Origin of the sequence: Vagococcus xieshaowenii, from assembly GCF_004792515.1 — a bacterium.
Lineage (GTDB): Bacteria > Bacillota > Bacilli > Lactobacillales > Vagococcaceae > Vagococcus_A > Vagococcus_A xieshaowenii.
This window is the reverse complement of the sequence record NZ_CP038865.1, coordinates 1,372,501-1,487,843: the sequence shown is the minus strand read 5'-3', so window position 1 is coordinate 1,487,843 and position 115,343 is coordinate 1,372,501. Positions and strand designations below refer to the sequence as shown.

Sequence of the window (115,343 nt, the reverse complement as noted above, 5' to 3'; positions counted from 1 at the left end):
TGTTTTAACTCGTACTTTTTCATCCGCATTTTCTTTTTTAGTAGAAAGAAACATTTCAATATCTGGATGGAAAACGTCTAAATAAACCACACCGGCTCCTTGACGTTGTCCTAATTGGTTAGAATAGCTGAAGCTATCTTCAAACAATTTCATAACGGGAACCACACCACTTGCCGCGCCTTCATAGCCTTTAATTGGAGCACCAGCTTCACGTAGGTTAGAAAGTGAAATTCCAACACCACCACCAATACGTGATAATTGCAGCGCACTGTTAATGCCACGCCCAATGCTATTCATGTCATCAGTTAATTGTAGTAGGAAACATGAAACTAATTCACCACGACGTTTACGACCAGCATTTAAAAACGAAGGAGTAGCCGGTTGATAGCGTTGATAAATCATTTCTTCAGCAATATTCATTGCTAGCGATTCGTTACCATCGGCAAAGTACAAGGCATTAAAGGCAACACGATCTTCGTAGCGCTCTAAGTACATTGAGCCATCATTACTTTTTAATGCATATTGTGAATAAAATTTATATGCGGCCATGAATGATTTGAATTCAAAGTTTTGAGCAAATAAATAATCATATAATGACGTAATAAATGTCATGGAATACTTCTCAATAAATTCAGATTCGATAAATTCATGTGCGATTAAATAATTAATTTTTTCTTCGACTGTGTTGAATGTCATAGTATTAGGTTCAACATTTTCTTTAAAGAAAGCATCTAAAGCCTCTTTATCCTTGTTCAATGGAATTTGACCATTAACAGGACGATTGATTTCGTTATTTAGTTCAAAATAAGTAACATTACTTAGTTCTTTTAGACTCAATTTCCTTCACTACTTTCTTAAAGTTTTTTACATCTTCTTCCGTGCCACTAAATTCAAATTCGAATAATAGAGGGATGTTATAATCACGAGATATATCTTTGGCAGTAAAAATAAAAAGGTCCGCAAAGTTTCGGTTTCCACCACCTGCGACACCAAGAATATTTTCACGATTTGTTTTGTACTCAATAAAATCGTTCACTACTTCTGTAACGTCTTCGTCATAAGTAGGAACGACTAGAATATAAGGCTCTTTCAATTCATTGAAAGGATTTGTTGGATCAATTTCATATGATGGGGCGTCTAATTTCTTAATGAAGCGACGAGTTTGCCCAGTTAAGGTAAAATAGACAAGTTTCATTATATTAAACCGCCAATGCACGCAATTGATCAGGTCGGAAACCTACAATTGTTACAGCACTATTGGTTAATACTGGAACTGAACGATGTCCTTGTTCTTTTAACCAATCAACATATTGTGGTTGCTCATCGATATTGATTTCATTATATGATAAATGTTTTTCGCTTAAAAAGCGTTTTGTCATTTTACATTGAGGACAATTATTTTTGGTATATAGCGTTAATTCATTCATTGTGGTTACCTCCGTGCGATTTGTTTTATAATACTAAGTATACCGTCATTTAATTAAAAGTCAAAGGAAAAACACAATATATTGTGTCCCGAACGTTCGGTAAATACTACCGTTTGTGTTTTGTGGATAGTGTGGAAAACTATTAAGAAGTGTAGTGTGACGTGTTTTCTTATTTGTTTACATGGGGATAAGTATGAAATAAAGAATGTATCAGCCTAAATTATTTGAGAAAAAAAAGACAAAAAATTACAAATCGTGTTCTTGAAATAAAAAATGATAGTTTCTTGAAAATAAATAGTTGTATTATGGATAAAAAAAGTCTATAATCATTGTAGATAAAAAAAGTCTATAATGAAGGTGAAAAAATGAAATTAACATTTGCAACAGAACAAGCCATTGCCGTTGTCGCACTGATGGCAACTCAAGAGCCTGAAATTGCTCTATCATCAGAAAGTATTTATCAGAAATTAAATTTATCAAAAAGTTATGTTCAAAAATTATTAAGAAAATTAGTGGTTGCTAATATTATTTCTGGAGCAACTGGGAATAATGGTGGCTTTAAATTAGATAAATCATTGGAGTCAATCACACTATATGATGTGGTTTCAGCGATTGAAGGCGAATTTATTTCGCTATCTAATTCTGGCATATTAGAAGAGGCATTTGCTAATTTTGGGGTACAAGCTAAAGAAGGTCATCAAGTTATTGCAAAATATTTTAATGAAGCCGATGTTGTATGGATAAACCATTTAAAATCTGTTAATGTGAAATTAATAATGGAAGAAGTTTTTGGTGTGAAAAAAAATGTGGTATTCCATGATTGGAATAATGAGTAAGGAAGGTATAAAGATGAGTCGAATGAAAAAAGTGTTGGAGTTATATCGCCTAGATTGGCGACGTGTTTATCAAAATAAATTAACATTACTATTAATAATCGCATTGATGATTATTCCTTCATTATATGCGTGGTTTAATATCGCGGCGTTGTGGGATCCGTACTCTAATACGGGTGATATTAAAGTTGCCATTTTATCCGAAGATAAACAAGCTGGTGTGATGGATCAATCGGTTAATATTGGAGATGAGATGATTGCAAATTTGAAGAAAAATGATAGTTTTTCTTGGCAATTTGTTAACTCCAAAGCAGAACTTAATAAAGGGGTTAAAAGTGGGGAATACTATGCAGGGATATTAATTCCTAGTGATTTTTCAAAGAATTTATTAAGTTTTGTGAATGGTGAAATAAAAAAACCAGAAATTGAGTACCAAGTGAACCAAAAAATCAATGCCATTGCACCTAAAGTGACCGATAAAGGTGCAAGTACGATTCAGTCTACTATTTCAACCGAATTTATCGATACGGTAAGTAAAACAGTCTTTCAAACATTAAATGATGCAGGTTATAAGATTGACGAAAGTTTACCTATGTTAAATAAAGTGACAAGTAAAATTTTATTAGTGGATGATCATTTGGCTGAGATTGATGGTTATACGAATAAAATTACTGAATTAAACGATAAATTCCCTGAGTATAAAGAAAAATTAGATAAAGCAAATGAAGTGGTGGATTATTTACCGAAAGTTAAAGAAGTGGGCGATAAACTAGTCTTGTTGAATGAGAAAATGCCAGAAATCAAAAAAGCTGGTGAACTAGTTGTATCCCTTCAAGGTAAAACTGATCAAATAGTAGATGCTGGTAAACAAATTAAAACGATTGATGAAGAATTTGATCAAATTGTTGAGACGTTAAATAAGGCAATAGATACCTCTAAAAAGGGTTTAAAAATTATCGAACAAGCACAAGAGATGTTGCCACAAGTGAATCAATTTGTTGATCAAGCCAATAATACCTTACCAACAGTTATTGATGAAGTGGGTAAAGTTAAAGAAGCATTACCTCAAATTGGTCAAGGGATCACATCTGGGTTGAACGTTTTAATATTAGTAAGCCAAAGTGTCAATAATGCGGCGAATGATTTGAGCCAATTTTTAAATGAAACAGATTTTAATGATCAAAGTAAGGCGAAGATTAAAACAATTCTTATGGGAATTCAAGGACATCTTAATAAACAATCTCAAATTATCACAAGTGTGATGAATACATTAGAAAAGTTAATGGATTTAGCAGGTAGTAATAGTTTACAACCAGTTGTCGATAGATTGAAAAAACTACAGACAGTAGGCCAAGGTGTCAATGATTTGATTACCGATACGTTGAATCGTTTTGATTCTATGAGTGCAGAAGAAATTAAACAAAACATACAAGCGATAAGTCAAGCAGCTGGCAATGTAGGTGCACAAGCTAATCAATTAGAAAGCGACTTGCCAACGATTCAGTCAACCATCACAACGATTATAGGCAATGTTTCAGAGATGCTAGGAATAGCTAATACGCTAACAAGTAAAATTGATAAACAAAATATGTTAGCACAACTTGATGATGTGATGACCGATACAACAGATACAATAAACAAAGCATTAACCTTCTTCAATAATTATCAAGGTGAGTTACCAAAAATTAAAGAAGAAATTCATACGGCTAATACGTTACTAAATGATAATATGTCCACCATTATTGGTGGAATAAATAAAGCTGCAAATTTTTATCAAAATGATTTACCTAAACTAGAAGAAAAAATGAATCAAGGGGTTAATTTTTATCAAAATGATTGGCCTAAAATTGAAAAAGAATTAACAGAAACGCTAAATACAGTTAATGGTAAAATGCCTGAAATTGAAGAAGCATTGGCGTTATCATCTGATTTCGTTAAAGATGAATGGCCAGATGTTCGTTCAGGTATTCAAAAAGCAGCTGATTTAGTTCGTAAGGGTCAAAATAATGTTGATTTAGGGTCTATTATTAACTTGCTTAAAAAAGATGCCAATGCTGAGAGTGATTTCTTGTCTAGTCCTGTAAAAATCAAACAAAAGGATATTTATCCAGTACCTAATTATGGCTCAGCTAGTGCACCGTTTTATACAGCGTTATGCTTGTGGGTAGGAGCTGTTTTATTTTCAAGTATTGCGACAACGGTGGTTCATCTTGATGATAAACAAAAGAAAAAATATAGTATGAGACAACAGTTTGTTTCACGCTTTATGACATTCTTAACAGTAGGTATCGCTCAAGCTTCTATCGTAGCATTAGGTAATCGTTTCTTACTAAATGCTTATATGGTAAATCCATGGTGGAACTTCTTGTTTACATTAATGATTGGTGTAGTATTTATGTCGATGGTTTATGTATTAGTACATTTGTTTGGTAACTTAGGAAAAGGCCTAGCAGTTATTATTCTCGTGCTATCTATTTCTGCTGGAGGAGGAAATTTTCCTATTCAAATGTCGGGTAAATTCTTTAATATGATTAACCCGTTTTTACCATTTACCTATGCGGTTAATTTATTAAGAGAAACCACAGGTGGTATATATTGGCCAAATGCGACGAAATATATGACGATTCTTTTAATTGTAGGTGCGGTATTTTTAGTAGTAGGTTATTTATTAGCTCCCCAAGTAACAACTGTTTTCAGAAAATTAAATGCTAAATTAAAAGAAGGGCATTTATTACATTAGTGTGAAGTAATAAGCCTTAATGAAATATTAGTACCAACGTTCTTATCTATAGGAAGAACGTTGGTACTTTTTTATTGCATGAAATGAAATTCTAAAAATTATTTTATGGTAAAATAAACCTATTGAGATGAACGAGAAGGGAAAGAAGATGACAAAAGAACAACGTGTGTATACGCTAGATGAGAAAGTATACTATATGGAAGAAGCAATGAAGGAAGCCAAACGAGCACAGGCGAAAGGAGAGGTGCCAATAGGAGCGGTCGTCGTATATGAAGGTGTTATTGTAGGAAGAGGTCATAACTTACGAGAGACTACGCAAAATGCGATTACGCATGCGGAAATGATGGCTATTCAAGATGCTTGCCAAACATTAAGCAGTTGGCGTCTTGAAGGTTGTGATTTATTTGTGACACTTGAGCCTTGTGTAATGTGTAGTGGGGCTATTGTGTTATCGAGAATAGAGCAAGTTTATTACGGCGCAGTTGATATTAAGGGTGGTGCGACTGAGAGCTTGTATCAGCTACTTAGCGATGAACGTTTGAATCATCAAGTAGTGATAGAACAAGGGGTTCTAGAAGAAGAATGTAGCCAATTATTGACGGATTTTTTTAAACAAATTCGTGAAAAAAAGAAAGCACATAAATTAGCGAAACGTGCGAAATTATTGAAAGAAGAAAATTTGAAAAAAGACTAGCATTTTGTTTGAAGATAGGGTAGAATAATATTTGGCAATAGTTAGGCTATGAATTGTGTCAGGTCCGGAAGGAAGCAGCACTAAGTAGTCTGGCTATGTGCCTTTTTTTGTACTCATTATTAGCTGAATTGACAGAAAAATAGAAACGATTGATAAAATAAATTAAAAACTCGCGGGTTCATTCAATTCGAATGAACCCGCGAGTTTTTTAATAGTTATTAAAACCCTCTACCGCCGCCACCATGTGAGCGTCCGCTTCCTGAAGTAAAGGAACCGCCACCTCTTGTAGTAGTCCCACGAGTGGTAGTTGGGCGTGGAATAAAACGTTTAGTAACACGAACGTCGACCAAATCGTTTTTTTGAGTAGACAAATTAAGTTGTCCTTGACTTGTATACGGGTATGAATAGGTACTTTTCTTTAATGAATACTTAGTGTTGACGCTTGCGTAAGCAGCGATGGCTGCGATACTAGCAATGACAAACGCGAATAAAAATTCTAGGCCAGTAATTTTTTTCTGTTTAATTAATTGACCGGTTTCTTCATTATAAATATAACCATTTGGCATACCTTCTAAATTAAACTGCTCAATTGTGTTAATAACCGATTGACTGGCTAGGGCATAATTGCCGTTACGCATATAAGGTTCAGCGTTATCTAGTATCGTATTAATTCGTGAATCACTTAATAACGCATGGGTCTTACCAGAGGTCACTACGTAAAATTCACGATTATCCATATCAATAATGAAAATAAATCCGTCGAAATGTTTGCCGATACCGTATCCGTTGTAATCGTAAAAATCAGCAGCATAGTCACGAGTTGCATAACCTTCTGCATTATTGATCGTTAAAACGACGGCATCCATGTTTGTTGCAGCAATAAATGATTTTACTTCTTGTTCAACTTTCGCTTTTTCTTCCAAGGTAAAAAGTCCGGCATGGTCAAGTACTTTAATCTCATTTGCAGCATGTTGGGGTGTTGGAAACAGGAAAAATACTAGACCGAAAAGTAGCATAGTGTAGTATTTTATGGCTAATTTCATATGAACCAACCTCCAATCAATAACAAAATGAAGATAAGTGCAAAAATCCAGGCTGACCGGAAGAACAAACGTTTTTTATCAACAGGTAGCTTCCCGCTAATTTTTCCAGTTTCACCATTCATTGCGTAATAGAAAGGTTCATCAGGTGGCGTGTTTTTGCCACGATACGTTAAAATCCAAATAGGTAATAGTACGTATTTTTGCTTATCTTCAAATTTAGGGAAATTCATACTTTCTTGATAAACTTGTGTAAAACCTGTAACAGTATTTTTGATAACAGATGTCCCGTAAGATTGTAGTTCGGCTTGAACTTCGCCTTTAATGTCTTCATATTCTACGTCCCGTTTGTCCGCTAGAAACCCTGATAAATACTTGCTTGAAAAAGGTTTCGCTTTTGATAGATCGAACGGTTGAACAGAATCAATCATTGCCACTTTTGAATTTTTCTTTAAAGCATTTTTTACTAAATTTTTAAAGGAAACTTGCCCCTCACGGACAACATTGAAGTATTTTGTTTCCGTCATTTCTAAATCACCAGCAATCCAAATACGAGTATTTTTGGCGTTTGCCCGGTATGTGCCACTCATATCGCCATCTACGACCCAATAGGGAAAATAAACGCCAGATATTTTTTCGACTTGTTCGTTGTCAAAGAAATCTTTAGGGACAAATTTCTTTGATTTCCCCCACTTTAAGAATGCCTCAATCGCTTCTTTACGCTCAATAGCAAAAGGAACGACAGACTCAGGTAAAAATTCCCCGCTTACTCGTCCAGAGAGTACAACAGGATTATGACAATAATAACAGAATGTGGCGGCGGTGGTTGATTCTGTCACCACTTCAGCGCCACAAGTCGGACAACTAAAGAGTTCTAAGGTGCCGATAGTTGTATCATTTGGATCTTCAGTTGTTTCATCAGGAACTTCAACCTCAACGTGTTCAGAAGTAGATGTCACAAGAGACGTTATGTCTTCTTCGGTAAAATCACCAGAACAGTACTCGCAATGAAACAACTGAGTCGTTGGGTTGAATGTTAATGGCCCGTCACAATTGGGACATTTATGTATCATTACTTCACTCATAAAATCGCTCCTTTATTGCGTTACTAGGTGAAGCATTAAATGGCTGTTCCAGAAAATGGTTGCCCACATTCAGGACAGAATTTAGGCATTGAACCGTTAATTGTGACTACTTCTTGACAAGCACCACAACGCATTTGGATACCAGACCCTGGTGAAGCTGGTTTTGCCCCACCGCATTCAGAACAGAATTTACCAGTGTTTACAGCACCATCAGTTGGACATGTCCATTCATCTGCGTTTGTACTTGTAGTGTTAGCTGTATTGTTTGCTGCTTGAGCAGCTGCCATTTCACGATTAGTTTTTGAAGCTTCTCCCATGAAGCCACCGCCAGCGTTCATGCCCATACCCATACCCATGAAAGTAGTACCAGCACCGGCTGTATTAGAACCAGCTGCTTCAATACCACTTGCAATAGAGCCTTGAACATAGCCCTCACGAATATTAGCATCACCTAACATCGCACCTTTATTACGCATATTGATCAATTCTTTAGATGTATCATCGTAAGAAATACTAGCAACAGCAGCTGAAATAATTTCAATACCACGCAACGTTGTCCATTTGTCATCTAAAACATTACCCATGTGTTCACTTAATTCAGTTGATTTAGAAATTAAATGACTCACTTGTGTACCGTCGACAGACATTTGACCAATAGTTGTTTGTAAGGCTGATAAGAATTCATCTGCATATTGTTCTGCTAAGCCATCTGCTTCAATTTGTGGATTGGATTTAGATGCCACATTTCCGTAGAATAAAATAGGGTCAGTAATCTTAATTGAATAACTACCATGGGCACGTACGAATAATTCAGCATTATAAAAGTTATCAAAATAGTTTAATGCCGTTTTTGTGCCAAATTTAATATCTGTAATTTCTTGTAAGTTAATATAAACCACTTGTTGATTTTGTGGAGAACCACCACCAAATTTGAAACGGCTAAAGGATTCTTTAATGGCTTCTTTTAGGTTGCCGTTGAATAAAGAAGGCGCACTTTCATTTTTAACGGTGTAGTAACCTTCTTCAGCGGTATAGTCGATGACTTTACCACCGTCAATTAATAACATCATAGTATTTGGGTAGACATGAATCACAGAGCCATCAGTGATGACACCGTCAGAGCGTTTTGTGTTTGAACCTTTACGATCTCTAACCATTAAGACGCCTTTTGTCATTAATGTACGATTTGTTAGATTATCAGGTTCAATGACCTCAAGCCATTGATCGGCTAAGCCACCAGAAATAGTTGAAACAGCTGCTTTAATTAATCCCATAAAATAAACACTCCATTCCTATTTTTATAGCTACATTGTATCAACCTATTAAGTTATTGGACAAATTAAAAGCATTGGAAACATCAAACTTTTGATAAATCGTTATGTTATTAAATAAGTCTGAAAGATTAATGATAGTTTTTTGTCTAAAAATTTCGTATAATAGAAAGAGGTGTTTTTTATTTATTAGAAGAGAAGGAGAGAGGTCAAATTGGCATATCAAGCATTGTATCGCGTTTGGCGTTCCCAACGATTTGATGATATTGTGGGGCAAAAAGCAGTGACTCAAACATTAAAAAATGCATTATCACAACACAAAACCTCTCATGCGTATCTATTTACTGGACCACGAGGAACAGGTAAGACGAGTGCGGCAAAAATATTTGCCAAAGCGATTAACTGCCCTAATCAAGTGGATGGAGAGCCATGTAATGAATGCCATATTTGTAAAGAAATTACAGAAGGTCGTCTGAATGATGTGATTGAGATTGATGCGGCAAGTAATAATGGTGTAGATGAAATCCGTGAAATTCGTGAGAAAGTTAAATATGCACCGACGCAAGTTTCTTATAAAGTGTACATTATTGATGAGGTCCATATGCTATCGACAGGCGCCTTTAATGCGTTGTTAAAAACATTGGAAGAACCTCCACAAAATGTGTTATTTATTTTAGCGACTACTGAACCACATAAAATTCCTGCTACGATTATTTCAAGAACACAACGGTTTGACTTTAAACGTATTCAAACAGAAGATATTGTAGAACATTTGGGTTATATTTTGAATGATATGGCTATTTCATATGATGATCAGAGTCTTTATATAATAGCGCGTGCTGCAGAAGGTGGGATGCGTGATGCGTTAAGCTTGTTAGATCAAGCATTATCTTTTAGTGATGAGCGCTTAACAGAGCAAGATGCGTTGCAAGTAACAGGGAGTCTGACACATGAAATGATGGATCAATACTTAATGGATTGTTCGAATGGCGAAGTTGAAGCCGCATTATCAGGTGTTCAAAAGATATTGTCTGAAGGTAAAGAAGCTAATCGATTTATTGAAGATGTGTTGTTATATAGTCGTGATTTACTGGTTTATAAACAAGCACCGGAATTTTTACGATTACAACGGGGATATGTATCAGACCCATTCAAAGAATTGGCTAACACATTGTCGAATGAAAAAATATATCGTTATATTGATTTGTTAAGTGAAGCGCAACAACAGCTAAAGATTAGCACTCATTCAACGGTTTACCTAGAAGTAGTAACCGTAAAATTGGCTAAATTAAGATTGACGCAAGCGCCTAAAGAGGGTGAGATACCCCAAAATCAAGCCGGTGTATCTTCAGACGAATGGCAACAATTACAACAACAAATTACTGAGTTACGTCAACAACTAGAACAAGTTAAACAAACAGGTGTAACTGTTAGTAATGTTTCGGCGCCACAAACACCCGCAAAAGCTAAACCAAGTCAATATAAATTACCTAAAGGTTTAGTTTATAATGTTTTAAGAGAAGCCACACGTGAAAGCTTACGTGAAACGCAAGATGTTTGGAGTGACTTGTTACAAATGTTATCAACCCGTGAACGTGGGATGATCCGTAATAGTCATCCGGTGGCAGCTAGTAGCACAGAAGTGGTGGTGACATTTGACAGTGATTTTGTTTGTCATATGCTTAATAATGATGACTCGTTGCAACAAGCGATTCAAACTAACTTACAGCGATTAATTCAAAAACCATTAAAAGCTGTCTTTATTCCAGAAGTAAGTTGGGCAATGTTGCGAAATGACTATCTAAAGGAACACCCTTTTGATAAAAAACAAGAAGCAACTATTAGTTCAGAAGTTAACGTCCCAGAACTTAATGATCAACAAGCAAGTGAACAAGTTGTGGAAAAAGCAATCGAATTTTTTGGTGAAGACTTAGTTGAAATTTCAGAAGAATAGAAAAATTATAGATAATAATTAATAAAAGAAAGTAGGAATTTAATAATGATGCGTGGAATGGGAAATATGCAAGGTATGATGAAGCAAATGCAAAAAATGCAAAAAGAAATGGCAGTTGCTCAAGAGACATTAGAATCGAAAACATATACAGGGACAACGGCTAATGATTTAGTAACGGTAACATTTAACGGTAAAAAAGAAATGTTGAATTTAGATATCAAGCCAGAAGTTATCGATCCAGAAGATCCAGAAATGTTACAAGACTTAATCATCACAGCAGTGAATGACGCTATCCAAAAAGTGACGGTGGATTCAGAAGCAACCATGGGTAAATATACTAAAGGTTTACCAGGATTCTAAAAAGTGACTGAAGTTTCGCCTGAAATCCGGATTAAGCAAAATGGTTGAGTGGAGATAAACTACCCATTTGACCAAATAAATTTGATAGATAAAAAAGCTGTGATAATATGTCACAGCTCTTTTTAAAACGTTTAGGAAATAGAAAAGAGGAAAAACATGCATTATCCTACCCCCATTGCTAAATTGATAGAAAGTTATATGAAATTACCAGGAATTGGTGCTAAAACGGCTGCTCGTTTAGCCTTTTATACGATTGATATGAAAGAAGAAGATGTGACAGAATTTGCTAAGGCATTGATTAGTGTCAAACGTGATTTGCACTATTGTGATGTGTGCGGCAATATTACGGAGAGTGCAGTATGTTCCATTTGTCAGGACACTTCACGTGATAAATCAGTTGTACTAGTTGTAGAAGAATCAAAAGATGTAATGTCAATGGAAAAGATGCGCGAATATCGTGGACAATATCATGTACTGCATGGTGTGTTGTCACCCATGGATGGAACGGGTCCAGATGATATCAATATCACAAGTTTGATCCAACGCTTACACAATGAAGAAATTGAAGAAGTCATTATTGCGACGAACGCCACAACAGAAGGTGAAGCAACGGCCATGTACTTATCTCGTCTGATTAAACCAGCTGGAATTAAAGTTACTCGTTTGGCACATGGTTTATCTGTAGGGAGTGACATTGAATATGCAGATGAGGTTACTTTATTAAAAGCTGTTGAAGGTCGCCGAGAAATGTAGGAATCAAATAGACAAGTTTTGATTTATCAAGTAAAATTAAGTTAGGAACATAATGATAGGAGCGAGCAATTTGAGAGGTATTTTTATCACAGTAGAAGGTCCAGATGGCGCAGGCAAGACAAGTGTTGTTAAAAGATTGGAAACGTTATTAAAAAATGAACTGGGGAAAGAAACAGTGGTGTTAACAAGAGAACCAGGTGGTATTCCAATCGCTGAAGAAATTAGAAAAGTTATTTTAGATCCAAAGAACGTTGAGATGGATGCTCGTACGGAAGCATTACTGTATGCTGCAGCACGTCGTCAACATTTGGTAGAACGTATTATTCCTGCTCTAAATGAAGGGAAAGTCATTTTATGTGATCGTTTTGTTGATAGCTCGCTAGCCTATCAAGGAGCCGGACGCAAAATAGGAATGGAGCCTGTATTGTCAATTAATGAATTTGCAACAGAAGGGCTACTACCAGATTTAACTTTATATTTAGATGTAGATTCAGATACTGGTTTGGAACGTATTCGACGTGGACGTACAGTAGATCAATTAGATCGTTTAGATCAAGAGAGTGCAGTTTTTCATCAGCGTGTTCAACATGCGTACATCAAATTAGCTGAACAAGATCCAGAACGTATTGTGACAATCAATGCGCGTAAGGATTTAAATACAGTTGTCACAGAATGTCTAAAAACCATTAAAGGGCGCTTTTTCTAGAAGAAACTCATAGAAAGGTGGAAAGAGAATGAAAATAGTACTAGCGATTATACAAGATCAAGATGCACATCGTTTATCTAAAAAATTTACAGAAACCAATGTTCGTGCGACAAAATTATCGACAACAGGTAGTTTTTTGAAGTCAGGAAATACAACCTTTATTATTGGGATTGAAGATGAACGTGTGGAAGAAGTATTGGAATTAATTAAAGAAACGTGTGAGGCTAGAGAGCAATATATGCCTAACCCAACTACTAGTATTGATCCTACGATTGATACCTTTATTGGGACAACCATCAAAGTGCCAATTGGTGGCGCAACGGTCTTTGTACTGCCAGTCGATAGTTTTCATCAATTCTAATGATAGAAATTCAAGCAAAACAACCGAATATCTATCGCTTTTTAAAAAAAGTGATTGAAAAGAATCAACTCGTTCATGCCTACTTGTTCGATGGTGGTGCTGGCACGGGGAAATTGGATACAGCTACATGGTTAGCTCAGTGTTATTTTTGTGATAATGAACCGTTAGCTTGTGGTAATTGTATGAATTGTTTAAGGATTGAAGAAGGTAATCATCCAGATGTTCATTTGATAATACCTGATGGACAAAGTATCAAGATAGATCAAATGGCGCAAATAAAATCTCATTTTGGTAAAAGTGGATTAGAGCGTTCAAAACAATTTTTGATTATTTCTCAAGCAGAAAAAATGACGCCTCAGGCAGCCAATAGTTTGTTGAAGTTTATTGAAGAGCCTAGTGGACAGCTAGAAATTGTTTTTATTACAGAAAATAAAGAACGCGTCTTAGCGACTATTCAATCGCGTTGTCAAACCATTTTTTTTGAACCATTACCTAAAGCGTTATTTCGTCAAGACCTCTTAGAGTCTGGAGTGGCTGAAGTAATGGTAGATGTACTGAGTGAGATGACAACGGATAAACAAACAGTACTTGCATTATCAAGCGATGAATGGTTCAATGAATTACAAGAGATAGTGGAGAAGTGGTTACATTACTTAATTAAACGAGATGCCTACAGCTTTGTATATATTCAGCAACATGTGGTTAAACATTGTAAAGACAAACATCAGCAAAGCAGATGTTTTCAATTAATGATTGCTTATTTAATCCTATTTATACAAGGAGAAAAGACAGCAAACTTTAAAGAATTAGCCAATTGGTCAGCAGCTGATATTGCGAGTGTGACCACAGAAGTGTTACAAGCTGAGCAGAGATGGCAGGTAAATGTCCCGTTCCAAGTAACGTTAGAACAATTGGTATTACATGTCTTAAGAAAATGAGGTGAGCGCTATGGTTAAAGTTGTCGGAGTTCGTTTTAGAGAAGCAGGACAAATTTACTATTTTTTAGGAGAAGCTAATAAAACATACTCATATAATGAACGTGTCTTAGTCGAAACTGATAAAAATCAACAGTTAGGCTATGTCGCAATTGCAGAGCGTGAATTATCTAAAGAAGAACTACCTGAAGGATTAAAAAGTATCCTTCGTAGTGCAACAAAAAAAGATTTAGAACAAGAGGCACAAAACATTAAAGATGCTAATCATGCGTTTAAGTTAGCAAAAGTGAAAATTAAAGAGCATGGTTTAGAAATGAAACTAGCTAAAGCAGATTATTCATTTGATCGCGCTAAGTTAATGTTTCAATTTACATCAGATGGTCGAGTAGATTTTCGTGATTTAGTAAGAGATTTAGCGTCTGAATTTAGAACGAGAATTGAGTTGCGTCAAATAGGTATTAGAGACGAAGCGAAAATTTTGGGAGGCATTGGTCCATGTGGTCGCCCCTTATGTTGTTCAACCTTCTTAGGGGATTTTATGCCGGTATCAATTAAGATGGCGAAAGATCAAAATTTATCACTTAATCAAACCAAAATATCAGGATTATGTGGTCGTTTAATGTGTTGCCTAAAATACGAAAATGATATGTATGAAGAAGCACGTCGCGAGTTACCCGATTATGGTTATGAAGTAGAAACACCGGATGGAAAAGGCCGTGTGGTAGGTTTGAATTTACTTGATCGTGTGATTAAAGTAAGACTATTTGGAAAAGAAGTACCGATTGATTACGATCATGAGGAAATAAAAGTTTTAGCAAAAGGAAGAGTTTAATGGACAAAAGAACGTTACATGATGAATTTTCTAATATAGAAAACGACTTAAAACAAATGCTTCTTCGTTTAAGCGAAATGAAGAGTACCGTTGAAAGTTTAACTGAAAAAAATGTCCATTTAGAAGTAGAAAATAAACATTTACGTTCACGCTTGATGGAGTTAGAAAAAGAAGCGTCTGCTACATCATCAGGAAAGAACGAATTATCAAAATCACGTATGAATCTAGAAAAAATTTATGAAGAAGGATTCCATGTTTGTAATGTTTATTACGGATCAAGACGTGAAAATGATGAAGAATGTGCCTTTTGTTTGGATGTTATATACGGTGAACGCAAGTGAAAAAAGTTGGGAGACAGGTAGCCTGATCCCAACTTTTTTGTTAATTGGTTCAAGGGAAATGTAGTAGAAAATAAATGTTTTGAGGAGTAAAGTTGTGAACAGACAAAAGAGTTATAAAGAATTAGACAGTCAAGGTTGTTTATATCTTGTACCAACGCCAATTGGAAACTTAGAAGATATCAGTTATCGCGCTTTAAACATATTAAAAACCGTTGACTTTGTAGCAAGCGAAGACACACGTAATACACAAAAATTATTGAATCATTTTGATATTAAAGTGAATCAAATTAGTTTTCATGAGCATAATAGTCAACAACGAATACCAGAGCTAATTGATTACTTACAAGCAGGTCAATCTATTGCGCAAGTGAGTGATGCCGGGATGCCATCAATTAGTGATCCGGGTCATGATTTAGTTAAGGCGTGCATTGAAGAAAACATTCGTGTTATTTCTCTACCAGGTGCCACAGCAGGAGTAACTGCATTGATTGCTTCAGGGTTACCATCGGATACATTCACATTTGTTGGCTTTTTACCACGTAAAAAAGGCGAACAAAAAGCGATATTTCAAAAATTAATTGGCCGTGAAGAAACGCAAATTATTTATGAATCACCTTACCGTGTGAAAACGACATTAGAAAATATGTTGGAGATATATCCTGAAACACATCCCGTTGTTTTATGTCGTGAGTTAACGAAGATTCATGAAGAATATTTACGTGGTTCTATTCGTGAATTATTAGAATATCTGGGTGAACATGAGATTAAAGGTGAATGTTGCTTGATGATTGGTGGAGGGCAAGAACAATTGTCTACACTTCATGAAGAACAACTTTCTTTAACTATTAAGGAACATGTTGAAACACTGATGAGTGATAACCAATTAAGTTCAAAAGCCGCGATTAAAGAAGTTGCTAAACTACGTGGCATGAAGAAGCAAGATATCTACAAGGAATACCATGATTTATAGAAAACAGCTCGTATTACCAATCAGCAGGTAATACGAGCTATTTTTAATTTGTTTTAGTCTTAATGGTTCAACGTCAATTCATAAAATTTTGATGGGCGTCCAATCCCGGTAGGACGTTCACCTACTTCGTTAAGATAAGGCAATAATGATTTTTTGAAGTTTGAATGGTCAATGTTTCGGTAAGAAACACCTAAAAATTTAGCGAATACTTTTCTAGCATCTGTGATTGAAAAATCTTTTCCTAAAACTTGCAAAATACGTGGTTCATGATACATTTTATTTTCCACACGTTTGAAGGCTTTTAAAATGATTTGACTGTGGTCAAAGGCTAATTGGTTTTGGCCAATAGATGCTTCGGTATTGAGATCAAGAATGATAGGTTCTTGTTTATCGTGTTTAAGGTAAAGAAGATGATTATCTCTTACTAAAGAAAACCAGTAAGCTTCTTTAGCGTCATCTCCAGCAACTAAAGGTTCTTCACCAATAAAGGCTAAATAGCTGACGGTAATGACCCAACCACGTGGGTCACGATGAGGCGTACTGAATGTATGTAATTGTTCAATATTGGCATTGGTAATGGAGACATTGGTTTCTTCTTTGGTCTCTCTAATGCAACTTTGTTCAGTCGATTCGTTAGAATTTACAAATCCTCCCGGTAACGCCCATGATAGGCGATAAGGGTGCGTGTTACGTTGAATTAATAATATTTTTAAATCATCTGAGGCTTTATCGTAACTAAATAAGACATTATCGACAGTAACAGATGGTTTTTCATATTTGGGTTGTTCTTGGCGATTATACCAAGCTAAAAACTCTTGCTCGGTGGCTTGTGTTTCAAAATAATGTTTTTCTTCTAAACTATTGTTGAATGATTTCAATCTTAAGCCTCCTTGTTTAAGTAATATATACTTTTATTTTAACAGAAAAAGGATCGAAATAAAAAGAAGTTATGACAATTATTTTTGCCATAACTTCTTTTAGTCATTATTTTTTGAAGCGTACGATTTCTACTTTATAGCCATCTGGATCAATAACAAAGTAGTATGAAGGTGGTACACCAGGTAAGTTCTTAAGTGGTGTAACGTTTAATCCTAATTCAGAATGTTTAGCATGTAATCCTTCTAAATCATCTGTTGCAATTGCAATATGTCCGTAACCATTACCTAAGTCATAGGCTTCATGATCATAGTTATACGTTAATTCTAACTCGTAATCATCGCCAGGTAATACCATGTAGACTAATGTGAATTTGTGTTCTGGAAATTCACGACGACGGCTTACTTCAAAACCGAATCCTTTTTCATAAAACTCAATTGATGCTTCTAAATCTTTTACACGTACACATGTATGTGCCATTTTCATATTGGTTTCCTCCTTGAAATAACATATAGTCCTATTCTAGCAATTATTAAGTGCTTAATAAAGAGAAGTGCTTACTTGGTAAAGTTTTCTAAGGCATACGCGACACCGTCTTCATCATTTGATAACGTAATTTTTTGCGCATATTCTTTGGTTTTTTCAGTCGCATTGCCCATTGCAACACCAAGACCAGCATATTCAAGCATAGAAATATCGTTCTCGTTGTCGCCAATCGCCATGATTTCTGATGGATCGATCGCTAGTTTTTCAGCAAGATTCTTTAAGGTTAGTCCTTTACTAGCATCTTTATTTAAGAATTCTAAGAAGAAAGGGGCACTTCTGACAATATTGTAGCGGTCATGAAAATATTCAGGAATTTCTTTCATGATGCGTGTGATTTCTTCTTCAGGATCAATAAACATTAATTTACAAATACTCTTAGATGGATCGACCTCTTCAAATGGCAGATGTTCTAAAGGCATTCCAGTTAATGTAACTTCATGAACAGAGTAGGGGTTAATGCGACGATGAGGGGTGTAAATCGCTTCTAAATCTGCATAATGATAGTGTGCGTTGACTTCCTTACTTAGTGCGTTAAGACTAACCAAATCATCATAGGTTAGTGAATGTTCAACAAAAGGTTCATGATTATGAGCTTTGACTGCCAACGCTCCGTTGTAGCTGATAATATAATCATGTTCGGTTGTTAGACCAAGTTGTTCAACGACCTCTAACATTCCGATTAAAGGACGCCCTGAAGCAATGACGATTTTCATTCCTTCGGCGGCTTTTTTCTTAATAACCTCGATTGTTTTTTCTGTTAATTGGTGATTAGAATTAATTAATGTTCCGTCAATATCTATAGCAACTAGTTTTATACTCAATGTGTTCTCTCCTTAATTTGGCTTTGTAATTTTTCCGTTGTGAATGTAACATTGAAACATTCGATAAATATCGTTAAAAAGATTATCTGATTGGGTTAGCATTTCTTTAGGAAAATAAAAACGTTCATCCCCATGTATTTCTCCCGCAAGCGCACGGACAAGTGAACTTTGTTTGGATAATTCAATTAATGTTCCGTCATATTCCATTAGCTCAATCTGAGTGCGTGAAGAGACGGCATTTGGTCGGTAAAAATCATATGGTAAATCAAAGCTGGTGTTGATTGCTGTATAAATTGCTGTATCGTAGCCAATTTTTTCAATTAATTGTTTCATGTCTTCAATGAGAGGTTCGTCTTTACCTGTGACAAATTTAACTGACTTGAGAGGTTTTCTATTTAAAAATCGTTTTGATAAATCACTCAATGTTTCATCAGGATGATCACACCACATCATAAAATAACTATTCAAAACATGGTCGTCTAACTTTAAATAATCACTCAATGTCTCGCTTTTTTCTAAAAATGGTACAAGAAGTGGAGACGTTCGTTCAAAGAAATCAGGTGATTCTTTGAATAGTTGTTCAGCATATTTTAATAAATGATCTAAAATCACTTCCATACCACGAGAAACAGGGTGAAAATAAACTTGCATGTACATTTGATAACGACTCACAATATAATCTTCTACAGCATGCATCCCGTTAGTAGTGAAACAAATTCCTTTGTTATATGGACGAATGACACGTAAAATACGAGTTAAATCAAAGGTTCCATATTGAGTTCCTGTAAAATAGGCGTCTCTTAATAAGTAATCCATTCGGTCAGCGTCAATTTGACTGGAAATCATCTGAACGACTTGTTGATTAGGGTACTGTTTTGTAATGACACTTGCCACTTTTTGTGGAAAACCATCTTCTACTTTGTTTAATATTTGATAGATTTCAGTAAAAGGGGACGTGATAATATCCACTGTAAACTGTTCATGATTAGTAGAAAAAATCGCTTCAAATGTATGTGAATAAGGACCATGTCCTACATCATGAAGTAGCGCAGCGCATAAAGCGACTAATCGTTCTTCATCGTTCCAACCGTCAATAGGATCTTTTTCAATAGAAAAATTCCGTTCAAAAATATCACAAATTTGGCGGGTGATTTCATATACTCCTAATGAATGTGAAAAACGGCTATGCTCTCCGCCATGAAAGGTAAACGAAGCCGTTCCTAACTGTTTAATTCGTCTTAAACGCTGAAATTCTTTAGCGTTAATTAAATCTAATATTACTTGATGCTGTACTTGAATATCATTATGGACAGGATCTTTAAAAACTTTTTCAATGGGTAATAGCTGGTGTTTATACGATATCTCCATCTAGTCCTCCTATAAGTGTTGTAATAAGCTCATTACGATCAGTCATTCGTTCAACTTGTCGTGCCATTGCCTCATTAGTCGCGATATCAGACGTAAAATATTCTTCATCCATGCTGGCTAATGGAGTGGTAAATAATTGTTGAAATGCTGCGGTCACCCTTGATTTGACTTCATCAATAGAGAGCTCAGTTTGTAATAAAGTTTCTAAATTTGCCATCGAATGAGGATTAACAGGAGGATAACCGTTTGAGCCAAAGTCATCTCCCAGACCAATTTGATAAAATGCATGCATTAATTCACCACGGGCTTGTTGATTACCATTGACACTTAGATAAATCATGACACTGATACCATTCTTAATTCTTCGTTGAGCGATACCTGCAAATTTTTGCCCATTGATACTCAAATCATAATCACCTGGGCAATAAGAATCTGTTATTTCTTTAGCCTCGATGGTTTGTGAGAAATCAGCAAAGGCTGTTTGAATGATTGCCATAACCAATTCATAGGCTGATGAAATATTAAGTGTGTGTGTATCAGGGTTAGGCAAGATAAATGAAATATTCAAGATACCTTGATCGGCAACAATCCCTAGTCCCCCAGAATTACGTAACATGACATGATAACCTTTATCTGTTAATGACGTTAAAGCGTCTTTAAATAGAGGTACACGAGAATCTTTCATCCCTAGAATGACAGATTGATCTAATTGCCAGTAGTGTAAGACAGGTTGTCCATTTGCAGACATCTGCGTTGTTAACATATCCGTGAAAGCAAAAGGTGTAAACTGTCTTTCTGGCGTTATTATCGCTTGATCATACAGGACAGGCGATAGATGAGTTAAAAATTGATAATAGTTTTTTAGCATGAATAACGCTCCTTTGTGTTAGCTAATTACTATTATATAGGAAATGAACAGAAAAGGTAATCTTCTAACTTTTTCTTCTATAAAAAGATACGCAATAAAGACAAATAAGCTAAAATTTGATACACTAGACTCACTAACGAATAAGCAGGTGTTAAAAATGACTGAACGAAATGACTTACCAATTTCTATTCAATTAAGAACAGAAATTTTTCAAAATGAGCAAATGGATGAACATTATTTTGATGTGTTAGGACAATTTGTCCAAGTGGGTGATAATATCTATATTCGTTATCAAGAGCCCGTTAATAAAAATGAAGCAGAAGCTCAACCGGTCAATGTGACCATTAAAATTGAACCAGATGGAACAGTCCATTTGATTCGGGCGGATCATCAAAGAATGCGTCTAAGTTTTTCTTACCAAAAAGAATTTGAAGCCAATTATCACACACCGTATGGCATTATTCCAATTAAGACGGTGACCAACAATCTACGTGTGACATTAATGGATAAACCTATCTCAGGAAACGTGTTAATTGATTATGAGTTACATGCAGGAGAAGATAAATTAGGCGTCTATCATTTACGCCTACAATTTACAGCGTAATTAACATTTAGGATTGATTTTTAGTACCAAAATATTGTATGATAAACAGTAGACTTTGAAAGGACGTGTAATGATTTGGAGATTAAAGCGTTTGATGGTGTCAATAAAGAAGAATTGTCAATGATTGAAGTAGCACATGCGATTTTAGAAGAGCGTGGGGAGATTATTGATTTCTCTGATCTTGTTAACCAAATCCAAAATTATTTAGGGAAATCTGATAGTGTGATTCGTGAAGAACTATCACAATTCTATACAGATTTAAATATCGATGGTAGTTTTATTTCTTTAGGAGAAAATCGTTGGGGATTACGTTCATGGTATCCAATTGACTCAATCGATGAAGAAGTATCTAACTATCAAGATGAAGATGAAGACGATCGTCCAGTACGTAAAAAACGTAAACGTGTTAATGCCTTTATCGACAGTGATGAAGATGCAATTGATTACAATGATGATGATCCAGAAGATAGTGATTTAAGTGTTGATGATGATGATTACATCGATGAAGATGAAGATGATGAAGAAATTGCAGAATATAATAAAGACTTATCTGAATTAGGCGCAGATGATATCGACGATGAAGATGATATTCCAGAAGGCGTTGAAGATGAATTAACTATCGTTCATGAAGATGATCTAGACAGTGATTTAGATTATGAAGATGAAGAAGACGAAGAAGAATTATAATAAAAAAGAAGGGAAGTAGGCTCATGGGCTTACTTCCCTTCTTTTTATTAGAGACTGAGGATGGATGAGCTTAACGTTTGATTGAAATAAGCTATCCACCATTTATTAATCGGTAATATAAAGCATTCGATATCTTCTATATAGAATGAACGCTCAATTACCCATGTGTGAAAATCATTAGCGACGATGAAATCCCCATCAATGGTCATGGCCACTACTTGAGCATCGTTGGCAAGCAAGAAATCCTTAGGAAGGGTATCAGCATAATGGAGTTGATCAAGTGTTAATTGAAAGATACGCTCAATTCTTGGATATTCTAAAATGAAATAATTATCCAGTTCATAGATAGATTGACTTTTGATAAATTCTTTAAAGGAACTTACGTTATCGTCAAGACTTGCTAAACTATCAATTTGCCATTCATTCATTGGTGGCCTCCTGTTCTACCACATTTGGGATAATAACTTTGAAATCTAAAGCTTTACCTTTAAGACTTTTCCCTTGCATTTCAATAGCGGCAGGCATCAATTTATCCCCGTCATATAAAGGGACGACACGATATCTTACAACGCCTCCACGATTTAATACGTCTCTTACTTTCCCTTCATATGACGTCATATATGGACTGTTAACGGGATTTTGGTAAATCGTCACCAAATTCTTTTTTTCGTTACCGCTACCACCAAATTGATTGCCAATTAAATGACCGCGTGAATGTCCATAAGGTGAAAGACCAGAGATAAAGCCAGGTGGTTTGATCTCTTTATTAGCTTTAGAACCTGTCCCAATCATTGATTTGGTAAGTAAAGCGTCAGCTCCAGTAGGACGCCCTAACTTATCCAATGCTTGATAGGTAATCCAACCTTTGTTAGAAAGTTCAAGTTCCTTATTAGTGAAGGTAGATTTGCCACTTTCTTTAGGAACAGTAGATGTTTGATGACCAACATCGGTTTGCTTAGCCGTTCCATTATTTATTTCAAAAAAATCTGTTACAACGCCAGGTACTTTAACTCCCAGAAGGCTAAGGATTAGGACGATAATTGCCCCCCAAGTATACCATTTGGATTTTTTGTAGGCTTTTTTAGATGATTTTTTACTCATTATGTCACTACTTTCTATAAAATTACCTTTATATTATACGAAAGATTTCGCATGATATAAAGGTATACGCAAAGTTATTTTTTTTGTGGCGTGTTTTCATTTACTTCTTGTTTTAATTCAGCGAGTTCTTGTTCTAATAATACGATTTTTTCTTTTGCCGTAGGCTGTTGTTCCAGGGACTCAGCAGGTGGTTTGATTAAGCGATTGATTGTTAATGCAATAAAAACACCGACAAAAGAATCAAATGTTCGTTCAAAAATATAGATAAGCGCTTGATTTTGCGGAATCGTAAAGACGATAATTAAAAAAGTTGCCTCGCTTGCTACAATTCCTTTGTTTAAATTTAATCCATCATTTACTACAATTAGTAAGCCAACAAAAAAGGGGATTAAAAGGAATGTTGCGAGATCTTTATTTTCAAAAGGTTGTTGCATAAAGTAATACAATACCGCCGCGATACTTCCAACGATGGTTCCTAATACACGAAGACCTCCAAAAGAATAGGTTTTAGGCATGTCTTCTCTTAAGGCGACTATTGCAGATAGACAAGCAATTACTGGTGTATGATTGTCAAAAAAACTAAAGACAAGAATACAAATGGAGACCGCAAGAACGGTTTTCATTGTACGATAACCAAGTCTGAATTGTCCTACTGTCATAAAATTCGCTCCTTTTTTTATGGATACTATTATTATAGCAAATAATGAATAGAATCATGCTATCTAATTAATAAAAATTTATTAATATCGAATCGTGTGATGGCGTGTTTTGAAAAATATGATAAGATAAAGAAAAGAAGGTGAAAATGTGAAAATTGGTTTGCGAACGTTGAAAACGGCGATAAGCGCCCCAATCGCGATTTTTATTGCGCAACAATTACATTTATTGAATCCAGCCTCAGCGGGTATCATTGCCATATTGAGTTTGACGTCAACTAAACGTTCAACATTGAAAGTTGGTTTTGAACGCTTGTTGTCGCTAACCTTAGCGTTAGTTCTTGCATTTGTGGTGTATCATTTAGTAGGATATAATGCCTTAGGTTTTGGTCTGTTTTTGTTGGTGTTTATTACCTTATCAAATGGGTTTAAATTAAATGAAGGAATTGCGGTTAATTCTGTGTTGATTTCGCAGTTTATCGTGTATCAAGAGATGACGCTTTCTAATATCATAAACGCGTATTCGTTAATGATGTTAGGAGTAGGTTGTGCATTATTAGCGAATCTTTACATGCCAGATTTATCAAGTACGTTACGTCACAAACAACAAAATATTGATCAGTCAATTCAGGCGATTATTCGTGATTATGCTAAACGATTAGCTAGTCATCAGACGGTAACATCACAAGATGAAATTATTCATGCTAAAGAAGAACTCGCTTCAGCTAGAAGATGGGCTAAAACACATACCGAAAATCATTTTTTTAGTGATCAAAGTTATTTTCAATCCTATTTTTCGATGCGTGAATTACAATTGCAGTCACTTGAACGTATGGCAAATATTTTGCGAGAAATTACAGTTGAAGATGATAAAGGATTGGAAATTGCTTATCTATTAGAGGAAACCGCTAATGAGTTTTCTGAAGAAAATGATGGTAAACTACTATTAGATAAGCTACAACAAGTACTTTATTATTATCGACAGACTAATCTGCCAAGTGACCGACAAGAATTTGAATATCGAGCTAATTTGTTTCAATTGTTACTAGAGTTTGAACATTTTTTAGAAATAAAAAAAGGTTTTTTATCTTAACGATTAATCTTATGAAGAGGTGAAGAGAAAATGCATCAATCATTTGTTGAAATTGTCGTAGATCGTGTAAAAAGTCAGTATGTCACTGAAAAAATGTTTTATGAAGATTATTTACTAATTAATCAAGAACAGTGGCAAAGTTGGAAACAAGGCGCACTTACTTTGAGTGCAGAAAATAATCAAAAAATTAAACTGTTGTTTTCTGATTATGAATGGATGTTAATACAAAAACTGATTCGTCAAGCAGGACTATTCCCTGAAAAAAGAAATTATGTCGTATCAGAATATAAACGTTTGAAATCACTAATCGCACAGAAGTGGCTTCAAACAGATGAAGCAAAAATTGAATTAATTACACAAAAAAGTCATATAGGACGAAAAAAGACTACCCAGAATTCTAGCAGTCGCTTTGAAATTCGTGTATCACTCGAATATGGTGTATGGGGAATGGACGATATTTTAATTTTCCACCTACCAGCTACTATTCAACAACAAATTGAAAGTTCACCGATTGATTTGTTAGATTGGGTAAGTGAAAATTTAACAGAAAGTTATTTGGATACAAATCAAGAGGGATGAAGTTAGATGTCAAAAAAAATATTAGTATCATTAATTGCCGCTATGGCATTGTTGTTTGTTATTAATCGTGTAGAAGTAATGAGTGGCGAGCATGATAAAAAAAATGTAAAAGTTAGCGACTCATCGACTAAAAAAACAACAACCGCCACAAATGTAACGAAGCCGGTTACTAAAACAAAAGAAAATAGTAAAGAAACTGATTTTTTAAACAAAGTCGATTTATCATTGTATGAATTGATATTAGTTAATGAACGACATGCATTTAGTGATGAGCAGTTACCAGAAGAAACAGGTATTATAGACAGTAATTATCAAGTGCATGCCGATTTAGTAGAGCCTTATAATGAAATGAAGAAAGCAGCAGAAGAAGACGGTATTAATTTAAGAGTAGTGTCAACATATCGTTCAGTTTCTTATCAGCAACAAGTATATGATCAATCAATTATTGATAATAAGAATGCTGGTATGAGTGATGAAGAAGCAAAAAAAGAAACAGCAGAGTATGTGGCAGAACCTGGAAAGAGTGAACATCATACGGGACTAGCTATTGATTTAGTAGATCAACCATGGCTCGATGCAGGTAAAGGATTAATTCCAGAATTTTATGATACGAAAGCCGGAAAATGGATTGATGAACACTGTGCAGATTATGGTTTTATTATTCGTTTTCCAAAAGGGAAAGAGTCAGTCACTAAAATCAATTATGAACCATGGCATATTCGTTTTGTTGGTGTAGAAAATGCGAAGTTTATAATGGCAAATCATTTAACATTAGAGGAGTTTGTTGAATTAGTTGAAAAAACACAAAAAGAAAAGAATTAGTAGGAAGAGAAAAAAGAACTACTTTTTATCGTTTATTGTTATGATGTTAGGGTTGGTTATGCTTTTAGTAGTAAGTACTGGTATTGTAGTAGTTAAAAATATTATTGAAAATAATAGTCCAGGGGTTGAAACAGTCGATAAAGAAGCATTTATTGACAAAATTGCGACAATTGCTCAGCACAATTATGCTCAGTACCGAGTACTGCCAAGTATAGTAATAGGACAAGCTATTTTGGAATCAGACTGGGGTAGAAGTGAGCTGGCATCTTATAATAATTTATTTGGAGTCAAAGCAAGTGAGCAAGAGGATAAAGTTCTATTGCCTACACAAGAATTCGTTCATAATGAATGGCAAAATGTAGAGGCTTATTTTAAGGTTTATCCAACCATTGAAGAAGCTATTATTGACCATAACCGTTTATTTAATGAAGGTGTTTCATGGGATAATCAGCTATATTATGGCGTATTAGCAGCTGATAATTACAAAGAAGCAGCGAATGCCTTACAACAAGCAGGATATGCAACTGATCCAGACTACGCTAATAAGATAATTAACGTTATTGAAGTTTATGATTTATCAAAATATGATAATGATTTTTAATCATAGAGATGGGTGAAGATATGGGGAAATTATTAATTCCAGGTCAAACAATTGGTATAATCGGTGGAGGAAACATCTCTCGTATGTTATGTTTATCTGCAAAAAAATTAGGAATGAAAGTAGGGATTATTGATCATAATCCTAATAATTTAGCTTCAGATGTTGCAGATTGGCAAATTGTTGGAGAAGTTGATGATACGAATAAATTAGTTGAGTTTGCAAATAAGTCAGATGTGGTGTTATATGAAAATGAAAATATTAAATTATCAGATTTATTAGCATTAAGTGAAGTAACCTTATTACCACAAGGCAAGTTATTAATTGAATTATCAAAGAATAGAGTGAAAGAACGTGAATTTTTAGAAAATTGTAACCTCAATATTGCACCTTATCGAGTGGCTCATATGATGGTTGATATTTATGATGCGGTAGAATACTTAGGTTATCCATGTGTTATTAAGCTTGCTGAAAATAAGCCAAATGCACAAAACATTATGGTAATTGAGAGAATGGAAGACTTGAGTGGGTGTGCGGAACTGATTAATCAAGGTCCGTGTATTGTTGAATCGTTGATTCCTAAGACAAAAGAAATTTCAGTGATGGTGGCTAATAATGGGGTGGATAAACCAGTCTTTTTTCCAATTTCAGAAAAAGCGAGAATCCACAAAAAATTAGAAGGTTCAATTGGTCCAGTACATTTATCAGATGAAATGGAACAAGAAATTTATCGAGTGGCAGAAATATTGACGTTAACGTTAAGAGTACAAGGTTTGTTAACTATCGAAATGTTTATCAATGATATGGGAATTATTTATGTGAACACTATTTCGGGCGTGCCAACCTCAGATGGTTATTTTACAGAATATCATGGGACATTATCACAAACAGATGCGTTAATAAGAGCAATATGCGGTTGGCCAATTTCTATCGAATCAAGAAACGATAAATGGCTAACAATAGAAGTCGATAAAGAACACTATTCTAATCTAATTGGACAACTTCCGTATCAAAAAAATTGGCAAGTACAGATATTTGGTTCAAATGTTCAGTCAGTAGTCAATCGTTCGACAGGTGTGGGTTTAGTTGCCATCCCTGTTGATAATTTATCAGAAGCATACAGTGATGCTATCGGTTCACAAATATGGAGTGATTAACATTAAAAAGAAATTGAAAGCGGAAGATAAAGTCCGCGTATACATTAAACAAAATATTGCGTCGCAAAAGTTTTTACCTAATATGAAGCTAGTCGAAGAAGATATTGCAAAAGAATTAAATATAAGCCGCTCTCCTGTTAGAGCGGCTTTGAAAAAGTTAGAAAAAGAAAACGTTGTCAGATTGATTCCCAATAAGGGTGCTTATATTGCTCCCAAAAAGTTAACAACGAAAGAATTCGTAGACAGGATGCAACTTTTTGAATTATTATTAATTCATACCGTCGTGAGAATGGAACAATGGGAACATCGCTTTACATTAGAAGATGAAAAGTTATTCCATGAGTTATCTATCAATATTAACCATTTAACTAACCAACAATTAATAGAGATACAAACTCTATTTTTGAAATTTGAAAAAAATGCTTATTTAGCAGATAGTTTTAAAACAATTATCAAAGAAGTGTTGGTTTATTCTAAGACTAGCGATCATCTTAATATGAAGCAAATCTCGATATTATTTGGACAACTATTTTTCTCGCTGGTTGAAAAAATTCAATTACGTGACTATGCTGAGGCTAGAAAACAAATTAGAGTATTTGTTAATGCTATTTCACTAGATGTGATTGATAATCAAGAAATACATGAAGAAAAATATCTGTTTTAGGAGGAAGTTATGAAGTCAATTTTACTAGGTAAACAAGAAGAGATGAACGTTTCACAAATCGGGATAGGTTGTATGCGAATGGCACAATTAACTGAGCAACAAGTTGTGTCTTATTTAGAACATACACACGAGTTAGGTATTAATTTTTATGATCATGCAGATATATATGGTCAAGGAGCTTGTGAAACAATTTTTGGGAAAGCATTAAAACAAACTAGTTTTAACCGTGAAGATATTATGATTCAATCAAAATGCGGTATCAGATCAGGCTTTTTTGATTTTTCAAAAGAGCACATATTATCATCGGTTGATAATATTCTAACGCGTCTTGACGTTGATTACCTAGATGTTTTAGCCTTGCACCGTCCAGATGCGTTAATGGAGCCTGAAGAAGTGACAGAAGCATTCGTGGAACTTAGAGAATCAGGAAAAGTAAGACATTTTGGTGTGAGTAATCAAAATCCTATGCAAATTGAATTATTAAAAAAATCATTGAATCCTCAAGGGATTGATTTATTAGTCAATCAATTACAAATGAGTTTAATGTTTACGCCAATGATTGATCAAGGGTTTAATGTGAATATGAAAAATGAAGGAGCAGTTATGAGAGATGGCTCATTAATTGAATACAGTCGTTTAAATGACATGACAATTCAAGCTTGGTCACCTTTCCAATATGGCTTTTTCGAAGGAGCATTTGTAGATAACCCTAAATTCCCTGAACTAAACAATACCTTAGAAGAAATAGCACAAAAATATGGCGTGAGCAAAACAGGATTAGCAATCGCTTGGCTATCCCGTCATCCAGCTAATATCCAAACGATAATTGGTACGATGAATAGTCAACGCGTGAGTGAAGTAGCTGAAGCAAGTGGCATCACGTTATCAAGAGAAGATTGGTATGCATTATATCGTGCAGCTGGAAATATTCTTCCATAATAATTACAATGTGAGAAAAGAACCTACGGAAAATGGGTTCTTTTTTTAATTGTGAAAATCGCACAAACTGTATCATTGAATTTTCATAAAAAAAATATATTTTTAATTTATCCGGTATATCCAGAAAACCTTATAATGATGCGCTTACATATAGGCGTCAATAAAGGTTGATTTATTAATGTTGGAAAGAAAATAATACAGTTTTTTTTGTTGTACTATTATTCTGGTATTCTTTTAGTACAAAATTGTACAGAAAAGCAACATGATACAACTTTCACAAAGGCGTTGTATAGGGTGTTTAGTCTATATAATTCAACTAAAAAGACGACGCATCTTGCTTGCAATTAATTTGTTTGCGTGTTAAATTATGACAGTAAGGACAGCAATATGATACAGTTTTGAATGTCTGTTGAGTTTTGAACGTCTAAAAACAATACAATAACCAAAAAGAGAGGATTGTGTAGCAATGGCTAAAGAGAAAACAAACACGATTGATTTCGAAGCACAATTAAAGAATATCAGTCAAGAATTTTCTACAGTGCAAGTATTAGATGAGAACGGAAAAGTAACAAATCCAGATTTAATGCCTGATCTTTCAGATGAGGAATTAGTGGAATTAATGAGTAGAATGGTATGGGCTCGTGTATTAGACCAACGTTCAACTGCATTAAACCGTCAAGGACGTTTAGGTTTCTACGCTCCTACTGCTGGACAAGAAGCAAGTCAATTAGGTAGTCATTTCGCCTTAACTAAAGAGGATTATTTATTACCTGGATACCGTGATGTTCCTCAATTAATCCAACATGGTTTACCATTAACTCAAGCTTTCTTATGGTCTCGTGGCCACGTAGATGGAAGCAAATATGATAAAGATCTAAACGCATTACCACCACAAATCATCATCGGTGCACAATACGTTCAAGCTGCTGGAGTAGCTTTAGGTCTTAAAAAACGTAAAAAAGATGCTGTAGTTGTTACTTATACAGGTGACGGCGGATCATCACAAGGAGACTTCTATGAAGGAATCAACTTTGCTGGTGCTGCTAAATCTAACGCAATCTTCTTCATCCAAAACAATGGATATGCTATCTCAACACCACGTGAAGTGCAAACAGCTGCTACAACATTAGCTCAAAAAGCTGTTGCTGCTGGAATTCCTGGTATTCAAGTAGATGGTATGGATGCATTAGCTGTATATGCTGTAACGAAACAAGCAAGAGAATGGTCAGTAGCTGGAAATGGTCCTGTTTTAATTGAAACATTAACATTCCGTTATGGTCCACATACATTATCAGGGGATGACCCAACAAGATACCGTACAAAAGATATCGAAGATTACTGGGTAAAACGTGACCCATTAAACCGTCTACGTATTTTCTTAACTGAAAAAGGTTTATGGTCTGAGGATAAAGAAGAAGCTGTTATTGAATCAGCTAAAGAAGAAATCGCAGCAGCTATTAAAGAAGCTGACGCTGCTCCAAAACAAAAAGTGTCTGAATTCTTAGAAAACATGTTTGAAGTATCACCTCAAAACGTGGCTGAACAAATTGAAATTTACAAAGCGAAGGAGTCGAAATAAGCATGGCACAAAAAACAATGATTCAAGCGATTACTGATGCATTAGCAATCGAACTTGAAAAAGACGAAAATGTTTTAATCTTCGGTGAAGACGTAGGTAACAATGGTGGGGTATTCCGTGCCACTGAAGGCCTACAAGCAAAATTTGGTGAAGATCGTGTATTCGATGCTCCATTAGCAGAATCAGGAATCGGTGGTTTAGCTTTCGGTTTAGCTTTAGAAGGTTACCGTCCAGTACCTGAAATTCAATTCTTCGGATTCATTTTTGAAGTAATGGATGAAGTAGTAGCTCAAATGGCACGTACTCGTTACCGTTTAGGAAACACTCGTAACATGCCTATCACAATCCGCGCGCCTTTCGGTGGTGGTGTACATACACCTGAATTACATGCTGATAACTTAGAAGGTTTAATTGCACAATCTCCTGGTATTCGTGTGGTAATTCCATCAAACCCATATGACGCTAAAGGATTATTAATTTCAGCTATTCGTGATAACGACCCTGTTATCTTCTTAGAACATATGAAATTATACCGTTCATTCCGTGAAGAAGTTCCAGAAGGTGAATACACTGTTCCTTTAGATAAGGCTGCAGTAACTAAAGAAGGTACAGATGTATCTATTATTACTTACGGTGCAATGGTTCGTGAATCATTAAAAGCCGCTGAAGCTTTAGAAAAAGACGGAATCAATGTTGAAATCATTGACTTACGTACAGTAGCTCCTCTAGATGTAGAAACAATTATCGCTTCAGTTGAAAAAACTGGACGTGTTGTAGTTGTTCAAGAAGCTCAAAGACAAGCTGGAGTATCAGCACAAGTTATTGCTGAAATTTCTGAACGTGCCGTTCTTTCATTAGAAGCACCTATCGGACGTATTGCAGCTCCTGATACAATCTTCCCATTCGGTCAAGCTGAAAGCGCATGGTTACCAAACGCATCAGATATCGAAGCAAAAGTTAGAGAAGTATACGAATTCTAATTATTAGAATAACTTACAAAGGAGAGTAATAACATGGCGTTTAAATTTAAATTACCAGATATCGGTGAAGGTATTGCAGAAGGCGAAATCGTAAAATGGTTCGTTAAAGAAGGCGATACAATCAACGAAGACGATACAATGTTAGAAGTACAAAATGATAAATCAGTGGAAGAAATTCCATCACCAGTAACAGGTAAAGTATTAAAAATTGTTGTTTCAGAAGGAACAGTAGCAAACGTTGGTGACGTATTAATCGAAATCGACGCTCCTGGTCATGAAAGTGAAGAAGAAACAGCTACACCTGCAGCAGAAGCAGCTCCAGTAGCAGCTCCAGCTCAAGAAGGTCAAGCAGTATTCCAATTCAAATTACCAGATATCGGTGAAGGTATTGCAGAAGGCGAAATCGTAAAATGGTTCGTTAAAGAAGGCGATACAATCAACGAAGACGATACAATGTTAGAAGTACAAAACGATAAATCAGTAGAAGAAATTCCATCACCTGTAACAGGTAAAGTGGTTAAAATCGTTGTTTCAGAAGGAACAGTAGCAAACGTTGGTGACGTATTAATCGAAATCGACGCTCCTGGTCATAACACTGCAGTTTCAGCTCCAGCAGCAACAGAAGGAGCAGCTCCAGCAGCAACTACTCCAGCTAAATCATCTTCAACAGGTGAAGCAACTGGTCAACCTTCAAAACGCGTATTAGCAATGCCTTCAGTACGTCAATATGCACGTGAAAAAGGTGTTGATATTACATTAGTCGTACCAACAGGTAAAGCAGGACGTGTGGTTCGTGAAGACATCGATGCATTTGCTAACGGTGGTGCAACAGCTCCAACAACAACAGAAGCGGCAGCAGCTCCAGCAGCAGAAGCTAAAACTGAAACAGCAGCACCAAAAGCAGCGACTCCATTTGCTGGTCTTGCAGAACAAGAAGAACGCGTATCAATGAGCCCAACTCGTAAAGCTATTGCTAAAGCAATGGTAAATAGCAAACATACAGCGCCTCATGTTACATTACATGATGATGTTGAAGTTTCTAACTTATGGGATCACCGTAAGAAATTTAAAGATGTTGCAGCAGCTCGCGACACTAAATTAACATTCTTACCATATGTTGTGAAAGCTTTAGTAGCAACTATGAAACAATACCCAGTATTAAACGCTTCTATCGATGATGCTACAAACGAAGTAGTTTACAAAAACTACTACAATATCGGTATTGCAACAGATACTGACCATGGTTTATATGTACCAAACGTTAAACATGCAGACATGAAGAGCATGTTCGATATCGCTGATGAAATTAACTCTAAAGCTGCATTAGCTCATGAAGGTAAATTAACAGCTCAAGATATGCGTAATGGTACTGTTACAATCTCTAACATTGGTTCAGTTGGTGGACAATGGTTCACACCAGTTATCAACTACCCTGAAGTTGCTATTTTAGGTGTTGGTACAATCAAACAAGAACCAATCGTTAACGCTGAAGGCGAATTAGCTGTTGGTCGCGTAATGAAATTATCATTAAGCTTTGACCACCGTATCGTTGATGGCGCTACAGCTCAAAAAGCTATGAACAATATCAAACGTTTATTAGCAGATCCAGAATTATTATTAATGGAAGGATAAGGTGAAAGAATTATGGTAGTAGGAGATTTCGCTTTAGAATTAGATACAGTCGTAATTGGAGCAGGCCCTGGTGGATATGTAGCCGCAATTCGTGCTTCTCAAATGGGACAAAAAGTTGCAATTATCGAACGTGAATACATCGGAGGCGTTTGTTTAAACGTTGGATGTATCCCTTCAAAAGCATTAATTAGTGCTGGACACAAATACCAAGAAGCTTTAGATTCTGAAATCTTTGGTGTTACAACTGAAGGTGTTAAATTAGACTTTGCTAAAACTCAAGAGTGGAAAAACAACGGTGTTGTATCTAAACTTACAGGTGGTGTTAAAGGTCTATTAAAGAAAAATAAAGTTGAAGTAATCGAAGGTGAAGCATTCTTCGTTGATGAGCACACATTACGTGTTATCAATGGTGAACATGCTCAAACTTATTCTTTCAACAATGCTATCGTTGCAACTGGTAGCCGTCCAATTGAAATTAAAGGATTCAAATTCGGCGGACGCGTTATCGATTCAACAGGTGGTTTAAACTTAACTGAAGTACCTAAAAAACTTGTTATTGTTGGTGGAGGCGTTATCGGTTCTGAATTAGGTGGCGCTTATGCTAACCTAGGAGCTGACGTAACAATTCTTGAAGGTTCTCCACAAATTTTACCAACGTTTGAAAAAGACATGGTAAAACTTGTTGAAAAAGACTTTGACAAAAAAGGTATTAAAATCGTTACTAAAGCAATGGCTAAAGAAGCCGTTGACAATGGTGACTCAGTAACAGTTACTTATGAAGTAGATGGTAAATCTGAAACAATCGATGCTGACTACGTAATGGTAACAGTTGGTCGTCGTCCAAATACTGACGAATTAGGTTTAGAAGTTGCTGGTGTTGAAATGACTGAACGTGGTTTAGTTAAAGTTGACAACCAAGGACGTACTAACGTTAAATCAATCTTTGCTATTGGTGATATTACTCCGGGTGCTGCATTAGCTCATAAAGCTAGTTACGAAGCGAAAATTGCTGCTGAAGCAATCGCTGGAAAACCTGTAGCAATTGACTATATCGGTATGCCTGCTGTAGCCTTTACAGATCCAGAATTAGCAACAGTTGGTTACACTGAAAAAGAAGCTAAAGAAGCTGGCTTAGATGTTAAAGCTATTAAATTCCCTCTAGCAGGAAATGGTCGTGCTTTATCATTGAACCAAACAGAAGGTTTCGTACGTTTAGTAACAACTAAAGAAGATAATGTATTAGTTGGGGCACAAGTTGCCGGCGTAAGTGCTAGTGATATTATTGCTGAATTAGGTTTAGCAATTGAAGCTGGTATGAATGCTGAAGACATCGCATTAACTATTCATTCACATCCATCATTATCAGAAGCGGCTATGGACGCAGCTGAAATCGCATTAGGATTACCAATCCACGCGTAATTAATGATAAAAAAAGAGAGGGCCTAGCCCTCTCTTTTTTTATGAGAAAATGTTGTTCTATTTTAGTTTTTGATTGTGAATAAATTAATTAATGTCGTTAAAAAGAGCAAGCCAATTATTGGTTTGCTCTCTTTTTAGTTTGTGAAGCCATGACGTCTGAGAAGTTAAATGCTTCTTCTTTACGTTGAATGTGATAAAATTTTTCCCCATTATCGTTGTCGCGTATTAAGTAGATCATTTCTTGTTGAGGATCGAACATGCCTAACGAAATAACTGTGTATTTTTCTTCCAATATTTCTGCTGAATTGAATGATTCATTGAAGATTTTTTTTATATTTCCTATAAGTTCCATCTTTAGATGTGCTTTTTCTACGGATTTTTTTAGTGTAAAACCTTCATCTAAGAAACCTTTAATTAATTCGACTTTGATAATGTTAACAAGACTAAAATTACGAGCTGTATGATGCTCATTTTGTTGTGATTCTATAAAGCCTTTACTTTCCCAATAGCGAAGCTGACGTGTTGTAACACCGGTCATTTCAGATAGCTCTCCAATACCAATTACTAAGTGATTATTATCCAATAAATGTCTAACATTTTCCCCAATCATCTCTTTACTCCTTGTTCATTAGTTAACTTTCATTATACTTCCTTTAACAAATATGTCAACTTTCTTGACAATGAAAGTGAAAACTTATAAAGTAATGAAGGAATAAAAATTATAAAAAATAAAGGAGCAATTATTAATGAGTAAACAAGAAACACTTGATATTCATGGCAAACCATATAATCGTGGTTTGTTGGTAGCAGTATTACTAATTGGCTCATTTTGTACGGTATTAAACCAAACATTATTAGCTACTGCTACACCGAAACTTATGGACGCATTTAGCATTGGGGCTAATGATGTTCAGTGGTTAACAACAGGCTTTTTATTAATCAATGGGATGATGATTCCTATTACAGGTTGGTTGATTAACCGATTCCCGTCGAAGAATTTATATTTAGCGGCAATGATTATTTTCTTAGTGGGAACTTTTGCCTGTTTTATAGCACCAAACTTTAGTATTTTATTAGCAGGTCGTTTAATTCAAGCGATGGGTGTAGGGATTTCAATGCCTCTACAACAAAACATTATGTTCTCAATCTTCCCTCCAGAAAAACGTGGGGCAGCAATGGGGATGTCAGGAATTGTTATTGGATTAGCACCAGCAATTGGCCCAACACTATCTGGTTGGATTGTTGATAACTATAGTTGGCGTGTATTATTTGGTATGATGTTACCAATTAGTACGATTGTCGTGGTTTTATCATTCTTTTTAATGAAAAATGTCTTGGAAGTTTCAAAATCAAAAATCGATTTTTCTTCAATTATTTTATCATGTATCGCATTTGGTACAATGTTATATGGTTTCTCATCAGTTGGTTCAAGAGGATGGGGAGACAGTTTAGTGTTAGGTTGTATTGCAATAGGAATTATTTTCTTAGCAATCTTTAGCTTACGCCAATTAAAAATGGATGAGCCATTCTTAGAACTACGTGTGTTCAAATCAAAAATATTTACAGTGACTACTGTGTTATCAGGTTTAGTTATGATGGCAATGATTGGGGCTGAAATGGTTTTACCAATGTATATTCAAAATATTCGTGGTGAAACAGCGTTTAATTCAGGTTTGATGTTATTACCAGGTGCATTAGTAATGGGATTCATGATGCCTATTACGGGTAAAATTTTTGATAAACAAGGAGCAAAACGCTTAACTATTTTAGGAATGTTTATTTTAGCACTTTCGACACTACCGTTTGCATTTTTAACAGCTGAAACACCGTTAACGTATATTATTGTGTTATATGGTATTCGTATGTTTGCAATTTCTATGGCTATGATGCCACTTACAACAGAAGGGCTAAACGCGTTACCACATCATCAAATTAGTCACGGAACGGCTGTAAACAGTACCTTCCGTCAAGTAGCAAGTTCAATTGGAACAGCTGTTTTAATTAGTGTATTATCAAACGTTACCGCTAATAATATGCCAAAAGAGAGTATGGTAGATAAAACACCTTTAGCGTATAAAGATCAAGTGATTGATGCGTTGCTATCTGGTTATCATTCAGCGTTCTTCATTGCGGTGATTTTTGCAGTGATCGGTTGTTTAATCTCCTTCATGTTAAATGCTAAACCTAAAACAGTTGTAGGAGGTAAAGCCTAATGATGTTATTAATTTCAGCAATTAGTGTGGTATTATTTACCTACTTTTCAATCAAGGCTTCAGATAAACGTCATATTGCCTTGCCAACAATTTTTGGGTTGTTATTCATTGGCTCAATTGTAGCAATGATTGCTAATGGTAGTTATCATTACGGTATGGCAAAAGAAACAGTGGTAAAAGAACAAAAGTTAGTTTCTAGTGCTGATATGAATGGTATGAATATTTTGATGTATCAAGGATTAGGTGATGGCAGTGAGAAAATTTATTTAACCAAAACATCCGATGATCAAAAAGAACCAAAAGCAACTGGAACAAATAATGTCATCAACAAAGTAATTGAAGATAGTAAAGAAGCTAAATGGGTCCAATCTACGACTTATTGGGTTCCAAAAAATAATACTATGAAAGCTTTATTCAATTATGGAAGCAATAAAAAAGAATTTGTCTCTGAGAAAAATGAATTTTACCTTACTAAAGATTGGCAAGTGTTAAGTACTGATCAATTAGAAAAATTTGGTAAGTTAATTAAAGAAAAACAAGCAACCATGGCAGAAGATATCAAATCATTTATTGAAGAAGGTATCAAACAAGCCATGATGAAAGACCCAAGTATGGGTAAAGAAGCCATTGAAAAGTTAACAGAACAGTTAACGGCACAATTCCAACAAAAAGTTGTTGCTGAAGTATTAGCTGCAATTAAGTAAGTTTATTTAACATTAAAACAGTTGTTTATTCACTGTTTTAATGTTTTTTTGTTTAATTAATAAAAAGATGAAGTATTCTGAGAGAAAGTATTTGTCAGATGAAGGTTAGTGTGATAAAGTAATACACAATTAGAAAATAAATTAACCGTGATTAGGAAAAGTAAATTAATCCTTTCTTGATAGAGAGCTCTGGGTAGCTGCGAACAGAGTAAGAAGCTTAATTGAACACACACCTAGGAGTTATGCTTCTGAATTTAGTTAGTAGGAAGTATCGTTGAGCCCGTTACCGCTTATAGTCAAAGATATTTGACTAACTAAGTTCTTTATTGCGAGATAAAGAAAAATTAGAGGTGGCACCACGTATAGTAATTATTCGTCCTCATGACTTCGGTCATGAGGACTTTTTTATTTTTAATAACATTAAAAAATATTGATTAGGACAAGTAAAGGCGTCCCTGCTTAAAGAGAGCTCCCGATAGCTGAAAACGGAGTAAGCAAACAAATTGAACACACACCTAGGAGTTATCAAGGCGAAATTATTTGAAGTGACAAAATAATAAGTAGTCTTAATCGGATAAGCTCGTTATCGCTGTATCAGTCAAATAAATGACTGGTTGAGGTTCTTACTGCGAGGTGAGAGCGCATTGAGGTGGCACCACGTATAGACAACTATTCGTCCTCTTAGCTTATGGCTAAGAGGACTTTTTTTATATTAAAGGAGAGAAGAAAATGGATATTGCATTAAAGGTATTACCTTCATTATTAGACGCAACAAAAATGACACTTGAAGTATTTTTTATGACATTATTATTGTCATTACCATTAGGATTGGTTTTGGGCTTATTACTTAAAACAAAAATTAAATGGCTAAATTATTTATTAAATAGTTTAATATGGATTATTCGCGGTACGCCGTTACTATTACAAATGATTTTTGTTTTTTATGGTTTTCCATTACTAGGATTTATCATTGAAAACCGAGTGGCAGCCGTATTGCTGGCATTTGTAATTAATTATGCAGCTTACTTTGCTGAAATCTTCAGAGGAGGTATTCAAGCAATACCTAAAGGACAGTATGAAGCCGCGCAAGTGTTAGGTTTAACCAAGTTGGAAACGTTAAAAAAAATTATTATGCCGCAAGTTATCAAAATAGTCTATCCATCTATTGGAAATGAAATTATCACATTAGTAAAAGATACGTCACTGGTTTATGCTTTAGGTTTAAGTGAATTGATGAAAGCAGGGCGTATTGCGATGCAACGTGAAGTAAGTATTATTCCGCTGATAGATGTTGCGATTATTTATTTAATTTTAACCGGTGTGATGACTTTGATTTTAAAATATTGCGAGAAAAAAATAAACTATTATCAGTAAGGAGTGAGTCGATGTTAACGATTAAGAATTTAACGAAGAAGTTTCAAAATAAAACGATTATTGATAACTTGTCTTTAGAGATTCCAACAGGACAATTAATTTGTTTAGTAGGGCCATCTGGTGGAGGGAAAACAACGTTGTTACGTTGCGTAAGTGGCTTAGAAACATTTCAAGCCGGAGAAATTTTGTTAGATGATCACCCAATTGAAATGCAATTAAATAAAATTGGTGTTGTTTTTCAAGATTATCATTTATTTCCACATATGACAGTGCTAGAAAATTTGTTATTAGCACCTAAATTAAAGAGTTCTCAATCAGAAACAGAATTAGGGCAACAAGCTAAACAGCTTTTATCACTATTCGATTTATCAGAACAGGTTAATCAATACCCTTATGAACTATCGGGTGGTCAAAAACAACGTGTCGCAATTGCACGAGCCCTTATGTTGACACCAGAAGTGATTTGCTATGATGAACCAACGAGTGCACTTGATCCGCAATTACGTGATAGTGTAGGCAAAATGTTACTTGACTTAAAAGCAAAAGGTATCACTCAAATTGTGGTGACGCATGATCACGAGTTTGCTAAAACGATTGCAGATAAAATTTATGAAGTAAATGTATAATAACTAGGAGGAAAAAAGATGAAATCATTTATATCAGTATTATTAGGAATAGGACTTATTGTATTAGGGTTTAATTTAACAGGATGTAGTAATCAAACAGATACAGCAAAATCATTTAGTGACTACGAAGAAAAAGGAAGTATAGTGGTTGGTTTAGACGATAGTTTTGTTCCAATGGGTTTTCGTAATGATAGTGGAGAGTTAGTAGGATTTGATATAGAGTTAGCAAAAAAAGTTGGAGAAACAGTGGGTGTTAATATTGAGTTTCAACCAATTGACTGGTCAATGAAGGAAACAGAATTAAAAAACGGGACGATCGATGCTATTTGGAATGGTTACACAGTGACAGCTGAGCGTAAAGAACAAGTAACGTTTAGTCAAACTTATTTAAAAAATGATCAAGTAATTGTCACCATGAAAAAGAACAAAATTCAATCACCCAATGATATGGATGGCAAAATTGTGGGGTTACAAGAAGGTTCAAGTGGAGAAGATGCCTTTACAAACAATCCAGAATTATTAAAAGATTTTGTTAAAGATCAAGAAGCTATTTCGTATCCAGCTTATACAGAAGCATTTATGGATTTAGAAGCAGGACGTATTGATGGCTTATTGATTGATAAAATTTTTGCAGATTATTATTTATCACAAAAAGAAAATAAAAATGATTTTGCTATGATAGCAACTGAGTTTCCAGAAGAAGACTATGCTATTGGTTTTAGAATAGGTGAAACAGAGCTTGCAGATAAGATAAATGAAGCAATCAATCAATTAATTACTTCAGGTGAAGCGAAAGCTATTAGTGAAAAATGGTTTGGCGAAGACCGCTTAGTAAAGTGAGAATAAGTTAATCGCCATCAGTAAAACAGAGCGGTGACTAAGAATAGTCATCGCTCTGTTTGGTTGATGTTAGCCTGATTAATTAATATGATTGTTCAAATGTTCCCCAAACGTTTACCTCTTGTTCATGAACCATTAGTTGCCCTTTAGCAATCACACTAGTAAGGTCTAATGTATGTGGGTCCAAGACGCAAATGTCGGCGTCTTTACCAATTTCTAAACTACCTTTACTAGATAACTTCAAAATAGTAGCTGGGTTTTTGGTAATTGTTTTAATAGCTGTTTCTAAAGGAATTCCTTCATTTAAAACGGCATCTTTAATTCCGACTAATAACGACTTAGCACTCCCAACACCTAAACCTAAAAACTGATTGTTTTCATCAAAATAAGGTAGGCTTCCTTGGCCATCGGATGTCATTGTAATTTGTTCAATGGCAATTCCTTCAGCTAATAAGCGTTTTAACCCTTTGCTGAAACGCACTTCACCATCGCTCTTTTCCCAGAATTCTGGATTTTCACTACCTGTGAAATCAACATAGCCTCCACGTTTAGCGTAATCAATCGCTGCTTCAAATACTGCTTCGGTACGATTAATATGAGTTGGTAAAAATTGGCTAATAGGAATTTCGGTTTCATCAACTGTGCGTTCGATAAGTTTGAAAGGTTCTTTACCATCACCTAGATGAACATTGATAATACCAGCTTTTCCAGATAGCATGCCACCAACACGAGCTTCTGAGGCAGCACGTGTGAATTCTTCAAAACTAGGTTGAGAAGAACGGTGATCGGCAATAGCAATTTCACCGATGCCGATAATTTTATCAATCGTTAGTAAATCTTTGATAATTGAGTCGGTCACTGTACAAACCGGTAGATGATACGATCCAACATAGAGATAAGTTGAAATGCCTTCTACCTCTAGTCCACGTGCTTTACTAATTAACGCGACCATATCACGACCAACCCCGTCAGTTCCAAGACAGCCAACAACAGTCGTTACGCCAGCTGTTGTTAATTTTGAGAGGGTGACCTCGGGTGTGCGATTTTGGTAACCACCTTCACCACCACCACCTGTTAGATGGAAATGACAATCGACAAATCCAGGTGTAACAATCTTACCTGCCACATCAATGACGTCAATCTCAATTGGAAAACTATCCGCAGAAAGTTGATCTTCAATAGCAATAATTTTATCATTTGCTAGCAGGATATCTTTTTTTCCAAGATAATCTGGTGAATAAACTTCCGCGTTCTTTATTAATTTCATCATGTTAAGTCACTCCTTTTAAGTAAGTTTATAATAAAAACGTTTGTAATTGAAAATATTTTTTTTGAGAGGCATCCAATTATTTAAGGGTGTTTTTTTTAATGTCATTAATTGAAATGAGAAATAATAAGACAGCACAAAGGATTAGTAAATAGTTAGTTTCAACAATACCAGTAATTAATAAGATTACACTGGAAAAGATTCCTACATAATTCATCATGTTTGATAGTTTCATATAAATAATCACTCCTTGTTAAATTAATTATAGTGTACGATATTTGACGTTTTATTAATAGTCTTTTAGTAAAATAAAAAAGTTGTGACCAAATGAATGATCACAACTTCTTGAAAATTATTATTGTAAGCCAATCATAATCGCAATAGCAATAAAGATACAACCTAATACGAATAAGAATGCTTGCATTTTAATTTGGAATTTCGCCCATTTTGCCCAGTCAATATGTGCAACACCTAGAACACCAATTAAACTTGCTGAAACAGGTGTGAAAGCATCCATGAAGCCTGCTCCTAATTGATAAGCTAAGACAGCAATCTGTCTTGGAATGTTTAGTAGATCAGCTAACGGTGCCATAATTGGCATTGTTAAAGCGGCTTGTCCAGAGTTTGATGTTACCACTAAGTTGAATAAACTTTGGAAAATGTACATGAACCAAGCACCAACTAAAGCAGGTAAGCCAGAAAGTGCAGAACCAATTGAATGTAACGTTGTATTCAAAGCAGAGTATTGTGCAGCGTCAGAGCCACCTAAAACTAGAAGAATACCTTTTGCCATACCAACTACAATTGCTGTTCCTGCTAAATCGGCAGCTCCGTTTTGGAAGCTCTTAGCAATATCATTAATCCCCATACCATCAAGTTTGAAGATAACGGCTGTGATACCAGCAATAAGTCCCATTACGAAAAATTGAGAGGCAATTTCTGGAATGTAGTAGCCTTTTTGCGTTACGCCCCAAATAATCCAAACTAAGACGATTAACATTTCAATTAGAATTAATTTGTGTCCTAATAAGAATGGTTTTTTCTCATCAGATGTCTTCTTAATTTGATCACGGAAATATTGATCTGATTCATATGTTTCTGAAGTTAATGGATTTTTACGGATTTTTTCAGCGTAAATCATCATATAAGCTGCGGATAAAGCAGTGACGACTACCCACATAATAATACGGAATGTTGCACCTGAAAGTACAGGAACACCAGCGATACCTTGGGCAACAGCCACACTAAATGGACTCATCCATGATGTCGCATTTCCGACCTGTGAGGCCACATAAGTTACGGTAACCGCAACGATAGAGTTATAACCTAAGGCAATAACGAAGGGTACCATAACCATTGAGAACGGGATGACTTCTTCAGCCATCCCAAATGTTGCTCCACCAAAAGAAAAGGCGAAGAACAGCAACGGTAAAGCTAATTTTTCTAGCCCCTTAGTTTTACTAATAAAGGCATAGATACCAGCATCAATTGCACCGGTACGCATGATAATACCAAAAGCACCACCAACGACTAAGATTAATGCAGCGATGCCGACAGCAGAACCGTATTTGTCTCCAGAAACTAACCCTTCAAAGACAAAGTTTAGGAAACCAAAACCACCAAAATCATCTGTTCCCCACAATTTTGCTGTTTTGTGTAATTTTTTAGATGTATCATAAATGTCCTTACCATATAACTCATATAGCGTATCATCTGTTAAGTTGTACTCATCTAAAGTTTCTTGTGAGATGTTTTCTGCACCATCAGCAATAATACCTTCTACATCACTTTGGCTAACACCAATTTTATCAAGAGTGGCTTCATCGTTAGCTAACTCTTCTAATTTCTCAATCACGATATTACCATCTAAATTATATTGATAGCGGAATGAGTCCTGATCTAAAACGGTTTTTGTTGCAACTTCACCGTTTGCGTCCTTGTATTCAATTTCTGTTGTGTCAAACTTACCAGCAGGGACTAAATAAGTTAATAGCCACGCTAATACGACAACACCAAAGATAATGACATAGGTATGTGGTGTTTTTATCTGTGTCAAATCTTTCTTTTTCTTCACGTTTGTTCCCGACATAGAATTCTCCTTTATATATATGTTATAAAACCATAAACATTATAGCACAACATCGAGCATAATTCTGTTAAAAAATTAGCGCTTTTTGCATAAATAATCAGTAGTCAAAAAAATATGAAGATGTATTATATAGTAGGAATATGCTATAATTGAATAAAGAAATGAATAATAAATTTGAAGAATTAATAAGGAGGATAAGATGGAATTAGTTAGACATAAGGCGTTTGTAGAAGCATTTCATTATGATGCACATAATGGTGAACAAGGTGAAAATGAAATTAAAGTAGATGTAACACCACTTGAAGTTAATGAGGAAGCAGATTTTGATTCTGAAAAAAATAGTATATTAGGGGTACGAGTGATTTATAAAATTATGTTCCCTGATTTTGTATTAACAGGCGCAGTTCGTCAATTGGTCGAAGTTCATGGCCGTAAAATTACAGCGTCAGAAGAATTATCAAAGGAAGAAGTTAACGAGTTAATCAAACCACTATTTAGAGTTGTGGAACGTTTAACGGAAGAAGTAACAGAAATTGCCCTTGATATTCCTGGTGTTAAATTAAACTTCCAACAAGAAGATTAGCCTATACATAGGGGTGGACAGTTTGTCTGCCTCTTTTTATTTACAAGAAAAGAAGGTGATAATATGAAGTTGGCTTATGTGATTGGAGATATTCATGGAGATATAAATAGTTTTCAACGAGCATTAATAGAATTTGATCCAACTATGCATCAGTTGGTATTATTAGGAGATTTACTTGACCGGGGAACGTATAGTAAGGAATGCTTGCTTCTAGGTAAGAAATTAGTCGAAGAATATGGGGCCGTTTACTTGAAAGGAAATCATGAAGATCTACTATTGAGATTTATTGAGGATCCTATTGAACGGTATCCTAATTACTTATTAAATGGTGGAAAACTTACTATCGAGAGTTTACTACATAAAGGTGCCTGTGAGGAATATTCACCTTCTGAAATTGCGGCAATGATTCGCTATCACTATGAGACATTACTCACGTTCTTAAAAACACTACCGCTATATTATGAATGGCAAGCATATGTTTTTGTTCATGCAGGGGTTAATTTAACCTTAAGCGATTGGCGCAAGACAAGTGAGCGTGAATTTATTTGGATCCGCGAGCCGTTTCACCAATTACCCAATAAAACGGGCAAGACGTTGGTATTTGGCCATACACCAACGCACTATTTATATGGAGATAATCAAACGACCAAGTTGTGGCAACATGATCATAAGATTGGTATGGATGGTGGAGCAATATACGGTGGGAGTCTTCATGTGGTTATTTTTTCGTCAGAAGGAATCTTGCAAGCACAAGAATTTTTCCAAGGAGAAGTATGGCAACCAGAAGAATAATTTATGATATGATAGATAATGAAATAAAGTGAAGGACGTGGAGTGTTTTGGAAGAAAAAGAACAACGTGTACATTCAATTTTAATCAAAGAATTAAATCAGTACAAACCTAATCAAATCAAGAAAGTGTTAGAATTATTAGCTGAAGGAAACACGGTACCGTTTATTGCACGTTATCGTAAAGAAGCAACCGGTAGCTTAGATGAAGTCATGATTCGTGAAATTGAAGAACGTCATCAATATATTACTAATTTAGAAAAACGACGTGAAGAAGTAGAACGACTAATTCACGAACAAGACAAACTAACGCCTGAGTTATCTAAACAAATACTCACGGCCACTACGATGCAAAAGCTAGAAGATATTTATCGACCTTACAAACAAAAGCGACGTACTAAGGCAACTATCGCCAAAGAAAAAGGTTTAGAACCATTTGCTAAATGGTTATTAACTTATCCAAGTAGCCCGGTTGAAGTAGAAGCACAAGCTTATATTAATGAGGCCAATGAGGTAATGAGTACAGAAGATGTCTACCAAGGAGCACATGAAATTATTGCAGAAATCATTAGTGATGATGCAAGCTATCGTGAGTGGCTGCGTGACTTTACAATGAAAAAAGGTATCTTAGTAAGTAGTGGAAAAGATGCTTCAAAAGATGAAAAACAGATTTTTGAAATGTACTACGATTTTCAAGAACCGGTTAAAACGATTGTTTCTCATCGTGTTCTAGCAATGAATCGTGGGGAAAAAGAAGGCATACTTAAAGTGGAATTAACCCTTCCAGAAGAAGAAGTGATGCGTTACTTTGAACGTCATTTGATTGGCCAACACACGCAAAGTACGGCAGTAGCTTATATTCGTGCTGCGTATCAAGATAGCTATAAACGTTTTATTAAGCCAGCAATCGAACGTGAAATTCGCTCAGAATTAACAGAAAAAGCTGATGAACAAGCCATTAATATTTTTGGTGAAAATCTACGTCATTTATTATTACAGTCACCATTAAAAGATAAAGTCGTAATGGGATTTGATCCAGCATATCGTACGGGATGTAAATTAGCGATTGTTGATGGTACAGGAAAAGTCTTAGCCATTAATGTTATTTATCCACACAATCCAGCTCCTGCAGCCAAAAAAGCTGCCGCAGGTCCAACCTTTAGAGAACTAATCGAAACGTATCAAGTTGAGATGGTTGCTATTGGGAATGGGACTGCTAGTCGGGAATCAGAATTGTTTGTTGCCGAGCAATTAAGACAAATAGAGCGTAGTGTGTACTATGTGATTGTTAATGAAGCCGGTGCTTCGGTTTACTCAGCAAGTGCGGTTGCTCGTGAAGAATTTCCAGATTTGCAAGTTGAAGAACGTAGTGCAGTTAGTATTGCGCGTCGTTTACAAGATCCCTTAGCAGAATTGGTAAAAATTGATCCTAAAGCTGTTGGTGTCGGACAATATCAACACGATGTTTCTCAAAAACGCTTAGCTGAACAATTAGACTTTGTTGTGGAAACAGCGGTTAACCAAGTAGGTGTCAATGCTAATACGGCTAGCTCTGAATTACTACAACACGTGGCCGGATTGAACAAAACCACTGCGCAAAACTTTGTGAAGTATCGTGATGAAAATGGTGTTTTTACTGATCGTAAACAGTTGAAAAAAGTACCACGATTAGGACCAAAAGCTTATGAACAAGCAGTTGGTTTTATCCGAATTGTGGGTGGTAAAACCATTTTAGACAATACCGGAATTCACCCAGAAAGTTATGAAGCAACGGAACGTTTATTAAAAGAATTAGGCATTCAATTAACAGAATTAGGAACAGAAGAAAGTAAGCAAAAACTTGCCAATATGTCATTACCTTCAATGGCACAACACTTGTCTATAGGAGAAGAAACATTACAAGATATCGTAGAGGCATTGAAACAACCAGGGCGTGATATGCGTGAGGCTATGCCTGCTCCACTATTAAGAAAAGATGTATTAACGATGGAAGACTTAAAAGTCGGCATGGAACTAGAAGGGACCATCAGAAATGTGGTCGATTTCGGGGCATTTGTGGATATTGGTGTTAAACAAGATGGGTTAGTACATATTTCTAAATTAAGTCATAAATTTGTTAAGCATCCAACTGATGTAGTCGCAGTTGGTGATATCGTAACAGTCTGGATTGAAGAAGTTGACTTAGCCAAACATCGTGTCGCACTAAGTATGTTAGGTCCCAATCAAGCCTAATGTTAAGCGAAGATTATCGTTATTTTGAACAACTATTTCAAGACGAACCACCTTTGACAGATGACTCTTTAACCGAATGGATAAGCATCATTTCGTTAAGATGCTTTAATGCGCCATTTACTCATGATGCAAAAGTAAATAAACGATTAAAGACGACAGGTGGTAGATATCATTTGACTAGTCATCATATTGATATTAACCCACTAGTCTATACAAAGTATGGGTGGGAAGAATTAGTCAATGTGATACTACATGAACTTTGCCACTATCATTTGCATTTAACCGGACGCGGCTATCAACATAGAGACAAAGCCTTTAAACTATTATTAAAAGCGGTAGGTGGCTCACGTTATGTAAAACCGTTAGTTGAAAAAGAGACTCGTTACCATTATCGCTGTCAGAAATGTCAACTAGATTATTATCGTCAGAAAAAAATCGACCTCAATCGCTATCGCTGTAAATGTTTTGGTGATTTAGTCATGATAACATTAGAATGACTGAATAATTGAACAATATTGTTTAATAAATAGATTGAAATAATTGATAACCTATTATATTAAAAGCGCACGACGTTGAATAGTCGTGCGCTTTTTCGTTATATCTTTTAATTACTTAGTATAAATAGCCACTCGTTGCTGATTGATAGAGGTATCTTCTAAAAGCTCAACTAGAGCAGTTGCATAATCGGCATAGCTTAAGTAACTTTTACCGTGTTTATTGACAGTGAATTCTTCACCTGTAAAGGCATACTGACCAGTTTTTTCTCCATCCGCAATGAAATCGGCTGCGGGGCTGACATAAACCCAGTGGCTATCGTGACGTTCACGCAACAAATCCAAGCCTTTAGCCATACTTTCAGCAAGTGGTTTATACGCTTCAGGAAAATCAGGAGTATCTTTTAATTGAATGGTATGAGTAGCATCCATATATAAACTACCTGCGCCGCCAACTATTATTAATCGTGTGGGTGTTCCTTTTAAGATATCAGTTAAATGAGCAATAGACGTTTGATGCTTGATTAAGTCTTCGGGTTGCCAAAAACCTGCTGCATCAATGATAACATCAAATGAAGAGATATCATCACGAGTTAAATCAAATAAATCTTTTTGTAGTGACCGTGGTGCAGTAGTTTTGTTATCGTTTCTAACAATTGCTGTTACCTCATATCCTTTATTGACGGCTTCTTCAGTAATCAATTGACCAACTTTACCGTTCGCTGCAATAATACCAATTTTCATCATTGTTTCCTCCTATATATTTAAAGGGTCTATTTACAAAAATAATTGTATCATAAACGTTCGATTTTTTATTGCCTTTTGACTTACAATTAGATAGTTAAATAAAATGATTAGTTTTTATTAAAAAAAGTCAGCTAGTTTGCTTATAGTAAATAAGGTCTTTTAAAAGTGAGGTAAAAAGGATATAATAACTTAGGTAGTTTTTTCACAAAGATGAAAAAAGGAGAACAAGTAAATGCGTGAATTAAAGACAATGGACGGGAATACAGCAGCAGCACATATTGCGTATGCATTCACAGAGTTAGCGGCTATCTATCCCATTACCCCCAGTTCAACGATGGCAGAAGTAACCGATGAATGGTCTGTCGAGGGAAAGAAAAATTTATTTAACCGTCCAGTACAAGTAATTGAAATGCAATCAGAAGCAGGAGCAGCGGGTGTGGTTCATGGTGCGTTGAAAACAGGTGCATTAACAACGACTTATACAGCTTCTCAAGGTTTACTGTTGATGATTCCTAATATGTATAAAATTGCAGGCGAGTTATTGCCCACTGTTTTTCATGTAGCATCTCGTGCGGTAGCAACTAATGCTTTAAGTATTTTTGGTGATCATGGCGATGTCATGGCGGCACGTCAAACAGGTTTTGTTATGTTAGCAGAAAGTAGCGTCCAAGAAGTGATGGACTTATCTGCAGTGGCTCATCTTGCAACTATTGAAGCAAGCTTACCTTTTATTAATTTTTTTGATGGGTTTAGAACGAGTCATGAACTACAAAAAATAGAAGTACTCGATTATGAAGAATTACGCCCGCTTGTTAATGAAGAAAAATTAGCTGAATTTCGTCAACGTAGTTTGAATCCTAACCAACCGCATGTCAGTGGGACCAACCAAAATCCAGATATTCATTTCCAACAACGTGAAACAATTAATACGTATTACGATGCTGTACCAGGCATTGTCCAACATTATATGCAAAAAATTAATGATCTACGTGGAACAGATTATGATTTGGTAACTTATTACGGTGCAAAAGATGCGACAGAAGTGATTGTTTCGATGGGAAGTGTTGCTTCAACTGTTAGAAACACTGTCGATTATTTAAATGCACAGGGACAAAAAGTGGGACATTTGAATATTCATTTATATCGTCCGTTTCCAACAGAAGTTTTCTTAAATAAGTTACCAAAAACGGTGAAAAAAATCGCCGTATTGGACCGAACAAAAGAGCCTGGAGCTAACGGTGAACCGTTATTATTAGATGTTCAAAGTGCTTTGTATGGCAGTGATGCAGCACCAATTATTACAGGAGGACGTTATGGATTAGGCTCAAAAAATACAACACCCAGTCATATTTTAGCTGTTTTTAGACATTTATTAAGACCAAAAGATGAATTGAAACAACGTTTTACGATTGGGATTGTCGATGATGTAACCTATTTATCCTTACCTGTGGAAGAAGAAATAAATCTAATTTCAGATGAAACGTATCAAGCGAAATTTTGGGGATTTGGTTCAGATGGCACTGTAGGGGCAAATTATTCAACCATCAAGATAATTGGTGATCAAACAGACCATTATGTTCAAGGATATTTTGATTACGATTCAAAAAAATCAGGGGGATTAACCGTATCACATCTTCGATTTGGCCCACATCCTATCGAAGCAACATATTTAGTCGATGAAGCCAATTTTGTCGGCTGTCATCATACATCCTATGTGAAAAAATACGACATGATTGATTCTTTAAGAGAAAACGGTGTCTTTCTTTTGAATGCTAGTTGGTCAGATGAGACGTTAAAGACCTTATTACCTTATAAGATGCGTAAAAAAATGATAGAAAAAAATATTCGGTTTTACGTAGTCGATGCGGCTCAAATCGCGCTTAAAGTGGGATTACCTGGAAGAATTAATACTATTATGCAACGTGCTTTCTTCGAATTGGCAGGAATTATTGAACCTAAAGTGGCAGAAGAACATATGATGGATGAACTGAAACGACGATTTGCTAAAAAATCTAACGATATAGTCGAAAAAAATGTTGAGGCGATGAGATTAACCGTGGATAGTATGAGAGAAATTCAACTAGATGATTCATGGTTGGAAACGAAAGGTCGCTTAACTGATGCAACCGTGAAACGTCCAGAATTTGTTTTTAAAATTGTAGATCCCATTGCTCGACATGAGGGAGATTCTTTATCAGTAGGCGATTTAAAGGAACAACAAATGACTGATGGACGTATTCCAAGTGGTATGGCTGCGTATGAGAAACGCGGCATTGCTTTGGAGGTGCCAGAATGGGATGTGGATAAGTGTACGATGTGTAATGAATGTGCCTTTGTCTGTCCTCATGCGGCTATTCGTCCATTCTTAGTCGATGAGGAAGAACAATCTGAAGCGCCTGATGGATTCCTAACAAGAGAAATGCGTGGAGCCGATGGTTTAATGTATCGTATTCAAGTATCTTTAGAAGACTGTACAGGTTGTGGTTTATGTGTGGAAGCTTGTCCAGCTAAAGGAAAAGCACTAGAAATGAAGCCTTACGATGAGATGAAAGAACAAGCAGTTAACTGGGCTTTTGCGATGACGTTGAAAACAAAAGCCAATCCATTTAAAACCAATAATATTCGTGGCTCTCAGTTTGAGCAACCGTTAATCGAATTTTCAGGTGCTTGTTCAGGTTGTGGAGAGACACCGTATATTAAATTATTAACGCAATTGTACGGTGATCGTTTAATGATGGCGAATGCTACGGGGTGTTCTTCAATATTTGGGGCATCTGCGTCGACAACCCCCTATACAACCAATCACCTAGGACAAGGACCTGCATGGTCAAATTCTTTATTTGAAGATAATGCCGAATTTGGTTATGGGATGTATTTAGCTAATAATTCTAGAAGAGAAGAGCTAGCGATGATAGTTGAGACGATATTAAAAGAAGAACAGTTATCAGAAGAGATTGCCCAGATGCTATCGGATTGGCTAAGTCATTTTAATGATAGCCAAGGAACCCAACAACGTGCACAAAAAGTAAAAGCAATGGTCGAGGCGGAAAAAGAAACCTATCCTGTTTTAGAACGAATCGCACAAAAATGGGATTTATTAGTGAAACCTAGTCAATGGATGATTGGTGGCGATGGTTGGGCGTATGATATTGGTTTTGGTGGGATTGATCATATTTTATCAAGTGGTGAAGATGTCAATATTTTGGTGATGGATAATGAAGTTTATTCTAATACAGGTGGTCAAAAATCTAAAGCGACCCCAACAGCTGCTATTGCAAAATTTGCTGCAGATGGAAAACGTGGGGTAAAGAAAGATTTGGGTGTTATTGCCATGAGTTACGGCAATGTGTATGTGGCGCAAATCGCATCAGGTGCTAATCAAATGCAAACCATTAAAGCGATTGAAGAGGCAGAAAAATTCCCTGGACCTTCATTAATTATAGCTTATACACCATGTATAGCACATGGAATTAGTGGCGGTATCACGTTACAACAAACGAAAGATGCGGTTAACTCAGGTTATTGGTCATTGTATCGTTACAACCCCACACTAGAAGAAAAAGGCAAGAACCCTATGACTTTAGACTTCAAAAAACCTAACTTTGAGCAAATGAAATCTTTTTTATTAAGTGAGACTCGTTTTTCATCTCTAAGTAAGGTAAATCCTGAAGTAGCAGATGAGTTATATGACAAAACAATTGAAGATGCTAAAAAGCGTTTTTATCGCTATGCACGAATTGCTGGTCAGGAAGAAAAAATTCGTCAAAAGTTGGAAAAAGAATAAACATACTAGGTATTTTTTAAGAAAGAGCTGTGACAAAACTGTTGTCACAGCTCTTTTATTTCGCATGAACGGTGTAGCAAAAGCAGCTTCTTAAATTTTACTTTGTCACAAGCTCCTGTTTTGATGGCTAACAAAGCAAAATGATAGAAATTTTTGTGAAAAAACGTTCAATAAGACTCTTGAAAGGCTTATTTATGTTATACTATTTACAGAAAAAGAAAGGAGAATATAGATGGTTGATTTTTTATTGTTATCAACGTTTGAAAATATGAAAGATATTCTCTCACAGTACCTTTTTTCTAAAAATTTTATTGTTAGTGCAATTGATATTGCGGTAGTTTGGTACTTTATTTATAAATTACTTCAAATAATCAGAGGAACCAAAGCAATTCAAGTTATTAAAGGGATTGTAGTTATTATCGTAATACGTGTACTAAGTGGAATCTTGGGATTAAATACGGTGGAATGGGTGATGAATCAAGTTATTACCTATGGGGTCATTGCGACCATCATTATTTTCCAACCTGAAGTAAGACGAGGGTTAGAACATTTAGGGCGAGGCGCCTTATTTTCTAGAAAAAAGTACGGAAATGAGATGGACACTCAGGAAATGATTAATCAATTTAATCAAGCAATTAAGTACATGTCTAAACGTAAAATTGGTGCATTAATGACCATTCAGAAACAAACGGGTTTAGATGATTATATTGAAACAGGTATCCCGCTAAATTCAGAAATTTCAGGGGAATTGTTAATTAATATTTTCATTCCAAATACACCACTTCATGATGGAGCGGTTATCATTAAAGACAACAAAATTGCCGTAGCGTGTGCCTATTTACCACTATCTGAAAATGATGCTATTCCTAAAGAATTTGGAACGAGACATCGCGCAGCAATTGGTGTTAGTGAAGTATCCGATGCAGTGACAATTGTCGTCTCAGAAGAAACAGGGGACGTGAGCATTACAAGGAATGGTCGTTTACATGCTCATTTATCAGAGGAAGAATACTTGGACATATTAAAAGAAGAACTTGTGGTAACAGAAGACGCAACATCGGATAATTTTATTAAAATTATCGCTGATCTCTTCAAAAAGGAGGGAAAGTAAGATGAAAGATTTTACCTCCAGTAAATGGTTTGTCATTTTGGTGTCGTTTGGTATAGCGCTCTTATTATTTTTTAATGCAAATTCAGATAATAATTTTTTTAATTCAAGTAGCAATTCTAATACACAACCAACTTTTTCAGTTGTTGCAGAAGAGGTACCTGTTTCGGTTAAATACGATGCAGATGCGTTCTTTATTTCGGCTTACAAAGAATCCATGTCTGTTGTATTAAAAAGTTCTAATCGCATTTTATTAGACACAGAAATGAATAGTGAAACAAGAAATTTTATGTTACAAGCTGATTTAACAGGTTATAAAGCAGGAAAACACAAGGTCGATATCAAGGCTTTAAATTTACCAGCAGGGGTCGAAGTAACATTAGAATCACCACAAATAACATTTGATTTAGAGGAGAGAATCACACAAACTTTTAATGTGCATCCTAAATTGAATGACAATTTACTAAAAAATGGTTATACTTTAGAAGATATTGGGTTAACGCCTGAGTCAGTAGCCGTAACCACTGGTAAGAAAACCATGAATAAAATAGCCGATGTCATAGTATCGGTCGATCAAGACAAAGAAATTGTCTCAGACTTTGAAAAAGAGTATGATGTTTATGCAATTGATAATGAAGGCAATATTTTGACCACAATTATTGATCCTTCAAAAATAAAAGTGAACATAGATGTGACAGCACCGTCTAAATCGGTTCCTGTGACGATTAAACAATCAGGAAAGATTCCAGATGGGGTTAAGAGTTATTCATTCACAACACCAGTTCAGAATGTTGAAATTATTGGTTCACGTGATGTCATCGATTCTATTAATCAAGTAGAGGTATTTGTGGATACTTCAACGATTAAGGAAACGAAAACGGGTGATTATAAAATTGAAACAATCAATAATGTCACGATGAATCCTGAAACGGTAAGTGTGACAATTACGCCTAAATTGGTAGATAAAAAGTAAAAAATAAATTAGTTTATTAAATATAAGGTAGGGTGTCAAATAATGGGGAAATATTTTGGAACAGATGGTGTTAGAGGCGTTGCTAATAAAGAGCTAACACCTGAATTAGCATTTAAATTAGGTCGATGTGGTGGTTATGTATTAGTTCAACATCACACAGATGAAACAACAAGACCAAAAGTTTTAGTTGCAAGAGACACACGTATTTCTGGAGAAATGTTAGAACAAGCGTTAATGGCTGGTTTAATGTCTGTAGGTATTGAAGTCTATCAACTAGGTGTTGTATCTACACCAGCAGTCGCTTACTTAACACGTTTACAAAATGCTGACGCAGGCGTAATGATTTCAGCTTCACATAATCCAGCACAAGATAATGGAATTAAATTTTTTGGACCAGATGGGTTTAAATTAGCCGATGAAGAAGAATTAGAAATCGAAGCGTTACTTGACCAAGAAGTTGATACGCTACCTCGTCCAGCAGCAGAAGGATTAGGAACATTAGAAGACTTCCCAGAAGGATTAATTAAGTACGCACAATTCTTAACAAAATCAATTGACGGTGATTTAGAAGGGTTAACGGTTTGTCTTGATGGCGCAAATGGTGCAACATCACCATTAGTAAACCGTGTATTTGCTGATTTGGAAACAGAATTTTACACAATGGGAACAAGTCCTAATGGTTTAAATATTAATGATGGTGTTGGTTCAACTCATCCTGAAAAATTAGCAGCATTCGTCGTTGAAAAAGGAGCAGACGTTGGTCTAGCTTTTGATGGTGACGGTGACCGAGTGATTGCGGTAGATGAATTAGGAAATATCGTTGATGGGGATCAAATCATGTATATCTGTGGTAAGTTCATGAAAGAAAAAGGCTTATTAAAAGATGATACGATTGTTTCAACTGTGATGAGTAACTTAGGTTTCCATTTAGCGGTTGAAGAAGCTGGTATGACGGCTTTAACGACACAAGTAGGTGATCGTTATGTAGTAGAAGAAATGCGTAAAAACAATTATAATTTCGGTGGCGAACAATCTGGTCATATTGTATTCCTAGATTACAATACAACAGGTGATGGCTTGCTTTCAGGTATACAATTGTTACATGTTATGAAAGAAACTGGGAAGAAGTTATCTGAATTAGCTTCAGAATTTACAATCTATCCACAAAAATTAGTCAACATCCGTGTAACAAATAAAGAAGAAGCTTTAAGTAATGTCTTCATCAATAAAGTAATTGATGAAGTAGAAGCTGAAATGGATGGTAATGGACGTGTCTTAGTAAGACCATCAGGAACAGAACCATTATTACGCGTGATGGCAGAAGCACCTTCAATTGAAAAAGTTGAATACTATGTCAATAAAATCGCTGACGTTGTAAAACTTGAAGTTGGCGCTGAATAAATTAAAAATAACTAGGAGGATGGAGCGAAAGTTCCAGCCTCCTTATTAAATTAAAAAGGTGAAAAAATGAAAAAATTAGTAATTGCGTTGATTGTTGTACTATGTGTTGTGGTGATAGGATTATTTTGGGGAGTCAATTATTTATATAATTATGCGATAGTTCCAGGAGAAAAAGAATTTTTAGCTGAAACGCATGAAGGAGAACCAGATAATGTTTATGCTAATTGGGATTTTATCGAGGAATCCCCTTTGTATTATGAGATGACCTCAAGAGATGGTTTAGAATTATTTGGGGTTCATTTAAAGCACAAGCAACCTAGTGAAAAGTTGGCAATAGTCGTACATGGATATGGAAATAGTTCTAAAGGAATGGAAGATTATGCTCGTTTATTCTTTAACCAAGGTTATGATGTCTTTATGCCAGATGCACGCGGACATGGCCAAAGTCAAGGTGACTATGTCGGATTTGGTTGGGATGAGCGTTTAGATATTGTCGATTGGTCAAATAACTTAGTGGATAAATACAATGGTAAAATTGACATTGCTTTATTTGGTTTGAGTATGGGCGCAGCAACTGTTATGATGGCTTCAGGAGAAGCATTACCAGAACAAGTGAAGGTAATTATTGAAGATTGCGGGTATGATAAAGTAAGCAATGAATTAGCGTTTCAATTAAAAGATATGTTTAATTTACCATCATTCCCAATGATTCCACTTGCTTCAGCATACACAGATTTTAAAGCAGGATATAATTTTTATGAAGCAGATGCTCTAAAACAGCTGTCTAAAAATAAACGCCCGATGCTATTTATTCATGGAACCACTGATACCTTTGTCCCAACACGTATGATTGATAGTGTGTATGAAGCGACGAATGGACCAAAAGAAAAATGGTTAGTCGAAGGGGCAGAGCATGCTAAAAGTATTGAAGTTGATCCAGAAGGTTATAACAAAAAAGTAGCGGCGTTTTTGGCTAAATACATGTAAGAAGTAAATTGACTTTTTTTAATAGATTCATTATACTTGTAAAGCAAGGATATATTAGATGAACTTAGTTAGGTCCAGAAAGTTTTTCCTAGGCTGTGAGAAAAACCCACTAATCATTATAAGGCTCCCTTGTGTGATTGAATAGGAAACTATTCACGCATTTTCCACGTTACGGAAACTTAAGAGGTAATGACTGTTCAAAACATCATTGCAAACAAGGTGGTACCGCGATTGTGTCGTCCTTGTTTTGCAGGGTGTTTTTTTATTTTATTTTAAAGGAGAAGACAGATGAAACAATTAACTAGTACTCAAATTCGTCAAATGTTTTTAGATTTTTTCAAAGAAAAAGGGCATAGTGTGGAACCAAGTGCGTCATTAGTACCATTTGAAGATCCAACGCTTTTATGGATTAACTCAGGTGTTGCGACATTAAAAAAATATTTTGATGGCACGATTGCACCTGAAAATCCAAGAATGACTAATGCTCAAAAAAGTATTCGTACGAATGATATTGAAAATGTTGGGAAAACAGCTCGTCATCATACAATGTTTGAAATGTTAGGTAATTTCTCAATTGGTGATTACTTCAAACCAGAAGCGATTCACTGGGCGTGGGAATTTTTAACTGATGAAAAATGGATTGGTTTTGATCCAGAAAAATTATCCGTTACTGTTCATCCAAGTGACGCCGAAGCACGTCGTATTTGGCATGAAGAAATTGGCTTGCCACAAGAACGTATCATTGATTTAGAAGGTAACTTCTGGGAAATTGGTGTGGGTCCATCTGGTCCTAATACTGAAATTTTCTATGACCGTGGGCAAGAATTCAATGATGTGGCTGAAGATGATCCAGAAAACTTCCCAGGCGGAGAAAATGAACGTTACTTAGAAATTTGGAACCTAGTATTTTCTGAATTTAACCATACAGAAGAAGGCACGTATGAGCCACTTCCTCATAAGAATATTGATACAGGTATGGGGCTAGAGCGTTTAACTTCTGTTATTCAAAATACAAAAACAAACTTTGAAACAGATTTATTCATGCCAATCATTAAAGCCACAGAAGTTATGAGTGGTCAATTCACTTATGGTCAAAGCGTTGAAACAGATATTTCATTTAAAGTAATCGCTGACCACGTGCGTGCGGTAAGCTTCGCAATTGGCGATGGTGCATTACCGTCAAACGAAGGACGTGGTTATGTTTTACGTCGCTTATTACGTCGTGCCGTTCGTCATGGTAAAAAATTAGGTATCGACAAACCATTCATGTATGAATTAGTGTTAGTCGTTGGCGATATTATGAAAGATTTCTACCCAGAAGTGTTAGCACAAAAAGACTTCATCCAAAAAGTAATTAAAACTGAAGAAGAACGTTTCCATGAAACAATCAATGAAGGCTTAACAATTTTAAATGGTATTTTAGCGGATGCTAAAAAAAATAACGACACACAAATTAACGGGAAAGATATCTTCAAATTGTATGATACATACGGCTTCCCAGTTGAATTAACAGAAGAAATTGCTGAAGAAGCTGGTTTCGATGTTGATCATGCAGGTTTTGAAGAAGAAATGACTGCCCAACGTGAACGTGCGCGTGCGGCTCGTGCTTCAGTTGAATCAATGAACATTCAATCAGGATTATTAACAGATATCAATGTGTCTAGCGAATTTGTTGGTTATAATCAATTAGAAGTGACAAGTGAATTAGTCGTATTAATTGCTAACGAAGAAAAAGTTAATAGCCTAGAGCCAACTGAAGAAACAACTGCTGAAGCTATGTTTGCTAAAACAACTTTCTACGCTGAAATGGGTGGACAAACGTTTGATATGGGTGTTATTTACAACGACCAAAACGAAGTTGTTGCTGAAGTAGTTGACGTGAAAAAAGCGCCAAACGGTCAACCATTACACAAATTAATTGTCACAAAACCAATGACAACTGGTACATCATACCGTTTAGTCGTTGATGAAGTTCGCCGTAACAAAGTCGTAAAAAATCATACGGCGACTCACTTATTACACCAAGCACTAAAAGATGTTTTAGGCACACATGCTAACCAAGCAGGTTCATTAGTAACACCTGGTCACTTACGTTTTGACTTCACACACTTTGGTCAAGTAACACCTGAAGAGTTAGAAAAAATGGAACAAATTGTTAACGCAAAAATTTGGGAAAGTTTAGCCGTTGAAACAATTGAAACAGATATCGACACAGCAAAAGGTATGGGCGCTATGGCTTTATTTGGTGAGAAATATGGCTCAGACGTACGTGTTGTTAAAGTCGGTGATTACTCACTAGAATTATGTGGTGGTACGCATGTTCGTAACACAAGTGAAATCGGAATCTTCAAGATTTTATCTGAATCAGGAATCGGTGCTGGTGTTCGTCGTATCGAAGCGGTAACCAGTGAAGAAGCGTATGAAGTTTTCCATAATGAAGAAAATGACTTAAAAGCTATTGCTCAATTAGTAAAAGCACCACAATTAAAAGAAGCAACAAGCCGAGTTGAACAATTACAAGCACAACTAAAAGAATTACAACGTGAAAACGAACAATTGGCTGCTAAATTAGCCAACCAAGAAGCCGGCAATATTTTCAATAATATTGAAGAAGTTAATGGTATTAAGATAATTGCTCAACACGCTAGCGTGAAAGACATGAACCAATTACGTCAATTGTCTGACCAATGGAAACAAAAAGAAGTTTCTGATGTTTTAGTATTAGGGATTACACAAGATGATAAAGCGAATTTATTAGTAGCAATGACACCTGCAATGAACGAAAAAGGTTTACGTGCGGGAGACTTAATCAAAGCAATTGCGCCACTAGTAGGTGGTGGCGGTGGCGGACGTCCAGACTTAGCACAAGCAGGTGGTAAAAATCCTGCAGGTATGTCTGATGCGTTAGCAGCTGTTAAAACATGGATTGCTGAAAAATAAACTGATTTTTTACCTTAATGAAACAAAAAACTCGTAAGCCTTAAAAAAGCTTACGAGTTTTTTGTTATTTCCAAATGAGATGTTCTACAGTAGAAAGGATCGCATTGAAAGCTCTAGGTTCAATGACTTCACCATTCATTTGGCCATATTGACGTGATTTAGTCATTAAATGCATTGTTTTAGATCGGAAGATTGTCACATACGGACTAGACGTATGTGTTCCTTTAGCTAGTTTAGCTAACAAGCGAGCAATTTTTAGGTAACTAATTTTTTCAACGACAATTAATTCAAGTTCAGGCTCCTCAATACTAGCATTAGGTAAAATTTTTACACCACCACCAAAATAAGGATGCTTACTGTTAGTGACAAGATAGGCATTGTTGAATTGCTTTGTTGTCTGACCATCATTTACAGTTAACTTAAAACCTTTTTGTTTAAATAAAAGGCCAATCATTGAAAAGAGATAAGCAAGCGAACCTAGTTTTAGTTTATTCAAAGTCGTTTTATTTTTGGATTCATTGGTTTTGGCAACAACAGATGCATCTAACCCAATGCCTAGGTTGTTAGAAATAATAAAGGATTCCTTGGTTGTTTGTTCGTCGTACTTTAATGAATAAAAAGATGACGGAGACGTCGCATTTAACAGTTGCTTTAATGCCTCTATGGGTTCCCGAGAAATATTCGCACTTCTAGCAAAATCATTACCTGATCCGCTTGGAATATAGGCAAAAGGAATAGTAGGATAGTTAGCTAAGCCATTTTGAATTTCAAATACCGTTCCATCTCCACCTAGTGCTACCAAAAGTGGATAGGATTCATGGTTAGTGCCATCATTTTCTTGCCAAGTTCGTAATGTTGTTTTAGCTAATGTTTCAGTTAGTGTTATAGCATGCCCCGCATATTCTGAAAGGTGAATAGTAAAGGGGATTTGGTGTGTAATTAAATGTTTTTTTACGTCTAATAATATTTGAGTACCGTTGCCACTTCCAGCATTTTCGTTGGCAATGATATGTAAATGTAATGACTGCATAATATTCCTTTCATGATCAATATTGTTGGAAAACAATAAAAAAGAAGTCATCAGCTATTGTTAAGTGCTAACGACTTCTATCTTCTTGTACAACTACAAGATGCATCCATTATAAAGGTTCTCCTTTTAAATGATTTGTTTTAAAGCTGCAATAGCTTTTTCAATTGTATTACCATAAGCGACTTTTGACTCATCTTTAGCATCGAACGCGATAAATTGTTGCGTTTGAGTATTAAGTGCAATACGGTAAGGTAATTGTTTGTTATTGAATATCATAGTATCTTCTCCTTCTTTATCTGTAATCCACAAAAGGCAAAAGTAACTAGGTCTTAATAACGAAATTCCAACGTTTATAATTTTACTCCCTTTTATTTATAAATGCAAGTTTTTAGTTTTCATGATTGACAATGATTAATAAAAGGCATAAAGTAGGAAGGTAGCAAAAAAACCGCGGTTCATTCATACCATCCCGCGTTAACAAAACTAGGAGGAAAATATATGACATCAAAGAAAACAATGACTTTAATTATGAATGGGGTCATCGCAGCGATTTATTTAGCGCTAACGATTATCGTCAACCCTATGGCATCTGGTCCTATCCAGTTTAGAATTTCAGAAAGTTTAAATCACATTGTGGTATTTAATAAACGTTTACTATGGGGAGTTTTTGCGGGCGTTCTATTGTATAATATGATGTTTTCAGAGTTTGGAATTTTAGATGTGGCTTTTGGTGGTGTCCAAACGTTAGGTTCATTATTAATCACTGCTTTACTAAGTAAAGTCATTAAAGATAAGAAAAAATTATTAATAGCTAATACATTAGTATTTAGTTTGAGTATGTGTTTAATTGCTTTAATGCTAAATATGGCAGTTGAAGCGCCATTCTGGGTAACATACGGTTGGACATTTATTAGTGAACTCGTTATTATGGCAATTTCAGCTCCTATCATGTATGCAATAGATAAACGTATTAATTTTGATAAGTATTAATCACGAGCGAATAAAAAATTTGTACTCTTAACCTAAAAGGATGGCTGATGAAAAATCAGGCCATCTTTTTTTGCTTTTGAGACGGAGGTGATATCACAGATTTAATTAATAATCCGCTAGGTGGTTCTATTGGGGTTGATTTTATACGATATGTTAGAATGAATGTTTCGTAAGAAATCACGTTTGAATATTTTCTTAAATAGTTGTGGTGTGATCGCTCTAATAGCATTTTTAGGACTTACCGTGATAGTGTATTTATGTAATAGATAAACAAAAATCCCAACTTGCCTTGGCAGGTTGGGATCTTTGTTTATTACATTTCTTCAGGAGCGTGAACACCTAATAGGCGTAAACCTTCTTTAAGAACAGTTTTTACTGAGTAAACAAGAGCTAGACGAGCATCTTGTTGGTCGTCATCACTCACAATTTTAGTGTGTGCGTAATATTTGTTGAATGTTTGAGCTAAGTCAATGACATACTTAGCAATAACAGATGGCTCATATTTAGCAGCGGCTCTTTCGATTACTGAAGGGAAATCTTTCAATAATTTAATAACTTCCCAGCTTTCTGCATCATTTAATTCGTAAGATTGGCCTTCAACTGGTTGCCAATTTGTTTTACGTAAAATAGAAGCAGAGCGAGCGTGTGTATATTGTACATAAGGACCTGTTTCACCTTCAAAACGTACCACTTCTTCTAAGTTAAAGTCAAAGTTATTTAAGCGATCGTTTTTAAGATCGTGGAAGATTACAGCGCCAACACCAACTTGGCGAGCGGTTTCTTCTTTATTTTCTAGGCTAGGATTTTTATCTTCGATTTGTCCTAATGATAGATTAATTGCTTCGCTTAGCACTTCTTCAAGTAAGACAATTTTCCCTTTACGTGTAGATAGTTTTTTTCCATCTTTCGTAATTAAACCAAAAGGTACGTGGACAATATCATCAGCCCAATTGAAGCCTAATTCTTTCAGAACGGCTTTTAATTGTTTAAAGTGGATACTTTGTTCGTTTCCTACAACGTAAACAGCTTTATCAAAGTTATATTCTTCTTTACGGTATAAAGCTGAAGCTAAGTCACGTGTGATGTATAATGTCGCACCATCAGATTTACGAATAAGGGCAGGATTTAAATCGTATTTAGACAAATCAACGATATCAGCACCTTGGTCAGAAATTAATAGATTTTTTTCTTCTAAAAGTTCGATTGGTTTATTCATTTTGTCGTTATAAAATGATTCACCGTTATATGAATCAAATGTAACTTCTAATAAATCATAAACACGTTGGAATTCTTTTAATGATTCTTCACGGAACCATTTCCATAAGTGAAGGGCTTCTTCATCACCATCTTCAAGTTTTTTAAACCAAGCACGACCTTCATCTTCTAATGAAGGATCTGTTTCAGCTTTTTCATGGAATTCAACGTATAGGCGTAGTAATTCTTTGATAGGATTTTCGATAACTGCTTGTTCTGATCCCCATTTTTTGTAACCAACAATTAATTTACCAAATTGTGTTCCCCAGTCACCTAAGTAGTTGATTTTGTATGGTTGGTAACCTAATTTTTCAACTAATAGGGCAATACTGTTACCGATAACGGTTGAACGTAAATGTCCCATTGACATTGGTTTGGCGATATTAGGTGAAGATAAATCAATTGGAATCATTCTATTCTCCCCAATTGTTTGATCACCATAGTGGCTTTGTTTTTCAATAATTTCTGTTAAAGTCGCTTGGCTAATTTCTGCTTTATTTAAGAAGAAATTTACATAAGGTCCAATAGGTTGTACTTGATAAGCGTCACTGGCTTCGATTTGATCAGCGATATCTTGGGCAATCATTTGAGGTGCCTTGCGCATGATTTTTGCTAAAGGGAAAGCTGGAAAGGCTAGATCCCCATGTTCCGACACTTTTGGTCGTTCAATTGAGTTAGTAATCTCTTCAAGCGTAAGATGTTCACCTAGAACTTTTTCTAGGGCTTGAGCTACTAAAGTTTTTTCGTTCATTAGAATCCCTCCGTATATTAATTGGCTTATTTATTTACGTGAAATATAAAGTCATACCAACGTATTATAACAAAAACATGACTATATTCCTATTATTATTTATTGTGAAAACTCTTCAATGAAAAACCAGAAGTGTTGGATTGACAATGAATTTCTTGATCGGTTAGTGGGTGTGTAAAATGTAAGGCAAAGGCGTGAAGCATTAAGCGTTCACCACGACTTTTCGGATTGTATAAAGGATCTCCAATGATGGGATGGCCCAAACTTTGTAAGTGAACTCTAATCTGGTGGGTCCGACCAGTTTCAAGTTCACATCTTAACAATGAAGATTGTTGATTGGAGTCTATAGTTGCAAAGTGAGTGATAGCTGTTTTACCCGAGCGTTCATCAATTCGTCGTTTACGACGGTCATGGCGATCACGACCAATTTTTTTGTTGACTGTTAGATAATCTTTAGTTAATTGTCCTTTAATTAATGCGTGATATGAGCGTTTGATATTCTTTTCTTCAAGCATGCGACCAATGATAGGCAAAATAAAAGGATTTTTAGCAAACATAATTAAGCCACTTGTTTCCATGTCTAGTCGGTGTACAACATAAGGAAGAACGCCTTGAGGAGTTAGGTAACTAGCGACATGATTGAGTAAGGTGTCATCTTCAGCAGCTTCATTAGGATGAGTTTTCATTTTGATAGGTTTATCGACGATGATTAAGTGCTCATCTTCAAAGAGTACCTCCAGGTCATAACCGTTTCCTTTTAGGACGTTATAATTAGGATAATCGCTTTCTTCAAAAGTCAACGTAATAACATCACCAGCATGAACCATTTCATGGAATAAGAGCGTTTGTCCATTAACCAGAATATTTTTTTTGGTTCGTAGAAAATGTCGAACTTTTCTTGGGACTAGCCATTTAATTTCTAAAAGTGTCTGGATATCACAGGTTTCAAAATTAGTGGGAAGCGTAATCGAATATTGCATAAAAACACACTCTTTCTGTTTATTTATTAGATTGTAACATAGTTTGAAGAGAGTTCCCTAGTCAAATGTAAAAAAATAGATAAATTACAAATATCCGTCTAGAGATTTAGATGTTTTTAAGCAAACTATGCTAAAATGAAGCATATTAACTAGTAAAAATTAATACGTAAATGAGGGACAAAATAAATGAAAGAAAAAATGACGGAAATAGCAGAGAAGCTGAAGCATTTTTGGGCAACTATTATGGAGTATTGGCTACCCATTTGGTCCAAAATTCAACCGGGACTCGTTAGTTTTGAACAAAAACGCAAACGATTTTGGAAGAAGTATCAAGTGAATAAAATTCTTGTCTTACTAGCCTTACTGACGGTACTAATCACAAGTATCTATCTATTTGTCTTGGCCAAGAGTCAAAACGTGGGGATGTTGAAGGCTGGTTTACAACAACGAACAATTGTTTATGATCAATCGGATGAAGAAGCGGGAACATTAGGACAAAAAGGTACGTTTGTGACTATTGATGAAATATCACCTTATGTCATTGATGCTCTGGTTTCCACGGAAGATCGTCGTTTTTATACGCATCGTGGTTACGACTTAAAAGGAATTGCACGTGCTGTTGTGGGAAAACTAACCACTGGAAGTATTACGGGTGGGGGAAGTACGATTACGCAACAATTAGCAAAAAATGCGTATTTAAACTTAGATCAAACATTAATTCGTAAAGCAAAAGAGTTATTCCTATCAATTGAAATTGAAAAGACTTACAACAAAGACGAGATACTAGAGATGTATTTGAACAATGTCTATATGGCCAATGGAGTAAAAGGAATTGAAGATGCCTCGCATCGTTATTTTGGCAAGACAGCCAAAGATTTAACCGTAGATGAAGCTGCGATATTAGTTGGCATGTTAAAAGGACCGGAAATCTACAACCCAATTGATCATTACGATAATGCCATTAATCGACGAAATACTGTATTAAGTGTCATGGTAGACAATGGGAAGCTAACGCAAGAAGAGGCTGATCAATATACATCCGCAGGAATTTATTTAGCGGATAATTATAATGAAACAACTAACGGTTATCGTTATCCCTACTATTTTGATGCGGTTTTAAATGAAGTAGAAGCTAAGACCAAGATTTCAGCTGAAGATTTACAAAAGAAAGGCTACAAAGTATATACGTATTTAAACCAAAATTATCAACAAGGAATGGATACATCGTTTGCCAATGATTATCTTTTCCCACCTAATGCTGAAGATGGTGAGACAGTACAAGGTGCGTCTATTGCTTTAAACCCAACAACAGGTGGTGTAGAAGCTGTAGTGGGAGGTCGTGGAGAGAAAGGTTATCGCGATCTTAATCGTGCAACACAAGCTAGCCTTTCACCTGGTTCAACGATGAAACCTTTGGCAATTTACACACCAGCATTAGAAGCAGGTTATAATGCCGATTCTATTTTAAAAGATGATCCTATTGATTTTTATGATGTGACAAACTACGATGGGCAATATTACGGAGATGTCAGCATGCATTATGCATTAGAACAAAGTTTGAATGTTTCGGCAGTGTGGTTAATGAATAAAATTGGGATTGATACAAGTTTCAATAAAGTACAAAAGTTTGGTATTAATTTAGATGAGCAAGATCATTATTATGGTATGGGCTTAGGTGGTTTAACTAAAGGAACGACACCCATGCGTATGGCGAGTGCATATAGTGTGTTTGCTAATGATGGGCAACAGACACCAGCACGCTTTATTCGTAAAATAGAAGATGCCTCAGGTAAGATAGTGTATGAGAATGAAACACCTAAGGCTAAAAGTGTGACATCTAAAAAAGTTGCAGATGATATGACAAGCATGATGATGGGAGTGTTCTCAACAGGATCAGGAGCTTCTGCTAAACCTTATGGCTTCCAAATGGCAGGGAAAACAGGAACAACAGAAAATATTTCTTCAGATGGTAACGCCAAGGATCAATGGATTATTGGTTATACTCCAGACGTTGTGTTAGCGACTTGGATTGGTTTTGATCAAAGTAGTGAAACACATTATTTAACAGGTTCAAGTGGACAAAATCTATCTGCTTTATTTAAAGACCAAGCCGAACGAATCTTAGTTAACTCTCCTCAAACGAGCTTTGATGTGAGCGATGTTAATGATGATGGTTCATCGGGATTTGGTAATACATTAGAGTCATGGAAAGATAAAATTAAGGACAGTGTTAGTGATAAAGTAAAAGATTCTGTTGAAGAAAATTTACCAAGTATTAAAGAAAAAATTAAAGATGGTTTACATTACTGGAAAGATCAAATGTCAGATGCGTTTAACGGTCTAATAAATCGTTAGATTCAAGAGACTTTAGATGGGAAATTTAAGTGACTAATGGTACAATAAGAGTATCAAAAAAGGATAAGGGAGAGACTATTTTATGGCAGTTAATATTTATGATAGTGCAAATCAAATCGAAAGAGATATTCGTGAAACACCACAATTCATCGAATTAAAAAGTGCGTTTGATGCATTGAAGGAAGACGAAGCAGAATATAAATTATTCATTGAATTCCAAGAATTACAAGTTTCATTCCAACAAAAACAAATGACAGGTGAAGAATTTACTGATGAGGATGCACAAAATGCTCAAGCCTTAACGGAAAAAGTTCAATCATCTGAAAAAATTGCGAATTTAATGCAAAAAGAACAAGCATTTAGTGTCATCATTAATGATTTAAACAGAATAATCATGACGCCAGTTAAAGAATTGTACGAAGATAAATAATAAATAGGCTGTCTCTGTATTTTTGATATTGAGACAGCTTTTTTTTTACCAAAAGTTAACGAGCACTACTATATAGTTTTTGGGGAGTGATGACAATGAAATTTATGCACGTTGCAGATATGCATTTAGACCAATCTTTTGAAGGATTAGGAAAAATCCCGCATGACGTTGCTACTAACTTACTAAAACAAAACAAACTAGCAATGGTTAAATTAATAGATGAGGCTATTGCTCAAGAAGTCGATTTTTTATTGATTGTGGGAGATACATTCCACCAACCTAAAATTACTATTCAAACCCAAAATTTCTTTATTCAACAATTAAGGCGTTTAGAAGCACATGGTATTCACGTTGTCTTGTCTTTTGGAAATCACGATTATTATCAAGCACATCGCTACTGGTTTGAATTCCCACGTAATGTTTATTTATTTGATGCCGAAGAAGTTCAAACGATTACGATTGCAACCAAAGATGGTCAACAAGTAGCTATTTCGGGATTTTCTTATGAGCATCGTTGGATTGAAAATAATATGACAAAAGCTTATCCACACAGAAAACAAGACGTAGATTATCATATTGGTTTTTTTCATGGGCAAATCGGTGATAATCCTTATGCCTCATTCTCACCAACCCTTGCAAACGAAAAAGGTTATGATTATTGGGCACTAGGGCATATTCATCAGCCACAAGTTATTCAAGAACAGCCATTAATGATTTATCCAGGTAGTTTAATTCCACATACACAAAAGGATAAAGACAGTGGCAAGTATGTATTAGTGGAATCGAGTTCAACAGGGTTGTCATATGAATGGCATCAAGTTTCAGAAGTTAAATGGTTAGAGCAACTAGTAGATACCTCTTCATTAGAAAATATGCAAAGCTTGATTAATCGTTGCCGTCTTTTGTTTAATCAACAAGCAGAGGGGTATGAATTTGTATCGTTAAAGTTAGATAATATGTCTGAAAAATTTTCTGCACTACTTGAAGATCCATCACAAAAAAAAGAGTTACTCTACATACTACAGAAAGAATTATTTGAAGCGTCTAATGGAAACACATGGCTATATGCATTAAAAACAGTACCTATTTATCAGCCTGAACGCTTTTCATTGCCACTCAAGGAGGAAAAAGTAGATGCTCTTTTAGAAACCTATCAGGAACCAGAAAAATTCCAGGAATTAATAGGGGACTTATATAAAAATGCTATGTCAGCACAACTAGTAGCAATTGATGAAAGTAAGCAGCAACAACTTATTGAACAAGCTAAAGAACAGTTTAGTGAGTCATTCTCTTTAAGGGAAGGTGAATCATCATGAAAATTAGGCAATTAAATATTGTAGGATTTGGTAAATTAATTAATCAACACGTCACGTTATCTGATGAGATGACATTGGTTTTTGGTCAAAATGAAGCTGGAAAATCAACGATGTACCAATTTATTAAGACCATCTTATTTGGCTTTCCAAGGAAAAATGTGAGCAGTCAGTCATATGAGCCTAAAGAACAGGCGTTATATGGTGGTGAACTAACGTTGGAACATCCAGTATATGGAGAAATAAAAATTAGACGCATTAAAACCGAAAATAAAGGCAAAGCAGTGGTCATCTTAGAAAATGGTTCACAAGCGGATGAAAAATTTTTGCAAGAGATGCTACTGCCACTAAATGAAGAGTTATTTGATGAAGTATTTCGCTTAGATCAAACACAATTACAAACATTAAGTAACTTGTCTGAAGAGAATTTACAAAAACAATTATTAAATATCGGCTTGACAGGAAGCAAAAAACTAGTGGAATTTCAAGAAGCCAATATAAAAGCTGCGGATCAATTATATCGTCCTCGTGGGAAAAATCCGAAAATCAATCAACAATTAGAAGAATATGAGGAATTAAAACGACAGTTAACGCAAAAAGAAAATGAAGAAAAAGTCTATCAGAAGAAGCTATTTGATCGTGATAATTTAGTAGATGAAATGGAAGATTTACAAATCTTTTTACAAGAAGAGACCCAATTGAATGAGAAACTTGCTAGAAGAATTGAACATTTTGATGATTGGCAACGTTATAACCATTTAAAAACAGAAGAAGACAAGCAGGATATTGTATTAGATGAAGAAACATTAAGTGACTATCGTAAAGCGTATCAGAAGTACCAAATTTTAGATGAGCAAGAGCGTCGCTTAACAGAAGAACAATTACGACATTCTGCTAAAACAGAAAGTGAAGCACTTGCATATTATTTAAATAACGAAGATCGTTTCAAACAATTTCAACAAGATCGTCCTTATTTAGAAAAGATGGCCCAAGAGATTGACGTTATGAAAGCCTCTCAAGCGGATAAACAAGCAGAAATTACTAGTTTACAAACGCATTTAAAAATAACTCAAATTGAAGAATCGTTTTATCCAGAAAATAATGGGCTAAAAGAAATTCAATCACTCGCTATGCGTGAGAAAAGTTTGAAAAAACATTATGAAGAGCAACAGACTAAAGAAGTGTCGCTTCTACAACAAAAAGAGTCGTTGGTAACGGCTGATTTTGAAGTCTCACTACCCAAAAAAATAGATTATCGCTATCTATATGGTGCGTTTGGCTTTAGTATTTTAGGGCTTGGATTTGTTCTGCTCTTAAAAATGATATGGTTTGGTTCCTTTTTCTGCCTATTAGCCTTAGGATTACTGGGCTATTTCTTGTATCAAGTGTTTCAAAAAGATGATACGACTGAGGAACAAAGCCAAGCGATTGCTTTAGTAGACAGAGAACTGGAAGAAAATCGTAACGTGATTCATACCTTGAAGCAAGAGGAAGAAAAAATTAACAGTGCCAAGCAGACGTTTGCTGGTATTTATCAATTTAATGAAAACAAACAGGCAGAGCAATGGCTAGACGAGATGACCTTACGTGAACGCTTGTTTGATATGCAAGTATCCACTCAAGAAATGATTGAGGCAATGGCCATTAATGAAAAATATTTAACTGACTATTTGGCTATTAATGATTGGTTAGTAGACCGATTTAGTATGACAGTTGAGGAAATGTTGCCTAAATTATCAGAAGTGACAAATTATATTCATGAGATGCAACAAAAGCAACAGCAATATTTATTGGAACATTCAGATACCTATCAAGTTTTTGATTCATTAAAAAATGCACGTCAGCAAAAAAATAAATTAGTGAATCAATTCATGACTCGCTTGACTCGCTATAGCATGGAATCATTTGAAGAACTACCCGCATTTATTAGAAAACAAGAAGAACAACAGCAATTAAAGCAACAATTAGAGCATCAAACACGTATCGTGAGTGCTAACTTTAATCCAAATGCTCATTATGAGCTAGAGAAGCTAAAGCAAACACATACCACACAAGTTGAAAAAATTATGGAATTACAACAACAATTGAAGGAAATACAAGAGCAATATGATGCGCTTCATTATGATATTCAACGAATGGAAGAAGATGGTAGTCTATCTGAGTTGTATCAATTAGAGGCTAATTTACGAGGTGAAATTAATCAAACGCAAGAAGAGTGGGTAGTTAATAAACTTGTGACGACACTTTCTCAAGATATTCAAGATGTCATGGGACAAGAACAGTTACCACAATTATTAGCTATTTGTTCAGAGTATTTCAATGAGCTAACATTAGGAAATTATAAAGCCTGTACATTTGTAGAAGGTCAATTAATGGCGCAACACGTCACGGGAAAATCGTTCACCTTAAATGAACTATCAACCGGAACTAAAGACCAATTATACATGGCCATGAGATTGGCATTTTTAACGCTACATAGTGAGGAACAATTATCTCCTTTACTAATTGACGATAGTTGGTTACATTATGATAGTGATCGAAAAAATGCGTTATTTAACGCATTACATAAATTAAGTGCTCACGTACAAGTTATTTGCTTTAGTTCAGATCAAAGTCTAAAAGAATTTGCAGAACAGCAACAAGTGAGCGTGATTAATCTTTAGGAGGAACCATGAAAAAATTAAAGGAATTAGTGCTAGACGAAACATTTGAAATGTTTGTCTTATTAAAAAATGCTGACGTACGCGTCGCAAAAAACGGGAAAAAATTTATTGCTTTAACGTTTCAGGATAAATCAGGTTCTATAGATGGTAAGTTTTGGGGAGCCAGTGATGAAGAAATTGAAAAATTTGTGGCAGGAACTGTTGTGTTATTAGGCGGTAAACGTGAAGCCTATCAAAATGCACCGCAGATTAAAATTCTTAACATGCGACTTGCTACTGAGTTAGAACCTCATGATCCAAGTCTGTATATGGAAGCAGCACCGATGACACGTGAAGAGATGGAAGAAGAGATTCAACAAGTTATCTTTGATATTCAAAACGCTACATGGAATCGTATTGTACGTCATTTATATGCTAAGTATCATGAGGAATTTTATGAATTTCCAGCAGCTAAACGTAATCATCATGCGTTTGCAGGAGGTTTAGCCTTCCATACCTTATCAATGTTAAGGTTGGCTAAAGGAATCATTCATTTCTATCCACAAGTTAACCAATCATTACTTTATGCGGGGATATTATTACATGATTTAGGGAAAGTTATCGAACTTTCAGGATCAGTTGGAACAGAGTATACATTAGCAGGTAATTTACTGGGACATATTGTTATCGTTGACGAAGAGATTACTAAAGCCTGTGAGGAATTAAAATTAGATCAGATGTCTGAAGATGTGGTTGTGTTGAAACATATGGTATTGTCTCATCATGGTTTATTAGAATATGGTTCACCTGTAAGACCACAAATTATGGAGGCTGAAATTCTACATCAATTAGATAATCTAGATGCGTCTATTCAAATGATGTTAGGAGCATTAAAATCAATCGAACCTGGTGAGAGAACTGAGAGAATTTTTGGATTAGATAATCGTAATTTCTATTTGCCTAACGTTTAGTTGTAGATAAATAAAAAGGTGTAAGACATAAATGGTCTCACACCTTTTATTTATTATTTAGATGTTTCAGTTGAAGCTTCTGTAGATTCAGTTGTTTTATCTGAAGCATCAGTTGCTTTATCTGAAGATTTAGTTGAAGTATCAGTAGATTCTTCTTGGATGAATTGGCTAATAACTGAAGAGATATCTTCGTCTTTCACTTTTACGTTAGCTTTTTTAAATTCTTTACTAATGACATCAACTTGGAATTCACTATCGTTCTTTTTATTTTCAGTGATAATTTCAGTTAATTTTTCTTTGAAAGGTTTCATGTCATTACCTTTGTCTTGAGTTTTAACCATTTTCACAATATAGTAGCTAGTTGTTTCTTGGTAGTTAGCATCATATGAACTTACTTTAATTAAATCAGAAACCGCACCATTTTTTAATTTATAAGCAGCATCTTTAACTTCTGTAGGAACGGCTGTATCTGTTGAATCAAATTTAGTTGTTCCTTTATCAGCAGCTGATTCTAATGTAGAGTTATCTTTAGCTAATTTACCAAAGTCAGCATCTTTTTTCTTAGCAGCTTCTAACACTTTTTTCGCTTCTTTTTCATCGTTCATTGCGATTAATTGTGTTTCAACTTCAGGATGGAAGTCAGCCCATGCTTTCTTTAAGTCAGCATCTTTAACTTTGATGTGAGCTTCTAACATTTTTTCAAACGCAGCATTTGATGTTAAGGCGTCTTTGTAAGACTCTTCTGTTAAGCCTTGTTGTGATAGAGCAGAGGCAAATGAATCACCATATTGTTCTTTTGTTTCGTTAAATGTTTTATCTACTTCTTTTGAATCTACTTTGTCACCGTAAGCATTAACGGCTACTTTATGTAAAATCATGTTAGTAATTTTTGATTGAACAGTGCTATCTGATTTGACTTCATTGTAAACATCAACAGCAGTGATTGTATCACCTTTCATGGTAATAACATCTTCGTTTTTTTCAGATGAGCAAGCAGCTAATGTTGTTGCGCAAATAAATCCAATAATCGCTAATTTAAATTTTTTTGTTTTCATTATATGTGACTCCATTTCTTTTCATTTATGTTTTATACATGTTTATATATCCTATAATAATATACCATATTTTAATTTTAAATAAACTAAAAGTCTGGTCAATCCATAGAATAGTTAAACATTGTTAACTTAAACGAAGCTTAAAAATTATGATTTGTTTTGTTTAAACTCATTTAAATGTTGTGTTAGTTGCTCAGTTGTTTTTTTAATTTCTTTGATTCTAGGGGAGCTCTGAAATTTGAATGTCTCGATGGTTTCTTTTGCTTCAGTTGCGATATCTGGTAGTAGATCACGCGCGACCTCGTTAAATTTAGATAATGACTCATTCAAGTCTGTTAAACTTCTTTGCATCTCGTCGACGTTTTGAGCAGAAGTGTCTAAGGCGTTCACCATGTTTTCTTTTGATTGGTTCATATCAGATGAAAATTGTTGACGTAAATCTTTACCACTCTTAGGTGCATAAAGTAAACCTAACACCCCACCTAGGAGTGAACCGAATAAGACACCTTTTGAAAATTTTGCCATATTAGTTCACCTCTTTTTTTATGGCATGGGCAATCTGTTCCATAGCTTCAGGTGTGTAGTCAGCCTGATTATTAGCAAATGATAAACTAAAGCCATCTTGCTTACTGTAACGTGGAATTAGGTGAACATGTGAATGGAAAACCGATTGATAGGCTAATGCCTTATTATTGTTCACTATATTTAAGCCTTGCATGTCTGGAAAGGCTTGTTCTAACGCACGGGCGATTTTTGGTACTCTAGCAAATAAAGTTGCTGCTAAATCTTCGTCGTATTCAAAAATATCAGTGACATGTTTTTTAGGAATTACTAGGGTATGTCCTTTGGTTACTTGTGATAAATCTAAAAAAGCTAATACCTCTTCATCTTCATATACTTTATAACTAGGGATATCACCTGAAATTATTTTACAAAAAATACAGTCTGTCATTATATTCCCTCCTTAAATAGTGCTATAAGTTAATGATAAGGAAAGTACAAGGCAAAGTCAAAAGGAAATGATTGTTAAAATACAATTATGTTATAATAATTAAAGTGAATAAAGGAGGACAAACATGAGTTTAAAAATAAAAAATTTAACAGGTGGTTATGGTCATTTACCTGTATTAAAAGATATAAATTTTGAAGTCTCATCTGGCGAATTAGTGGGATTAATCGGCCTAAACGGTGCAGGAAAAAGTACGACAATCAAAAATATTATTGGCTTATTAACACCTCAAAAAGGCGAAATAACGATTGATGATGAGCAATTAACAACCAATCCGTCTGTTTACCGAAAAAAAATTGGTTATATTCCTGAAACCCCCGCTCTATATGAAGAATTAACTTTAAAAGAGCACATTGAAATTACTTGTATGGCATATGACATTCCTTTAGAAGAAGGCATGAAACGTGCTGAAAGTTTATTAAAAACATTTCGATTAGAAAATAAATTAGAATGGTTTCCATCAAATTTTTCTAAAGGAATGAAACAAAAGGTAATGATTTTATGTGCCTTTTTAATTGAGCCTAGCCTTTATATTATTGATGAACCTTTCTTAGGACTTGATCCGTTAGCTATTCATGCGTTGCTTGAGTTAATGAATGAAATGAAAGAACAAGGGGCTGCAATTTTAATGTCGACCCATATTTTAGCAACGGCTGAAAAGTATTGTGATCGCTTTGTCGTTCTACATGAAGGGAAAATTCGTGCCATTGGAACTATGTCTGAGTTACGTCAAGAATTTAACTTACCTAATGCGTCATTGGATGAATTTTATGTGAAGTTAACTGAGGAAGAGGGGATTGCTTAATGGCTGAACTTTTCCAATTAAGATTAAGTCGTTATCAAAAAAAGATATTTCGCTACTTAAAATACGTATTTAATGATCATATGTCATTACTCTTACTATTTATGGTAGGAGGCTTTGTTTTTTACTATACGGAATTTATTAAAATTATTAGCGATCACCCGGTAGTATTGAAATTATTGGTAAGCCTGATTTGGTTAGCAAGTTTAAGTGTTGGTCATATAGCTACATTGGTTGAAGAAGCGGATAAAGTGTTTCTATTACCTAAAGAAAAAGAAATTCGTCATTATTTGGCGAGGGCTTTTAATCATTCGTTAGGCGTCCCTTTTGTGGTGGTAACGGTCGTTACGTTTTTATGCGGCCCATTGTTATTAACTAATCAAACAAGTCATTGGTTGACACTCTTACCACTGTTATTAATGATGTACGTGCTGAAATGGACGCATTTAACCATCAAACAAACACAACTTTATCAACTGACTGAAGAAGAACATCGACGTTTACCCCTGCTTTACTGGCTAATAGCAGGAGTGACTATTGTTACGTCATTATTTATCAATGGCTGGATAGGCTTAGTTATGGCAGTAGCTATGGCGTTCTTGATTAGAAAAAAAAATCATACAACGTTAACATCTGGAATTTTTGATTGGGATCAAGCGATTAAAACGGAAAATAGCCGTCAGAAAAAAATCTATCAATTTATCAACTTGTTTACAGACGTTCCTGGTATTAAGAGTCAAGTGAAACGCCGTAGTTATTTTGATTCCCTTATTAAAGTAGCAACAAAAAATGATAAAAACCCTTATGTTTATTTATTTGCAAGAAGTTTTGTACGTGGTAATGAGTATAGTGGGATGTTTATCCGTTTACTGCTTGTCGCGATCGTTATGTTGTGCTTTGCAAGTAGCTTATACATGGCGTTACCGATTAGTTTAGTAGCAATCTTCTTAATAGGTTTCCAACTTATTCCAATGTTTCAACAGTTTGACTATATGGTCATGACGCAGCTGTATCCATTAGAAGATAGACAAAAACAAAAAGGTCTTCAAAAAGTTATCACGATGCTATTACTATTAGCTGCATTTGTGTTATCAGTGTTATTAGCAATTGTTGTGGCTGGCGCTATGAATAAACTAATAGCCATTGCAATAACATTCGTCTTTACATTAGCATTAACGTCACTTTACATTCCGTTTCGTTTGAAAAAATAAGACAGATGTTATGTTGTGCTATCTTGACGTATACGACATTGCGAGATACAATAGAAAATGCTAGTTTTTCTTGAAGAAAGGTTAACTAATTAGAAATGGTGGAGGGACTTATGGAAACAGATTTTCAATTTGATAATACGTGGACCCTGCACTCGATTGCAGGAGATACCGGTAAGTCCTATATGGGCATTCGTAATACTGAAAAAGTATTTATAAAACGAAATACCACCCCGTTTCTTGCTGCACTTTCTCAAGAAGGCGTTGCACCGAAATTATTGTGGACGAAGCGTACGGGAACGGGTGATGTAATCACTGCGCAAGAATGGCTAGATGGTAACGTGTTGAGTTCAGCTGATATGAAAGAAAATGCTGATGTCATTAAATTATTACTACGTCTCCATCATTCCAATTCGCTAAAGACTATGTTAAGTAAAGTTGGCGGCCATAAACGAAGTGCGTTTGATTTTTTAAGAGAATATGCACAAGACGTGCCGCAAGAACTTAAAGATAATCAGTATTTACATCGGGTATTTAGATATTTAGAAGATCACTTACCAAATGATACGGATTTGTGTGTCTGTCATGGAGATCCAGTGCATCATAACTGGTATGTTTCAGAAGATAATCGGTTATATTTAGTCGATTGGGATAATTGTGTGTTAGCAGACCCTGTCGTTGATATTGCCTACATATTATGTCGTTATATTCCAAAAGATGAATGGCAAGCTTGGCTACAAGCTTATGGTATCGAAGCGACACCTGAATATTTACAAAAAGTTCAGTGGTACATTGGGATGATGCTATTGTTAAATATTAAACACTATTATATGTTAGATAATAATGAAAAAGTACAACAAGAAGTCATGCTTTTAAAAGATTATTTTATATTTGAATAAGTTGAGCAAGTGAGAACTCGCTCAACTTTTTCTGTGAAAAGGAGAAATTATGAGAGTCAGAAATAAACCATGGGCGAAAGAGTTAATTGAAGAAAACCCACAATATGTTGTAGAAAATCCTGAAAGTTACAAAGGGAAATGGCAAAGCAGATTTGAAAAATCACAACCATTACATATCGAGGTTGGTTCTGGTAAAGGTCGCTTTATTGTCGGAATGGCGAAACAAAATCCTGATATTAATTATATCGCGATTGAATTAGAACAAAGTGTGTTAGTTTCTATTTTAGAAAAACAATTAGAAGAAAAATTACCTAATTTACAAATTTTACATGTGAATGGATCAGCATTAACCGAATATTTTGAAACAGGTGAAGTTGATTTAGTCTACTTAAACTTCTCAGACCCATGGCCTAAAACACGTCATGCAAAGCGTCGTTTAACGTATAAAACATTTTTAGCAACGTATGAAACGATCTTAGTTGATAACGGTGAAGTTCACTTCAAAACCGATAACCGAGGTTTATTTGAATATTCATTAGTCAGTTTCTCAGAATATGGCATGCGCCTAAAACAAGTCTGGTTAGACTTACATGCTTCTAACTTTGAAGGTAATGTCATGACCGAATACGAGGAGAAGTTCTCAAGTAAAGGCCAACCGATTTACCGCGTCGAAGCACAATTTGTGAAATAAACATAAACTAGGCAAACTACTCAGATGAAAGAGTGGTTTGCCTGTTTTTTTGTCTCAAACAATATAAATATAGACGGAAAATGCTCCTTCCTTTTCTGCGTATTCCATATTTTTTCGTTCTTCTGTTATTTTTTTTCCTAGTTCAGGTAATCCTATTAGATTATAGGTTTCTATCAGTTGTTGGAAAAGTCGTTCGCCTTCTTGATTATTCCCCATTCTGTTTTGTAAGAGTGATTCATAAAACATTAAACGCATAGCGTAACGTGTATCTGGATTTATTTTTAGATGGTCTCTTATTTTTTTGAGAATGAGTTTGGATTCATCAAATGCATCCAAGTTTAAAGATACTGAAAAACAAGTCAAAAAAACATTGAAAATCATTTCTTGATTTCCTGGAAAATCTAGATAACATTTGGCTCTTTTAGTTGCTTGATTCATTAATTTCATTAGTAAATCAATGGGCATAGCGATGGCAAAACGATTCATTAACGAAATTTCATATACTCCCCAGTTATCTACCGAAAGTAAGTATCGGATAATAGGTGATAAATAGGATTGTACTTTTGTTTGGCAATAACTTAATCTCAGTTGTTTGTCATGTGAAGTAAGTTCATACCACATCTGATTATTAATTAATACAAATTGGTAATAATGAGCTAAACGTAAACTAGGGTGCTTTTGTAAATATGTAAAAATTTCTTGTGATTTTTGTATTAATTGCTGATGTATATGAAAAAATAACTCTTTGTCGTAACCGACCACACTATTTGTTATATTTTGATACTCTGTCATTAATATATCTTCATAGCTCTTTTCTATAGTAGATTGTTCTAAAAGAGTCTGTATTTCTTCTAAAGAAACCTCTAATTTGTTCATTAACCGAATAAAGCGGTCATAAGATAATTTAGATTGATTTTTTTCAAATTGGGCAATGAGTGAAATAGATAGTTGTTCGTCTGCTAGTTCTTTAAGTTTCATTCCCTTATTTGTTCGTAAATAATGAAATACCTCACCATAAGTTTTCATCTGCTCACCTCTATATTTACAGTATATTGTAATTTTAGTTTAACGCTCTTTTATTTATTTTACAATCAGGGGGAAAGGAAGTGGTTAAGATGTTAATTACTAAATATGGGAAGAAAAGAGAATGGTTGCTTTGTTTATTATGTATGATGTTAGATGCTTGTCAGGGCTTAATTTTTGCTTATATTGTCAGTGGTTTTACTAAGGCAGCGACCAATAAAGATTTAGTCTTGTTTAAACAAATTTTGTTTGTAGGTGCAATTTTGCTGATTGGATTTGCTATTATCAACTATTCGACGAAATTAACAAAGGTGAAATTAATTCAAACGATTAATGAGTCCTTGAAAACACGAGTGATGGCGGTGTTGTTAAATAATCGCCAAATAGAAACTAGCGAAGGTTTGTCATTTTTAACCAATGATTTGAAACAGTTAGAAACAAACGGCTTCTTAGTCGAAATTCAAGCATTCTCTTGTCTGTTTAAAGTAGTAATTTCAATTGCAGGGGCCTTACTTTTTGATGTTAAGATGACAATTGTCTATATAGTGGGTGCCTTGCTTCCTCTAATTGTTGGCAAGTTTACGAAAGGTTCAATCTCTCGTGCTAGCAAGAGCTGGCAAGCAGCTAACCAGTGCTATGTTAGTACTATTAAAGATACATTATCAGGTTTAACAACTATTCGAACGTATCATGTGTCTCCTTTTATGCAAAAAAGAATGAACAAAGTTACACATGATTTAGAAAAAAGTTTTGCTCAGATGACCAAAAAGGTAGCTCTTTCAGACATTTTTGTTTATTTCATCTCATGGTTTTCTGGCCTTTTACTGCCTTTTGCTTTAGGTGTTTATTTAACTATTAAAGGACAACTTGAATTTGCTGTTTTCATGGGTGTTTTACAGTTGTCGAATAACTTTGTGTATCCGTTGATTGAGCTCATGCAGTTAAAAAATCAAAAAGCAACGACTACTTCGATACAAGAGACATTAAATCAGTTTTTGGATAAAGAAGAACCAATCGAGCAAGATAGCGCCAATGAAATATATGCTATTAATGAGTCGATGGTGTTTGAGTCGTTAATCATTAGTGATGGAGAAGTTAAGCAAGACAATTTGCTTTTAATGCCACAAACGTCATTAGAAGTTCGGGCAGGTGAAAAAATATTAATTACTGCTCCTTCAGGATTTGGTAAAAGTACGTTGTTAAAGACGCTACAAGGTCAGAAACAATTATCTTCAGGAAGCTATCAAATCAATCAACTGCAGAGCCAGTCCTATCCTGACACTAAACTTCAATCATTTTTCAGCTATATTCAGCAAACACCATATCTTTTTGAAGGGACACTTCGATTCAATGTAACGCTTGGCGAAGATTATTCAGACGAGGCGCTTGAGCATGTCATCGAACAAGTTGGGTTAGCGGATGTCGTTGCTGAAAAGGGCTGGGATTATTTATTAGGTGAAGGGCAAGGGGATTTGTCAGGTGGGCAAATTCAACGGTTAGAAATTGCTAGAGCTTTATTAAGGAAGCGTCCGGTTTTATTAATTGATGAAGGGACTTCTGCACTAGACAAACAAACTTCGTTAACAATTCGTGATATAATTAACGCTTATCCTGGTACAGTAATTGAAGTCGGGCATAAATTAAGTACAGAAGAACAACGTGGCTTTGATCGTGTGATACCACTTGATAAACAAGCAAGAGAAGCAAGTTAGCTTCTCTTTTTTTATATAAAAATACAAAATTGTTCTTTTTGTAACAGCTTTAAAGTCTGTAATAGTTGATATGATAGGAACGTTAATTTTATGGAAGAATAAATTTTTCTTTTTTCACAAAGTTTCTTTGAGTGTGTGATAATACTATGGCATTATGGTGTCTAGTAGGAGGTGCAACACAGAGTGATTGAATTGAAAAATATCTCAAAAATATATCAGCAGAATCAAAAAAGTATAACAGCTTTAAATTCTGTATCGCTCCACATTAAACCTAATGAATTTTTTGGCTTAGTTGGTGAGAGTGGTTCGGGAAAATCAACTTTATTGAAGTTAATGAATCGCTTAGAAGTCCCCACTTCAGGTGATATTTTGATAAATGGTCAATCATTGAATCAAATGAATGAGCAAGAAGTAAGAAAAATGGTTCAAAAGACGGCGATGATTTTTCAACAATTTAATCTGTTGCAAAATCAAACGGTCAAGCAGAACGTGAAGTTACCATTGAAATTACAGGGGAAATCCGATGATAAGTTAGTTGCTAATGTCTTGGAATTTGTCGGAATGACACCGTATCAGGACAAGTATCCGGTGCAACTGAGCGGTGGGCAAAAACAACGAGTCGCCATTGCCAGAGCGTTAGTGACGAAACCAGATATTTTATTGTGTGACGAACCGACCTCGGCGCTTGACTCACAGAATAGCTTTGAAGTCATGAAGCTCCTTAAGCAAGTGCAGACGGAATTCGGCACGACCGTGATTTTTGTCAGCCATGAGTTGCCGTTAATAAAACAATGGTGCGAGCGCGCAGGTATCATGGAAAAAGGTAATTTGTTAGCGGTGATTGAAGTAGAACCTGAAGAGGTTGTCACACAATCAGCGAATTATTATGAACAAGTTGTGGAGTATTTACAATGAAAGAAATAATCGATGTCTTTAATACGTACCGAGTTGAATTATTTACCGCCTGTGCGCAAACCGGTTTAATGTTGCTCGTGTCGATGACGGTAGCACTTTTGATTGGACTACCGATGGGGACCTTAATTTTCTTAGGGAAAACCGATCAATTAAAACATCCTGCGATGAAATTTTTATCCAAATTAGCGATTGTCTACGTTGATGTGGTCCGTTCATTTCCATTTTTATTACTAGTGGTGGCATTAATTCCTTTTACACGGTTAGTACTTGGAACCTCATTTGGAACAGGCGCAGCTTCACTCCCACTCTCATTTGTGGCGGTGGCTCAGTACGGTCGGATGGTTGAACAATCACTACTGGATGTGCCAGTCGAAACGATTGCTTTAGCCAAATCTCTTGGAGCAACCTTACGTCAATTTATTTTTAATTTCTTATACGTGGAAGCCCGTTCGAGTTTAGTCTTGAGTTTTACAACTGTGACAATTGGAATGGTGTCTTATTCAACCATTATGGGAGTCGTAGGTGGTGGAGGGATTGGGGACTTTGCTATTCGTTATGGTTATCAATCTTATGAATTTATTCTGATGTATTTAACCATTGTCTTAATGATTGTGATGGTCGTGATGATTCAATTATTGGGTTCATTTGTTTCAAAAAAAATAGATAAAAGAAGATGAGGGAGAAAAAGGATGAAAAAAATATTATTATTATTATCAAGTTTAGCAATGTTATTAGGAGGATGCGCAAGCAAAAATACATCTGAAGAGCAAAGTAAAGAGCAAGATCTAAAAGTGATCAAAGTTGCGTCTCAGATGGAATCTGTTGCAGATATTTTAGAAATTGCGAATAAAGAAGCTGAAAAAGAAGGTTACACCATTGAAATGGTACGAGTAAATGATAATGTACAATACAATAAATTATTGAATGACAAAGAAGTGGATGCTAATTTAGCCCAACATGAGCCATTCATGCAAGATTTCAATGAAGCTTACAAAGGAAATTTAGTGATTGCACAACCAGTTTATGATGCAAAAGTGGGTTATTATTCAAAAGAGTATAAAACAATTGAAGACATTCCAAACGATAAAAAAGTCGCTATTCCAAACGATGCATCTAATCAAGGAAGAGCCTTAGCTATTCTTGATGAAAAAGGATTGATCAAACTAAAAGATGGCGTATCATTTGAAGGAACAGTGAAAGATATTGTTGAAAATCCAAAGAATTTTGAATTCAAAGAAATCGACTTAGTAAACTTAGCATCTGCTTATGATGAAGCAGATATGGCATTGGTTTATAACTATCCAACTTATTTGAAAAAAATTAATTTAACTCCTGAGGATGCTATTTTATTAGAAGAACCAAACGATAATCATTTTGCTATTAGCTTGGTTGCTAGAGAAGATAATGTGGATTCAGAAGCTATTCAAGTATTAAAAAAAGCTGTAGCAAGCGATGGTGTGCGTGATTATTTAGAAAATGAAGAGAACAGTGTGTCTTTAATTCCATCATTTTAATTCATCTAACCAGTAGAATAACTAAAAAACAGGTTTCCCTCATATTTTTTGAAGGAAACCTGTTTTTATAGGGGATAAACGTCTAAGATACTACCTGTCTTAGCATCTGCGATGAATTCGTATTGAATTGTTTCATCGCCTTCTTTTCGTGTGATACCTCCTGTATAGGTTGTATAAGTGACTGCAAATTTTTGCAATTGTTCTTGTGTATAGTTAATCCATGAGCCTTCAATAGGCCCCTCACTTAGGAAATGTTCTTTTACAATTTCTAAGATAGCTTCAGGTGATAAGTTTTTGGTTTCTTGGTATTTTTTATTTGCTAATACGCCACCAACAACACCAATAGCAGCAGCTCCAAGTAATCCCCAGCCAATGAGTGCATTGTTTTTGTTTTGTGTCATTAAAACAACCTCCCTTAATTTTCTTTCTTATTGTAACATATCAAAAAAAAATTCTAAACAATTCATGTTTGATGGAGTTTGTTATAACAAAATGGCTAAAATAAGGTATAATAAACGTAAGAAGATAGAGAGGTGGATATCTGCAAAGGCAGATTAATAGAATATGGAAGAAAAAACATTCTCACTTATTAAAGAACTAACAGAGGTGCAAGGAACAAGCGGTTTTGAAGACGATGTTCGCGCCCTAATGAAGAAAAAAATGACGCCACTAGTAGATCGTATTGAGTACGATGGATTAGGCGGTATCTTTGGTATTAAAAAAAGTAAAAATCCTGAAGCTAAAACAGTAATGGTAGCGGCGCATATGGATGAAGTTGGTTTTATGTTAACGCAAATTATGGATAACGGTATGATGCGAGTTCAACCACTTGGCGGCTGGAATCCATACGTAGTATCAGCACAACGCTTCACGTTGAAAACACGTAAAGGTAACTACCCAATTGTTTCATCATCAGTACCACCGCATCTGTTACGTGGTTCAAATGGGCAAAGCAACGTTCAAGTGACAGATATTTTATTTGATGCAGGTTTTGAGTCAAAAGAAGAAGCGCTAGAATATGGTGTTCGTCAAGGAGATAGTATTGTTCCAGATGTTGAAACGATTCTATCAGCAAATGGAAAAAATTTAATTGGGAAAGCATGGGATAATCGTTACGGATGTGTCGCAGTTATTGAGATGCTTGAAACATTAAAAGACGTTGACTTACCATTCCATTTAGTTGCAGGTGCTAACGTTCAAGAAGAAGTTGGCTTACGTGGTGCACGTCCTTCTACACATAAATTTAAGCCAGATTTATTCTTTGCTGTTGATTGCTCACCTGCCGATGATTTAGAAGGTAAAAAAGATACATTTGGTAAATTAGGTGAAGGTTTCTTAGTTCGAATTTTTGACCCAGGTATGATCATGTTAAAACGTATGCGTGAATTCGTACTAGATTTAGCAGAAGAACACGAAATTCCACATCAATACTTTGTATCAAAAGGTGGAACAGATGCTGGTGCGGCTCACATGATGAATGATGGCATTCCAAGTACTGTAATTGGTGTGCCAGGACGTTATATTCATACTCATCAAACAATGTATCGCTTATCAGATTATGAAGCAGCTAAAAAAATGTTAATTACTTCAATGACAACATTGACTAACGAAAAAATTAACGAAATTATTTATGGAAAGTAGGCAACTAAATGATTAAACCAACCAGTTTAGAACACTTGGCTGAATTAATTAATACTGGGAAACATGTGTTGTTTTTTACTGCTAATTGGTGTGGAGATTGCGTATTTATCAAACCACATTTACCAGAGATTATGGCTAATTTTCCTGAGTTATCATTTGTCGAAGTAGATCGTGATCAGTTTTTAGATGCCTGCATCAAAATGAATGTTATGGGGATTCCAAGTTTTATTATTGTAGATAAAGGGCAAGAACTCGGAAGATTCGTTAGCAAGGATCGTAAAACTAAAGCGGAAGTTATCGAGTTCATCACACCCTTTTACTAATTAATTGATATAGAAAAGGAAGGTGTTTGATATGTTATTACAAGAGTATAAAACAATTTTAGTCGGTATTGATGGTAGTGATCAGGCATTTCAAGCGTTTCAAAAAGCAATTGCGGTTGCTAAAAGAAATGATGCAAAAGTGGTGTTGGCACACATTATTGAGAGTCGCTTATTTGGTAATACAGGCTATGCTTTAACAAGTGCTGATATTATCGAAGTGGAGAAAGATCGTTCTAAAACCATGTTACAAGATTATGTAGAATACGCAAATAAGCAAGGATTTACTAATCTAGAGACTGTTTTAACATTTGGCACCCCTAAGTATGTGATGACCGAAGAATTACCAGAAAAGTACGATGTAGATTTAATCATGATTGGTCAATCTGGATTAAATGCAGTTGAACGTGTTATTATTGGAAGTGTGAGTGAATATGTCGTTAGACATGCTAAATGTGATGTCTTGATTGTTCGTTCAGACAAAGATATAAAAAGCAAAAAAAACTAGACAAACAGAACGTCTGAGAATTAGGAGTAAGTGATGATTTTTTCATATAACAAAGAAGCAGTCGGTGATGTCTTAATTGCCATTGTTGATAATTCGGGAACAGAAGAAGTTTCTTGTGAACGTAAAGGAAATGTTGCAAAAATTGCAACAGCTGATAAAACAGTTGGTTATAATTTCTTTGATGTTTCAACGTATATTGATGATTTAGAAGGAAATGGTCAAGTTTTCTTAACAGATGACCAAGTGGCTAAATTAAATGAACAATTAATGACTAATGGTTTTGAAGGTTCATTAGTGGCGGATAATACGCCTAAATTTGTTGTAGGATACGTAAAAGAATGTGTTCCTCATGAAGATTCTGATCACTTGTCTGTTACACAAATTGAAGTAGACAATGGGGAAGAATTACAAATTGTTTGTGGTGCACCAAATATTGAACAAGGACAAAAAGTGGTAGTAGCTAAACCAGGTGCTATGATGCCTAATGGCTTGATTATTTGGCCAGGGAATTTAAGAGGTGTTGATAGTTTTGGTATGGTATGTTCTGCTAAAGAATTAAATTTACCAGATGCGCCTCAAGTTAAAGGTATTCTAGTTTTACCAGAAGAATCAATTGTAGGTTCTGCGTTTAAAGGCTAAAATAATATTTGTAGTTTAACCCCCTTTCTTGTAAAATGAAGATACACATGTAGAAAGAGGTGGATTTAAATGAACTATACAGATGAGACTATGCAATTTGACGTCAATGACTTAAATAAACAATCAGTCAGTGAAACGTTACGTATTGTTTATCATGCATTAGAAGAAAAAGGCTACAACCCAGTGAATCAAATTGTTGGTTACTTATTATCTGGGGATCCAGCTTACATCCCACGTTATAAAGAAGCACGTAATTTAATACGTCGCCACGAACGTGATGAAATTATGGAAGAGTTAATCAGAAGTTATTTATCTGAGAATGGGATTAGTTAATGAGAATTATGGGATTAGATGTTGGTTCTAAGACTGTCGGTGTTGCGATTAGTGATCGTTTAGGATGGACAGCTCAAGGAATCGAGACAATACAAATTAATGAGTCTGCAGGTGAATTTGGTTATCAACGTGTCAAAGAGTTAATCGATGAATACAAAGTTGAAAAAGTGGTCTTAGGTTTACCTAAGAACATGAACAATACCCTTGGGCCTCGTGCAGAAGCGTCAATGGCGTACGGGGATGCCTTAGCAGAACTTTATGATATACCAGTTGAGTATCAAGATGAACGTTTAACGACGGTTGAAGTAGAGCGTATGTTAGTAGAACAAGCTAATACATCACGTAGTAAACGTAAGAAAGTCATTGATAAATTAGCTGCAGTAATGATTTTACAAAATTATTTGGATAGACATTCAAAATAATAAATAATATTAATCGGGAAGAGGTAATAGAATGGGACATAATCACGATCACGATTGCCAATGCGGTCACGACCATACAGAAGAAAAACATGAAGGATGCGGATGTGGACATAACCATGACCATAGTCATGAACATGATCACCGTGAATACATCACATTAGTTGATGAAGAAGGAAATGAAGCATTATTCGAGATTTTATTAACAATTGACGGTGAAGAAGAATTCGCAGACAAAAAATATGTCTTATTATATCCAGCAGAATTCGATGAAGATGGCGAAGAAGAAATTGACTTATTAGCTTATCAATACATTGAAAGCGAAGATGATACAGAAGGCGAATTAAAAGCGATTGAAACAGATGCTGAATGGGATATGATTGAAGAAGTTTTCAATGCCTTTGCAGCAGAAGAAGAATAAGAAATAGATGAAAAGTGCCTCCCCTTAAATGGAAACATTTAAGGGGAGGACATCTTTTTACAAGAGAGAATTCTGAAAAATATCCAATACTTTTAGTCCTTTTCTTGAAAACAATGAAACTATTTGTTATAATTTTTATAGAAACAATTAAATAATTAACGGTTGGGCATAATATGCTTCAAGGATCTAGTTCTTCACGGGGTGAGAAGAACCATGGTTTTTGTTGTCTGTGCTCTTTTTTGTTTATTAAAGCATACTTCAAAAAATGAAGTGTGCTTTTTTTATTGGAAAGGAAGTGAATGAGATGGAAGAGGCATTACAAAAGCTACAAGTAGCTGAAAAAGAAAATGTGTATAAAAAAGAGTGTTTATTAAAGGAACTAACTAGCTACGAAGAAGAAAAAAAGCAACTTTTAGCAAAAGAAAAGCAATTGCTGAAAGAAGAAATGGCACTATTGCTGAAAGAAAAAGAAGCTCTAGAACAAAAGAAATTAGAAGAAGAAAAAGATGTACTACAAGAAAAAAATAATCAATTAATCGAACAATTAACTGCTCGATATGATCAAAATAATGAAGCTGCGGTTCGAGCAATCATCGAAAGGGTGAGAGAAACCTATGGCCGTAACTAAAATGAAAAAAATGACTATTATCACTGAAAACCTGTTGAAAGATGTGATATTACAGACTATTCAAGGGATGCAAAACGTGGAAATAAGAAACGTCTTTGTTGATTTTGAAAATAATAATTGGCGAAAAAAATATTTTAAAGAGGTGACACCTCAAGAATCTGTCGCCAAACAACAAGAATTTCAGATACGATTAAAAAAAATTGAAGAAATATTGACCTTTATTGAGCATCATGGAGACAGTAAAGCTAAAAGAAAGCAGTTGAAGCGATATGAAACTGATCTTCAAACATTAGAAGAGGCATATGATGAAATCACGATTGATCAAGAGATTGAAGTAATTCTCATGTTAAAAAAACAATGGGAACAGTCAACAAATAATAAAGAACATTTGCTTGAATCAGAAGAGTACTATAGTAAATGGCAAAATCTAGATGTATTACCTCATCACGTAACTAATTCAATAAAAACAATGGAATTAGGTGTACTTGCTAGTGAAAATTGGGATGAGTTTAAGCAACAAATGGAGCAGCTAGAATACCTTTATATTGAAATGATTTATCAAGATGAAAAGGAAACCTATGTATCGTTTGTTTATCTTAATGAAATGAAGCAGTCTGTGATTGACGTTTGCCGTCGCTTCAGTGTCAAAATCGAATCATATGAAGATTCTATATTACCTAAAGAACAATTGATGGCAGTCAAAAAAGATTTATCAACCAATCACCAAAGTAGGAAGAAACTAACAAAATTGATAGGTCAAAAAAGAACACAAGTCAAAGTATTTCAACTGGCTGAAGAGGTGATATTAGCTAAACTTCAACGAGAAAAGGTTAACCAAAATATTTTAACAACGGAACAACTTTTGGTATTACAGGGATGGATTGGTGAATCTGATATTGCAACATTAACGTATACACTGGAGAAAAAAATATCAAAAGAATCATTTTATCTAACGTTTGAAGAGCCGACAGCGGAGGAAATAAATCAAGAAGTTCCAACTAAACTACTCAATCATGAATTGGTTAAACCATTTGAACTGTTAACGGAAATGTATAGCTTGCCCAAATACAATGAAATTGATCCTACTCCGTGGTTTGTTCCTTTCTTTTTAGTGTTCTTTGGGATGATGGTGGCTGATGTAGGTTATGGCTTATTGATGTTAGTGGGGACGACAGTTGCCTTAAAAAAGCTGACCTTACCAAGAGGGACATCACGGTTTATGGCATTTTTTAAAATTTTATCGATACCTACGATGATTTGGGGCTTGATTTATAATTCCTTTTTTGGTTTAAGTATGCCGTATCAACCAATTTTATCTACAAGTGAAGATGTTATCACTATATTACTGCTTTCAGTAATTTTTGGTTTTATTCAAATTATTGTAGGATTAGCGTTAAATGCTAAAGAAAACATTCGTAAGAAAAACTATTTAGCAGCAGTATCAGAAGGCTTTGCTTGGCAAGGGATTTTGATTGGGATAGTCATTAGTTTATTAGGAAAATTACTGTTAAAACAACCAGCCTTTTTTATTATCGGAATAGGTTTAATAAGTATCAGTGCCGTCATCATTTTATTAGCACCTCTTAAAGGAAATCGTTCAAAGGCTAAGGGATTAGCAAAAGGTGCTTATAATTTATACGGATTAACAAGTTACATCGGTGATATGGTTAGCTTTACTCGTTTAATGGCGTTAGGAATTTCAGGTGGTAGTATCGCAGCTGCGTTTAATATGTTGGTGGATTTTATGCCACCTATAGCTAAATTCAGTATAGGAATTCTGTTGATCATTGCCTTACATGGTCTTAATATCTTTTTATCTTTATTAAGTGCCTATGTACATGGTGCCCGACTACAGTATGTAGAGTTTTTTGGTAAATTTTACAAAGGTGGCGGTCGAGCATTTGAACCGCTTAAAACAAAAGAAAAATATGTGAATATTGAACAAATAAAAAAATAATTAGACAGAACAGATAGGAGAATAAGTATATGATGGATTTTTTGATTAATAATAATGGTGGGATGATTTTTGCGGTTTTAGGAATGGCAGTGGCAACAATTTTTTCTGGGATTGGTTCAGCTAAAGGGGTAGGGATGACAGGTGAAGCAGCAGCAGCTCTTACAACGACTCAACCAGAAAAGTTTGGTCAAGCTTTAATCTTAGAATTATTACCTGGAACACAAGGGTTGTATGGGTTTGTGATTGCGTTCTTAATTTTTATTAATATGGATGCAAGTATGCCGTTACAACAAGGATTGATGTTGTTAGGTGCCGCTTTACCAATTGCTTTTACAGGGTTATTTTCAGGGATAGCACAGGGACGCGTGGCTTCTTCAGGTATTCAAATTTTAGCTAAAAAACCTGAGCATGCAACGAAAGGGATTATTTATGCAGCGATGGTTGAAACATATGCCATTTTAGGATTTGTTATTTCGTTCTTACTTGTTCTAAATGCTTAAACCATTATAAGGGGGCTAGGACCTATGGATGCAATAGAAAATATGATAACTCGCATGAATGAACAAGCAATAAGTGAGCGAGAAGCACTAAAAAAAGAAAGATTAGCGGAGATTGATATGGCGTTTATTCAGGAACAAACGCACATTAATAATGAACATGAGGCACTATTACAGAAACAAATAAAAGAGATTGAAAAAAAATACAAACAACAACGTGATCGTCAACAAGTGACCTTTAGACAAGCAGCTCTTCACGAAAAACAACGTGTGTTAACAAAATTTTTTAAAGATGCTGTTGATGAGATGAATCATTGGCCTAAAGAGGATATGCAAAAATTTTCTGAACATTTGTTAGAAAAAATTGAGCTGGCTACTCCGTTAACGATACAGGTAGGTGAACTATCACGTGATGGCTTAACAGCCGAATGGGTAGAAGAGATGAATCATCTCTACAATAAGCAAATGACTTTATTAGACGAACTTCTTCCTAAACAGGCTGGATTTATTTTACATGATAATGGCATTCAGTATAATTTTGTGTTTGAAAATTTAGTAAAAGAACTTCAAACACATATGGGTGTTGAATTAGCCAAACGATTATTTGATTAAGGAGGTGTGGAAACCATGAGTCAACCAACTTATCACGAGGTTAATCCATTAGTCCGCATCAAAGAATTAGAACTGATCTCAACGGCTGAATTTGAGCGAATGATCGAAACAGGGACAATGGAACAGCTAGCTACGTTATTAAAAGAAACTCATTATGCCGATTATATCTACCCTGGATTTGAGCATGATTTTGAGCAAAATTTAAATAAAGAAATTGAAAATGAATATAAAGAAATTATTGAAATAGCACCTGAGAAGGAAGTTATCTGGATCTATACTATGCGTTATACATTTCATAATCTAAAAGTTTTAACAAAAGCTAAAATGCTAGGAAAAGAGCTAGATGAATGGTGTATTTATGATGGCTTTTATTCAATTGAGACACTTAAACGAGCGATTCAAACGGGTATTTCAACACAATTGCCAGATAGCGTGATAGAAAGTATTCATGAGGTGTTACTACATTTAGAAGAATCAAAGGTACTTCAAGGAATTGATGTTATTTATGATCGTTATTTCTTACGAACTCAAAGAGAATTAGGAGAGACATTAGGCTATTCAGAATTACTTGATGAGATTATTAGTTTTATTGATCTAACCAATATTGAAACAATGGCTCGTGGTATTTTACAAAAAAGAAGTCAAAATTTTATGACAGGTGTATTATCAAGCCAAGGTTCGATATCAAAAGAAACATTCTTATCCTATGTTAAAGATGGTTATGAGTCATTTATTACCTTTTTACAACAATCAGAGTATGCCCAAGTTTTATCACCTGCTTTAGAACAAAATCACATTGATTTTGTTCAACTAGGAAAGCTCAAAGATGACTTTCTTACTGAGCACTATGAGGGGCACAAACACAGGCGTTTGGTCCATTACCGTTACTGGCTTTATTGAACGCTAAGGAAATAGAAATTAAAAACCTGAGAACTTTGGTAGTAGGAAAGAAAAATGGTTTTACTAATCAACAAATTAGAGAAAGGATGAGGCGCGTTTATGACTTATAAAATAGGTGTGATTGGGGATAAAAATGCTGTCTTACCTTTTAAATTGTTTGGTTTTGAAGTGGAAGTTGTTAAAGATGGCGCAGCAACAAGGCGTTCTATTGAGCGTATGGCAAAAGATAAGTACGGTATTATATACGTCACAGAAGCGTTTGCTTCTTTGGTGCCAGAAACAATTAGGCGTTTTGACAATCAACTCACTCCAACCATTATTTTAATTCCTAATCACAAAGGCTCATTAGGAATTGGAAAGCAAAATATTCAACAAAATGTTGAACGAGCCGTTGGTCAAAATATTTTATAGAACAGGAGAGGTCAAACTTGCAAAAAGGAAGAATTATAAAAGTTTCAGGACCATTAATTATGGCTGAAAACATGTCACATGCTAGCATTCAAGATATTTGTTATGTCGGGGACCTAGGTGTTATCGGAGAAATTATTGAAATGCGTGGAGATGTGGCGAGTATTCAGGTATATGAGGAAACATCAGGCATCGGACCAGGTGAACCAGTAGAAGCTACAGGTGAAGCATTATCAGTTGAATTAGCACCAGGAATTATGTCACAGATGTTTGATGGCATTCAGCGACCACTCGATACATTTATGGAAGTAACAGGTAGTAATTTTTTAGGTCGTGGTGTAAAAGTCCCTTCACTAAACCATGAAAAAAAATGGTCATTTATAGCGACGACATCAATAGGAACGTATGTAACGACAGGTGATATTCTAGGCAATGTTGCTGAAACTAAAAGTGTGAACCATAAAATTATGGTCCCATTTGGTGTGGAAGGAATAATTAAAACCATTAAGTCTGGAGATTATACGATTGACGAAGTCATTTGTATCATTGAAACATCAAACGGTGAGGAAAAGACACTTACCATGTTACAAAAATGGCCAGTTAGAAGAGGTCGCCCAGTTAAAGAAAAGTTAAATCCAGATCAACCAATGATTACAGGACAACGTGTGATTGACACATTTTTCCCCGTAACCAAAGGTGGGGCTGCGGCTGTTCCAGGACCATTTGGCGCTGGAAAAACGGTTGTACAACATCAAATAGCCAAATGGGCAGATGTCGATATTGTCGTATACGTCGGCTGTGGTGAACGAGGCAATGAAATGACAGATGTCTTAAATGAATTCCCAGAATTGATTGATCCAAATACGGGTGAGTCACTTATGGAACGAACTATTTTAATTGCTAATACCTCCAATATGCCAGTAGCTGCACGTGAAGCGTCTATTTACACAGGCATTACCATAGCTGAATATTTCCGTGATATGGGATACAATGTAGCGATAATGGCAGATTCAACGTCTCGTTGGGCTGAAGCATTACGTGAAATGAGTGGGCGTTTGGAAGAAATGCCTGGCGACGAAGGATATCCAGCTTATTTAGGGTCACGTTTAGCTGAATATTACGAACGTGCTGGTCGTGTTAGTGTCCTTGGTTCAGATGAACGAGAAGGAAGTGTAACGGCTATCTCAGCGGTATCCCCTTCTGGCGGAGATGTTTCAGAACCGGTTACCCAAAATACGTTACGTGTAGTAAAAGTCTTCTGGGGATTAGAGTCAACATTGGCACAACAACGACATTTCCCATCAATTGATTGGCTACAAAGTTATTCGCTTTATCTAGAGATGATTGGTAAATATATGGATCAATCATTACAAGAAGATTGGTCAGGTTTAGTGACAGAAGCAATGGCATTATTACAAGAAGAATCACAGTTGAATGAAATTGTCCGCTTAGTTGGTATCGATGCTTTATCGGATAAAGATAAATTAACACTGCAAGTTACTCGATCGATTCGAGAAGACTATTTACAACAAAATGCATTTGATGAAATCGATACATTTACTTCTCGTGAAAAGCAATTCAAGATGCTGCGAAATATTCTATTGTTTGGTCGTGAAGGACAAAAAGCTATTGAATTAAATGCTTATTTCTCTGAAATTATGAAAGGAAGTGTCACCCTTCGAGATAAACTTGCTAGAAGTAAGTATCTACCTGAATCAGAAATAAATAAATTAGATGAAATGAAAGCAGAAATTTATACTACAATGCGTGAGATTGTAGCCGAAGGAGGGATGACAAATGATTAAAGAATATCGTACGATAAACGAAGTAGTAGGACCTTTGATGGCAGTTGATCGCGTGGAAGGCGTAAAGTATGAAGAACTGATTGATATTCGCATGCAAAATGGTGAGATGAGACGTGGTCAAGTGTTAGAAATTCATGAAGATAAGGCGTTAGTCCAAGTATTTGAAGGGACGGCAGGTATCAATATGAAAGATTCTTCTGTTCGCTTTTTAGGTCATTCATTAGAGCTATCTGTATCAGAAGATATGATTGGTCGTGTTTTTGATGGATTAGGTCGACCTAAAGATAATGGTCCAGATATTTTACCCGAAAAAATGATGGATATTAACGGTGAAGTTATCAATCCCATGGCACGAGATTATCCAGATGAATTTATTCAAACTGGTATTTCTTCTATCGATCATTTAAATACACTAGTTCGTGGACAAAAATTGCCGGTATTTTCTGGTTCGGGATTGCCGCACAAAGAACTAGCAGCACAAATTGCTCGCCAAGCAGCGGTTTTAAATACTCAAGATGATTTTGCCGTAGTATTTGCTGGCATAGGGATTACGTTTGAAGAAGCAGATTTTTTTATGGAGAATTTTCGCCAAACAGGAGCGATTGATCGTTCTGTCGTATTTATGAATTTAGCGAATGATCCAGCGATTGAACGGATTGCAACACCACGTATGGCATTAACAGCAGCTGAATATTTAGCTTACGAAAAAGGCATGCATGTATTGGTTATTATGACAGATATGACCAATTATTGTGAAGCGTTGCGTGAGATTTCAGCAGCACGAAGAGAAGTGCCAGGTCGACGCGGTTATCCAGGTTATTTGTATACTAACTTAGCGACACTTTATGAGCGAGCAGGGCGAATTAAGGGGATTGAAGGATCAGTTACTCAAATACCGATTTTATCCATGCCTGAAGATGATAAAACACATCCAATTCCTGATTTAACAGGTTATATTACAGAAGGCCAAATAATTTTATCTCGTGAACTCGATAAAAAAGGCTATCAACCACCTATTGATGTATTGCCGTCACTTTCTCGATTAAAGGATAAAGGAACTGGAGAAGGAAAAACTCGTAAGGATCATGCGGCTACCATGAACCAATTGTTTGCTGCCTATGCACAAGGGAAAAAGGCTAAAGAGTTGGCAGTTATTTTAGGAGATGCGGCGCTATCAGAGGTTGATAAAATTTATGCAACATTTGCTGAGCGTTTTGAAAAAGAATACATTAATCAAGGATTTGAAACGAATCGCTCAATTACTGAAACACTTGATCTGGGATGGAAGCTACTTTCTATGTTACCTCGACCAGAGTTAAAACGTATAAAAGATGATATGTTAGACGAATATTTACCTAAAAAGGATGTGTAAGCATGGCGATTATGAATGTCAATCCAACTCGAATGGAGTTATCACGCTTAAAAAAGCAATTGACAACCGCAACGCGAGGACATAAGCTATTAAAAGATAAACAAGATGAATTGATGCGTCAATTCATCTTGTTAATTAAACAAAATCATCAACTACGGGATAAGTTAGAAGTCATCATGCAGCAAGCAATGGAAAGTTTTATGTTAGCCAATGTAGCGATTAATGAAAATTTTATCGAAGAATTATTTTTACTACCTACCGATGATATTACGGTTGATATTGTTGAAAAAAATATTATGAGTGTGACAGTCCCTATCATGAATTTTTCTTATCCAGATGCGTTTGATGAAGAGGCATTGGATTATGGTTATCTGAATTCTAATGCTGACCTTGACGCTTCAATTGAAAAATTTTATAAGTTTCTTCCATCATTAGCTGAACTAACAGAAATAGAAAAAACGTGTCAATTGATGGCAGATGAAATAGAAAAAACGAGAAGACGGGTAAATGCATTGGAATATATGACGATTCCCCAGTTAGAAGATACGATTCAGCATATCCAAATGAAATTAGAAGAAAATGAACGGGCAGAAATTACCCGTTTGATAAAAATAAAGAATAAAACAAACACTGCTGATTAACGACAGCAGTGTTTTTCTGAAGAGGTGAACGATGAATATCAAAGGGAGAAACAAACGAAGAAAAAGCCTTCCAAGATTGGGAGCAGCTAGTATTTTAGCGTTAGGTTTTGTAGGAGTTATTTTAGTAGGGGCTAATTTGCTGACACTACCATTCTTTTCTCGTTCAAATCAAGCAACGCCTTTTATTGATGCGTTATTTACTGCAACATCAGCTACGTGCGTGACAGGGCTAACTACGTTAAATACAGTCCAACATTGGAATAGTTATGGGCAAGCGGTGATTTTAGTTTTAATTGAAATTGGTGGATTGAACTTTATGATGTTGCCAATTGTCTTTTTTACATTTCTAAAAAAACGTATTCAATTAAGTACTCGTATTGTTATTAAAGAAGCGTTTAATTTAGATCAAGTGTCCGGTGTAATGAGTTTAGCCTTGTACGTACTTAAACTTGCATTAATTATTCAAACGCTGGGTACACTGCTATTAGCGGTTGATTTTATTCCACGCTTTGGTTTTGCAAAAGGTAGTTGGTATGCTTTGTTTCATGCGGTATCAAGTTTTTGTAATGCAGGTTTTGATTTATTTGGCGATAGTTTAGTGCCTTTTCAAAATAATCCCTATATCATACTGATTATTTCTGCTTTAATTATTTCTGGTGGTTTGGGTTTTATTGTTTGGAAAGATCTTCACGGTTTATTTAAACGTAGTCGTTTAAGTTTACACAGTAAAATTGCTTTAATCATGACGGTGACATTGTTAGTAGGAGGTTTTTTCTTTTTTTATTATTCTGAAACTGCAAACACTGGATTATTAACGAATCCTAATAAAGCTACTCGTCTGCTTAATGCTTTTTTCTTAAGTGTAACCGCCAGAACAGCTGGTTTTTATGCAGTGGATTATTCGCAATTATCATTGGCAGGAATATTAATGACCATTGTCTTGATGTATATAGGTGGTACGTCAGGATCGACAGCTGGGGGTCTTAAGACGACAACATTTGGTGTCTTATTAATTCAAATTAGTTCCTTATTAAAAGGACGATCCTATGCCGAATTTGCAGGTCGACGTGTGAAAGAAAGTATCGTTGTAAAAGCATTAATGTTATTTGTCATTACCTTAATGGCGTGTGTCGTAGCCATGATAATTCTCTCTGTAACTGAAGATTTACCGATCGACAGAGGGATGGAATATATTGCATTTGAGGTCTTTTCGGCTTTTGGAACGGTTGGTTTAACGATGGGCTTAACGCCTAACTTAACATTTGTAGGAAAAATAGTTATTATCTTATTGATGTTTATTGGTCGTGTTGGCATTATGACGGTGTTGTTTTCTTTATTATCAAAACATCAACAAAAAGAGATTCCTATCCAATTCCCAAAAGAAAATGTGATGATTGGATAGAGGGGGAGGTAAGCCAATTATTTTTTTTATCAATTAATTCTTGTTACACTTGTTGGTATAAAAGAAATTGTTATTTTATTTAGAAATGAGGGAATCTAAATGGAACTATCAACTAACGGTATTAATTTGATAAAGAAATGGGAAGGTCTTCGTCTACAAGCTTATCAAGATATTATTGGTGTCTGGACGATTGGTTATGGACATACTAAAGGAGTAACTGAAGGGATGACTATTACTGAAAAAGAAGCCATTACCTTGCTTAAAGAAGATATCAAACAGCATACGAGCTATATGGAAAAAGTGATTATCGTTCCTTTGACGCAACATCAATATGATGCACTAGCATGTTTTCACTTTAATTTAGGTGCGGAGATATTAAAAGATTCCGACTTGTTGACAGCCATTAATCACCAACAGTGGGAGAAAGCTGCTATTGAAATGAAACGATATGTTTACGCAGGTAATGAAAAATCACCAGGCTTAATTAATCGACGTGAAGACGAAGCTAAGTTGTTTTTAACGCCAGTAGAGGCTAAGCAGGAAGAAACTACTAAAGAATCAATTAATGGTAAAGAGTCATCTAAGGACATCATTCCTTCGCAAACAACTGATGAGACTATAAGTTCTAAACCTGAAGAAAGCACGACACCATCAAGTTCGTCAAAAACGAATACCACATCCCCACTAACAAAAGAAGATGATTTGACGCCAATGGATCTAATAAAAAAAGCCTATGAAAAATTTTTTTCATAGGCTTTTTTCTGTTATTTAGTTAAGCAAAAAAGTCTGGTTTATTTAATTAATTTTTTTGCTTTTTCAGTGTTGGCAAAGTGAAGTTTTGCGTATTGGCGTAATAAGGGTAGCCCGCCGCGTTTCAAAATTTTCGCTGCTGCTAAATCAGAAGCTTTTCCAGCTCCAGAAGGTACGGTAAAGCCTAGTTCTTTACTTGCTTTTGCTAATTCATTTAAAAAACTAGCACGACAGATAATAGAAGCAGCGGCAACAGATAAATGATATTGTTCGCCTTTTGTTGTAAAGTAAAGGTTATCCTGAACTTGATTTTTTTCCTGACTTAAATACTTGCGATAATTGCCTTCAGGAGTGAATTGGTCAATCAGTATGCCTTGAGGTTGTTCAGGTGCAATTTTTTTTAATAACAGATAGATGGCTTGATTATGTAATGCGACTTTCATTCGATTAACATTGTATGTCGGTTGAATATCGTTATATTTGCTTGGTGTGACAATGAGTTCTTGGTATGGAATGACATGCTTGATATCTTCGGCAATTCGAATGATATCACTATCTTTTAACATTTTTGAGTCTTTAACCCCTAATTCTTTAAGCAACGGCATGTGTTCTTTTTTTACATAAGTCGCACAAACTACAACGGGCCCTAAATAGCTACCATTTCCTACTTCATCACTGCCTACAACATTCCATGTAGCAAAGTCTTTTGGTAAATACCCGCTAGAATTTTTTTTATTAATAGAAGAGTTCTTTTGAGTGGCACTGCCGTTATACCAACGAGCACCTTCCGTCTCGGCGTTATTACCTTGGAAGAGAACAGTTCCTGATTGATAGGCAGTAATCGTCACACCTGGTGCTTTGGCAACAAATTGTGCATGAGCGGGCGCTTTCGGTTGAATAAACGCTTGGTAATAGTCTTTAATGGCTTGCATCTGGGAAGCTGATTGATTTTTTAGTGAATAGCTCATATGATTCCTCGATTTCTTTTTCTTTAATCGTAACGAAAAAAATGCTAGAAGACAAATACTTTCTTTTGATTCCAATGAATAGCGTTTGTAAATGAAAGAGAACTATTTTATAATGGATGGAAGAGATAATGTCTATTAAATGAAATACTGAAAGGAGTTTAGGCTGAATGAATAAAACACGTTATAAAGCAGAGATTAATGGTGAATATTATACAATAGTTGGAACTGAGACCAAAGCCCATATGGATGCGGTTGTTGGACTTGCTAATTACCAGATGAAGCAGATATTAGAACATTCACCAGACACATCGCTTGATAAAGCTGCGATATTATTAGCAATCAATGTCCTTTCAGATCAATTACATCTACAAGAAAAATGTAATAACTTAGCAACGGAAATGACGAACTTAACTCAAAATAAAGAGTGTATGAAAGATTTGGAAGAAGCGCTTGAACAGATTGACGAGTTGGAAAGACGACTAGCTCGTTTTGAAATTTATGATAAAAAAGCAAGAGATATTGTGGCGTCTGAGAATTTAACTTACGAGGATTTATCGTTAGCAGAAATTCAGGAGTTAATTAATAAACACAATCTTGAAAAAATACAACAAGAAAGTGAATGGGACTAGTATGTTATCGTTTTTTCTATTAATAATTATCGGCTTTGCTGCGTTTCGTGGCGTTCGTCGTGGGTTAGCTTATCAGGCAGTTCTTACCATCGGTTATTTAACGGTTTTTACAGTTGCAAGTAAGCAATATGTCAAGTTGATAGATAGCTTGGAGTTATTGGTTCCCTATCCACAACCAAGCTTAGATTCTAAATTATTGTATTATTCAGGCGAGCAATTATTTAATTTGGATCACTATTTTTATGCAGGCGTCTCATTCCTTATTATCATGCTGTTGGGATGGGCACTTGTGAGATTTATCGGGTTCTTTTTTTATGAATTAATATTTATAGATGTGTTTCATCATGTTGGGAAAATACTTGGGGGTATATTAGCCGTGTTGGTGACGTTAGTTACTCTAAGTTGTCTATTGAATCTGTTAGCGATGGTCCCTCTTGGGTTCATTCAACAAATGATTGATCAAAGCCCACTATCAAAAATAATTATTGAAAAGATTCCTTATTTTTCTAATAAAATTATCGAACTATGGACACATGTTGCCTAGTGGATGTTAAGCTGGACGGTTACGTTCAGCTTTTTCTAAAGTAAAGATTGGAAGTGAATGAAGTGAATAAGAAAATTCTAAGTGTGTTAGAATTTGATAAAATAAAAGTACAAATTAGTCGTTATACAACCACTGCTTTTGGAGAAGAGGCGGTAAAAAGCTTAGAACCCAAAATGGAATCACAAGTAGTGAAGAAATTATTAGATGAAACAGAAGATGGGATGACGATTTATCGAATGAAAGGTGGCATACCTGTCCCTAATTTACAAGATATACGGCCTCATTTAAAAAGATTAGAAATTGGTGCGTTATTAAATGGTTTAGAAATCGCCCAAATTGGAAAAGTGCTATATACCACGTCGGAATTAGTAAGATTTTTTGAAGAATTAGCGACCAGTGAATTATCGTTAAAACGTGTCTATGAGTTAGCCGAAAAATTAGAAAGTATTCCTAGTTTATCAGGTAAAATTAGAGCTGCTATTGAGGAAGATGGTCGCGTAACAGATGAAGCTTCACCAGAGTTAAGAACGATTCGTCACCAAATTCGTCGCTCGGAGATGAGTGTTAAAGAGCAATTGGACGGGTTGATTCGTGGGAAAAACGCTAAATATTTAAGTGACGCGATTATTACAATGCGTAATGATCGATATGTTATTCCCGTTAAGAGTGAGTATCGAAGCGTTTTTGGAGGTGTTGTTCATGATCAAAGTGCTTCTGGACAAACTATTTTTGTGGAGCCTAAGCAAGTTGTTGAACTAAACAACCGTTTAAGACAACAACAAATTGCGGAACGTCATGAAATAGAGCGTATTTTAGCAGAATTATCAAATGAAATCGAACCATATCGCTTAGAAATAATGCAAAATGCTTATGTCATTGGTCAATTAGATTTTATTAATGCAAAAGCAACGTTTGCTAAAGAAGTCACAGCAACGATTCCTAGAATCAGTGATGAAAGACATGTGGAATTAAAACAAGCAAGACATCCGTTTATTCCTAAAGAAGTTGCTGTTGCTAACGATATCGTAATAGGAAATGAGTATAAAACGATTGTTATTACAGGCCCCAATACAGGTGGTAAAACAATTACGCTAAAAACCCTAGGGCTATTACAGTTAATGGCACAATCAGGATTACCAATTACTGCAGGTGAAGAAAGTACGGTTGGGATATTTAAAGAAATTTTTGCTGATATAGGTGATGAACAATCAATTGAACAAAATTTAAGTACCTTTTCTTCGCATATGACCAATATAGTATCAATTATTGACAAGATTGATCAAGATTCATTAGTTTTATTTGATGAATTAGGGGCAGGAACAGATCCTCAAGAAGGAGCAGCGTTAGCTATTTCGTTACTAGATACTGTAGCGGCTTCAGGAGCGTATGTTGTAGCAACGACCCATTATCCTGAATTAAAAGTTTACGGATACAATCGTCCAAGCACGATTAACGCAAGTATGGAATTTGATGTCGATTCGTTAAGCCCTACTTACAAATTATTAATCGGTGTGCCAGGTCGTAGTAATGCCTTTGAAATTTCACGACGATTAGGACTAGATGATAGTATTATTAATGTGGCCCAACAATTAGTAGATGGTGAAAGCCAAGACCTGAATGAAATGATTGCGGATTTAGAGCTACGTCGTAACATGGCAGAAACAGAATACCTAGAAGTTCGTGAACAAGTAGAAGCCTCTGAAAAATTATTAGGGGATTTGAAAAATGCGTACGGTTATTTCTTTGAAGAACGTGAAAAAGAAATGTTAAAAGCTAAACAAGCGGCTAACCAAATTATTGAAGAAGCCAAAGAAGAATCTGACAAAATTGTTAGAGAAATTCGTAAAAAGCAACAACATCTTGGCACATCGCATGTTAAAGAACACGAATTGATTCAAGTGCAAAAAGACTTAGGTGATCTGTCACACGAAGATGCCCATTTGAAAAAGAACAAAGTCTTACAAAAAGTAAAAGAAGCCCAAGTATTAAAACCAGGGGATGACGTCATGGTAGAGTCTTATGGCCAACGTGGCACGTTAATCTCAACCAATGGAAAAGGGCAATGGCAAGTGCAACTAGGTATTTTAAAAATGAATTTACCTGAAAGTGATTTAACGAAAGTCAAACCAGAAAAAACAGTTCAACGCGATATTGTACGTGTTAAAAATTCTGAGGGCGGTTCTCGTAAACGTGTTGAAAGTCAATTAGACCTTCGAGGTATGCGTTATGATGATGCCGTACATGAATTAAGTATGTATTTAGATGAAGCGTTAATGTCGGGTTATTCTTCTGTCATCATCGTTCATGGTAAAGGAACAGGTGCTATTCGTAATGCCGTAACGGACTACTTAAAAGCTCATCGTAGTGTCAAAAGCTTTGGCTTGGCACCACAAAATATGGGTGGAACGGGTGCAACCGTTGTGGAATTTAAATGATTAATAAAATATTCACAATTCAAATTATTTTAAAAAAAAGGTTGCTTTGATATAATAAGGGCAATCACAGTAGTAGGAGGAATAGTAAATGGCAATGGAATTAACAGATGCTTTATTTGCAGACGAAACAAAAGAAGGATTAGTATTGGTTGATTTTTGGGCACCTTGGTGTGGACCTTGTCGTATTCAAGGACCAATTATTGATGAATTAGCTGAAGAATTAGAAGGCCAAGTAAAAATTTACAAAATGGATGTAGACGAAAACCCTGAGGTCCCTTCTTCATTTGGGATCATGAGCATTCCTACTTTACTTGTAAAAAAAGATGATCAAGTCGTTGAAAAATTAATTGGTGTTCATCGTAAAGAACAATTACAAGAAGTTTTAGCAAAATATATGTAAAATCATTTAGCTAGTTGAAAGGCTGTGGAGATAATTCCTCACAGCCTTTTTAATTTTTTATAAAATGTAAAGGCTTTTAATTGTAATTATTATAAATAAGGTGTTAAAATAAAGGAGTAAGAGATTTCAGATTATAATGATTATATAAAAGGATGGAGGCTATTAATAAATGAAGAGAGAACAAGTATTAAATCAAGCAGTCGCTGACTTAAGTCAATTTGCAACAGTTATACACCAAACACATTGGTACATGAGAGGAAATGGCTTCTTAACCATGCATCCTAAAATGGATGAATTGATGGATGAAGTAAATGAGTGGTTAGATGAAATTGCGGAACGTTTAATTATTATTGGTGGTTCACCTTACTCAACATTAAAAGAATTTGCTGAACACACTAAAATTAGTGACGAAATTGGTTCATATGATAAATTGATGACTGATCATGTCGAAACCGTCTTAAGTGGTTATCGCTATTTACAAGGTTTAGCTGAAGAAGGAATCGAGGCAGCTGATGATGAAGATGATGCAGTAACAGAAGATATCTTTATTGGCATTAAAGCAGCTGTTGAAAAGAAAATCTGGATGTTAAGTGCCCAATTAGGACGCGCACCGGAGATTAAGTAATTAACTTTTAGAGAGATGACAACAGTCATCTCTCTTTATTTTGTTTGAATGAAAAGATGCAATGGGTTAACGATTGTATGCTATAATAAATTCATATTGACGGGATGTTTAGGAGGAATTATTTGATGTTAGAATCATTAACGAATTTTAGAGATATCGGTGGTTACCGAGGATTAGACAATAAAAAAGTAACACAACACCTTATGTATAGAAGTGGTGAGATTAACCATCTAACAAAAGAAGATCACCAAGCTTTTCTAGAAGATTACCATATTCAAACTATTTTCGATTTTAGAAGTACATCAGAACGAGAAGAACGTCCAAATGAATTATTTGACGGAGTTACAACAGTTGCCATTGATATTTTAAAAGGAATGGAACAATCTGTTGGCATGGCTGACTTAAAAGAAGAAGCTAGTCAAAAACATCCAGATGAGTATATGTTAGACATCTATCGTGCCTTTATCACAGAACCTTCTGCTCGAGAAGGGTATAAAGAGTTCTTAGAAACAGTTGCTACATTAGATACGCCGTTTATTTTCCACTGCTTTGCTGGAAAAGACCGTACAGGATTTGGAGCGGCCTTAATTCTTGCCCTGTTAGGAGTATCAGAATTAGATATCTATCATGATTACTTATTAACCAATAAATTAAGAAAAAAAGCGAATAATAAATTGATTGAAACAATGGCACGTGAAGGTATGCCAAAAGAACAACTGGAAATGTTTCGTATTATGATGGAAGTTAAATATGAGTATTTGGCTGAAAGTTTTGCTCAAATTAAAGAACATTTTGGCACAGTTGAGCAATATGTCTTAGAAGGTATAGGTGTTGATGCAGCAACTATTTCACAAATTAGAAATAAATATTTAGAAGATTAAATACTATTAGGAGGGATTTCTTTGGAACGCGTGACTATTTTACATACGAATGACCTCCATTCTCATTTTGAAAACTGGCCTAAAATTAGACGCTTTTTACAACAAAAACAAACGTATGCTAGTGAGCACTATCCTGTAGTGACAGTTGATTTAGGTGACTTTTGTGATCGTGTTCATCCATTAACTGAAGCAACTAATGGCAAAGAAAATATAGCGCTGATGAATCAGGTGACGTATGATGCGGTAACGATAGGTAACAATGAAGGAATTGGTAATACAAAAGAACAATTAGATAATTTGTATCAAGAAGCTAATTTCCCAGTAGTTGTCAGTAACTTATCTAGTCTTGATCAACAGGCGTCTACATGGTGCAAAAATTTTACTATTCATGAAACACCTAGCGGAACTAGAATAGGGGTCATTGGTTTAACCGCCCCTTTTCCTTTTAGTTATGAACCTCTAGGATGGCAAGTGAGTTTTCCAGATGAGGTTTTACCGCCATTACTTGATGAATTAGAACCACAAACAGATGTTATTGTTCTATTATCACATCTTGGTTATTTAGATGATGAACATATTGCAATCCATTATCCTCAGATAGATGTGATCATAGGGTCTCACACACATCATTTATATGAAGAGGGCAAGTTAATTGGCGATACGCTACTTGCTGCAGCGGGAAAATTTGGTCAATACGTTGGAGAAATTGTGATAGAGCTATCGGATCAGCACCAAATAGTCTCAAAAAAGGCTATTACACATCCAACTAAATTATTTGTTGAACAGCTTCAGGATCAAGAAGAAATAAAAGCGTACGAGATAAGAGGACATCAGTTATTAAGTGAACAAACGATAGGTCACTTGCCAGTGAGTTGGGAAACAGATGCTTATTCAGAACATAGCTATATCCATTATGCACTAGAGGCTATGGCTGATTTTTCTCAGGCAGATGCCTATTTGTTAAGTACTGGTTTATTTTTAGGTGGCTTGTCTAAAGGGATAGTTAGTCGCGATGACTTGCACCGAACATTACCGCATCCGATGCATATGATTAGGGTTACCTTAAGAGGCAAGGATTTAATTGACGTACTAACAGAGATGGAAAGTCAACATGATTATCTATTAGACTATCCTATTATTGGTATGGGATTCAGAGGGAAAGTGTTTGGTGAATTAAAAGCAAAGCATATTCAAAAAGTAGAGAATGAATTTTTTATTCAACATCAATCAATTGATCAAACACAAGAGTATCAATTAATTATGATGGATCATTACTCGTTTATTAAATTTTTCCCTAAATTAACCGCACTTGGAAAAATAGAGTCACTGTGTCCGTCTTTATTACGCAATGTGGTAGCAAAATATATTAATAAGACATTTAAACTTTGATAAATAAGAAGGTGAATATATGGAAGAATCAGAAAAAAAAGAAGAAGTGTTAGTCAATGAATCAGCATCGTCAACAGAAGAGGGGATGCTAACAACGGATGCACCAATGACTGAAACGATAGAAGAGATGGTGGATATTCAAGAAGAGTTAATAGAAGAAATTCCCCGTATTAGAATGATTAGTCATGATCGTTTGCTAATTGACGAGCGTGAATACAAATTATTAATGAACTATGAAGAAGGATTTAACATTGAACAACTCAATGAACGCTACAGTGATGTGTTAGATAAATATGATTATATTGTAGGGGACATTGGATTTGAACAGTTACGCTTAAAAGGGTTCTTTGAGGATTACCGTAAAAAAGTAGGTTACGACCAAAAAATTGGAACATTAGAAGACTACTTGTATGAATATTGTAATTTTGGTTGTGCTTATTTTGTCATTGAACGACTTGAAAAACTTGATGATAAGTTAATCAACACGATTCCCGCGCATACAAAAGAAAAACGTGGCAAAGTGAAAGATGTGAAGCAACAAGTTAAAAACAATAAAAATAATACAACTATTAAAAATAAGCAGACTAATAATAGAAATAGTAATCGGCCAAAAAACAAGAAAAATAATCAACGTAACAATAAATCAACGACAGTTGGTAAAGACAAAATAGCTAATCCTAAAAATAAAAAAACATCTAATAATCCAACTAAACCAAAAGCAACTAATCAAAAAAAGAATAATCAGACTGGCAAGCGTGACTTTGTAATTCGCCAGAAAGATGACAAGAAATAGGTGGATTATGTATAAAGGTTATTTATTAGACCTAGATGGAACTATTTATAAAGGAAAAGAACCTATTGAAGGAGCAAAAGAATTTATCGAGCAACTTCAAGAACGAAACATTCCTTATTTGTTTGTTACTAACAATACGACTAAAACACCTCGTGATGTACAAACTAATCTATCACAACATTTTGATATTCATGTAAAAGAAGAGACTATCTACACTGCAACATTAGCTACGGCAGATTATCTGAACTCTTTAAATAAAGGTAATCGTGTGTATGTTATCGGCGAGTCGGGATTAGTGGATGGTTTGTTGTCGTCAGGTTTTATTTGGGATGAAGAGCATCCAGATTTTGTTGTGGTAGGTTTAGATAAAAAATTAAACTATCAAAAATTAGTAACTGCTACTTTAGCCATTCAAAATGGGGCGATGTTTATTGGCACTAACCCAGATAAAAATATTCCAACAGAACAAGGCCTACTACCTGGTGCAGGTTCAATCATAGCTTCCTTAATATCAAGTACCAATCAGCAACCTATCATCATTGGGAAACCTTCTTCAGTCATTATGCAAGGAGCTATTGAGCGTATGGGATTAGAAAAGTCTGACGTTATCATGGTGGGCGATAATTATGAAACAGATATTCAAGCAGGGATTCATAATCAAATTGATACATTATTAGTTTTGACAGGCTTCACTCAAAAAGATGATGTGTCTTCATTACCTATAGCACCAACGTATACACTAAATAATTTAAGTGAGTGGGGCGGTTGGAATGCAATTAATGACACTAAAAAATAAGGGACAGTTTCTTTTGCTAGTTTTGTTTATTCTTACGCTAGCTATTACGTTAACAATCAATGCCTATCCACTTTATTCATGGGATATTAGCTACTTATCAATTGAAGATAAGACAGGATTGAGTAAAGAACGTTTACTAATCAATTATCATGAATTAATGAAATATCTTAATCATCCCTTGATTAATGAATTAAAAATGAGTGACTTTCCTGTATCAGAATCAGGTGCATTTCATTTCTATGAAGTGAAACGGTTGTTTTTAATCAATTATGTCCTAATGTTTATTACCGGTATACCAGCTGTTAGCTTCGTCAGCTCTTTATGGAAAAGTGGCAGACTATGGTTAATAAAACATGCATTGGCTTTTACGGCCTTAGTGCCAATTATTTTAGTTTTTTTCTTATTAGTAGCATTTGACCAAGTGTTCGTTGCGTTTCATCACTTAATGTTTAATAATGACGCTTGGTTATTTGATCCACAAACAGATCCAGTGATTATTGCCTTACCAGAACAATATTTTCTACATTGTTTTACTTTAGCCGTCTTATTATTTGAAGGATTTGTTCTTTTTTTATTGATTAAAAGTAAACAGCAATTAAAAAAACTACGAACTTAAATTAGTTCGTAGTTTTTTTTGTCGCCATTTTCATGGGCTAGTCGGCTTGCTGCTGCCGCCGCAATCGCCCCAACAATATCATCTAAAAACGTATGGACATTGACGCCATCGTGTGAATTCAGTTTTGCAAGAATACCAGGCTTTACTTTATCAATATAGCCATAGTTAGTAAAACCAATTGACCCGTAAACATTCACGATTGAAAGTGCTAGAATTTCATCAATACCATATAAGCCTTCATCTTCACCGACAATTTGTTGAAGTGGCTCAATCATACCACCTTTTTCAGCTAATAAATCTAATTGAATACCAGTCAAAATAGTATTTTGAACCTCACGTTTTTTTAGCACAGCTTCAATGTGCATAAGACACAATTCTAATGTAAGGTTTTCGACATAAGGTGCTTGTAAAAAATATACTAATTCAGCGATATCATCCATTGTAACACCACGCTCAGCCAGTAACTCACGTGCTTTTTTTTCTAAAACATTAATGTCTGTTGTCAAAAAATTGTCCTCCTGATTAGTTAATATGTTAATCATAGCGGTTCTATCTAACAAAATCAAATCTTCTAATAGATGAGTTGTTTTAAAGAATCCTTATTCTTTGAATAAACTAGTGCTATGCCCTGGTTGGACACGTTGTTCCGGGTGAGCAAAATGTAGCGCGTTATTAACAGCAGTAGGCGCTTCGCCTAATCCAGTCGCAATTAATTCTACTTTTCCTGGATACCAACAAATATCTCCAGCAGCAAAGATACCAGGAATACTCGTACTCATGTTGCTAGAAACACTAATTTGTTTCCCTTTAAGTGCTAATGCCCAATTCTTTATAGGACCAATTGAGGATTTAAAGCCGAAATTGACGATTAAATGATCGGTTTCAATTGTTTCGCTAATACCTTCTTTTGGGTTAGTCAGTGTAATCTGTTTCATTTTGCCATCTTCATGGTGAAGTTGATCAACCACAAAAGGTGTTTTTAGGATTACATTAGACTGCTTTAATAAAGATACACTGTGTTCATGTCCACGGAATTCTTTACGTCGATGAACTAAAGTAACACTTTTAGCAATCGGTTCAATCATTAACGCCCAGTCGATAGCGGAATCACCGCCACCGGTAATCACTACGTCTTGGTCTGTGAATTTTTCCAAATCATTAACAAAGTAATGTAGTGAAATTTCTTCGCAATCTTCAGCCCCGTCTAATGTGACTTTTCTTGGAGAAAAGGCACCGTTACCAGCTGTAATAATAATAGTTTTGGAAAAGTATTCATGTTTGTTTGTCACGATTTTGAAACATGTTTCTTCTATTTTTTCAATCATGGTTACCGTTTCATTTAACACGTAATCATGCTCGAATCGCTTGTTCTGTTCCACGAGATTATCAATGAGTTCTTTAGCCGTGATGCTAGGGAAACCAGCGACATCATAAATGTGTTTTTCAGGGTATAGCATGGCTAGTTGTCCACCTAATTGAGGTAAACTCTCAATGACGAGTGTCTTAGCTTGACGCATACCAGCGTAAAATGCCGAAAAAAGCCCTGTTGGTCCACCACCAATAATTGTAATATCATAAATCTCTGATTGAGACATTCTATATACCTCCAAATAAAAATACTCATAAACTCCATTATTATATATAAAAATTCAAAAAATAAACATTAATTTGTTTGATAGTGTAAAGAAACTAGCAAGAAATGAATTTATAAGATACAATAGAAAAGAATATTAGATAGGAGTGATGATATGTTATTACAATTAAACTTAGAAGAAGTACAAGGTCCCGTGGCTACATTAAAAACAAACAAAGGTGATATCAAAATCAAGTTATTTGAAACAGAAGCACCTAAAACTGTTGCAAACTTTGTTGGTTTAGCTAAACAAGGTTATTATGATGGCATTATTTTCCACCGAGTAATTAAAGATTTCATGATCCAAGGTGGTGACCCAACAGGAACAGGTATGGGTGGTGAAAGTATTTATGGTGGAAGTTTTGAAGATGAATTTTCGCAAAATGTTTTCAATTTACGTGGTGCTTTATCAATGGCTAATGCTGGACCTAACACAAACGGTTCGCAATTCTTTATTGTCCAAAATGAAAACATGCCAGCACAAATGTTAGGTCAATTAAAACAAGCAGGATTTCCAGAAGAGATTGTTGAAGAATACACTAAAGGTGGAACACCTTGGTTAGATATGCGTCATACTGTATTTGGTCATGTTATTGAAGGTATGGATATTGTGGATGCTATTGCTAATGTTGCAGTTGGTGCACAAGACAAACCAGTTGAAGACGTGGTAATTGAAACTATCGAAATTTCAGAATAACCCAAAACTTAGAGGAGGGTTTATTTTGAAGTATAAAATAGGAGATGTTGTAACTGGTACAATTACTGGCTTACAACCGTATGGTGCGTTTGTATCATTAGATGCGCAAAACCAAGGCTTAATCCACATCTCTGAAATACGATATGGCTACATTAAAAATATTAAAGAAGTCGTTTCAGTTGGTGATGAAGTTCGTGTTAAAGTGATTGATATCGATGAGTTTTCACATAAAATCTCATTATCTATGAGAGCATTAGAAAGCCATCAAGCAGATGCTTTAAATAAACGAAAAAAATTCTTTACTAATCCTAAGTTAGCTATTGGATTTTCTACATTAGATTCTTCAATGGCACATTGGGTAGATGATTCACTAGATTCTTTGAAAAACAACAAATGATTTATTTCTTGAAACATGATATAATTTTATGGAAATCATTTTTGTTTCATTGAAAGTGGAATCTACTATTTAATTAAGAGGTGAAAGTTTTTGTACAATAAGATTGTAGCGGGAACCGTGATGCTTAATACTACAGAAGGAAAACAATTGTTTCTGTTGCATCAAGAGAATAATGTTTTAGATTTTGCAGTAACCAATGTATCAGAAGATAAAACAAGTTTAGCAAGTATTTTAGACTTTTTGAAAAATATGGCGAAACTTAATCTTGATCATGTAGAATTAGTAGAGTTAACAAGTATAAATATAGACAATCGCAGTGTACCTCTTTATTTGTTTGAATTGGATGGGAACAACGTATCTTATGATTTAGGCGACTCTTTTTTATGGGAAACGCCAGCTAATTTAAGAGAATTATTATCAGTAAGAGAAATAAAAGGCGATGCATTTTTAATTTAAATAAACATTTCAAAAAGAAAGTGTAGTTAGTTTCTATGCTTTCTTTTTGAAATTCAATAAAAAATGTTTAAATAGTTGACCTAATAAACTAAATATGATAATATATAAGAGTTCTAAAAAGAGAACAGATTTTTAATTAGTAATAAAAGTTAAAAAAGTTGTTGACGATGTCAACTAAATATGATAAACTTTAGAAGTTGTCACAAATGACAACAACTTTAAAAAGTAGACCTTTGAAAACTGAACAATGAATAAGACAAACCAAATGTGTAGGGTGTTTTACAAAGTGTAAAACAAAACCAACAATTTTTAAATTTTAGTGAAGTAATTCGCTAGCAAACATAAATGAGCGACATCTTCGGATGTTATCAAAACTTTTATTGAGAGTTTGATCCTGGCTCAGGACGAACGCTGGCGGCGTGCCTAATACATGCAAGTCGAACGCTTTTTCTTTCACCGGAGCTTGCTCCACCGAAAGAAAAAGAGTGGCGGACGGGTGAGTAACACGTGGGTAACTTGCCCATCAGTGGGGGATAACACTTGGAAACAGGTGCTAATACCGCATATCTCTTTTGATCGCATGATCGAATGATGAAAGACGCTTTCGGGTGTCGCTGATGGATAGACCCGCGCTGCATTAGTTAGTTGGTGAGGTAATGGCTCACCAAGACCGTGATGCATAGCCGACCTGAGAGGGTGATCGGCCACACTGGGACTGAGACACGGCCCAGACTCCTACGGGAGGCAGCAGTAGGGAATCTTCGGCAATGGACGAAAGTCTGACCGAGCAACGCCGCGTGAGTGAAGAAGGTTTTCGGATCGTAAAACTCTGTTGTTAGAGAAGAATAAGCGTGAGAGTAACTGTTCACGCCTTGACGGTATCTAACCAGAAAGCCACGGCTAACTACGTGCCAGCAGCCGCGGTAATACGTAGGTGGCAAGCGTTGTCCGGATTTATTGGGCGTAAAGCGAGCGCAGGCGGTTCTTTAAGTCTGATGTGAAAGCCCTCGGCTCAACCGAGGAAGGTCATTGGAAACTGGGGAACTTGAGTGCAGAAGAGGAGAGTGGAATTCCATGTGTAGCGGTGAAATGCGTAGATATATGGAGGAACACCAGTGGCGAAGGCGACTCTCTGGTCTGTAACTGACGCTGAGGCTCGAAAGCGTGGGGAGCAAACAGGATTAGATACCCTGGTAGTCCACGCCGTAAACGATGAGTGCTAAGTGTTGGAGGGTTTCCGCCCTTCAGTGCTGCAGCTAACGCATTAAGCACTCCGCCTGGGGAGTACGGTCGCAAGACTGAAACTCAAAGGAATTGACGGGGGCCCGCACAAGCGGTGGAGCATGTGGTTTAATTCGAAGCAACGCGAAGAACCTTACCAGGTCTTGACATCCTTTGATCATTCTAGAGATAGAACTTTCCCTTCGGGGACAAAGTAACAGGTGGTGCATGGTTGTCGTCAGCTCGTGTCGTGAGATGTTGGGTTAAGTCCCGCAACGAGCGCAACCCTTATTGTTAGTTGCCATCATTAAGTTGGGCACTCTAGCAAGACTGCCGGTGACAAACCGGAGGAAGGTGGGGATGACGTCAAATCATCATGCCCCTTATGACCTGGGCTACACACGTGCTACAATGGACAGTACAACGAGTCGCGAGACCGCGAGGTCAAGCTAATCTCTTAAAGCTGTTCTCAGTTCGGATTGTAGGCTGCAACTCGCCTACATGAAGCCGGAATCGCTAGTAATCGCGGATCAGAACGCCGCGGTGAATACGTTCCCGGGCCTTGTACACACCGCCCGTCACACCACGGGAGTTTGTAACACCCAAAGTCGGTGAGGTAACCTTCGGGAGCCAGCCGCCTAAGGTGGGATAGATAACTGGGGTGAAGTCGTAACAAGGTAGCCGTATCGGAAGGTGCGGCTGGATCACCTCCTTTCTAAGGAATATTACGGAATACACAGGTTGACTTATTCATTGCTCAGTTTTGAGAGGTTTACTCTCAAACTAAAGAGGGGCCTTAGCTCAGCTGGGAGAGCGCCTGCCTTGCACGCAGGAGGTCAGCGGTTCGATCCCGCTAGGCTCCATTGGTAACCTAGTTACCATGATTCGTTCATTGAAAACTGGATATTGAAACAAAATGTAAACAAACCGAAAACACCGCGTTGAAACGAGTTAATAAACAAAGTTCAATAGCTAAAACATAGGATTGATGGAGCTAACTATCGCTAGTTGGTAGAAATCAAGAGTCTAGCACGTAAGTGGTAGCAAATAAGGTTAAGTGAATAAGGGCGCACGGTGGATGCCTTGGCACTAGAAGACGATGAAGGACGGGACTAACTCCGATAAGCTTTGGGGAGCTGTACGTAAGCTATGATCCAGAGATTTCCGAATGGGGCAACCCAGCAGCTTTAATAGGCTGTTACTCCTAACTGAATACATAGGTTAGCGAGGGTGAGACGCAGAGAACTGAAACATCTAAGTACCTGCAGGAAGAGAAAGAAAAATCGATTTCCTTAGTAGCGGCGAGCGAAACGGAAACAGCCCAAACCAACAAGCTTGCTTGTTGGGGTTGTAGGACTCAGCTGTGGTAGCTGTGAGTAGTAGTTGAATTGACTTGGAAAGGTCAGCCAAAGAGGGTGAAAGCCCCGTAAACGAAACTAGTCACACACCTATGAGTATCCTGAGTACGGCGGAACACGTGAAATTCCGTCGGAATCCGGGAGGACCATCTCCCAAGGCTAAATACTCTCTAGTGACCGATAGTGAACCAGTACCGTGAGGGAAAGGTGAAAAGCACCCCGGGAGGGGAGTGAAATAGAACCTGAAACCGTGTGCCTACAACAAGT

The 115,343-nt window shown here is 35.5% G+C and carries 114 protein-coding genes, 1 tRNA gene, 2 rRNA genes, 1 other RNA gene, 1 pseudogene and 3 other annotated features (2 of these 122 only partly in view); of the genes and pseudogenes, 89 read left to right on the top strand and 30 right to left on the bottom strand.

The window, feature by feature from the left end:
- The 3 genes in view from nrdE to nrdH are tightly spaced (at most 4 nt apart) and all read right to left on the bottom strand, a layout consistent with a single transcriptional unit that may run on beyond the window.
- On the bottom strand, positions 1–837 hold the start of the coding sequence (gene nrdE / locus E4Z98_RS07180; protein ID WP_135254524.1) for a class 1b ribonucleoside-diphosphate reductase subunit alpha. 1,326 nt of this gene lie to the left of the window's left edge; 837 of the gene's 2,163 nt are visible here — the first part of the coding sequence; it begins with the start codon at positions 835–837; its stop codon lies off the left edge, out of view.
- The gene (nrdI, locus tag E4Z98_RS07175; RefSeq protein ID WP_135254525.1) at positions 815–1,195 is read right to left on the bottom strand and encodes a class Ib ribonucleoside-diphosphate reductase assembly flavoprotein NrdI; all 381 of its coding nucleotides are present in this window, start codon (positions 1,193–1,195) and stop codon (positions 815–817) included. Before nrdI ends, nrdE begins: the two co-directional genes overlap by 23 nt.
- Before the next feature lie 4 nt (positions 1,196–1,199).
- Positions 1,200–1,427 (bottom strand): glutaredoxin-like protein NrdH, encoded by a 228-nt coding sequence (gene nrdH, locus E4Z98_RS07170; RefSeq protein ID WP_135254526.1) that lies wholly within the window; start codon positions 1,425–1,427, stop codon positions 1,200–1,202.
- Between the two features lie 365 nt (positions 1,428–1,792).
- Between nrdH and E4Z98_RS07165 the strand changes: the two genes are divergently transcribed.
- The 4 genes from E4Z98_RS07165 (at position 1,793) to ffs (ending at position 5,806) form a co-directional block, all read left to right on the top strand.
- Entirely contained in the window at positions 1,793–2,263 is a 471-nt protein-coding gene (locus tag E4Z98_RS07165) for an RrF2 family transcriptional regulator (RefSeq protein ID WP_135254527.1), read from the top strand.
- A gap of 13 nt (positions 2,264–2,276) precedes the next feature.
- Positions 2,277–5,000 carry a YhgE/Pip domain-containing protein gene (locus E4Z98_RS07160; RefSeq protein ID WP_167790918.1) on the top strand — a complete coding sequence of 908 codons (2,724 nt, stop codon included), beginning with the start codon at positions 2,277–2,279 and terminating at the stop codon, positions 4,998–5,000.
- 148 nt (positions 5,001–5,148) lie between these two features.
- Positions 5,149–5,694, top strand: a complete 546-nt coding sequence (gene tadA, locus E4Z98_RS07155; protein ID WP_135254529.1) for a tRNA adenosine(34) deaminase TadA — start codon at positions 5,149–5,151, stop codon at positions 5,692–5,694.
- A 26-nt stretch (positions 5,695–5,720) separates the two neighbouring features.
- Positions 5,721–5,806, top strand: an RNA gene (gene ffs / locus E4Z98_RS07150) — signal recognition particle sRNA small type.
- Positions 5,807–5,912: 106 nt separating this feature from the next.
- On the opposite strand, the gene E4Z98_RS07145 is transcribed toward ffs, so the two are convergent.
- Genes E4Z98_RS07145 through E4Z98_RS07135 form a run of 3 tightly spaced genes read right to left on the bottom strand, consistent with a single transcriptional unit; the run spans position 5,913 to position 9,093 of the window.
- Positions 5,913–6,737, bottom strand: a complete 825-nt coding sequence (locus tag E4Z98_RS07145) for a TPM domain-containing protein (RefSeq protein WP_135254530.1) — start codon at positions 6,735–6,737, stop codon at positions 5,913–5,915.
- Positions 6,734–7,819, bottom strand: a complete 1,086-nt coding sequence (locus E4Z98_RS07140; protein ID WP_135254531.1) for a TFIIB-type zinc ribbon-containing protein — start codon at positions 7,817–7,819, stop codon at positions 6,734–6,736. Before E4Z98_RS07140 ends, E4Z98_RS07145 begins: the two co-directional genes overlap by 4 nt.
- Before the next feature lie 35 nt (positions 7,820–7,854).
- The gene (locus tag E4Z98_RS07135; protein WP_135254532.1) at positions 7,855–9,093 is read right to left on the bottom strand and encodes an SPFH domain-containing protein; all 1,239 of its coding nucleotides are present in this window, start codon (positions 9,091–9,093) and stop codon (positions 7,855–7,857) included.
- Between the two features lie 211 nt (positions 9,094–9,304).
- On the opposite strand from E4Z98_RS07135, the gene dnaX reads away from it, so the two are divergent.
- The 9 genes from dnaX (at position 9,305) to rsmI (ending at position 16,302) form a co-directional block, all read left to right on the top strand.
- On the top strand, positions 9,305–11,044 hold the full coding sequence (gene dnaX, locus E4Z98_RS07130) for a DNA polymerase III subunit gamma/tau (RefSeq protein WP_135254533.1): 1,740 nt from the start codon (positions 9,305–9,307) through the stop codon (positions 11,042–11,044).
- Positions 11,045–11,089: 45 nt separating this feature from the next.
- Positions 11,090–11,404 (top strand): YbaB/EbfC family nucleoid-associated protein, encoded by a 315-nt coding sequence (locus E4Z98_RS07125; RefSeq protein ID WP_209316306.1) that lies wholly within the window; start codon positions 11,090–11,092, stop codon positions 11,402–11,404.
- Between the two features lie 156 nt (positions 11,405–11,560).
- Positions 11,561–12,157, top strand: coding sequence for a recombination mediator RecR (gene recR / locus E4Z98_RS07120; protein ID WP_135254534.1), 597 nt, complete (start codon positions 11,561–11,563; stop codon positions 12,155–12,157).
- A gap of 70 nt (positions 12,158–12,227) precedes the next feature.
- Entirely contained in the window at positions 12,228–12,863 is a 636-nt protein-coding gene (gene tmk, locus E4Z98_RS07115) for a dTMP kinase (protein ID WP_135254535.1), read from the top strand.
- A 28-nt stretch (positions 12,864–12,891) separates the two neighbouring features.
- Complete coding sequence (locus E4Z98_RS07110; RefSeq protein ID WP_135254536.1) at positions 12,892–13,224, top strand: cyclic-di-AMP receptor; 333 nt, start codon at positions 12,892–12,894, stop codon at positions 13,222–13,224.
- Positions 13,224–14,162 (top strand): DNA polymerase III subunit delta', encoded by a 939-nt coding sequence (gene holB, locus E4Z98_RS07105; protein ID WP_135254537.1) that lies wholly within the window; start codon positions 13,224–13,226, stop codon positions 14,160–14,162. Before E4Z98_RS07110 ends, holB begins: the two co-directional genes overlap by 1 nt.
- A 10-nt stretch (positions 14,163–14,172) precedes the next feature.
- Positions 14,173–14,991 (top strand): PSP1 domain-containing protein, encoded by an 819-nt coding sequence (locus tag E4Z98_RS07100; RefSeq protein WP_135254538.1) that lies wholly within the window; start codon positions 14,173–14,175, stop codon positions 14,989–14,991.
- A complete protein-coding gene (locus tag E4Z98_RS07095) occupies positions 14,991–15,332 on the top strand; it encodes a DNA replication initiation control protein YabA (protein ID WP_135254539.1) in 342 nt (113 codons plus the stop codon). Before E4Z98_RS07100 ends, E4Z98_RS07095 begins: the two co-directional genes overlap by 1 nt.
- A 94-nt stretch (positions 15,333–15,426) precedes the next feature.
- Positions 15,427–16,302, top strand: coding sequence for a 16S rRNA (cytidine(1402)-2'-O)-methyltransferase (rsmI, locus tag E4Z98_RS07090; RefSeq protein WP_135254540.1), 876 nt, complete (start codon positions 15,427–15,429; stop codon positions 16,300–16,302).
- Between the two features lie 59 nt (positions 16,303–16,361).
- On the opposite strand, the gene E4Z98_RS07085 is transcribed toward rsmI, so the two are convergent.
- The 5 genes from E4Z98_RS07085 to E4Z98_RS07065 all read right to left on the bottom strand — a co-directional run bounded on the left by E4Z98_RS07085 (position 16,362) and on the right by E4Z98_RS07065 (position 20,781).
- Positions 16,362–17,180 (bottom strand): NUDIX domain-containing protein, encoded by an 819-nt coding sequence (locus E4Z98_RS07085; RefSeq protein WP_135254541.1) that lies wholly within the window; start codon positions 17,178–17,180, stop codon positions 16,362–16,364.
- A gap of 106 nt (positions 17,181–17,286) precedes the next feature.
- Positions 17,287–17,664 carry a lactoylglutathione lyase gene (gene gloA / locus E4Z98_RS07080; protein ID WP_135254542.1) on the bottom strand — a complete coding sequence of 126 codons (378 nt, stop codon included), beginning with the start codon at positions 17,662–17,664 and terminating at the stop codon, positions 17,287–17,289.
- A gap of 71 nt (positions 17,665–17,735) precedes the next feature.
- Positions 17,736–18,545, bottom strand: a complete 810-nt coding sequence (yidA, locus tag E4Z98_RS07075; RefSeq protein WP_135254543.1) for a sugar-phosphatase — start codon at positions 18,543–18,545, stop codon at positions 17,736–17,738.
- A 12-nt stretch (positions 18,546–18,557) separates the two neighbouring features.
- Positions 18,558–19,913: an HD domain-containing protein gene (locus E4Z98_RS07070; RefSeq protein WP_135254544.1), complete on the bottom strand. Its 1,356-nt coding sequence runs from the start codon at positions 19,911–19,913 to the stop codon at positions 18,558–18,560.
- Positions 19,897–20,781, bottom strand: a complete 885-nt coding sequence (locus E4Z98_RS07065; protein ID WP_135254545.1) for a lipoate--protein ligase family protein — start codon at positions 20,779–20,781, stop codon at positions 19,897–19,899. Before E4Z98_RS07065 ends, E4Z98_RS07070 begins: the two co-directional genes overlap by 17 nt.
- 157 nt (positions 20,782–20,938) lie before the next feature.
- Between E4Z98_RS07065 and E4Z98_RS07060 the strand changes: the two genes are divergently transcribed.
- Both E4Z98_RS07060 and rpoE read left to right on the top strand, forming a co-directional pair.
- On the top strand, positions 20,939–21,385 hold the full coding sequence (locus E4Z98_RS07060) for a YwiB family protein (RefSeq protein WP_135254546.1): 447 nt from the start codon (positions 20,939–20,941) through the stop codon (positions 21,383–21,385).
- 75 nt (positions 21,386–21,460) lie between these two features.
- Positions 21,461–22,072 (top strand): DNA-directed RNA polymerase subunit delta, encoded by a 612-nt coding sequence (gene rpoE / locus E4Z98_RS07055; RefSeq protein ID WP_135254547.1) that lies wholly within the window; start codon positions 21,461–21,463, stop codon positions 22,070–22,072.
- 47 nt (positions 22,073–22,119) lie between these two features.
- On the opposite strand, the gene E4Z98_RS07050 is transcribed toward rpoE, so the two are convergent.
- The 3 genes from E4Z98_RS07050 to E4Z98_RS07040 form a co-directional block, all read right to left on the bottom strand.
- Entirely contained in the window at positions 22,120–22,500 is a 381-nt protein-coding gene (locus E4Z98_RS07050) for a hypothetical protein (protein ID WP_135254548.1), read from the bottom strand.
- Positions 22,493–23,173: a DNA/RNA non-specific endonuclease gene (locus E4Z98_RS07045; RefSeq protein WP_135254549.1), complete on the bottom strand. Its 681-nt coding sequence runs from the start codon at positions 23,171–23,173 to the stop codon at positions 22,493–22,495. The genes E4Z98_RS07050 and E4Z98_RS07045 overlap by 8 nt, the downstream gene beginning before the upstream one ends.
- Positions 23,174–23,247: 74 nt before the next feature.
- Positions 23,248–23,832, bottom strand: a complete 585-nt coding sequence (locus E4Z98_RS07040) for an FUSC family protein (RefSeq protein WP_135254550.1) — start codon at positions 23,830–23,832, stop codon at positions 23,248–23,250.
- A gap of 148 nt (positions 23,833–23,980) precedes the next feature.
- On the opposite strand from E4Z98_RS07040, the gene E4Z98_RS07035 reads away from it, so the two are divergent.
- The 11 genes from E4Z98_RS07035 to lpdA all read left to right on the top strand — a co-directional run bounded on the left by E4Z98_RS07035 (position 23,981) and on the right by lpdA (position 35,291).
- Positions 23,981–24,922, top strand: a complete 942-nt coding sequence (locus tag E4Z98_RS07035) for an aromatic acid exporter family protein (RefSeq protein WP_135254551.1) — start codon at positions 23,981–23,983, stop codon at positions 24,920–24,922.
- Positions 24,923–24,952: 30 nt separating this feature from the next.
- Entirely contained in the window at positions 24,953–25,501 is a 549-nt protein-coding gene (locus tag E4Z98_RS07030; protein WP_135254552.1) for a hypothetical protein, read from the top strand.
- 6 nt (positions 25,502–25,507) lie between these two features.
- A complete protein-coding gene (locus E4Z98_RS07025; protein ID WP_135254553.1) occupies positions 25,508–26,323 on the top strand; it encodes a M15 family metallopeptidase in 816 nt (271 codons plus the stop codon).
- Entirely contained in the window at positions 26,295–26,924 is a 630-nt protein-coding gene (locus E4Z98_RS07020) for a glycoside hydrolase family 73 protein (RefSeq protein ID WP_241856680.1), read from the top strand. The genes E4Z98_RS07025 and E4Z98_RS07020 overlap by 29 nt, the downstream gene beginning before the upstream one ends.
- 20 nt (positions 26,925–26,944) lie before the next feature.
- Positions 26,945–28,078: an ATP-grasp domain-containing protein gene (locus E4Z98_RS07015; RefSeq protein ID WP_167790919.1), complete on the top strand. Its 1,134-nt coding sequence runs from the start codon at positions 26,945–26,947 to the stop codon at positions 28,076–28,078.
- Complete coding sequence (locus E4Z98_RS07010) at positions 28,071–28,742, top strand: GntR family transcriptional regulator (RefSeq protein WP_167790920.1); 672 nt, start codon at positions 28,071–28,073, stop codon at positions 28,740–28,742. The genes E4Z98_RS07015 and E4Z98_RS07010 overlap by 8 nt, the downstream gene beginning before the upstream one ends.
- Before the next feature lie 9 nt (positions 28,743–28,751).
- Positions 28,752–29,681 (top strand): aldo/keto reductase, encoded by a 930-nt coding sequence (locus tag E4Z98_RS07005; RefSeq protein ID WP_135254556.1) that lies wholly within the window; start codon positions 28,752–28,754, stop codon positions 29,679–29,681.
- Positions 29,682–30,147: 466 nt separating this feature from the next.
- Positions 30,148–31,260, top strand: a complete 1,113-nt coding sequence (pdhA, locus tag E4Z98_RS07000) for a pyruvate dehydrogenase (acetyl-transferring) E1 component subunit alpha (protein WP_135254557.1) — start codon at positions 30,148–30,150, stop codon at positions 31,258–31,260.
- Between the two features lie 2 nt (positions 31,261–31,262).
- On the top strand, positions 31,263–32,240 hold the full coding sequence (locus E4Z98_RS06995; protein ID WP_135254558.1) for an alpha-ketoacid dehydrogenase subunit beta: 978 nt from the start codon (positions 31,263–31,265) through the stop codon (positions 32,238–32,240).
- A 33-nt stretch (positions 32,241–32,273) separates the two neighbouring features.
- Positions 32,274–33,872: a dihydrolipoyllysine-residue acetyltransferase gene (locus E4Z98_RS06990; RefSeq protein WP_135254559.1), complete on the top strand. Its 1,599-nt coding sequence runs from the start codon at positions 32,274–32,276 to the stop codon at positions 33,870–33,872.
- 12 nt (positions 33,873–33,884) lie between these two features.
- Positions 33,885–35,291: a dihydrolipoyl dehydrogenase gene (gene lpdA / locus E4Z98_RS06985; protein ID WP_135254560.1), complete on the top strand. Its 1,407-nt coding sequence runs from the start codon at positions 33,885–33,887 to the stop codon at positions 35,289–35,291.
- 115 nt (positions 35,292–35,406) lie between these two features.
- Here the strand turns inward: lpdA and E4Z98_RS06980 are convergent, their stop codons facing one another.
- On the bottom strand, positions 35,407–35,901 hold the full coding sequence (locus E4Z98_RS06980; protein ID WP_135254561.1) for a MerR family transcriptional regulator: 495 nt from the start codon (positions 35,899–35,901) through the stop codon (positions 35,407–35,409).
- A 136-nt stretch (positions 35,902–36,037) separates the two neighbouring features.
- Between E4Z98_RS06980 and E4Z98_RS06975 the strand changes: the two genes are divergently transcribed.
- From E4Z98_RS06975 to E4Z98_RS06955, 5 genes are all read left to right on the top strand, one after another.
- Positions 36,038–37,504 carry an MDR family MFS transporter gene (locus E4Z98_RS06975; protein ID WP_135254562.1) on the top strand — a complete coding sequence of 489 codons (1,467 nt, stop codon included), beginning with the start codon at positions 36,038–36,040 and terminating at the stop codon, positions 37,502–37,504.
- The gene (locus E4Z98_RS06970) at positions 37,504–38,208 is read left to right on the top strand and encodes a DUF4811 domain-containing protein (RefSeq protein WP_135254563.1); all 705 of its coding nucleotides are present in this window, start codon (positions 37,504–37,506) and stop codon (positions 38,206–38,208) included. The genes E4Z98_RS06975 and E4Z98_RS06970 overlap by 1 nt, the downstream gene beginning before the upstream one ends.
- A 138-nt stretch (positions 38,209–38,346) precedes the next feature.
- Positions 38,347–38,592, top strand: a binding site (T-box leader).
- 37 nt (positions 38,593–38,629) lie between these two features.
- Positions 38,630–38,892: a binding site (T-box leader), on the top strand.
- Between the two features lie 45 nt (positions 38,893–38,937).
- On the top strand, positions 38,938–39,582 hold the full coding sequence (locus E4Z98_RS06965) for an amino acid ABC transporter permease (RefSeq protein ID WP_135254564.1): 645 nt from the start codon (positions 38,938–38,940) through the stop codon (positions 39,580–39,582).
- An 11-nt stretch (positions 39,583–39,593) separates the two neighbouring features.
- The gene (locus E4Z98_RS06960) at positions 39,594–40,208 is read left to right on the top strand and encodes an amino acid ABC transporter ATP-binding protein (protein WP_135254565.1); all 615 of its coding nucleotides are present in this window, start codon (positions 39,594–39,596) and stop codon (positions 40,206–40,208) included.
- 18 nt (positions 40,209–40,226) lie between these two features.
- Complete coding sequence (locus E4Z98_RS06955; RefSeq protein ID WP_135254566.1) at positions 40,227–41,048, top strand: amino acid ABC transporter substrate-binding protein; 822 nt, start codon at positions 40,227–40,229, stop codon at positions 41,046–41,048.
- Between the two features lie 82 nt (positions 41,049–41,130).
- On the opposite strand, the gene iadA is transcribed toward E4Z98_RS06955, so the two are convergent.
- Both iadA and yfcC read right to left on the bottom strand, forming a co-directional pair.
- On the bottom strand, positions 41,131–42,315 hold the full coding sequence (gene iadA, locus E4Z98_RS06950; RefSeq protein ID WP_135254636.1) for a beta-aspartyl-peptidase: 1,185 nt from the start codon (positions 42,313–42,315) through the stop codon (positions 41,131–41,133).
- A gap of 355 nt (positions 42,316–42,670) precedes the next feature.
- On the bottom strand, positions 42,671–44,404 hold the full coding sequence (gene yfcC, locus E4Z98_RS06945) for a putative basic amino acid antiporter YfcC (RefSeq protein ID WP_135254567.1): 1,734 nt from the start codon (positions 44,402–44,404) through the stop codon (positions 42,671–42,673).
- A 199-nt stretch (positions 44,405–44,603) separates the two neighbouring features.
- Between yfcC and E4Z98_RS06940 the strand changes: the two genes are divergently transcribed.
- From E4Z98_RS06940 to E4Z98_RS06925, 4 genes are all read left to right on the top strand, one after another.
- Positions 44,604–44,987, top strand: coding sequence for a DUF1149 family protein (locus tag E4Z98_RS06940; protein ID WP_135254568.1), 384 nt, complete (start codon positions 44,604–44,606; stop codon positions 44,985–44,987).
- A gap of 63 nt (positions 44,988–45,050) precedes the next feature.
- Positions 45,051–45,779, top strand: coding sequence for a metallophosphoesterase (locus E4Z98_RS06935; protein WP_135254569.1), 729 nt, complete (start codon positions 45,051–45,053; stop codon positions 45,777–45,779).
- Between the two features lie 47 nt (positions 45,780–45,826).
- Positions 45,827–48,007: a Tex family protein gene (locus E4Z98_RS06930; protein ID WP_135254570.1), complete on the top strand. Its 2,181-nt coding sequence runs from the start codon at positions 45,827–45,829 to the stop codon at positions 48,005–48,007.
- A complete protein-coding gene (locus tag E4Z98_RS06925) occupies positions 48,007–48,504 on the top strand; it encodes a SprT family protein (protein ID WP_135254571.1) in 498 nt (165 codons plus the stop codon). The genes E4Z98_RS06930 and E4Z98_RS06925 overlap by 1 nt, the downstream gene beginning before the upstream one ends.
- A 111-nt stretch (positions 48,505–48,615) precedes the next feature.
- Here E4Z98_RS06925 and E4Z98_RS06920 read toward each other — a convergent pair whose 3' ends face one another.
- A complete protein-coding gene (locus E4Z98_RS06920; protein ID WP_135254637.1) occupies positions 48,616–49,245 on the bottom strand; it encodes an NAD(P)-dependent oxidoreductase in 630 nt (209 codons plus the stop codon).
- A gap of 235 nt (positions 49,246–49,480) precedes the next feature.
- On the opposite strand from E4Z98_RS06920, the gene nifJ reads away from it, so the two are divergent.
- From nifJ to alaS, 6 genes are all read left to right on the top strand, one after another.
- Entirely contained in the window at positions 49,481–53,032 is a 3,552-nt protein-coding gene (gene nifJ, locus E4Z98_RS06915; RefSeq protein ID WP_135254572.1) for a pyruvate:ferredoxin (flavodoxin) oxidoreductase, read from the top strand.
- Between the two features lie 232 nt (positions 53,033–53,264).
- Positions 53,265–54,143 (top strand): diadenylate cyclase CdaA, encoded by an 879-nt coding sequence (gene cdaA / locus E4Z98_RS06910; RefSeq protein WP_135254573.1) that lies wholly within the window; start codon positions 53,265–53,267, stop codon positions 54,141–54,143.
- A gap of 1 nt (position 54,144) precedes the next feature.
- Positions 54,145–55,113, top strand: a complete 969-nt coding sequence (locus tag E4Z98_RS06905) for a CdaR family protein (protein ID WP_135254574.1) — start codon at positions 54,145–54,147, stop codon at positions 55,111–55,113.
- Between the two features lie 42 nt (positions 55,114–55,155).
- Positions 55,156–56,514, top strand: coding sequence for a phosphoglucosamine mutase (gene glmM / locus E4Z98_RS06900; protein WP_135254575.1), 1,359 nt, complete (start codon positions 55,156–55,158; stop codon positions 56,512–56,514).
- A gap of 66 nt (positions 56,515–56,580) precedes the next feature.
- A complete protein-coding gene (locus tag E4Z98_RS06895; RefSeq protein ID WP_135254576.1) occupies positions 56,581–57,501 on the top strand; it encodes an alpha/beta hydrolase in 921 nt (306 codons plus the stop codon).
- Positions 57,502–57,789: 288 nt separating this feature from the next.
- Positions 57,790–60,441 carry an alanine--tRNA ligase gene (gene alaS / locus E4Z98_RS06890; RefSeq protein ID WP_135254577.1) on the top strand — a complete coding sequence of 884 codons (2,652 nt, stop codon included), beginning with the start codon at positions 57,790–57,792 and terminating at the stop codon, positions 60,439–60,441.
- A gap of 64 nt (positions 60,442–60,505) precedes the next feature.
- On the opposite strand, the gene E4Z98_RS06885 is transcribed toward alaS, so the two are convergent.
- Positions 60,506–61,471 carry a diacylglycerol/lipid kinase family protein gene (locus tag E4Z98_RS06885; RefSeq protein WP_167790921.1) on the bottom strand — a complete coding sequence of 322 codons (966 nt, stop codon included), beginning with the start codon at positions 61,469–61,471 and terminating at the stop codon, positions 60,506–60,508.
- A 126-nt stretch (positions 61,472–61,597) separates the two neighbouring features.
- On the bottom strand, positions 61,598–61,747 hold the full coding sequence (locus tag E4Z98_RS10050) for a hypothetical protein (protein ID WP_167790922.1): 150 nt from the start codon (positions 61,745–61,747) through the stop codon (positions 61,598–61,600).
- Between the two features lie 222 nt (positions 61,748–61,969).
- On the opposite strand from E4Z98_RS10050, the gene E4Z98_RS06880 reads away from it, so the two are divergent.
- Positions 61,970–62,461 carry a QueT transporter family protein gene (locus E4Z98_RS06880; protein WP_135254579.1) on the top strand — a complete coding sequence of 164 codons (492 nt, stop codon included), beginning with the start codon at positions 61,970–61,972 and terminating at the stop codon, positions 62,459–62,461.
- A gap of 313 nt (positions 62,462–62,774) precedes the next feature.
- Here the strand turns inward: E4Z98_RS06880 and argS are convergent, their stop codons facing one another.
- Positions 62,775–64,466 carry an arginine--tRNA ligase gene (gene argS, locus E4Z98_RS06875; RefSeq protein WP_135254580.1) on the bottom strand — a complete coding sequence of 564 codons (1,692 nt, stop codon included), beginning with the start codon at positions 64,464–64,466 and terminating at the stop codon, positions 62,775–62,777.
- 95 nt (positions 64,467–64,561) lie between these two features.
- The gene (locus E4Z98_RS06870) at positions 64,562–65,446 is read right to left on the bottom strand and encodes an RluA family pseudouridine synthase (protein ID WP_135254581.1); all 885 of its coding nucleotides are present in this window, start codon (positions 65,444–65,446) and stop codon (positions 64,562–64,564) included.
- A gap of 186 nt (positions 65,447–65,632) precedes the next feature.
- Between E4Z98_RS06870 and E4Z98_RS06865 the strand changes: the two genes are divergently transcribed.
- The 5 genes from E4Z98_RS06865 to E4Z98_RS06845 all read left to right on the top strand — a co-directional run bounded on the left by E4Z98_RS06865 (position 65,633) and on the right by E4Z98_RS06845 (position 73,157).
- Positions 65,633–67,801 carry a transglycosylase domain-containing protein gene (locus E4Z98_RS06865; RefSeq protein ID WP_135254582.1) on the top strand — a complete coding sequence of 723 codons (2,169 nt, stop codon included), beginning with the start codon at positions 65,633–65,635 and terminating at the stop codon, positions 67,799–67,801.
- Positions 67,802–67,883: 82 nt separating this feature from the next.
- Positions 67,884–68,231: a YlbF/YmcA family competence regulator gene (locus E4Z98_RS06860; RefSeq protein WP_135254583.1), complete on the top strand. Its 348-nt coding sequence runs from the start codon at positions 67,884–67,886 to the stop codon at positions 68,229–68,231.
- Between the two features lie 95 nt (positions 68,232–68,326).
- Positions 68,327–69,547 (top strand): metallophosphoesterase family protein, encoded by a 1,221-nt coding sequence (locus tag E4Z98_RS06855; protein ID WP_167790923.1) that lies wholly within the window; start codon positions 68,327–68,329, stop codon positions 69,545–69,547.
- Positions 69,544–72,207, top strand: a complete 2,664-nt coding sequence (locus E4Z98_RS06850; protein ID WP_135254585.1) for an AAA family ATPase — start codon at positions 69,544–69,546, stop codon at positions 72,205–72,207. Before E4Z98_RS06855 ends, E4Z98_RS06850 begins: the two co-directional genes overlap by 4 nt.
- An 8-nt stretch (positions 72,208–72,215) precedes the next feature.
- On the top strand, positions 72,216–73,157 hold the full coding sequence (locus E4Z98_RS06845; protein WP_135254586.1) for a 3'-5' exoribonuclease YhaM family protein: 942 nt from the start codon (positions 72,216–72,218) through the stop codon (positions 73,155–73,157).
- Between the two features lie 53 nt (positions 73,158–73,210).
- On the opposite strand, the gene E4Z98_RS06840 is transcribed toward E4Z98_RS06845, so the two are convergent.
- The 3 genes from E4Z98_RS06840 to E4Z98_RS06830 form a co-directional block, all read right to left on the bottom strand.
- Complete coding sequence (locus tag E4Z98_RS06840) at positions 73,211–74,212, bottom strand: peptidylprolyl isomerase (RefSeq protein ID WP_135254587.1); 1,002 nt, start codon at positions 74,210–74,212, stop codon at positions 73,211–73,213.
- A 147-nt stretch (positions 74,213–74,359) separates the two neighbouring features.
- A complete protein-coding gene (locus E4Z98_RS06835; protein ID WP_135254588.1) occupies positions 74,360–74,737 on the bottom strand; it encodes a YtxH domain-containing protein in 378 nt (125 codons plus the stop codon).
- Position 74,738: 1 nt separating this feature from the next.
- The gene (locus E4Z98_RS06830; protein WP_135254589.1) at positions 74,739–75,164 is read right to left on the bottom strand and encodes an HIT family protein; all 426 of its coding nucleotides are present in this window, start codon (positions 75,162–75,164) and stop codon (positions 74,739–74,741) included.
- A 124-nt stretch (positions 75,165–75,288) separates the two neighbouring features.
- On the opposite strand from E4Z98_RS06830, the gene E4Z98_RS06825 reads away from it, so the two are divergent.
- From E4Z98_RS06825 to trmB, 4 genes are all read left to right on the top strand, one after another.
- On the top strand, positions 75,289–76,026 hold the full coding sequence (locus E4Z98_RS06825) for an ABC transporter ATP-binding protein (protein WP_135254590.1): 738 nt from the start codon (positions 75,289–75,291) through the stop codon (positions 76,024–76,026).
- Entirely contained in the window at positions 76,026–77,234 is a 1,209-nt protein-coding gene (locus E4Z98_RS06820; RefSeq protein ID WP_135254591.1) for an ABC transporter permease, read from the top strand. The genes E4Z98_RS06825 and E4Z98_RS06820 overlap by 1 nt, the downstream gene beginning before the upstream one ends.
- Positions 77,235–77,344: 110 nt before the next feature.
- Positions 77,345–78,130 (top strand): phosphotransferase family protein, encoded by a 786-nt coding sequence (locus E4Z98_RS06815; protein WP_135254592.1) that lies wholly within the window; start codon positions 77,345–77,347, stop codon positions 78,128–78,130.
- Between the two features lie 49 nt (positions 78,131–78,179).
- On the top strand, positions 78,180–78,821 hold the full coding sequence (gene trmB / locus E4Z98_RS06810; RefSeq protein ID WP_135254593.1) for a tRNA (guanosine(46)-N7)-methyltransferase TrmB: 642 nt from the start codon (positions 78,180–78,182) through the stop codon (positions 78,819–78,821).
- 54 nt (positions 78,822–78,875) lie between these two features.
- Here trmB and E4Z98_RS06805 read toward each other — a convergent pair whose 3' ends face one another.
- The gene (locus E4Z98_RS06805; RefSeq protein WP_135254594.1) at positions 78,876–79,847 is read right to left on the bottom strand and encodes an Rgg/GadR/MutR family transcriptional regulator; all 972 of its coding nucleotides are present in this window, start codon (positions 79,845–79,847) and stop codon (positions 78,876–78,878) included.
- Between the two features lie 89 nt (positions 79,848–79,936).
- Here E4Z98_RS06805 and E4Z98_RS06800 point away from each other — a divergent pair, with 89 nt between their 5' ends.
- From E4Z98_RS06800 to E4Z98_RS06785, 4 genes are all read left to right on the top strand, one after another.
- Entirely contained in the window at positions 79,937–81,556 is a 1,620-nt protein-coding gene (locus E4Z98_RS06800; protein WP_241856756.1) for an ATP-binding cassette domain-containing protein, read from the top strand.
- A gap of 183 nt (positions 81,557–81,739) precedes the next feature.
- The gene (locus E4Z98_RS06795; RefSeq protein WP_135254596.1) at positions 81,740–82,471 is read left to right on the top strand and encodes a methionine ABC transporter ATP-binding protein; all 732 of its coding nucleotides are present in this window, start codon (positions 81,740–81,742) and stop codon (positions 82,469–82,471) included.
- Positions 82,468–83,148, top strand: a complete 681-nt coding sequence (locus E4Z98_RS06790; RefSeq protein WP_135254597.1) for a methionine ABC transporter permease — start codon at positions 82,468–82,470, stop codon at positions 83,146–83,148. Before E4Z98_RS06795 ends, E4Z98_RS06790 begins: the two co-directional genes overlap by 4 nt.
- 12 nt (positions 83,149–83,160) lie before the next feature.
- Complete coding sequence (locus E4Z98_RS06785) at positions 83,161–83,985, top strand: MetQ/NlpA family ABC transporter substrate-binding protein (protein WP_135254598.1); 825 nt, start codon at positions 83,161–83,163, stop codon at positions 83,983–83,985.
- Positions 83,986–84,050: 65 nt separating this feature from the next.
- Here the strand turns inward: E4Z98_RS06785 and E4Z98_RS06780 are convergent, their stop codons facing one another.
- Positions 84,051–84,386, bottom strand: a complete 336-nt coding sequence (locus E4Z98_RS06780; protein ID WP_135254599.1) for a PepSY domain-containing protein — start codon at positions 84,384–84,386, stop codon at positions 84,051–84,053.
- 163 nt (positions 84,387–84,549) lie between these two features.
- On the opposite strand from E4Z98_RS06780, the gene pepA reads away from it, so the two are divergent.
- The 18 genes and pseudogenes from pepA to E4Z98_RS06690 all read left to right on the top strand — a co-directional run bounded on the left by pepA (position 84,550) and on the right by E4Z98_RS06690 (position 99,241).
- Positions 84,550–85,626 (top strand): glutamyl aminopeptidase, encoded by a 1,077-nt coding sequence (gene pepA, locus E4Z98_RS06775; protein WP_135254600.1) that lies wholly within the window; start codon positions 84,550–84,552, stop codon positions 85,624–85,626.
- Positions 85,627–85,634: 8 nt separating this feature from the next.
- Positions 85,635–85,949 (top strand): thioredoxin family protein, encoded by a 315-nt coding sequence (locus tag E4Z98_RS06770; protein WP_135254601.1) that lies wholly within the window; start codon positions 85,635–85,637, stop codon positions 85,947–85,949.
- Between the two features lie 31 nt (positions 85,950–85,980).
- Complete coding sequence (locus E4Z98_RS06765) at positions 85,981–86,454, top strand: universal stress protein (RefSeq protein ID WP_135254602.1); 474 nt, start codon at positions 85,981–85,983, stop codon at positions 86,452–86,454.
- A gap of 33 nt (positions 86,455–86,487) precedes the next feature.
- On the top strand, positions 86,488–87,093 hold the full coding sequence (gene ytpR / locus E4Z98_RS06760) for a YtpR family tRNA-binding protein (RefSeq protein ID WP_135254603.1): 606 nt from the start codon (positions 86,488–86,490) through the stop codon (positions 87,091–87,093).
- Between the two features lie 69 nt (positions 87,094–87,162).
- A complete protein-coding gene (locus E4Z98_RS06755) occupies positions 87,163–87,426 on the top strand; it encodes an IreB family regulatory phosphoprotein (protein WP_135254604.1) in 264 nt (87 codons plus the stop codon).
- Positions 87,426–87,848: a Holliday junction resolvase RuvX gene (gene ruvX, locus E4Z98_RS06750; protein WP_135254605.1), complete on the top strand. Its 423-nt coding sequence runs from the start codon at positions 87,426–87,428 to the stop codon at positions 87,846–87,848. The genes E4Z98_RS06755 and ruvX overlap by 1 nt, the downstream gene beginning before the upstream one ends.
- Positions 87,849–87,879: 31 nt before the next feature.
- Complete coding sequence (locus tag E4Z98_RS06745; protein WP_135254606.1) at positions 87,880–88,266, top strand: DUF1292 domain-containing protein; 387 nt, start codon at positions 87,880–87,882, stop codon at positions 88,264–88,266.
- Between the two features lie 160 nt (positions 88,267–88,426).
- Positions 88,427–88,477 (top strand) — a sequence feature (sodium ion sensor (DUF1646 type); this cis-regulatory element may regulate processes involved in with the transportation of sodium ions).
- A 93-nt stretch (positions 88,478–88,570) separates the two neighbouring features.
- Positions 88,571–88,894 (top strand): hypothetical protein, encoded by a 324-nt coding sequence (locus E4Z98_RS06740; RefSeq protein ID WP_135254607.1) that lies wholly within the window; start codon positions 88,571–88,573, stop codon positions 88,892–88,894.
- Positions 88,881–90,851, top strand: coding sequence for a V-type ATP synthase subunit I (locus E4Z98_RS06735; protein ID WP_135254608.1), 1,971 nt, complete (start codon positions 88,881–88,883; stop codon positions 90,849–90,851). Before E4Z98_RS06740 ends, E4Z98_RS06735 begins: the two co-directional genes overlap by 14 nt.
- Before the next feature lie 29 nt (positions 90,852–90,880).
- Positions 90,881–91,351 carry a V-type ATP synthase subunit K gene (locus E4Z98_RS06730; RefSeq protein WP_135254609.1) on the top strand — a complete coding sequence of 157 codons (471 nt, stop codon included), beginning with the start codon at positions 90,881–90,883 and terminating at the stop codon, positions 91,349–91,351.
- 24 nt (positions 91,352–91,375) lie between these two features.
- Positions 91,376–91,960, top strand: coding sequence for an ATPase V (locus E4Z98_RS06725; RefSeq protein ID WP_135254610.1), 585 nt, complete (start codon positions 91,376–91,378; stop codon positions 91,958–91,960).
- A gap of 15 nt (positions 91,961–91,975) precedes the next feature.
- Positions 91,976–92,970: pseudogene (locus E4Z98_RS06720) on the top strand (V-type ATPase subunit).
- A complete protein-coding gene (locus E4Z98_RS06715) occupies positions 92,960–93,271 on the top strand; it encodes a V-type ATP synthase subunit F (RefSeq protein ID WP_135254612.1) in 312 nt (103 codons plus the stop codon). Before E4Z98_RS06720 ends, E4Z98_RS06715 begins: the two are co-directional and overlap by 11 nt.
- Before the next feature lie 17 nt (positions 93,272–93,288).
- Complete coding sequence (locus tag E4Z98_RS06710) at positions 93,289–95,073, top strand: V-type ATP synthase subunit A (RefSeq protein ID WP_135254613.1); 1,785 nt, start codon at positions 93,289–93,291, stop codon at positions 95,071–95,073.
- Positions 95,066–96,445, top strand: coding sequence for a V-type ATP synthase subunit B (locus E4Z98_RS06705; RefSeq protein ID WP_135254614.1), 1,380 nt, complete (start codon positions 95,066–95,068; stop codon positions 96,443–96,445). Before E4Z98_RS06710 ends, E4Z98_RS06705 begins: the two co-directional genes overlap by 8 nt.
- Positions 96,446–96,447: 2 nt before the next feature.
- A complete protein-coding gene (locus tag E4Z98_RS06700) occupies positions 96,448–97,086 on the top strand; it encodes a V-type ATP synthase subunit D (RefSeq protein WP_135254615.1) in 639 nt (212 codons plus the stop codon).
- A gap of 31 nt (positions 97,087–97,117) precedes the next feature.
- Positions 97,118–98,488: a TrkH family potassium uptake protein gene (locus E4Z98_RS06695; RefSeq protein WP_135254616.1), complete on the top strand. Its 1,371-nt coding sequence runs from the start codon at positions 97,118–97,120 to the stop codon at positions 98,486–98,488.
- A gap of 99 nt (positions 98,489–98,587) precedes the next feature.
- Entirely contained in the window at positions 98,588–99,241 is a 654-nt protein-coding gene (locus E4Z98_RS06690; RefSeq protein WP_135254617.1) for a lysozyme, read from the top strand.
- 38 nt (positions 99,242–99,279) lie between these two features.
- Here the strand turns inward: E4Z98_RS06690 and rnhC are convergent, their stop codons facing one another.
- Positions 99,280–100,206: a ribonuclease HIII gene (rnhC, locus tag E4Z98_RS06685; protein WP_135254618.1), complete on the bottom strand. Its 927-nt coding sequence runs from the start codon at positions 100,204–100,206 to the stop codon at positions 99,280–99,282.
- Between the two features lie 167 nt (positions 100,207–100,373).
- On the opposite strand from rnhC, the gene zapA reads away from it, so the two are divergent.
- From zapA to E4Z98_RS06635, 10 genes are all read left to right on the top strand, one after another.
- Positions 100,374–100,835: a cell division protein ZapA gene (gene zapA / locus E4Z98_RS06680; protein ID WP_135254619.1), complete on the top strand. Its 462-nt coding sequence runs from the start codon at positions 100,374–100,376 to the stop codon at positions 100,833–100,835.
- 1 nt (position 100,836) lies between these two features.
- Positions 100,837–101,379, top strand: a complete 543-nt coding sequence (locus tag E4Z98_RS06675; protein ID WP_135254620.1) for a CvpA family protein — start codon at positions 100,837–100,839, stop codon at positions 101,377–101,379.
- Between the two features lie 62 nt (positions 101,380–101,441).
- Positions 101,442–103,814 carry an endonuclease MutS2 gene (locus E4Z98_RS06670; protein ID WP_135254621.1) on the top strand — a complete coding sequence of 791 codons (2,373 nt, stop codon included), beginning with the start codon at positions 101,442–101,444 and terminating at the stop codon, positions 103,812–103,814.
- 88 nt (positions 103,815–103,902) lie between these two features.
- Positions 103,903–104,214 carry a thioredoxin gene (gene trxA / locus E4Z98_RS06665; protein ID WP_135254622.1) on the top strand — a complete coding sequence of 104 codons (312 nt, stop codon included), beginning with the start codon at positions 103,903–103,905 and terminating at the stop codon, positions 104,212–104,214.
- Positions 104,215–104,383: 169 nt separating this feature from the next.
- Positions 104,384–104,839, top strand: a complete 456-nt coding sequence (locus tag E4Z98_RS06660; protein ID WP_135254623.1) for a Dps family protein — start codon at positions 104,384–104,386, stop codon at positions 104,837–104,839.
- 125 nt (positions 104,840–104,964) lie between these two features.
- The gene (locus E4Z98_RS06655) at positions 104,965–105,720 is read left to right on the top strand and encodes a tyrosine-protein phosphatase (protein ID WP_167790924.1); all 756 of its coding nucleotides are present in this window, start codon (positions 104,965–104,967) and stop codon (positions 105,718–105,720) included.
- A gap of 30 nt (positions 105,721–105,750) precedes the next feature.
- Positions 105,751–107,109, top strand: a complete 1,359-nt coding sequence (locus E4Z98_RS06650; RefSeq protein WP_241856754.1) for a bifunctional metallophosphatase/5'-nucleotidase — start codon at positions 105,751–105,753, stop codon at positions 107,107–107,109.
- Between the two features lie 19 nt (positions 107,110–107,128).
- Complete coding sequence (locus E4Z98_RS06645) at positions 107,129–107,902, top strand: YutD family protein (RefSeq protein WP_135254626.1); 774 nt, start codon at positions 107,129–107,131, stop codon at positions 107,900–107,902.
- A 7-nt stretch (positions 107,903–107,909) separates the two neighbouring features.
- On the top strand, positions 107,910–108,698 hold the full coding sequence (locus tag E4Z98_RS06640) for a TIGR01457 family HAD-type hydrolase (RefSeq protein WP_425330213.1): 789 nt from the start codon (positions 107,910–107,912) through the stop codon (positions 108,696–108,698).
- Positions 108,673–109,314, top strand: a complete 642-nt coding sequence (locus tag E4Z98_RS06635; RefSeq protein WP_135254627.1) for a TIGR01906 family membrane protein — start codon at positions 108,673–108,675, stop codon at positions 109,312–109,314. Before E4Z98_RS06640 ends, E4Z98_RS06635 begins: the two co-directional genes overlap by 26 nt.
- Here the strand turns inward: E4Z98_RS06635 and E4Z98_RS06630 are convergent.
- Together E4Z98_RS06630 and E4Z98_RS06625 are read right to left on the bottom strand one after the other, a co-directional pair.
- Positions 109,311–109,856 (bottom strand): phosphatidylglycerophosphatase A family protein, encoded by a 546-nt coding sequence (locus E4Z98_RS06630; RefSeq protein ID WP_135254639.1) that lies wholly within the window; start codon positions 109,854–109,856, stop codon positions 109,311–109,313. The two genes, E4Z98_RS06635 and E4Z98_RS06630, sit on opposite strands and share 4 nt — an antisense overlap.
- A gap of 57 nt (positions 109,857–109,913) precedes the next feature.
- Positions 109,914–110,909, bottom strand: a complete 996-nt coding sequence (locus E4Z98_RS06625; protein ID WP_135254628.1) for an NAD(P)/FAD-dependent oxidoreductase — start codon at positions 110,907–110,909, stop codon at positions 109,914–109,916.
- A gap of 153 nt (positions 110,910–111,062) precedes the next feature.
- On the opposite strand from E4Z98_RS06625, the gene E4Z98_RS06620 reads away from it, so the two are divergent.
- The 6 genes from E4Z98_RS06620 to E4Z98_RS06595 all read left to right on the top strand — a co-directional run.
- The gene (locus E4Z98_RS06620) at positions 111,063–111,644 is read left to right on the top strand and encodes a peptidylprolyl isomerase (RefSeq protein WP_135254629.1); all 582 of its coding nucleotides are present in this window, start codon (positions 111,063–111,065) and stop codon (positions 111,642–111,644) included.
- Positions 111,645–111,669: 25 nt separating this feature from the next.
- Positions 111,670–112,041 (top strand): CvfD/Ygs/GSP13 family RNA-binding post-transcriptional regulator, encoded by a 372-nt coding sequence (locus E4Z98_RS06615; protein WP_135254630.1) that lies wholly within the window; start codon positions 111,670–111,672, stop codon positions 112,039–112,041.
- Between the two features lie 90 nt (positions 112,042–112,131).
- Positions 112,132–112,497: a hypothetical protein gene (locus E4Z98_RS06610; protein ID WP_135254631.1), complete on the top strand. Its 366-nt coding sequence runs from the start codon at positions 112,132–112,134 to the stop codon at positions 112,495–112,497.
- A 376-nt stretch (positions 112,498–112,873) separates the two neighbouring features.
- Positions 112,874–114,433, top strand: a 16S ribosomal RNA gene (locus E4Z98_RS06605).
- A gap of 75 nt (positions 114,434–114,508) precedes the next feature.
- Positions 114,509–114,581 (top strand) — tRNA-Ala (locus tag E4Z98_RS06600).
- Positions 114,582–114,769: 188 nt separating this feature from the next.
- A 23S ribosomal RNA gene (locus tag E4Z98_RS06595) occupies positions 114,770–115,343 on the top strand (it continues 2,343 nt past the right edge of the window).
- The 16S and 23S rRNA genes sit together here with 1 tRNA gene alongside, the layout of an rRNA operon.

Excerpts from the sequence above, each read along its gene's own strand:
- nrdI (WP_135254525.1), bottom strand. The coding sequence starts at position 1,195 with ATGAAACTTGTCTATTTTACCTTAACTGGGCAAACTCGTCGCTTCATT.
- nrdH (WP_135254526.1), bottom strand. The coding sequence starts at position 1,427 with ATGAATGAATTAACGCTATATACCAAAAATAATTGTCCTCAATGTAAA.
- E4Z98_RS07165 (WP_135254527.1), top strand. The coding sequence starts at position 1,793 with ATGAAATTAACATTTGCAACAGAACAAGCCATTGCCGTTGTCGCACTG.
- E4Z98_RS07160 (WP_167790918.1), top strand. The coding sequence starts at position 2,277 with ATGAGTCGAATGAAAAAAGTGTTGGAGTTATATCGCCTAGATTGGCGA.
- tadA (WP_135254529.1), top strand. The coding sequence starts at position 5,149 with ATGACAAAAGAACAACGTGTGTATACGCTAGATGAGAAAGTATACTAT.
- E4Z98_RS07145 (WP_135254530.1), bottom strand. The coding sequence starts at position 6,737 with ATGAAATTAGCCATAAAATACTACACTATGCTACTTTTCGGTCTAGTA.
- E4Z98_RS07140 (WP_135254531.1), bottom strand. The coding sequence starts at position 7,819 with ATGAGTGAAGTAATGATACATAAATGTCCCAATTGTGACGGGCCATTA.
- E4Z98_RS07135 (WP_135254532.1), bottom strand. The coding sequence starts at position 9,093 with ATGGGATTAATTAAAGCAGCTGTTTCAACTATTTCTGGTGGCTTAGCC.
- E4Z98_RS07125 (WP_209316306.1), top strand. The coding sequence starts at position 11,090 with ATGATGCGTGGAATGGGAAATATGCAAGGTATGATGAAGCAAATGCAA.
- recR (WP_135254534.1), top strand. The coding sequence starts at position 11,561 with ATGCATTATCCTACCCCCATTGCTAAATTGATAGAAAGTTATATGAAA.
- E4Z98_RS07110 (WP_135254536.1), top strand. The coding sequence starts at position 12,892 with ATGAAAATAGTACTAGCGATTATACAAGATCAAGATGCACATCGTTTA.
- holB (WP_135254537.1), top strand. The coding sequence starts at position 13,224 with ATGATAGAAATTCAAGCAAAACAACCGAATATCTATCGCTTTTTAAAA.
- E4Z98_RS07100 (WP_135254538.1), top strand. The coding sequence starts at position 14,173 with ATGGTTAAAGTTGTCGGAGTTCGTTTTAGAGAAGCAGGACAAATTTAC.
- E4Z98_RS07095 (WP_135254539.1), top strand. The coding sequence starts at position 14,991 with ATGGACAAAAGAACGTTACATGATGAATTTTCTAATATAGAAAACGAC.
- gloA (WP_135254542.1), bottom strand. The coding sequence starts at position 17,664 with ATGAAAATGGCACATACATGTGTACGTGTAAAAGATTTAGAAGCATCA.
- E4Z98_RS07070 (WP_135254544.1), bottom strand. The coding sequence starts at position 19,913 with ATGGAGATATCGTATAAACACCAGCTATTACCCATTGAAAAAGTTTTT.
- E4Z98_RS07065 (WP_135254545.1), bottom strand. The coding sequence starts at position 20,781 with ATGCTAAAAAACTATTATCAATTTTTAACTCATCTATCGCCTGTCCTG.
- E4Z98_RS07060 (WP_135254546.1), top strand. The coding sequence starts at position 20,939 with ATGACTGAACGAAATGACTTACCAATTTCTATTCAATTAAGAACAGAA.
- E4Z98_RS07050 (WP_135254548.1), bottom strand. The coding sequence starts at position 22,500 with ATGAATGAATGGCAAATTGATAGTTTAGCAAGTCTTGACGATAACGTA.
- E4Z98_RS07045 (WP_135254549.1), bottom strand. The coding sequence starts at position 23,173 with ATGAGTAAAAAATCATCTAAAAAAGCCTACAAAAAATCCAAATGGTAT.
- E4Z98_RS07040 (WP_135254550.1), bottom strand. The coding sequence starts at position 23,832 with ATGACAGTAGGACAATTCAGACTTGGTTATCGTACAATGAAAACCGTT.
- E4Z98_RS07030 (WP_135254552.1), top strand. The coding sequence starts at position 24,953 with ATGCATCAATCATTTGTTGAAATTGTCGTAGATCGTGTAAAAAGTCAG.
- E4Z98_RS07025 (WP_135254553.1), top strand. The coding sequence starts at position 25,508 with ATGTCAAAAAAAATATTAGTATCATTAATTGCCGCTATGGCATTGTTG.
- E4Z98_RS07015 (WP_167790919.1), top strand. The coding sequence starts at position 26,945 with ATGGGGAAATTATTAATTCCAGGTCAAACAATTGGTATAATCGGTGGA.
- E4Z98_RS07005 (WP_135254556.1), top strand. The coding sequence starts at position 28,752 with ATGAAGTCAATTTTACTAGGTAAACAAGAAGAGATGAACGTTTCACAA.
- pdhA (WP_135254557.1), top strand. The coding sequence starts at position 30,148 with ATGGCTAAAGAGAAAACAAACACGATTGATTTCGAAGCACAATTAAAG.
- E4Z98_RS06995 (WP_135254558.1), top strand. The coding sequence starts at position 31,263 with ATGGCACAAAAAACAATGATTCAAGCGATTACTGATGCATTAGCAATC.
- E4Z98_RS06990 (WP_135254559.1), top strand. The coding sequence starts at position 32,274 with ATGGCGTTTAAATTTAAATTACCAGATATCGGTGAAGGTATTGCAGAA.
- lpdA (WP_135254560.1), top strand. The coding sequence starts at position 33,885 with ATGGTAGTAGGAGATTTCGCTTTAGAATTAGATACAGTCGTAATTGGA.
- E4Z98_RS06980 (WP_135254561.1), bottom strand. The coding sequence starts at position 35,901 with ATGATTGGGGAAAATGTTAGACATTTATTGGATAATAATCACTTAGTA.
- E4Z98_RS06975 (WP_135254562.1), top strand. The coding sequence starts at position 36,038 with ATGAGTAAACAAGAAACACTTGATATTCATGGCAAACCATATAATCGT.
- E4Z98_RS06970 (WP_135254563.1), top strand. The coding sequence starts at position 37,504 with ATGATGTTATTAATTTCAGCAATTAGTGTGGTATTATTTACCTACTTT.
- E4Z98_RS06965 (WP_135254564.1), top strand. The coding sequence starts at position 38,938 with ATGGATATTGCATTAAAGGTATTACCTTCATTATTAGACGCAACAAAA.
- E4Z98_RS06960 (WP_135254565.1), top strand. The coding sequence starts at position 39,594 with ATGTTAACGATTAAGAATTTAACGAAGAAGTTTCAAAATAAAACGATT.
- E4Z98_RS06955 (WP_135254566.1), top strand. The coding sequence starts at position 40,227 with ATGAAATCATTTATATCAGTATTATTAGGAATAGGACTTATTGTATTA.
- iadA (WP_135254636.1), bottom strand. The coding sequence starts at position 42,315 with ATGAAATTAATAAAGAACGCGGAAGTTTATTCACCAGATTATCTTGGA.
- yfcC (WP_135254567.1), bottom strand. The coding sequence starts at position 44,404 with ATGTCGGGAACAAACGTGAAGAAAAAGAAAGATTTGACACAGATAAAA.
- E4Z98_RS06940 (WP_135254568.1), top strand. The coding sequence starts at position 44,604 with ATGGAATTAGTTAGACATAAGGCGTTTGTAGAAGCATTTCATTATGAT.
- E4Z98_RS06935 (WP_135254569.1), top strand. The coding sequence starts at position 45,051 with ATGAAGTTGGCTTATGTGATTGGAGATATTCATGGAGATATAAATAGT.
- E4Z98_RS06925 (WP_135254571.1), top strand. The coding sequence starts at position 48,007 with ATGTTAAGCGAAGATTATCGTTATTTTGAACAACTATTTCAAGACGAA.
- E4Z98_RS06920 (WP_135254637.1), bottom strand. The coding sequence starts at position 49,245 with ATGAAAATTGGTATTATTGCAGCGAACGGTAAAGTTGGTCAATTGATT.
- nifJ (WP_135254572.1), top strand. The coding sequence starts at position 49,481 with ATGCGTGAATTAAAGACAATGGACGGGAATACAGCAGCAGCACATATT.
- cdaA (WP_135254573.1), top strand. The coding sequence starts at position 53,265 with ATGGTTGATTTTTTATTGTTATCAACGTTTGAAAATATGAAAGATATT.
- E4Z98_RS06905 (WP_135254574.1), top strand. The coding sequence starts at position 54,145 with ATGAAAGATTTTACCTCCAGTAAATGGTTTGTCATTTTGGTGTCGTTT.
- glmM (WP_135254575.1), top strand. The coding sequence starts at position 55,156 with ATGGGGAAATATTTTGGAACAGATGGTGTTAGAGGCGTTGCTAATAAA.
- E4Z98_RS06895 (WP_135254576.1), top strand. The coding sequence starts at position 56,581 with ATGAAAAAATTAGTAATTGCGTTGATTGTTGTACTATGTGTTGTGGTG.
- alaS (WP_135254577.1), top strand. The coding sequence starts at position 57,790 with ATGAAACAATTAACTAGTACTCAAATTCGTCAAATGTTTTTAGATTTT.
- E4Z98_RS06885 (WP_167790921.1), bottom strand. The coding sequence starts at position 61,471 with ATGCAGTCATTACATTTACATATCATTGCCAACGAAAATGCTGGAAGT.
- E4Z98_RS10050 (WP_167790922.1), bottom strand. The coding sequence starts at position 61,747 with ATGATATTCAATAACAAACAATTACCTTACCGTATTGCACTTAATACT.
- E4Z98_RS06880 (WP_135254579.1), top strand. The coding sequence starts at position 61,970 with ATGACATCAAAGAAAACAATGACTTTAATTATGAATGGGGTCATCGCA.
- argS (WP_135254580.1), bottom strand. The coding sequence starts at position 64,466 with ATGAACGAAAAAACTTTAGTAGCTCAAGCCCTAGAAAAAGTTCTAGGT.
- E4Z98_RS06870 (WP_135254581.1), bottom strand. The coding sequence starts at position 65,446 with ATGCAATATTCGATTACGCTTCCCACTAATTTTGAAACCTGTGATATC.
- E4Z98_RS06865 (WP_135254582.1), top strand. The coding sequence starts at position 65,633 with ATGAAAGAAAAAATGACGGAAATAGCAGAGAAGCTGAAGCATTTTTGG.
- E4Z98_RS06860 (WP_135254583.1), top strand. The coding sequence starts at position 67,884 with ATGGCAGTTAATATTTATGATAGTGCAAATCAAATCGAAAGAGATATT.
- E4Z98_RS06855 (WP_167790923.1), top strand. The coding sequence starts at position 68,327 with ATGAAATTTATGCACGTTGCAGATATGCATTTAGACCAATCTTTTGAA.
- E4Z98_RS06850 (WP_135254585.1), top strand. The coding sequence starts at position 69,544 with ATGAAAATTAGGCAATTAAATATTGTAGGATTTGGTAAATTAATTAAT.
- E4Z98_RS06845 (WP_135254586.1), top strand. The coding sequence starts at position 72,216 with ATGAAAAAATTAAAGGAATTAGTGCTAGACGAAACATTTGAAATGTTT.
- E4Z98_RS06840 (WP_135254587.1), bottom strand. The coding sequence starts at position 74,212 with ATGAAAACAAAAAAATTTAAATTAGCGATTATTGGATTTATTTGCGCA.
- E4Z98_RS06835 (WP_135254588.1), bottom strand. The coding sequence starts at position 74,737 with ATGGCAAAATTTTCAAAAGGTGTCTTATTCGGTTCACTCCTAGGTGGG.
- E4Z98_RS06830 (WP_135254589.1), bottom strand. The coding sequence starts at position 75,164 with ATGACAGACTGTATTTTTTGTAAAATAATTTCAGGTGATATCCCTAGT.
- E4Z98_RS06825 (WP_135254590.1), top strand. The coding sequence starts at position 75,289 with ATGAGTTTAAAAATAAAAAATTTAACAGGTGGTTATGGTCATTTACCT.
- E4Z98_RS06820 (WP_135254591.1), top strand. The coding sequence starts at position 76,026 with ATGGCTGAACTTTTCCAATTAAGATTAAGTCGTTATCAAAAAAAGATA.
- E4Z98_RS06815 (WP_135254592.1), top strand. The coding sequence starts at position 77,345 with ATGGAAACAGATTTTCAATTTGATAATACGTGGACCCTGCACTCGATT.
- trmB (WP_135254593.1), top strand. The coding sequence starts at position 78,180 with ATGAGAGTCAGAAATAAACCATGGGCGAAAGAGTTAATTGAAGAAAAC.
- E4Z98_RS06805 (WP_135254594.1), bottom strand. The coding sequence starts at position 79,847 with ATGAAAACTTATGGTGAGGTATTTCATTATTTACGAACAAATAAGGGA.
- E4Z98_RS06800 (WP_241856756.1), top strand. The coding sequence starts at position 79,937 with ATGTTAATTACTAAATATGGGAAGAAAAGAGAATGGTTGCTTTGTTTA.
- E4Z98_RS06790 (WP_135254597.1), top strand. The coding sequence starts at position 82,468 with ATGAAAGAAATAATCGATGTCTTTAATACGTACCGAGTTGAATTATTT.
- E4Z98_RS06785 (WP_135254598.1), top strand. The coding sequence starts at position 83,161 with ATGAAAAAAATATTATTATTATTATCAAGTTTAGCAATGTTATTAGGA.
- E4Z98_RS06780 (WP_135254599.1), bottom strand. The coding sequence starts at position 84,386 with ATGACACAAAACAAAAACAATGCACTCATTGGCTGGGGATTACTTGGA.
- pepA (WP_135254600.1), top strand. The coding sequence starts at position 84,550 with ATGGAAGAAAAAACATTCTCACTTATTAAAGAACTAACAGAGGTGCAA.
- E4Z98_RS06770 (WP_135254601.1), top strand. The coding sequence starts at position 85,635 with ATGATTAAACCAACCAGTTTAGAACACTTGGCTGAATTAATTAATACT.
- E4Z98_RS06765 (WP_135254602.1), top strand. The coding sequence starts at position 85,981 with ATGTTATTACAAGAGTATAAAACAATTTTAGTCGGTATTGATGGTAGT.
- ytpR (WP_135254603.1), top strand. The coding sequence starts at position 86,488 with ATGATTTTTTCATATAACAAAGAAGCAGTCGGTGATGTCTTAATTGCC.
- E4Z98_RS06755 (WP_135254604.1), top strand. The coding sequence starts at position 87,163 with ATGAACTATACAGATGAGACTATGCAATTTGACGTCAATGACTTAAAT.
- ruvX (WP_135254605.1), top strand. The coding sequence starts at position 87,426 with ATGAGAATTATGGGATTAGATGTTGGTTCTAAGACTGTCGGTGTTGCG.
- E4Z98_RS06745 (WP_135254606.1), top strand. The coding sequence starts at position 87,880 with ATGGGACATAATCACGATCACGATTGCCAATGCGGTCACGACCATACA.
- E4Z98_RS06740 (WP_135254607.1), top strand. The coding sequence starts at position 88,571 with ATGGAAGAGGCATTACAAAAGCTACAAGTAGCTGAAAAAGAAAATGTG.
- E4Z98_RS06735 (WP_135254608.1), top strand. The coding sequence starts at position 88,881 with ATGGCCGTAACTAAAATGAAAAAAATGACTATTATCACTGAAAACCTG.
- E4Z98_RS06730 (WP_135254609.1), top strand. The coding sequence starts at position 90,881 with ATGATGGATTTTTTGATTAATAATAATGGTGGGATGATTTTTGCGGTT.
- E4Z98_RS06725 (WP_135254610.1), top strand. The coding sequence starts at position 91,376 with ATGGATGCAATAGAAAATATGATAACTCGCATGAATGAACAAGCAATA.
- E4Z98_RS06715 (WP_135254612.1), top strand. The coding sequence starts at position 92,960 with ATGACTTATAAAATAGGTGTGATTGGGGATAAAAATGCTGTCTTACCT.
- E4Z98_RS06705 (WP_135254614.1), top strand. The coding sequence starts at position 95,066 with ATGATTAAAGAATATCGTACGATAAACGAAGTAGTAGGACCTTTGATG.
- E4Z98_RS06700 (WP_135254615.1), top strand. The coding sequence starts at position 96,448 with ATGGCGATTATGAATGTCAATCCAACTCGAATGGAGTTATCACGCTTA.
- E4Z98_RS06695 (WP_135254616.1), top strand. The coding sequence starts at position 97,118 with ATGAATATCAAAGGGAGAAACAAACGAAGAAAAAGCCTTCCAAGATTG.
- E4Z98_RS06690 (WP_135254617.1), top strand. The coding sequence starts at position 98,588 with ATGGAACTATCAACTAACGGTATTAATTTGATAAAGAAATGGGAAGGT.
- rnhC (WP_135254618.1), bottom strand. The coding sequence starts at position 100,206 with ATGAGCTATTCACTAAAAAATCAATCAGCTTCCCAGATGCAAGCCATT.
- zapA (WP_135254619.1), top strand. The coding sequence starts at position 100,374 with ATGAATAAAACACGTTATAAAGCAGAGATTAATGGTGAATATTATACA.
- E4Z98_RS06675 (WP_135254620.1), top strand. The coding sequence starts at position 100,837 with ATGTTATCGTTTTTTCTATTAATAATTATCGGCTTTGCTGCGTTTCGT.
- trxA (WP_135254622.1), top strand. The coding sequence starts at position 103,903 with ATGGCAATGGAATTAACAGATGCTTTATTTGCAGACGAAACAAAAGAA.
- E4Z98_RS06660 (WP_135254623.1), top strand. The coding sequence starts at position 104,384 with ATGAAGAGAGAACAAGTATTAAATCAAGCAGTCGCTGACTTAAGTCAA.
- E4Z98_RS06655 (WP_167790924.1), top strand. The coding sequence starts at position 104,965 with ATGTTAGAATCATTAACGAATTTTAGAGATATCGGTGGTTACCGAGGA.
- E4Z98_RS06645 (WP_135254626.1), top strand. The coding sequence starts at position 107,129 with ATGGAAGAATCAGAAAAAAAAGAAGAAGTGTTAGTCAATGAATCAGCA.
- E4Z98_RS06640 (WP_425330213.1), top strand. The coding sequence starts at position 107,910 with ATGTATAAAGGTTATTTATTAGACCTAGATGGAACTATTTATAAAGGA.
- E4Z98_RS06635 (WP_135254627.1), top strand. The coding sequence starts at position 108,673 with ATGCAATTAATGACACTAAAAAATAAGGGACAGTTTCTTTTGCTAGTT.
- E4Z98_RS06630 (WP_135254639.1), bottom strand. The coding sequence starts at position 109,856 with ATGATTAACATATTAACTAATCAGGAGGACAATTTTTTGACAACAGAC.
- E4Z98_RS06625 (WP_135254628.1), bottom strand. The coding sequence starts at position 110,909 with ATGTCTCAATCAGAGATTTATGATATTACAATTATTGGTGGTGGACCA.
- E4Z98_RS06620 (WP_135254629.1), top strand. The coding sequence starts at position 111,063 with ATGTTATTACAATTAAACTTAGAAGAAGTACAAGGTCCCGTGGCTACA.